This is a genomic window from Peribacillus muralis (genome assembly GCF_001645685.2).
Taxonomy (GTDB): Bacteria; Bacillota; Bacilli; order Bacillales; family DSM-1321; genus Peribacillus; species Peribacillus muralis_A.
In genome coordinates, this window is sequence record NZ_CP017080.1 from 4,337,004 (window position 1) to 4,451,705 (window position 114,702).

General features: G+C 43.6%; 126 protein-coding genes (1 of these 126 cut by a window edge). 50 read left to right on the forward strand and 76 right to left on the reverse strand.

What is annotated here, in order from left to right:
• Positions 1-407 precede the first annotated feature (407 nt).
• Entirely contained in the window at positions 408-2,036 is a 1,629-nt protein-coding gene (locus ABE28_RS21070; protein ID WP_064462491.1) for a M4 family metallopeptidase, read from the forward strand.
• Positions 2,037-2,182: 146 nt separating this feature from the next.
• On the opposite strand, the gene ABE28_RS21075 is transcribed toward ABE28_RS21070, so the two are convergent.
• Positions 2,183-2,524, reverse strand: coding sequence for a hypothetical protein (locus ABE28_RS21075; RefSeq protein WP_064462490.1), 342 nt, complete (start codon positions 2,522-2,524; stop codon positions 2,183-2,185).
• 129 nt (positions 2,525-2,653) lie between these two features.
• On the opposite strand from ABE28_RS21075, the gene ABE28_RS21080 reads away from it, so the two are divergent.
• A complete protein-coding gene (locus ABE28_RS21080) occupies positions 2,654-3,055 on the forward strand; it encodes an SET domain-containing protein (protein WP_064462489.1) in 402 nt (133 codons plus the stop codon).
• Between the two features lie 163 nt (positions 3,056-3,218).
• Here ABE28_RS21080 and ABE28_RS21085 read toward each other — a convergent pair whose 3' ends face one another.
• A complete protein-coding gene (locus ABE28_RS21085) occupies positions 3,219-3,407 on the reverse strand; it encodes a hypothetical protein (protein WP_064462488.1) in 189 nt (62 codons plus the stop codon).
• 82 nt (positions 3,408-3,489) lie between these two features.
• Positions 3,490-4,725 carry a beta-N-acetylhexosaminidase gene (gene nagZ, locus ABE28_RS21090; protein WP_083232275.1) on the reverse strand — a complete coding sequence of 412 codons (1,236 nt, stop codon included), beginning with the start codon at positions 4,723-4,725 and terminating at the stop codon, positions 3,490-3,492.
• A 226-nt stretch (positions 4,726-4,951) separates the two neighbouring features.
• Here nagZ and ABE28_RS21095 point away from each other — a divergent pair, with 226 nt between their 5' ends.
• Complete coding sequence (locus ABE28_RS21095) at positions 4,952-5,299, forward strand: hypothetical protein (RefSeq protein ID WP_064462487.1); 348 nt, start codon at positions 4,952-4,954, stop codon at positions 5,297-5,299.
• Between the two features lie 181 nt (positions 5,300-5,480).
• On the opposite strand, the gene ABE28_RS21100 is transcribed toward ABE28_RS21095, so the two are convergent.
• Entirely contained in the window at positions 5,481-6,263 is a 783-nt protein-coding gene (locus ABE28_RS21100; protein ID WP_064462486.1) for a TrmB family transcriptional regulator, read from the reverse strand.
• 222 nt (positions 6,264-6,485) lie between these two features.
• On the opposite strand from ABE28_RS21100, the gene ABE28_RS21105 reads away from it, so the two are divergent.
• Both ABE28_RS21105 and ABE28_RS21110 read left to right on the forward strand, forming a co-directional pair.
• Complete coding sequence (locus ABE28_RS21105) at positions 6,486-7,256, forward strand: TSUP family transporter (protein ID WP_064462485.1); 771 nt, start codon at positions 6,486-6,488, stop codon at positions 7,254-7,256.
• A 113-nt stretch (positions 7,257-7,369) separates the two neighbouring features.
• Complete coding sequence (locus tag ABE28_RS21110) at positions 7,370-8,308, forward strand: oxidoreductase (protein WP_064462484.1); 939 nt, start codon at positions 7,370-7,372, stop codon at positions 8,306-8,308.
• Between the two features lie 50 nt (positions 8,309-8,358).
• On the opposite strand, the gene ABE28_RS21115 is transcribed toward ABE28_RS21110, so the two are convergent.
• Positions 8,359-8,799: a peptidylprolyl isomerase gene (locus ABE28_RS21115; RefSeq protein WP_061143930.1), complete on the reverse strand. Its 441-nt coding sequence runs from the start codon at positions 8,797-8,799 to the stop codon at positions 8,359-8,361.
• Positions 8,800-8,960: 161 nt separating this feature from the next.
• On the opposite strand from ABE28_RS21115, the gene ABE28_RS21120 reads away from it, so the two are divergent.
• Entirely contained in the window at positions 8,961-9,953 is a 993-nt protein-coding gene (locus ABE28_RS21120; RefSeq protein ID WP_064462483.1) for an NADPH:quinone oxidoreductase family protein, read from the forward strand.
• Between the two features lie 577 nt (positions 9,954-10,530).
• On the opposite strand, the gene ABE28_RS21125 is transcribed toward ABE28_RS21120, so the two are convergent.
• Entirely contained in the window at positions 10,531-10,959 is a 429-nt protein-coding gene (locus tag ABE28_RS21125; RefSeq protein ID WP_064462482.1) for a cell wall hydrolase, read from the reverse strand.
• 346 nt (positions 10,960-11,305) lie between these two features.
• Positions 11,306-11,575 (reverse strand): DUF1292 domain-containing protein, encoded by a 270-nt coding sequence (locus ABE28_RS21130; RefSeq protein WP_064462481.1) that lies wholly within the window; start codon positions 11,573-11,575, stop codon positions 11,306-11,308.
• 217 nt (positions 11,576-11,792) lie between these two features.
• Here ABE28_RS21130 and ABE28_RS21135 point away from each other — a divergent pair, with 217 nt between their 5' ends.
• Positions 11,793-12,200, forward strand: coding sequence for a VOC family protein (locus ABE28_RS21135; protein ID WP_064462480.1), 408 nt, complete (start codon positions 11,793-11,795; stop codon positions 12,198-12,200).
• Between the two features lie 82 nt (positions 12,201-12,282).
• On the opposite strand, the gene rpsN is transcribed toward ABE28_RS21135, so the two are convergent.
• From rpsN to purT, 9 genes are all read right to left on the reverse strand, one after another.
• Entirely contained in the window at positions 12,283-12,552 is a 270-nt protein-coding gene (gene rpsN, locus ABE28_RS21140) for a 30S ribosomal protein S14 (protein WP_064462479.1), read from the reverse strand.
• A gap of 64 nt (positions 12,553-12,616) precedes the next feature.
• Positions 12,617-12,766, reverse strand: coding sequence for a 50S ribosomal protein L33 (gene rpmG, locus ABE28_RS21145; protein ID WP_064462478.1), 150 nt, complete (start codon positions 12,764-12,766; stop codon positions 12,617-12,619).
• A gap of 27 nt (positions 12,767-12,793) precedes the next feature.
• Positions 12,794-13,972, reverse strand: a complete 1,179-nt coding sequence (locus tag ABE28_RS21150) for a GTP-binding protein (RefSeq protein WP_064462477.1) — start codon at positions 13,970-13,972, stop codon at positions 12,794-12,796.
• A gap of 319 nt (positions 13,973-14,291) precedes the next feature.
• Complete coding sequence (locus ABE28_RS25315) at positions 14,292-14,462, reverse strand: hypothetical protein (RefSeq protein ID WP_156775866.1); 171 nt, start codon at positions 14,460-14,462, stop codon at positions 14,292-14,294.
• Positions 14,463-14,608: 146 nt separating this feature from the next.
• Positions 14,609-14,983 (reverse strand): nucleotide excision repair endonuclease, encoded by a 375-nt coding sequence (locus tag ABE28_RS21155; RefSeq protein ID WP_064462476.1) that lies wholly within the window; start codon positions 14,981-14,983, stop codon positions 14,609-14,611.
• Positions 14,984-15,220: 237 nt separating this feature from the next.
• Complete coding sequence (locus ABE28_RS24710) at positions 15,221-15,373, reverse strand: YpzG family protein (protein ID WP_081092541.1); 153 nt, start codon at positions 15,371-15,373, stop codon at positions 15,221-15,223.
• Between the two features lie 105 nt (positions 15,374-15,478).
• Positions 15,479-16,123 carry a DUF4352 domain-containing protein gene (locus tag ABE28_RS21160; RefSeq protein WP_064462475.1) on the reverse strand — a complete coding sequence of 215 codons (645 nt, stop codon included), beginning with the start codon at positions 16,121-16,123 and terminating at the stop codon, positions 15,479-15,481.
• A gap of 19 nt (positions 16,124-16,142) precedes the next feature.
• Positions 16,143-17,522 (reverse strand): alkaline phosphatase, encoded by a 1,380-nt coding sequence (locus ABE28_RS21165; protein ID WP_064462474.1) that lies wholly within the window; start codon positions 17,520-17,522, stop codon positions 16,143-16,145.
• Between the two features lie 592 nt (positions 17,523-18,114).
• Positions 18,115-19,272, reverse strand: coding sequence for a phosphoribosylglycinamide formyltransferase 2 (gene purT, locus ABE28_RS21170; protein WP_064462473.1), 1,158 nt, complete (start codon positions 19,270-19,272; stop codon positions 18,115-18,117).
• A gap of 281 nt (positions 19,273-19,553) precedes the next feature.
• Here purT and ABE28_RS21175 point away from each other — a divergent pair, with 281 nt between their 5' ends.
• Positions 19,554-19,886 carry a hypothetical protein gene (locus ABE28_RS21175; RefSeq protein ID WP_257390655.1) on the forward strand — a complete coding sequence of 111 codons (333 nt, stop codon included), beginning with the start codon at positions 19,554-19,556 and terminating at the stop codon, positions 19,884-19,886.
• Positions 19,887-20,291: 405 nt separating this feature from the next.
• Here the strand turns inward: ABE28_RS21175 and ABE28_RS21180 are convergent, their stop codons facing one another.
• Together ABE28_RS21180 and katA are read right to left on the reverse strand one after the other, a co-directional pair.
• Positions 20,292-21,485: a M14 family metallopeptidase gene (locus ABE28_RS21180; RefSeq protein ID WP_064462472.1), complete on the reverse strand. Its 1,194-nt coding sequence runs from the start codon at positions 21,483-21,485 to the stop codon at positions 20,292-20,294.
• Between the two features lie 183 nt (positions 21,486-21,668).
• Entirely contained in the window at positions 21,669-23,123 is a 1,455-nt protein-coding gene (gene katA, locus ABE28_RS21185) for a catalase KatA (RefSeq protein WP_064462471.1), read from the reverse strand.
• Positions 23,124-23,663: 540 nt separating this feature from the next.
• On the opposite strand from katA, the gene ABE28_RS21195 reads away from it, so the two are divergent.
• From ABE28_RS21195 to ABE28_RS21210, 4 genes are all read left to right on the forward strand, one after another.
• On the forward strand, positions 23,664-24,554 hold the full coding sequence (locus tag ABE28_RS21195) for a TetR/AcrR family transcriptional regulator (protein ID WP_064462469.1): 891 nt from the start codon (positions 23,664-23,666) through the stop codon (positions 24,552-24,554).
• A gap of 211 nt (positions 24,555-24,765) precedes the next feature.
• The gene (locus tag ABE28_RS21200; protein ID WP_064462468.1) at positions 24,766-25,113 is read left to right on the forward strand and encodes a phage holin family protein; all 348 of its coding nucleotides are present in this window, start codon (positions 24,766-24,768) and stop codon (positions 25,111-25,113) included.
• Positions 25,114-25,320: 207 nt separating this feature from the next.
• Entirely contained in the window at positions 25,321-26,475 is a 1,155-nt protein-coding gene (locus ABE28_RS21205; protein WP_064462467.1) for an endonuclease, read from the forward strand.
• A 315-nt stretch (positions 26,476-26,790) separates the two neighbouring features.
• The gene (locus tag ABE28_RS21210) at positions 26,791-28,158 is read left to right on the forward strand and encodes an amino acid permease (RefSeq protein WP_064462466.1); all 1,368 of its coding nucleotides are present in this window, start codon (positions 26,791-26,793) and stop codon (positions 28,156-28,158) included.
• A 49-nt stretch (positions 28,159-28,207) separates the two neighbouring features.
• On the opposite strand, the gene ABE28_RS21215 is transcribed toward ABE28_RS21210, so the two are convergent.
• The 5 genes from ABE28_RS21215 to ABE28_RS24720 all read right to left on the reverse strand — a co-directional run bounded on the left by ABE28_RS21215 (position 28,208) and on the right by ABE28_RS24720 (position 35,145).
• Positions 28,208-29,074 (reverse strand): DUF4349 domain-containing protein, encoded by an 867-nt coding sequence (locus ABE28_RS21215; protein ID WP_064462465.1) that lies wholly within the window; start codon positions 29,072-29,074, stop codon positions 28,208-28,210.
• Positions 29,075-29,202: 128 nt separating this feature from the next.
• Positions 29,203-33,018, reverse strand: a complete 3,816-nt coding sequence (locus ABE28_RS21220) for a bifunctional 2',3'-cyclic-nucleotide 2'-phosphodiesterase/3'-nucleotidase (protein ID WP_064462464.1) — start codon at positions 33,016-33,018, stop codon at positions 29,203-29,205.
• 264 nt (positions 33,019-33,282) lie between these two features.
• Entirely contained in the window at positions 33,283-33,744 is a 462-nt protein-coding gene (locus ABE28_RS21225) for a DinB family protein (protein WP_064462463.1), read from the reverse strand.
• Positions 33,745-33,759: 15 nt separating this feature from the next.
• Positions 33,760-34,593, reverse strand: a complete 834-nt coding sequence (locus ABE28_RS21230) for a GNAT family N-acetyltransferase (protein ID WP_257390656.1) — start codon at positions 34,591-34,593, stop codon at positions 33,760-33,762.
• 390 nt (positions 34,594-34,983) lie between these two features.
• Positions 34,984-35,145, reverse strand: coding sequence for a YvrJ family protein (locus ABE28_RS24720; RefSeq protein WP_083232185.1), 162 nt, complete (start codon positions 35,143-35,145; stop codon positions 34,984-34,986).
• Between the two features lie 156 nt (positions 35,146-35,301).
• On the opposite strand from ABE28_RS24720, the gene ABE28_RS21235 reads away from it, so the two are divergent.
• Both ABE28_RS21235 and ABE28_RS21240 read left to right on the forward strand, forming a co-directional pair.
• The gene (locus ABE28_RS21235; RefSeq protein ID WP_083232186.1) at positions 35,302-35,925 is read left to right on the forward strand and encodes a sigma-70 family RNA polymerase sigma factor; all 624 of its coding nucleotides are present in this window, start codon (positions 35,302-35,304) and stop codon (positions 35,923-35,925) included.
• A complete protein-coding gene (locus ABE28_RS21240) occupies positions 35,918-36,136 on the forward strand; it encodes a hypothetical protein (protein ID WP_083232187.1) in 219 nt (72 codons plus the stop codon). The genes ABE28_RS21235 and ABE28_RS21240 overlap by 8 nt, the downstream gene beginning before the upstream one ends.
• Positions 36,137-36,188: 52 nt before the next feature.
• Here ABE28_RS21240 and ABE28_RS21245 read toward each other — a convergent pair whose 3' ends face one another.
• The 5 genes from ABE28_RS21245 to ABE28_RS21260 form a co-directional block, all read right to left on the reverse strand.
• A complete protein-coding gene (locus tag ABE28_RS21245) occupies positions 36,189-38,558 on the reverse strand; it encodes a penicillin acylase family protein (RefSeq protein ID WP_064462461.1) in 2,370 nt (789 codons plus the stop codon).
• Positions 38,559-39,463: 905 nt separating this feature from the next.
• On the reverse strand, positions 39,464-40,621 hold the full coding sequence (locus tag ABE28_RS21250) for an IS256 family transposase (RefSeq protein WP_069191724.1): 1,158 nt from the start codon (positions 40,619-40,621) through the stop codon (positions 39,464-39,466).
• 210 nt (positions 40,622-40,831) lie between these two features.
• Complete coding sequence (locus ABE28_RS25320) at positions 40,832-40,981, reverse strand: hypothetical protein (protein ID WP_156775870.1); 150 nt, start codon at positions 40,979-40,981, stop codon at positions 40,832-40,834.
• 250 nt (positions 40,982-41,231) lie between these two features.
• On the reverse strand, positions 41,232-41,669 hold the full coding sequence (locus tag ABE28_RS21255) for a hypothetical protein (protein ID WP_064464243.1): 438 nt from the start codon (positions 41,667-41,669) through the stop codon (positions 41,232-41,234).
• Between the two features lie 58 nt (positions 41,670-41,727).
• A complete protein-coding gene (locus tag ABE28_RS21260; RefSeq protein ID WP_064464245.1) occupies positions 41,728-42,591 on the reverse strand; it encodes an STAS domain-containing protein in 864 nt (287 codons plus the stop codon).
• Between the two features lie 147 nt (positions 42,592-42,738).
• On the opposite strand from ABE28_RS21260, the gene ABE28_RS25325 reads away from it, so the two are divergent.
• Positions 42,739-42,882 (forward strand): hypothetical protein, encoded by a 144-nt coding sequence (locus ABE28_RS25325; RefSeq protein WP_156775872.1) that lies wholly within the window; start codon positions 42,739-42,741, stop codon positions 42,880-42,882.
• Between the two features lie 59 nt (positions 42,883-42,941).
• Here the strand turns inward: ABE28_RS25325 and ABE28_RS21265 are convergent, their stop codons facing one another.
• The 4 genes from ABE28_RS21265 to ABE28_RS21280 form a co-directional block, all read right to left on the reverse strand.
• The gene (locus ABE28_RS21265; protein WP_083232188.1) at positions 42,942-43,271 is read right to left on the reverse strand and encodes a hypothetical protein; all 330 of its coding nucleotides are present in this window, start codon (positions 43,269-43,271) and stop codon (positions 42,942-42,944) included.
• A 97-nt stretch (positions 43,272-43,368) separates the two neighbouring features.
• Positions 43,369-44,562 (reverse strand): MFS transporter, encoded by a 1,194-nt coding sequence (locus ABE28_RS21270; RefSeq protein ID WP_069191725.1) that lies wholly within the window; start codon positions 44,560-44,562, stop codon positions 43,369-43,371.
• A gap of 145 nt (positions 44,563-44,707) precedes the next feature.
• Positions 44,708-46,021, reverse strand: coding sequence for an APC family permease (locus ABE28_RS21275; protein WP_064464251.1), 1,314 nt, complete (start codon positions 46,019-46,021; stop codon positions 44,708-44,710).
• 352 nt (positions 46,022-46,373) lie between these two features.
• Positions 46,374-47,201 carry an undecaprenyl-diphosphate phosphatase gene (locus ABE28_RS21280; RefSeq protein WP_306807306.1) on the reverse strand — a complete coding sequence of 276 codons (828 nt, stop codon included), beginning with the start codon at positions 47,199-47,201 and terminating at the stop codon, positions 46,374-46,376.
• 151 nt (positions 47,202-47,352) lie between these two features.
• On the opposite strand from ABE28_RS21280, the gene ABE28_RS21285 reads away from it, so the two are divergent.
• The gene (locus ABE28_RS21285) at positions 47,353-48,096 is read left to right on the forward strand and encodes a glycerophosphodiester phosphodiesterase (protein WP_167353419.1); all 744 of its coding nucleotides are present in this window, start codon (positions 47,353-47,355) and stop codon (positions 48,094-48,096) included.
• A 60-nt stretch (positions 48,097-48,156) separates the two neighbouring features.
• Here ABE28_RS21285 and ABE28_RS21290 read toward each other — a convergent pair whose 3' ends face one another.
• On the reverse strand, positions 48,157-48,366 hold the full coding sequence (locus ABE28_RS21290) for an alpha/beta-type small acid-soluble spore protein (RefSeq protein WP_064464255.1): 210 nt from the start codon (positions 48,364-48,366) through the stop codon (positions 48,157-48,159).
• 170 nt (positions 48,367-48,536) lie between these two features.
• Between ABE28_RS21290 and ABE28_RS21295 the strand changes: the two genes are divergently transcribed.
• Both ABE28_RS21295 and ABE28_RS21300 read left to right on the forward strand, forming a co-directional pair.
• Complete coding sequence (locus ABE28_RS21295; protein ID WP_064464257.1) at positions 48,537-49,823, forward strand: glycoside hydrolase family 18 protein; 1,287 nt, start codon at positions 48,537-48,539, stop codon at positions 49,821-49,823.
• A 227-nt stretch (positions 49,824-50,050) separates the two neighbouring features.
• Positions 50,051-51,043 carry a potassium channel family protein gene (locus ABE28_RS21300; protein ID WP_064464259.1) on the forward strand — a complete coding sequence of 331 codons (993 nt, stop codon included), beginning with the start codon at positions 50,051-50,053 and terminating at the stop codon, positions 51,041-51,043.
• On the opposite strand, the gene ABE28_RS21305 is transcribed toward ABE28_RS21300, so the two are convergent.
• The 4 genes from ABE28_RS21305 to ABE28_RS21320 form a co-directional block, all read right to left on the reverse strand.
• A complete protein-coding gene (locus ABE28_RS21305; protein ID WP_064464261.1) occupies positions 51,040-51,444 on the reverse strand; it encodes a YugN-like family protein in 405 nt (134 codons plus the stop codon). The two genes, ABE28_RS21300 and ABE28_RS21305, sit on opposite strands and share 4 nt — an antisense overlap.
• A gap of 69 nt (positions 51,445-51,513) precedes the next feature.
• Entirely contained in the window at positions 51,514-51,843 is a 330-nt protein-coding gene (locus ABE28_RS21310) for a FlxA-like family protein (RefSeq protein ID WP_064464263.1), read from the reverse strand.
• 136 nt (positions 51,844-51,979) lie between these two features.
• Complete coding sequence (locus ABE28_RS21315; RefSeq protein WP_064464265.1) at positions 51,980-53,326, reverse strand: glucose-6-phosphate isomerase; 1,347 nt, start codon at positions 53,324-53,326, stop codon at positions 51,980-51,982.
• Positions 53,327-53,477: 151 nt separating this feature from the next.
• Complete coding sequence (locus ABE28_RS21320; protein ID WP_064464267.1) at positions 53,478-54,641, reverse strand: iron-containing alcohol dehydrogenase; 1,164 nt, start codon at positions 54,639-54,641, stop codon at positions 53,478-53,480.
• Positions 54,642-54,845: 204 nt separating this feature from the next.
• Between ABE28_RS21320 and ABE28_RS21325 the strand changes: the two genes are divergently transcribed.
• Positions 54,846-55,079: a DUF378 domain-containing protein gene (locus ABE28_RS21325; RefSeq protein ID WP_061143895.1), complete on the forward strand. Its 234-nt coding sequence runs from the start codon at positions 54,846-54,848 to the stop codon at positions 55,077-55,079.
• A gap of 136 nt (positions 55,080-55,215) precedes the next feature.
• Here the strand turns inward: ABE28_RS21325 and yugI are convergent, their stop codons facing one another.
• Positions 55,216-55,620: a S1 domain-containing post-transcriptional regulator GSP13 gene (gene yugI / locus ABE28_RS21330; protein WP_061143894.1), complete on the reverse strand. Its 405-nt coding sequence runs from the start codon at positions 55,618-55,620 to the stop codon at positions 55,216-55,218.
• 367 nt (positions 55,621-55,987) lie between these two features.
• Between yugI and ABE28_RS21335 the strand changes: the two genes are divergently transcribed.
• On the forward strand, positions 55,988-56,341 hold the full coding sequence (locus ABE28_RS21335; RefSeq protein WP_064464269.1) for a helix-turn-helix domain-containing protein: 354 nt from the start codon (positions 55,988-55,990) through the stop codon (positions 56,339-56,341).
• Positions 56,342-56,495: 154 nt separating this feature from the next.
• Here ABE28_RS21335 and ABE28_RS21340 read toward each other — a convergent pair whose 3' ends face one another.
• Entirely contained in the window at positions 56,496-57,665 is a 1,170-nt protein-coding gene (locus tag ABE28_RS21340) for an aminotransferase (protein ID WP_064464272.1), read from the reverse strand.
• A complete protein-coding gene (locus ABE28_RS21345) occupies positions 57,662-58,162 on the reverse strand; it encodes an Lrp/AsnC family transcriptional regulator (protein WP_064464274.1) in 501 nt (166 codons plus the stop codon). Before ABE28_RS21345 ends, ABE28_RS21340 begins: the two co-directional genes overlap by 4 nt.
• A gap of 309 nt (positions 58,163-58,471) precedes the next feature.
• On the opposite strand from ABE28_RS21345, the gene ABE28_RS21350 reads away from it, so the two are divergent.
• A complete protein-coding gene (locus tag ABE28_RS21350; protein ID WP_064464276.1) occupies positions 58,472-59,332 on the forward strand; it encodes an alpha/beta fold hydrolase in 861 nt (286 codons plus the stop codon).
• 58 nt (positions 59,333-59,390) lie between these two features.
• Here the strand turns inward: ABE28_RS21350 and ABE28_RS21355 are convergent, their stop codons facing one another.
• A complete protein-coding gene (locus tag ABE28_RS21355; protein ID WP_064464278.1) occupies positions 59,391-59,651 on the reverse strand; it encodes a DUF1871 family protein in 261 nt (86 codons plus the stop codon).
• A 92-nt stretch (positions 59,652-59,743) separates the two neighbouring features.
• Between ABE28_RS21355 and ABE28_RS21360 the strand changes: the two genes are divergently transcribed.
• From ABE28_RS21360 to ABE28_RS21385, 5 genes are all read left to right on the forward strand, one after another.
• Positions 59,744-60,928 (forward strand): MalY/PatB family protein, encoded by a 1,185-nt coding sequence (locus tag ABE28_RS21360; RefSeq protein ID WP_373921360.1) that lies wholly within the window; start codon positions 59,744-59,746, stop codon positions 60,926-60,928.
• 233 nt (positions 60,929-61,161) lie between these two features.
• Positions 61,162-62,145 carry an ABC transporter substrate-binding protein gene (locus tag ABE28_RS21370; RefSeq protein ID WP_064464284.1) on the forward strand — a complete coding sequence of 328 codons (984 nt, stop codon included), beginning with the start codon at positions 61,162-61,164 and terminating at the stop codon, positions 62,143-62,145.
• A gap of 26 nt (positions 62,146-62,171) precedes the next feature.
• The gene (locus tag ABE28_RS21375; RefSeq protein ID WP_064464286.1) at positions 62,172-63,158 is read left to right on the forward strand and encodes a FecCD family ABC transporter permease; all 987 of its coding nucleotides are present in this window, start codon (positions 62,172-62,174) and stop codon (positions 63,156-63,158) included.
• A gap of 2 nt (positions 63,159-63,160) precedes the next feature.
• A complete protein-coding gene (locus ABE28_RS21380) occupies positions 63,161-63,952 on the forward strand; it encodes an ABC transporter ATP-binding protein (RefSeq protein WP_064464288.1) in 792 nt (263 codons plus the stop codon).
• Positions 63,953-63,966: 14 nt separating this feature from the next.
• Positions 63,967-64,467, forward strand: a complete 501-nt coding sequence (locus ABE28_RS21385) for a HugZ family pyridoxamine 5'-phosphate oxidase (protein ID WP_064464290.1) — start codon at positions 63,967-63,969, stop codon at positions 64,465-64,467.
• A 107-nt stretch (positions 64,468-64,574) separates the two neighbouring features.
• Here ABE28_RS21385 and ABE28_RS24725 read toward each other — a convergent pair whose 3' ends face one another.
• The 3 genes from ABE28_RS24725 to ABE28_RS21400 form a co-directional block, all read right to left on the reverse strand.
• A complete protein-coding gene (locus ABE28_RS24725) occupies positions 64,575-65,144 on the reverse strand; it encodes a VanZ family protein (protein WP_083232189.1) in 570 nt (189 codons plus the stop codon).
• A 106-nt stretch (positions 65,145-65,250) separates the two neighbouring features.
• Positions 65,251-67,671 carry an ABC transporter permease family protein gene (locus tag ABE28_RS21395; RefSeq protein ID WP_064464292.1) on the reverse strand — a complete coding sequence of 807 codons (2,421 nt, stop codon included), beginning with the start codon at positions 67,669-67,671 and terminating at the stop codon, positions 65,251-65,253.
• On the reverse strand, positions 67,664-68,335 hold the full coding sequence (locus ABE28_RS21400) for an ABC transporter ATP-binding protein (RefSeq protein ID WP_064464294.1): 672 nt from the start codon (positions 68,333-68,335) through the stop codon (positions 67,664-67,666). The genes ABE28_RS21395 and ABE28_RS21400 overlap by 8 nt, the downstream gene beginning before the upstream one ends.
• Positions 68,336-68,535: 200 nt before the next feature.
• Between ABE28_RS21400 and ABE28_RS21405 the strand changes: the two genes are divergently transcribed.
• A complete protein-coding gene (locus tag ABE28_RS21405) occupies positions 68,536-68,934 on the forward strand; it encodes a hypothetical protein (protein WP_064464296.1) in 399 nt (132 codons plus the stop codon).
• A gap of 313 nt (positions 68,935-69,247) precedes the next feature.
• On the opposite strand, the gene ABE28_RS21410 is transcribed toward ABE28_RS21405, so the two are convergent.
• The gene (locus ABE28_RS21410; RefSeq protein WP_064464299.1) at positions 69,248-70,003 is read right to left on the reverse strand and encodes a TraR/DksA C4-type zinc finger protein; all 756 of its coding nucleotides are present in this window, start codon (positions 70,001-70,003) and stop codon (positions 69,248-69,250) included.
• A gap of 145 nt (positions 70,004-70,148) precedes the next feature.
• Here ABE28_RS21410 and ABE28_RS21415 point away from each other — a divergent pair, with 145 nt between their 5' ends.
• Positions 70,149-71,006, forward strand: a complete 858-nt coding sequence (locus tag ABE28_RS21415; RefSeq protein WP_064464301.1) for a manganese catalase family protein — start codon at positions 70,149-70,151, stop codon at positions 71,004-71,006.
• Positions 71,007-71,052: 46 nt separating this feature from the next.
• Here the strand turns inward: ABE28_RS21415 and ABE28_RS21420 are convergent, their stop codons facing one another.
• The 4 genes from ABE28_RS21420 to ABE28_RS21435 all read right to left on the reverse strand — a co-directional run bounded on the left by ABE28_RS21420 (position 71,053) and on the right by ABE28_RS21435 (position 73,563).
• The gene (locus ABE28_RS21420) at positions 71,053-71,667 is read right to left on the reverse strand and encodes a PH domain-containing protein (protein ID WP_064464303.1); all 615 of its coding nucleotides are present in this window, start codon (positions 71,665-71,667) and stop codon (positions 71,053-71,055) included.
• 42 nt (positions 71,668-71,709) lie between these two features.
• Complete coding sequence (locus tag ABE28_RS21425; protein WP_064464305.1) at positions 71,710-72,186, reverse strand: GNAT family N-acetyltransferase; 477 nt, start codon at positions 72,184-72,186, stop codon at positions 71,710-71,712.
• A 101-nt stretch (positions 72,187-72,287) separates the two neighbouring features.
• Positions 72,288-72,512: a hypothetical protein gene (locus ABE28_RS21430; protein ID WP_064464307.1), complete on the reverse strand. Its 225-nt coding sequence runs from the start codon at positions 72,510-72,512 to the stop codon at positions 72,288-72,290.
• A gap of 460 nt (positions 72,513-72,972) precedes the next feature.
• Positions 72,973-73,563, reverse strand: a complete 591-nt coding sequence (locus tag ABE28_RS21435) for a peptidylprolyl isomerase (protein WP_064464308.1) — start codon at positions 73,561-73,563, stop codon at positions 72,973-72,975.
• A gap of 177 nt (positions 73,564-73,740) precedes the next feature.
• On the opposite strand from ABE28_RS21435, the gene ABE28_RS21440 reads away from it, so the two are divergent.
• Positions 73,741-74,127: a kinase-associated lipoprotein KapB gene (locus ABE28_RS21440; RefSeq protein WP_064464310.1), complete on the forward strand. Its 387-nt coding sequence runs from the start codon at positions 73,741-73,743 to the stop codon at positions 74,125-74,127.
• A 40-nt stretch (positions 74,128-74,167) separates the two neighbouring features.
• Here the strand turns inward: ABE28_RS21440 and kapD are convergent, their stop codons facing one another.
• Positions 74,168-74,791, reverse strand: a complete 624-nt coding sequence (kapD, locus tag ABE28_RS21445; protein ID WP_064464312.1) for a 3'-5' exonuclease KapD — start codon at positions 74,789-74,791, stop codon at positions 74,168-74,170.
• 279 nt (positions 74,792-75,070) lie between these two features.
• On the opposite strand from kapD, the gene ABE28_RS21450 reads away from it, so the two are divergent.
• Positions 75,071-76,933, forward strand: a complete 1,863-nt coding sequence (locus ABE28_RS21450; protein ID WP_064464314.1) for a transglycosylase domain-containing protein — start codon at positions 75,071-75,073, stop codon at positions 76,931-76,933.
• A 148-nt stretch (positions 76,934-77,081) separates the two neighbouring features.
• Positions 77,082-77,903, forward strand: a complete 822-nt coding sequence (locus ABE28_RS21455) for a hypothetical protein (protein WP_064464316.1) — start codon at positions 77,082-77,084, stop codon at positions 77,901-77,903.
• A 96-nt stretch (positions 77,904-77,999) separates the two neighbouring features.
• Here the strand turns inward: ABE28_RS21455 and ABE28_RS21460 are convergent, their stop codons facing one another.
• On the reverse strand, positions 78,000-78,572 hold the full coding sequence (locus tag ABE28_RS21460) for a YufK family protein (RefSeq protein WP_257390657.1): 573 nt from the start codon (positions 78,570-78,572) through the stop codon (positions 78,000-78,002).
• A 316-nt stretch (positions 78,573-78,888) separates the two neighbouring features.
• Between ABE28_RS21460 and ABE28_RS21465 the strand changes: the two genes are divergently transcribed.
• The 7 genes from ABE28_RS21465 to mnhG are packed head-to-tail and all read left to right on the forward strand — an operon-like array spanning position 78,889 to position 84,617.
• Positions 78,889-81,294 carry a Na+/H+ antiporter subunit A gene (locus tag ABE28_RS21465; protein WP_064464318.1) on the forward strand — a complete coding sequence of 802 codons (2,406 nt, stop codon included), beginning with the start codon at positions 78,889-78,891 and terminating at the stop codon, positions 81,292-81,294.
• Positions 81,291-81,713 carry a Na(+)/H(+) antiporter subunit B gene (locus ABE28_RS21470; RefSeq protein WP_064464320.1) on the forward strand — a complete coding sequence of 141 codons (423 nt, stop codon included), beginning with the start codon at positions 81,291-81,293 and terminating at the stop codon, positions 81,711-81,713. Before ABE28_RS21465 ends, ABE28_RS21470 begins: the two co-directional genes overlap by 4 nt.
• Complete coding sequence (locus ABE28_RS21475; protein ID WP_064464321.1) at positions 81,713-82,054, forward strand: Na(+)/H(+) antiporter subunit C; 342 nt, start codon at positions 81,713-81,715, stop codon at positions 82,052-82,054. Before ABE28_RS21470 ends, ABE28_RS21475 begins: the two co-directional genes overlap by 1 nt.
• Positions 82,047-83,528, forward strand: coding sequence for a Na+/H+ antiporter subunit D (locus tag ABE28_RS21480; RefSeq protein ID WP_064464323.1), 1,482 nt, complete (start codon positions 82,047-82,049; stop codon positions 83,526-83,528). The genes ABE28_RS21475 and ABE28_RS21480 overlap by 8 nt, the downstream gene beginning before the upstream one ends.
• Before the next feature lie 6 nt (positions 83,529-83,534).
• Positions 83,535-84,011: a Na+/H+ antiporter subunit E gene (locus ABE28_RS21485; protein WP_064464325.1), complete on the forward strand. Its 477-nt coding sequence runs from the start codon at positions 83,535-83,537 to the stop codon at positions 84,009-84,011.
• 47 nt (positions 84,012-84,058) lie between these two features.
• Positions 84,059-84,295 (forward strand): Na(+)/H(+) antiporter subunit F1, encoded by a 237-nt coding sequence (locus ABE28_RS21490; RefSeq protein WP_373921361.1) that lies wholly within the window; start codon positions 84,059-84,061, stop codon positions 84,293-84,295.
• Positions 84,279-84,617, forward strand: a complete 339-nt coding sequence (gene mnhG / locus ABE28_RS21495; RefSeq protein ID WP_064464329.1) for a monovalent cation/H(+) antiporter subunit G — start codon at positions 84,279-84,281, stop codon at positions 84,615-84,617. The genes ABE28_RS21490 and mnhG overlap by 17 nt, the downstream gene beginning before the upstream one ends.
• 74 nt (positions 84,618-84,691) lie before the next feature.
• On the opposite strand, the gene ABE28_RS21500 is transcribed toward mnhG, so the two are convergent.
• The 6 genes from ABE28_RS21500 to ABE28_RS21525 all read right to left on the reverse strand — a co-directional run bounded on the left by ABE28_RS21500 (position 84,692) and on the right by ABE28_RS21525 (position 89,548).
• Positions 84,692-85,411 (reverse strand): MOSC domain-containing protein, encoded by a 720-nt coding sequence (locus ABE28_RS21500; protein WP_064464331.1) that lies wholly within the window; start codon positions 85,409-85,411, stop codon positions 84,692-84,694.
• A 57-nt stretch (positions 85,412-85,468) separates the two neighbouring features.
• Entirely contained in the window at positions 85,469-85,849 is a 381-nt protein-coding gene (locus tag ABE28_RS21505; protein WP_064464383.1) for a hotdog fold thioesterase, read from the reverse strand.
• 143 nt (positions 85,850-85,992) lie between these two features.
• Entirely contained in the window at positions 85,993-86,556 is a 564-nt protein-coding gene (locus ABE28_RS21510) for a 5' nucleotidase, NT5C type (protein ID WP_064464333.1), read from the reverse strand.
• Positions 86,557-86,571: 15 nt separating this feature from the next.
• Entirely contained in the window at positions 86,572-87,666 is a 1,095-nt protein-coding gene (locus ABE28_RS21515; RefSeq protein ID WP_064464335.1) for an FAD-dependent monooxygenase, read from the reverse strand.
• Positions 87,667-87,683: 17 nt separating this feature from the next.
• Positions 87,684-88,784, reverse strand: a complete 1,101-nt coding sequence (gene ribD / locus ABE28_RS21520; protein WP_064464337.1) for a bifunctional diaminohydroxyphosphoribosylaminopyrimidine deaminase/5-amino-6-(5-phosphoribosylamino)uracil reductase RibD — start codon at positions 88,782-88,784, stop codon at positions 87,684-87,686.
• A 14-nt stretch (positions 88,785-88,798) separates the two neighbouring features.
• Positions 88,799-89,548, reverse strand: coding sequence for a GTP cyclohydrolase II (locus ABE28_RS21525; protein WP_064464339.1), 750 nt, complete (start codon positions 89,546-89,548; stop codon positions 88,799-88,801).
• Positions 89,549-89,804: 256 nt separating this feature from the next.
• On the opposite strand from ABE28_RS21525, the gene ABE28_RS21530 reads away from it, so the two are divergent.
• Positions 89,805-90,170 carry a YuzC family spore coat inner layer protein gene (locus ABE28_RS21530; RefSeq protein WP_064464341.1) on the forward strand — a complete coding sequence of 122 codons (366 nt, stop codon included), beginning with the start codon at positions 89,805-89,807 and terminating at the stop codon, positions 90,168-90,170.
• Between the two features lie 53 nt (positions 90,171-90,223).
• On the opposite strand, the gene ABE28_RS21535 is transcribed toward ABE28_RS21530, so the two are convergent.
• Positions 90,224-91,723 carry a leucyl aminopeptidase gene (locus ABE28_RS21535; protein ID WP_064464343.1) on the reverse strand — a complete coding sequence of 500 codons (1,500 nt, stop codon included), beginning with the start codon at positions 91,721-91,723 and terminating at the stop codon, positions 90,224-90,226.
• A 280-nt stretch (positions 91,724-92,003) separates the two neighbouring features.
• On the opposite strand from ABE28_RS21535, the gene ABE28_RS21540 reads away from it, so the two are divergent.
• Both ABE28_RS21540 and ABE28_RS21545 read left to right on the forward strand, forming a co-directional pair.
• Positions 92,004-92,486, forward strand: a complete 483-nt coding sequence (locus tag ABE28_RS21540; protein ID WP_064464345.1) for a divergent PAP2 family protein — start codon at positions 92,004-92,006, stop codon at positions 92,484-92,486.
• A 9-nt stretch (positions 92,487-92,495) separates the two neighbouring features.
• Positions 92,496-93,284 (forward strand): cobalamin-binding protein, encoded by a 789-nt coding sequence (locus tag ABE28_RS21545; protein ID WP_064464346.1) that lies wholly within the window; start codon positions 92,496-92,498, stop codon positions 93,282-93,284.
• An 86-nt stretch (positions 93,285-93,370) separates the two neighbouring features.
• Here ABE28_RS21545 and ABE28_RS21550 read toward each other — a convergent pair whose 3' ends face one another.
• From ABE28_RS21550 to ABE28_RS21565, 4 genes are all read right to left on the reverse strand, one after another.
• The gene (locus ABE28_RS21550; protein ID WP_064464348.1) at positions 93,371-94,063 is read right to left on the reverse strand and encodes a 3D domain-containing protein; all 693 of its coding nucleotides are present in this window, start codon (positions 94,061-94,063) and stop codon (positions 93,371-93,373) included.
• A gap of 127 nt (positions 94,064-94,190) precedes the next feature.
• On the reverse strand, positions 94,191-94,508 hold the full coding sequence (locus ABE28_RS21555) for a YuiB family protein (RefSeq protein ID WP_064464350.1): 318 nt from the start codon (positions 94,506-94,508) through the stop codon (positions 94,191-94,193).
• 108 nt (positions 94,509-94,616) lie between these two features.
• Positions 94,617-95,099 carry an NUDIX domain-containing protein gene (locus ABE28_RS21560; protein WP_064464352.1) on the reverse strand — a complete coding sequence of 161 codons (483 nt, stop codon included), beginning with the start codon at positions 95,097-95,099 and terminating at the stop codon, positions 94,617-94,619.
• A 114-nt stretch (positions 95,100-95,213) separates the two neighbouring features.
• A complete protein-coding gene (locus ABE28_RS21565; protein WP_064464384.1) occupies positions 95,214-96,431 on the reverse strand; it encodes an NAD(P)/FAD-dependent oxidoreductase in 1,218 nt (405 codons plus the stop codon).
• Positions 96,432-96,839: 408 nt separating this feature from the next.
• Between ABE28_RS21565 and ABE28_RS21570 the strand changes: the two genes are divergently transcribed.
• A complete protein-coding gene (locus ABE28_RS21570; protein WP_064464354.1) occupies positions 96,840-97,832 on the forward strand; it encodes an NAD(P)/FAD-dependent oxidoreductase in 993 nt (330 codons plus the stop codon).
• A gap of 499 nt (positions 97,833-98,331) precedes the next feature.
• Positions 98,332-98,973: an SDR family oxidoreductase gene (locus ABE28_RS21575; protein WP_064464356.1), complete on the forward strand. Its 642-nt coding sequence runs from the start codon at positions 98,332-98,334 to the stop codon at positions 98,971-98,973.
• Positions 98,974-99,241: 268 nt separating this feature from the next.
• Here the strand turns inward: ABE28_RS21575 and ABE28_RS21580 are convergent, their stop codons facing one another.
• A complete protein-coding gene (locus ABE28_RS21580; RefSeq protein ID WP_064464358.1) occupies positions 99,242-99,604 on the reverse strand; it encodes a HesB/IscA family protein in 363 nt (120 codons plus the stop codon).
• A gap of 220 nt (positions 99,605-99,824) precedes the next feature.
• On the opposite strand from ABE28_RS21580, the gene ABE28_RS21585 reads away from it, so the two are divergent.
• Positions 99,825-100,529, forward strand: coding sequence for a DUF2225 domain-containing protein (locus tag ABE28_RS21585; RefSeq protein ID WP_306807345.1), 705 nt, complete (start codon positions 99,825-99,827; stop codon positions 100,527-100,529).
• A 301-nt stretch (positions 100,530-100,830) separates the two neighbouring features.
• On the opposite strand, the gene ABE28_RS21590 is transcribed toward ABE28_RS21585, so the two are convergent.
• Entirely contained in the window at positions 100,831-101,064 is a 234-nt protein-coding gene (locus ABE28_RS21590) for a YuzB family protein (RefSeq protein ID WP_064464362.1), read from the reverse strand.
• Positions 101,065-101,372: 308 nt separating this feature from the next.
• On the opposite strand from ABE28_RS21590, the gene ABE28_RS21595 reads away from it, so the two are divergent.
• Positions 101,373-102,440 (forward strand): NAD(P)/FAD-dependent oxidoreductase, encoded by a 1,068-nt coding sequence (locus ABE28_RS21595; RefSeq protein WP_064464364.1) that lies wholly within the window; start codon positions 101,373-101,375, stop codon positions 102,438-102,440.
• Positions 102,441-102,525: 85 nt separating this feature from the next.
• Here the strand turns inward: ABE28_RS21595 and ABE28_RS21600 are convergent, their stop codons facing one another.
• Positions 102,526-102,855, reverse strand: coding sequence for a YuzD family protein (locus ABE28_RS21600; RefSeq protein ID WP_064464366.1), 330 nt, complete (start codon positions 102,853-102,855; stop codon positions 102,526-102,528).
• A 167-nt stretch (positions 102,856-103,022) separates the two neighbouring features.
• On the opposite strand from ABE28_RS21600, the gene ABE28_RS21605 reads away from it, so the two are divergent.
• Positions 103,023-103,259 (forward strand): NifU family protein, encoded by a 237-nt coding sequence (locus ABE28_RS21605; RefSeq protein ID WP_061142432.1) that lies wholly within the window; start codon positions 103,023-103,025, stop codon positions 103,257-103,259.
• A gap of 161 nt (positions 103,260-103,420) precedes the next feature.
• Here ABE28_RS21605 and thrB read toward each other — a convergent pair whose 3' ends face one another.
• The 5 genes from thrB to yutH all read right to left on the reverse strand — a co-directional run bounded on the left by thrB (position 103,421) and on the right by yutH (position 108,932).
• Positions 103,421-104,359, reverse strand: a complete 939-nt coding sequence (gene thrB, locus ABE28_RS21610) for a homoserine kinase (protein WP_064464368.1) — start codon at positions 104,357-104,359, stop codon at positions 103,421-103,423.
• Positions 104,356-105,417 (reverse strand): threonine synthase, encoded by a 1,062-nt coding sequence (thrC, locus tag ABE28_RS21615; protein WP_064464369.1) that lies wholly within the window; start codon positions 105,415-105,417, stop codon positions 104,356-104,358. The genes thrB and thrC overlap by 4 nt, the downstream gene beginning before the upstream one ends.
• On the reverse strand, positions 105,414-106,712 hold the full coding sequence (locus ABE28_RS21620; protein WP_064464371.1) for a homoserine dehydrogenase: 1,299 nt from the start codon (positions 106,710-106,712) through the stop codon (positions 105,414-105,416). Before ABE28_RS21620 ends, thrC begins: the two co-directional genes overlap by 4 nt.
• Before the next feature lie 188 nt (positions 106,713-106,900).
• Positions 106,901-107,812, reverse strand: a complete 912-nt coding sequence (locus ABE28_RS25885) for a L,D-transpeptidase family protein (RefSeq protein ID WP_257390658.1) — start codon at positions 107,810-107,812, stop codon at positions 106,901-106,903.
• A 118-nt stretch (positions 107,813-107,930) separates the two neighbouring features.
• Positions 107,931-108,932 (reverse strand): spore coat putative kinase YutH, encoded by a 1,002-nt coding sequence (gene yutH / locus ABE28_RS21630; RefSeq protein ID WP_064464373.1) that lies wholly within the window; start codon positions 108,930-108,932, stop codon positions 107,931-107,933.
• 178 nt (positions 108,933-109,110) lie between these two features.
• On the opposite strand from yutH, the gene ABE28_RS21635 reads away from it, so the two are divergent.
• A complete protein-coding gene (locus ABE28_RS21635) occupies positions 109,111-109,608 on the forward strand; it encodes a phosphatidylglycerophosphatase A family protein (RefSeq protein WP_257390659.1) in 498 nt (165 codons plus the stop codon).
• A gap of 90 nt (positions 109,609-109,698) precedes the next feature.
• Here the strand turns inward: ABE28_RS21635 and ABE28_RS21640 are convergent.
• From ABE28_RS21640 to ABE28_RS25330, 4 genes are all read right to left on the reverse strand, one after another.
• Positions 109,699-110,864 (reverse strand): IS3 family transposase gene (locus ABE28_RS21640; protein ID WP_373921307.1). Its coding sequence is split into 2 segments (ribosomal slippage): positions 109,699-110,588 and positions 110,588-110,864, totalling 1,167 coding nucleotides; the frame shifts between segments, so codons are not numbered across the junction.
• Positions 110,865-110,970: 106 nt separating this feature from the next.
• On the reverse strand, positions 110,971-111,738 hold the full coding sequence (locus tag ABE28_RS21650; protein WP_064461691.1) for a TIGR01457 family HAD-type hydrolase: 768 nt from the start codon (positions 111,736-111,738) through the stop codon (positions 110,971-110,973).
• 22 nt (positions 111,739-111,760) lie between these two features.
• On the reverse strand, positions 111,761-112,198 hold the full coding sequence (locus ABE28_RS21655) for a DUF86 domain-containing protein (protein ID WP_064461693.1): 438 nt from the start codon (positions 112,196-112,198) through the stop codon (positions 111,761-111,763).
• Positions 112,199-112,276: 78 nt separating this feature from the next.
• Complete coding sequence (locus ABE28_RS25330; RefSeq protein ID WP_156775874.1) at positions 112,277-112,444, reverse strand: hypothetical protein; 168 nt, start codon at positions 112,442-112,444, stop codon at positions 112,277-112,279.
• 111 nt (positions 112,445-112,555) lie between these two features.
• Between ABE28_RS25330 and ABE28_RS21660 the strand changes: the two genes are divergently transcribed.
• Positions 112,556-112,822: a DUF3055 domain-containing protein gene (locus ABE28_RS21660; protein ID WP_064461695.1), complete on the forward strand. Its 267-nt coding sequence runs from the start codon at positions 112,556-112,558 to the stop codon at positions 112,820-112,822.
• 66 nt (positions 112,823-112,888) lie between these two features.
• The gene (locus tag ABE28_RS21665; protein ID WP_064461697.1) at positions 112,889-113,176 is read left to right on the forward strand and encodes a hypothetical protein; all 288 of its coding nucleotides are present in this window, start codon (positions 112,889-112,891) and stop codon (positions 113,174-113,176) included.
• 30 nt (positions 113,177-113,206) lie between these two features.
• Here the strand turns inward: ABE28_RS21665 and ABE28_RS21670 are convergent, their stop codons facing one another.
• Complete coding sequence (locus tag ABE28_RS21670) at positions 113,207-113,482, reverse strand: YutD family protein (protein WP_064461699.1); 276 nt, start codon at positions 113,480-113,482, stop codon at positions 113,207-113,209.
• A 110-nt stretch (positions 113,483-113,592) separates the two neighbouring features.
• Between ABE28_RS21670 and ABE28_RS21675 the strand changes: the two genes are divergently transcribed.
• A complete protein-coding gene (locus tag ABE28_RS21675) occupies positions 113,593-114,252 on the forward strand; it encodes a YhcN/YlaJ family sporulation lipoprotein (RefSeq protein WP_257390660.1) in 660 nt (219 codons plus the stop codon).
• A 49-nt stretch (positions 114,253-114,301) separates the two neighbouring features.
• Here ABE28_RS21675 and lipA read toward each other — a convergent pair whose 3' ends face one another.
• A protein-coding gene (lipA, locus tag ABE28_RS21680) for a lipoyl synthase (protein ID WP_064461703.1) crosses the window boundary here: on the reverse strand, positions 114,302-114,702 show its 3' end. It continues 514 nt past the right edge of the window; only the last 401 of its 915 coding nucleotides appear in the window; the start codon falls outside the window, past its right edge; its stop codon occupies positions 114,302-114,304.

The window sequence follows — 114,702 nt, forward strand, 5'->3', positions numbered from 1 at the left end:
ATTTCATGAACCTTCAAATAGACCTAATTTACAATTCGAATATTCCTTTTCTGAATATATGCAATTTTCATGCCAAAATCATCAACCGCACCACACAACAGCCCGATTAAAAATACGACTTCTAAAGACGAATTATTTTGCACTTGACGCCATGATTCTTTGCACTTTACGCCAGGAATTTTTGCAGGTTGAAAGAATGTGGAATCTATTGATCGTTTCCTTACAGACCTTCCATTTGGAAATATCTAAAATATTACTAGAGGAATACTTAGAAATAAATTAGCTACTAAAAACCATTTTTCACCATTTTTATCCTTAAAATGTCAACTTTTTCACCCTTTTTCACCATTTGATAATAAAATCAAATGATGCAAAAATAAGGTATTCTTATGAAGGAGTTGAGTGTTATGAAAGGTAAGGTATTTTTAGGAACGGCTTTATCCGTTGGTCTATTATTTTCTGCTATTCCCCACCAAGAAGCTTTAGCGGCAAAAAACGTGTTGAGTGTTGAGAAGTATAATAAGCACAAAGATTCGCTAGAGTTCAAGTCTGGTAAGCTTACAGATCCATCGAAGCAAACCGCAGAAGATATCATTCTTACCTTTTTTGATAAAAATACAAAGTCTTACAAGCTAGAAAATCAAAAGGCGAAAGACTCCTTCACTATCCAGAAAGAAAGCAAGGATGAACTTGGCAATACCGTCGTAAGACTGCAACAAACCTATAAAGGCGTGCCTGTCTGGAATTCTACACAGGCTGTATTGATTGACGCAAAAGGTGTATTGTCAGTCGTGTCCGGTACGGTTGAAGCCAACCTGAACACTAAATTGGGGAAAAAAGCTAAAAAAGGCATCAGTAAAACAGAAGCCATTAAAATAGCTGAAAAAGATCTTGGGTTCACTCCTGCCTACGACAAAGCCCCTGAATCAGAGCTGTATGTATACGCAAGCGGCGATAAGGCCGATTACGTTTACAAGGTTAATTTGAATTTCTTGAGTCCGGAACCAGGCAATCATAACTATTTCATATCAGTCAAAACAGGTGAAATCCTGAATAAATACAATACCCTCGATGAAGTGACCGGTACCAATGCCGTCGGATCGGGCACAGGTGTCCTAAATAATGCCGTATCACCATTGAACACGACCTTATCCAGCGGTAAATACTACTTACAGGACAATACTCGCGGCCAAGGCATCTTCACTTATAATGCCAATAACAAATCGAGCCTGCCTGGCACACTTATGTCCAATACGACCAACGCTTTTACGACTTCCACCGATAAAGCGGCCGTGGATGCTCATTTTTATGCAGGCAAAACCTATGATTATTACAAATCGACTTTTGGACGCAACTCCTATGATGGAAATGGGACAAGCCTGAAATCGACCGTACATTACGGCTCCAAATACAATAATGCCTTCTGGGACGGAACGCAAATGGTTTACGGTGATGGAGACGGCACGACGTTCATCGCATTGTCCGGCGGCTTGGATGTTGTTGCACATGAGCTGACTCATGCCGTGACTTCCAGTGAATCCAATTTGACGTATCAAAATGAGTCCGGCGCTTTGAACGAAGCCATTTCTGATATTTTTGGTACAGTTGTAGAATTCAAGACACAAAGCTCCAAAGCGGATTACCTGATCGGCGAAGATATTTACACGCCTAACATTTCCGGCGATGCTCTCCGTTCGATGGCAGATCCAACCTTGAATGGTGACCCTGACCATTACTCGAACCGTTATACGGGATCGGCTGACAATGGCGGTGTTCATACGAATAGCGGAATCATCAACAAAGCGGCTTATCTGATTTCTGCAGGAGGCACTCACCATGGAGTGACCGTATCAGGAATCGGCATTGATAAACTAGGGACGATCTTTTACCGGGCAAACACGACCTACCTAACTTCTTCGTCCAATTTTTCTCAAGCAAGAGCTGCGGTCGTACAAGCAGCTTCCGATTTATACGGCTCAACCAGCGCAGAGACGACTGCTGTCAAAAATGCCTTTACAGCAGTCGGTGTGAATTAAAAAAACCTATCACCCTAACCAAAACCTCCCTAGCTGCACCTTTAGCGGGAGGTTTTTTCCTATGTATCACTTGTCACCGGGAACGATATTCGGCCGATTGGCGCGGGATTTTGGCCGGTTCACGCGTTTTCCGGCCGTTTCTCGACTTATTTCCGGCCAATCGAACCGATTTTCCGGCCGTTCCTCGACTTATTCCGGCCGGTCGAACCGATTTTCCGGCCGTTCCTGCTTTTTTCGGCCGGTCGAACCGATTTTCCGGCCGTTCCTCGACTTTTTCCGGCCGGTCGAACCGATTTTCCGGCCGTTCCTCGACTTATTCCGGCCGGTCGACTCAATTTTCCGGCCGTTCCTCGACTTTTTCCGGCCGGTCGAACCGATTTTCCGGCCGTTCCTCTCTTTTTCCGGCCGGTCGAACCGATTTTCCGGCAGTTCCTCGACTTTTTCCGGCCGGTCGAACCGATTTTCCAGCCTTCTCCATGATTGTTCATTCTCCGTGCCGATGCATATGAATTAAAGCTGGCAAAGCAGGTAGAATATGATTAATTCCGCAAAATAGTTGCTTTTCTCCCTATTAACTGTCAAGCTAAGATAATCAATAGAACAAGTAGGTGACGAACATGATTGAAGTTAAAACTTCCACACTCAGTGATGGTGAGTTCAATAGAGGCGTATTCGCGACACAGGACATTAAAAAAGGGGAGCTTTTGCATGAAGCACCTGTCATTGCTTACCCGAACGAGGAGCATGTTTTCATAGAGAAAACGTTGCTGGCTGATTATGCATTTGAGTATGGCATCAATCATACCGCCATGCTTTTAGGTTACGGCATGCTGTTTAATCACTCTTATACACCCAATGCCACGTATGACATAAATTTTAAGAATCACACGTTTGATTTCTTTGCTTACACCGATATAAAAGCAGGAGAAGAAATCCTGATCAATTATAATGGTGAGGTCGATAACGAGGATCCGCTTTGGTTCAATAAAGAAAACGACGGTGAAGATGAAACGGAATGACCATCCAGGAAAGCACTTTTGCTTTTGAGTCCTATCAAGGGCACTCAAGAGAAACGGGTGCTTTTTTTTTGAATCATGGTCATGTGTGCACTATAAAGGCAAAAAAGCCCCATTGAGCATGCACGCACATATGGCGGGCATCCCTCAATGGGGTTTTCGGCCCTTAATGGGCAGATGAGTTACTTGTTTTTGATTTTGTTATGGATTGGAGTTGGCTCTTGACCTTTTCAATGGTTTCTGGTGTGGCTAAGGATTTGATTTGGCTCATGGTTTTCTCACGAGTTTTCTTATTGCGCATTAAATATGCGGCAGCTCCTATCACGACGGTTCCAATCACTTTGTTTGATGGCATTTGAGTTTCCTCCTTTTGGTTAGTTACTATATAGCATTCCCTTCACCAACTAATTTAAACAAAAACATGCAAGCTTCCCCTTTTAATTTGCCAATTTCAGGCTTTCCAAATATTTTAAGCTCTCAGGATTTTTCACCATTTTTTCGGCTTGATCCGGATCAGCCTTCGTTCGATTCATTGCCTGAAGCTTATATGTCAGGACTCGTTTCACCGACTGATCAATCCGCTCCATAGGAACCTTCCCTGCTTTAACAGCTTCCAGTAAGCCTTCGTATACCTCAAGCTCATGGGCATATTCATGGCAAACCAGCAATATATCAGCTCCAGCAAGAATCGCTTCCTTCCCCATTTCTTCATAGGAAAAGTACTTGTTCACGGCCCCCATTTCCAAATCGTCGGTAATCACAAGTCCCCCATAGTTAAGCTTGCCTCGCAGCAGGTCTTCTATGATGACCTTGGAAAGGCTTGCTGGTTTTTGTTGATCATAAGCCGGATATTTGATGTGGGTCACCATCACGAAAAAGCTTTGATCATCCATTTCGCTTACGATTCTCTTGAACGGGTAAATATCCGAATTCTCGAGATCGAGCTGGTTTGCTTTCACGGAGGATGTATCGACATGCGGATCGACTTCGCTCCGTCCGTTACCTGGAAAGTGTTTCAACGCGCCCGTTACGGAAGCATCATTCAAGCCTTGAATCGTTTTCTTTCCGTACCGATAAACCTTTTCGGGATCTTCCCCCACTGAACGCTTGTCGGTCTTCGATAAATCAAGAACAGGAGCAAAATTTATATTGATTCCCATCGAACTCAGTTCTGTTCCATTCAGTTTTGCCACCTTATACATGTCTTCAGCAGATGCATGCTTCCCCAGATCCTGCTGTGCAGGAAGCGGCGATACGCTTTCCTTCATCCGGATGATTTCCCCGCCTTCCTGATCTACGGCCACCATGAGCGGAAGCGAAAGTGTACTTTGCTCAGCCGTTTGCTGAAGCGAATTGGATAACCTCGCTACTTGTTTTGGCGATTTCATATTGCGGTCAAAATAAATGACGCCGCCTATATGTTTTTTTTCGATGAGCTCGTTAATTTTACGGCTCGCTTTTGTTCCCTTGAAGCCAACCATCATCAGCTGACCGACTTTTTCTTCAAGCGTCATGCTTTCGAGCATTTTTTCTAATTCTTCCTGATTTTCCGTAATGGCATCAACGCTTTTCGCTTTTTCGGTTTCGGAATGATCTTTTTTTTGAATGAACATGATTGCCATAAAGGATAGGAGCAAGACCAAAAGTGCCCCCATATATAGTTTCCCTTTCATGCCCTGCCCCACGAATGGCGGTCCACCATAACAAAGATCTTTCCTTCATTGCCTATACCATCCATTTGTCCAAAAACTCCTGTCTACATGATTGGATTTTGTCCATACTATTCTACAGCTTGTTCAAAAACGGACCATTCTATATCAAGCCGAGTTGTTTTTTTTGCATAAAGCTTTAGCGGCGTACCATACTATCTACATACACTCATGCAAAGGAGATGCACCCATGGACGGAATCTTGAAGAATGTAGCCGACACCTTCAGTCATGCAGTCAATTATGCAAAAGAAAAAATATCTGCCATTACTGGTTCGACCTCGGTTACGATCGGGGAATTGAGCCAACACATCATCAGCGAGCCTGAAACGATACTAATCAAGAAAAACCTTTTAGGTATCCCTTTTTCTTTTTATCATTTGCAAAAAGAAGGCGTTACGTATTATCTGGAAATGATAAACTCGCGAATTTTACAGCTGGATGTTCAAGCACATGACCATACCATCGTATCTTATCGCTCATATCGTGATAAATCAGAGTTGCCCCCCGCAGTTAAATTCCCCAAATCCCTTTTATAGATTTCCAAATAAAAAAGCGGATACCACCAGGGCATCCGCTTTACGTTTGTAAACACAAAGATTTATTGTCACGATCATATAATAAAAAAATGTAGACAAGCCTCATCTAAAATCAAGAGGCTGTCTACATTTTTAAAGCTGATCGCCAACTCCCTTTTATACTTGCTTCTTGCTCTGTCCCCTAAAGCGAGAAAAAACGATTTCTTTCCCTTGATATCCAGTCCTCAGCTTCCGCTTCATCCTTTTTGACCAGGCGGTTAACGAGGATATCATGCCAAATGTAATTTTCGAGAAAATTGATATGAATCGGGTCATCCGTGTAAAACGCCGTTTCCCTCGTTTCCGAAGCAGGGCCGTAAATCGTCTCCGTGCCATCAATGGATAAGATGAACCATTTGTTTTCGCCAATATTGTTCACATAACTCGTTTGACGATGAACATCTATGCCCGCTAATGGGCTTTCAACCTGAAAGACAATCCCTTTAAGGGTACAATGTCCAGCTGACTCTTTAAGTTCTGGCTCTAGTATTTCGTACATTTTGTCCCATAAGGATACGACGATCCTTTTCTCCGCTTTTTGAATTAAAGTGCGGCAAAACGAAAGGATATGTTGTTCCCCTTTAAGCGTCATTACACGATTGTCGGATACTGGCCCGATCTTCTCGAATTGCTTGAGTGTGTCGCTGATCGATTGATAAGTATTGTCCCACCTCGATCGGACGGATTCCAAGAACACGTCTACCGGCAGTGGCGAGTATTGAATCGAGTCATTGATTTCCTCTTTAATCACAACGCCTTCCTCCTGGAGCCCATTCAGAATTTCATATATCCTCGCCCTTGGTATGCCTGATTCCTTGCTTACTTGATAGGCGCTTGCTTGGCCCTGCCGAACTAAAGACACATAAGCCTTCGCTTCATATTGGCTGAATCCGAGAGACTGAAGTTTTTCAATGATATCTTGCATAGTACCTCCCATAACTGTAGTGAGTTATATCTATCATACCAAATCTTATTTTGAATGCTATTCGATTTCAAAAGTGATGCAAGCATACGGGTTCATTTTCTTATTTACACGCGATGTTTTTTTAGTTACTATCTAAATAGTGACTAATATAATACATTGGGTTAAGGACAGCTTAAAAGCATGTGATTCATTCTTAATGCCATTGATACGGAGGCTTCTTCGATGGAAGATATACAAATTTCCACACTTTTACTGCTCGTATTTTTCGGTTTTCTTGCAGCATTCATTGATTCTGTAGTTGGTGGCGGTGGCCTGATTTCCATACCGGCATTATTATTTTCAGGACTCTCCCCTTCTGCTGCGATTGCAACGAATAAGTTAGCCAGCTCCATGGGGTCTTTAACGAGCACCATTGCCTTCATTCGTTCAGGCAAGGTCGATTTCCGATTGGTTTCCAAGCTTTTTCCCCTTATTTTCACGGGTTCCCTTCTAGGCGCATGGGTCGTGAATTTTGTGTCATCGGAATTGTTGAAACCGCTGATATTGGTTCTTTTGGTCGCAATCGCGATTTATACCTTTATAAAAAAGGACTGGGGACAAAAATCGACCTACTCTAAGCTCACGCTGCAAAAGGCAGCATTATTCGCCGTCGCGATATTCGTCATTGGCTTCTATGATGGGTTTTTAGGGGCTGGGACGGGATCTTTCATTTTATTTGCCTTTTTAATGATCGGCTTCGATTTCCTGCATTCAGCCGGAAACGCAAAATTTTTAAACTTCGGCAGTAATTTGGCGGCATTGATCATGTTCATATTTTTGGATACCGTCAACTTTTCATATGGAATACCGATGGGCATCTCCATGATCGCAGGCGCATTGGCAGGCTCTAAATTCGCCCTCAAGAAAGGTGTGGCCTACGTAAGAGTGTTATTTATCGCCGTTACCGTCATCTTGATCATAAAAAATATAGTCGATTACTTAATGGGGCGTTAATGGAAAAGTAAACATTAGGAAAAAACAAAATTGGAAAATCCACCCGCACATTGTGACATATAGGAATTATTTGGGTATATGATAGTAAAGAATGTGTGGAAAGGTGTGATTGGATGACTGATAAGTGGAATGGCGAAGAAATGGCGGATGTCTCGAAGCAAACGATTGTAATCACTGGGGCAAATAGCGGACTTGGCTTCGAAACGGCTTTTGCCCTAGCGGGTAAGGGGGCAGAAATCATCCTTGCAGTCCGGAATGCTTCCAAAGGAGAAAAAGCGGTCGATAGAATTTTTTCGGTATATCCTAACGCGAACATACGGGTCATGCAGCTGGATTTAAGCGATCTTAGCAGCATTCGGCATTTTGCTGACTCCTATAAGGAGAACTATGACTCGTTATCCGTTCTTATCAATAATGCAGGCGTGATGATCCCGCCTTACAGCAAAACGAAGGATGGCTTCGAGCTGCAATTCGGAATCAATCATCTCGGTCATTTCGCTTTGACAGGACTCCTCCTCCCGCGAATACTAGCTACGCCTGATTCACGGGTAGTCACATTGAGCAGCCTGGCCGCCATCAATGGATTCATCGACTTTGAAAATCTAAACGGGGCAAACGGCTATAAACCAATGAAGTACTACGGCCAGAGCAAGCTCGCCAACCTCCTATTCGCCCGCGAGCTCCAGAACAAATTTAGCAAGCATGGCGCAAGTGCGATTAGCGTAGCGTGTCATCCGGGACTTTCCCATACGAACCTCATGTCACGCGGATCCGGAAAACCGATCAATCGATTTGTCCATTATCTCTCGAAATCCCTAACCCAGCCGGCAAGCATGGGCGCACTTCCCACCTTGTTTGCGGCAACGGAGCCTTCATTAACCGGGGGCGAATATATTGGGCCCGATGGAAAGAAAAACAGGAAGGGCTTCCCTAAGAAAGACGATATCATCAATACTCTATATAATGAGGAAACGTCGAAAAGATTATGGGACCTATCGGAAGCCATGACAGAGGTCAACTATCGTTTCACTGAGAGCGTTACGCCGAAATGACTCTCACAAAAAAGAAGGAGGGAGCAATATGCTCCCTCTTTTCACTGCAATCATTCAGCGTCAAACACTTCGACTTTTTCCATTTTGTCACCATTTTTCATGGCTTTAGCCGTTTCAAGACCGGAAGTCACTTTACCGAATACTGTGTGAACACCGTTAAGATGTGGTTGTGGTTCATGCACGATGAAGAATTGGCTTGAGCCAGTGTCTTTTCCGGCATGTGCCATCGATAAGCTGCCCGCTTCATGCTTGTGAGGGTTTCCAGCTGTTTCACATTTGATTTGAGTGCCGCTTCCGCCTGCACCAGTACCTGTTGGATCTCCGCCTTGGCTTACGAAACCAGGGATTACACGGTGAAAGACAACGCCATTGTAAAATCCTGTGTTGGCCAGGTTTTCAAAGTTCGCAACTGTGTTTGGCGCTTCGTTCGGGAAAAGATCGAATTCAATCTTTTCTCCATTTCCCATTAGTATGTATCCTTTTTTAGCCATGTAAAACATCTCCTTTAATATGAACTGAATCAATTCTAATAGTACCATTTTTCGAACAAGAATGAAAAGCAGGCGCTACTTATTTTGAACTGTCTCATTATACATATCGATGTTATTTCTTTTATAATGAGGAAGATTGATGATAAAAGGGGGAACGAACCATGACAGAACGATTCGAAGCATTAGTCGTAAACAAGCAAGGAGATCAGTTCACCGTTAACATCCAGCAACTATCACTTGATGACCTGCCTCAAGGCGAAGTGCTCATCCGTGTCCATTATTCTGGGGTGAACTATAAAGACAGCCTTGCCAGCATTCCGAATGGAAATATCGTCAGCACGTATCCGATCAGTCCAGGAATCGACATGGCAGGGGTCGTCGTTTCATCCGAGGATTCCCGATTCCAGGAAGGGGACGAGGTCATTGCCACCTCCTATGGGATTGGCGTTTCCCAATCAGGCGGCTATAGCCAATATGCCCGTGTTCCTGCGGATTGGATCGTTCCGCTTCCTGATGGACTATCAATGAAAGAGGCCATGATCATCGGAACCGCTGGTTTCACTGCAGCCTTATCGGTTCTGCGCCTGGAAGAAAATAACCTTGCCCCCGATCAAGGCAGCGTGCTTGTTACCGGTGCGACTGGGGGAGTCGGCAGCTTTGCCGTCTCGATCCTTTCCAAGCTTGGGTATTCGGTGGAAGCGAGTACAGGAAAAGAATCGGAGCATGGATATCTGAAGGAAATCGGGGCGGCGACGATTGTATCTCGCCAAGAGGTTTACGATGGCAAGCTGCGCCCACTTGGCAAACAAAAGTGGAGCGGTGCAGTAGATCCCGTCGGCGGTGAACCGCTCGCATCCGTCCTTAGCCAAATCAAGTATGGCGGATCCGTAGCGATCAGCGGATTGACGGCTGGCACCAACCTGCCCGCCACTGTCTTTCCTTTCATCCTAAGGGGTGTAAATTTACTAGGGATCGATTCGGTCAATTGCCCGATGGAAACAAGATTGAAAGTTTGGCATCGACTAGCAACCGACTTTAAATTTGGTCATCTGGAACAGCTCATCCAACAAGAAATTTCCCTTAAAGAATTGCCTGACGTTCTCCCGACCCTATTAAAAGGGGAAGCAAGAGGCAGAACGATCGTAAAGCTATAATCCAAAAAGTGACGCGGGTCAGCCCCTCGTCACTTTTCACTATGAATGGACAAGGATAGACTGGTACTCCCTTTTCCTCCATGCACAACTTTTCCGTGTTTGGACGAATTATTGGCAGGTTTGGCCGGATTATCCGCTTGTTTGGACGGATTATCGTGTGTTTGGACGGATTATTCACGGGTTCGGACGGATTATCCACTCGTTCGGTCGAATTATCGCGCGTTCGGACGGATTATCCACTCGTTTGGTCGAATTATCGCGCGTTCGGACGAATTATCCACTCGTTCGGTCGAATTATCGCGCGTTCGGACGAATTATCCACTCGTTTGGTCGAATTTTCGCGCGTTTGGTCGAATTATCACGCGTTCGGACGCATTATTCACGGGTTAGGCCGAATTTTTCGCGCGTTCGGACGAATTATCCACGCGTTCAGACGATTTTTCGCGCGTTCGCACGAAATCCGGTCACTATCCTGCTGTACATGAAGATTTGCGGCCTATTGACAAGGCTGATTTGCATTATCTTATGCAGAGAAATCCACAAAAAGGCCAAACCTCCATAAGGTTCAGCCACATCTTTAAAAGGTATTATAAATATTTTCACATTCCGCACCTGTTGGTTCATAAAAGCAATGAAGCTTAAAGCGGCCAACCAGAGGCTGATTATACCAGGTTGGCGGGCAATCTCCTTCTGGCCTGAAATACCAGAGGCTAAACTTCGAAGGCCATAGCCTTTCGCCACTTACACTTCTTCGTGCGAGCCTTTTTTCCCTATCCCGTGCCCGCTGATAAAAGTATCCCTTCTGCACGGCCTCAAATGCATGCTCCTGGTAAATCATTTCCGGTATCGTTCTCAGTCCTTTGAAATCGGAGCAATTCGACCTAATCCGGTTAACCCCGACGTTCCCGATCATCAACATGCCTTGATCGCCTTCGCCCTCACCTTCAGCTCTAAGCAATCTTGCCAGCAGAGCAATGTCGGCATCAGTGTGCTTAACGACGGTCATCCAATCACCTCCACTTATTTATCCTATGCCCAAGAGATGGAAAGATGCTCCGATTTTAATAAAACCTTCATATGCCGTACATGTCCTATCAACAATTCAACTCTATACTTAAGAAAGGCTGGATAGCACGCGTGGCTATCATGGTATTTGGCGTAGGCGGGGCCGATACTTCTCCACAAAAAAACGGTACGTAGTGATGCCGTCCCAGACTGTAAACAAACTCGATCATGATGGAGGTTGTTTATCGTTTTTTTTGTTTGTACCCGATTATCCAGGGGCTTTACTCCCCCCCTCTCAGAACAACAAAAAAAGTTCCGGAATGAGACCATCCCGAAACTCTTGTCCGTTATTCCTTCGCTTCAAAAGCAGCTTCAAACGCCAAAGATACCTTTTCGAATTCTTCGTCCGATTGGATATCGAGCAATTCTCCTTCTCCCTCGACCCGGAAAAAGAAAATATCGATGTCTTCCTCTGTATCTTCTTCAATATCTTCAAGCAAACCTACTGCCACATATTCCGTTCCTTCTACATCCAATGAGCCTAATACCTCAACTTCATGAGCCTCATCATTGTCATCAGTTAACGTGAAAACCTCACTTTCACGAATGTTACCCATACTATCTCTCCTCTCCTATCCATTCATAATGGAGTTGTGACAATAGTATATCGACTATTCCGCTCGGAAACAAACTTTTGCCCTGAAAAAAAGGAAATTTCTTTTTCTTATAATTGTCGCATATTCTCCCTGAAATTCCAGGAATGGTGATTTTTCAAAAAAATATTTACATACAGTTAAAAAAGCCCATTATATTCCGAATCATATTATAGAAAAAATGAAGGAGGAGGATGTTTTCTTGGCCGCAAAAAGAGTCGATCATATAGGAATTGTCGTAAGAGATCTTGAAAACTCCATCGCTTTTTATCAGGAAGTGCTGGATTTAAAATTAAAGGCGCGTGTCCCTCACACTAACGGGGTCATCCAGCTGGCTTTTCTAGGCTACGAGGAGTCAGAAGAAACGGAAATCGAATTGATTCAAGGGTATAGCGACACATTGCCATCTGAAGCAACGATCCACCATTTTGCCATTACCGTCGATGATATCGAAAAAGAATATGAGCGAATCAAAAACTTCGATAACATCGAGCTGATCGACGAGGAAATCATCACCCTTCCAAATGGCTACCGCTATTTCTACATATACGGACCGGAAAAAGAATGGATTGAATTTTTCCAAAGATAGTCCCCCATCTTTTTTTCTTGCTTTGCCATTAAAAAGGTGATGCCAGGCCCATTACTCCTCGCATCACCACTTTTTACCGTTGTTACCAGCTTGCCTTTTTTACACCAGGGACCTGCCCCTTATGGGCGAGCTCCCGAAATGCGATACGTGACATGTTGAATTTGCGCATATATCCACGCGGCCTTCCGGTTACTCCACAGCTATTATGAATCCTTGTCGGTGAGGAATCCCGAGGGAGCTTTGACAATGCCGCATAATCTCCTTTTTCCTTCAAATCCCGCCTGCGTTCTGCATACTTTTCCACTAGAGCCAATTGTTTTTGTGCCTTTACTACCTTCGATTTTTTCGCCATTTTCCAGTCTCCTTTTTACTGTCCGTCCGAATAAAACAAAATCATTACGATTTAATTCCGGTGCTTATTTCGTTTCCCGATGGATCGTATGTTTCTTTAAGCGTGGACAATATTTTTTCAATTCAATTCGATCAGGATGATTTCGCTTATTCTTCGTTGTAATATAGTTACGGTCCCCTGTCTCCGTACATGCTAAAGTAATATTCACTCTCATCTTCCTTTTCCTCCTTCCATTTTTCCTTTAAAAGGCAGGCAGTGGATCTTCATATAACGACCAATTCTGCTGCATCTCCGCTTCCGTCAATAAACAATGATCCAGTTCCGCCTCTATAACTTGCTGATTCATTTCGATGCCGATCAGCACCAGCTCCGTCAGCCGATCACCGTATACTTCATTCCACCGGGCTAACAATTCAGGAGCTTCCTGCAATATTTGGTGCTGCTCATGCTCAGGATAAGCAGCGATCCATTCACCCGCTCCTTGTATCGTTAATGATGGTCCTGCCTGTGACAATAAGCCTGCGGTATCATTTCTGGATGCCAGCCAAATGAACCCTTTCGCCCGTACGACTTGCACGGGCCATTTTTCCAACCAAGCCATCAAGCGCACGGGATGAAAGGGCACATTCCTTCTATAAACGAACGAGGCTATACCGTATTCCAGCGTTTCCGGGATATGCTCTTCATTCAATTCCTTTATCCAGCCCGCTCCTTGACTTGCCTTTTCAAAGTCGAATAGTCCCGTATTCAATATTTCCTTTAATGGAATCCTGGAATATGCCGTTTCTATGATTTTTGCATCCGCATTCATCTTATGCAGGACCGCTTTCAATCCCGCCACGTCTTTATCTTCCATCAAGTCGATTTTATTTAACAGGATTATATTGGCGAACTCGATTTGATCGATCAATAAATCGACCACTTCCCGGACATCAGCAGCATCAGCAGCCTGCTTCCGGTCGATAAGATTCTCACCGGAGGCAAAGTCCTTCCAAAAACTATGCCCATCAACAACTGTTACCATCGTATCGAGTCGGCAATATTCCGATAGATCGATGCCCATATTTTCATCCACATAAGAGAAAGTTTGTGCGACCGGAACAGGTTCGCTGATCCCTGTCGATTCAATCAAGATGTAATCGATATCACCCTGTTTTGCCAATTTCTCGACTTCAATCATCAAATCCTCTCGAAGTGTACAGCAAATGCAGCCATTCTGCATTTCGACAAGTTTTTCATCCGTGCGGGTAAACCCACCCTGTTTGACCATGGAAGCATCAATATTTATTTCACTCATATCATTAACGATGACGGCAACCTTCCGATCAGCCCGATTTTCAAGAATATGATTCAACAGCGTCGTCTTTCCCGCTCCTAAGTAGCCGCTCAATACCGTAACCGGAATTTTCTTTTTCTCCATCCCTTATCACCTCTTACCTGATTCAATTCCTGTAAACAAATCAAAATCATTACGATTTATATCCCGGAGCAACCAACAAATAAAATCACTCCTTAATAATAAAACGTAATGATTACTATTTGCAAGTTTTTTTTCAATATTGCCCCCGAATACTTTTTGGAACCAATGTTATCAAGTTGCTCCGCCACCTGAGCATAGGCCTTTTGGATAAATAAAAATTGAAGCCCCAGCACACATAACATTATGTGTAAGGAACCTCAATGGCAGCTTTATCATTTACTGATGATCGTGAACACCGTTTCATCATTTGTTATTGTGTTTATTCCGTCATTTCCCGCCCTGAAGATGTTACTGTCTTTTGCTCAAAAGTTTCAATCTCTCTCTGTTTCGCCAGTTTAGAAGCTTGTGAAACGGACCACGTTAAATTCCCAAAGGCAATCACTGTCCCGATCGAGATAACTAACACCTTTTTACAAAGTAATTTCTTCAATAGCTTCCTCCTGAGAATGTATTGGAATACTTTAAATATAAACCAACATTGTTAACCTAACATGTAGCTGCTGTAAATGTACGGAATTATTTTTGTATATACAAAAAAGCTGAGTGCATATGCAGTCAGCTTTTCAGAGGTTTTCCTTATTTATAAAACACTTTATCGACGTTGTATTTAGCACGAAGGGTATTGATCATATACGTTTCGTAAATTTCGCGCTCCATGGCGTCCTCGACGATAAGAATGTCAATTTTCTTCACTTCATTACGGTGCTCTTTGATTGGAGAGACATTATCTTCAAAATGCTTTTTGACCCTTGGTCTTAGCTTACGGGCTTTCCCGACAAAAATCAGCTCATCGCGTTCATTGTAAAATAAGATGATGCCGCCTTTATCGCGGGGAATCAAATGGAAATCGATAAAACCATAAATCTCCGGAATGACTGCTTCGTCTCCCTCGATCACTTGTTTTCTTTGTTTAATGCTAATATCCGCTGCAGGGATTTCAATATTTATCATTACAATTCACGTCCTCTATTTGTATCAGCTGAAGCTTCCAAACTTCTGTGATGATCCAGAAGCATACAGCCCAATCGCTTTTTCCTTAAAGATAAATGGTATCATAATTATGAACGAAAAGCCATGCATGCCGCTATAGAGTTCTTTCGGGTTCCTATTACTTGCGGCCGTTTGACCCGCCAGGAAATATTAAAGAAGAAGACTCAATAAGAGCCTCCTTCTTAGTCGAAATATCCGTTACCACCTGTGAGCCTTTGCATTGCTTCTTAGGATAATGTTTGTTTGCGATACTTCCGTATGGCCATTAACTTGAGACTTCGAACGCTTAGGTCTTGTCCAATTATGGTGAAACTTTTGAGAATGTGGATCTAAGTGATCTTTATAACTCATTCTGTGTCACCCCATCATTAGGATTTGGATATTTCAGCAGTGATAAACATCTCTATCACTTGCTCTAGTATTTGATTTTTCCAGAGCTTTCATACACCATTTCCTTCAAAATTCCAACTCAACCGACTTCCCTTTTTCCAGGACCTTCCCTTCACCATTGACCGCGTCACTTGTCATGAAGGAAATCCCCCTCACATCCCCATTATTTACAATGAAGCCTACGTTTCCGCTTTTCGTTGCATTCCCGTCCAATTCACCGCTAAGTTCTTCCAGGTAAATGTCATCCTCCCATGGAAGGTGTTCCCCTTTATCGGTTTCAAGAAAAGCGACCGGTGAGAACTTGATTTTCTTATCGCTATTGTTTTTGATTTCAACATTCACTTTAACGATGTCGAAATCCTCATCATGTGTATATCCATGAAAGAAATCAATCATGCTGTAATCCGGGGTAGCGTGCATCACCTTCATATCTTTGACGCTTACTTCGATTGGTCCGACCGTGACCGCTTGATCCACTTTTTTATGGGCCATTAAGGTTAAATCGCCCTTTGCATCCGAAGCGTTCTGACCGATTTGGGTAAGCTTCCTATCATCAGGCAGCTGCGGATTCGGAACATAGACATCCTTCTTCACCAGTGGTGCGGACATCTCATCCGTTTTTCCTTTGGCCGCCTTTTCTTCAAATGCAGGTTGGGTGTTAAGAGCCCCAAATGTGGTTAATATAAGGGCTCCTATTAGTAATCTGTTCATGGATTCCCTCCCTGAAATATTATTTCTGCTTCTTCAAAAGATCAAAGATGATCTTGGCATGATCGGTATTATCGACCTGCCCGGCAAAACGCTCTTTGTAGGGTCCGTAAGCATATACCGGTACATCTTCACCCGTATGACCTCCGGTGGTCCATGCTGTATTAGTCCGGTTATCAAATATCGCTTCAATGGCATTATCGATATTCGTGACATTTTTTGTTTTGGCAGCTTCCGTTACCGTCTTTATTTCTTCGCTAGTTAGCTTCAATTTATTTTGGTCGATGAATTGCGTTAAAGTCTTTTCAACATCAGCACCTTTAACGATCGCATCCGCCATGAAATCAGGGGTGCGTTTGGCCGCTTTGATCGGTTCTCCATACCAGTTATATATTCCTTTGGCCCCGATCGAGAATCCTCCTGTAGAATGGTCTGCAGTAGCCACCACCAAGGTATGTTTGTCTTTTTTCGCGAATTCTATCGCGGCTTTATAGGCTTTTTCAAAGTCCTCCATTTCACTCATGGCGCCAACGATGTCATTATCATGTCCAGCCCAATCGACTTGGCTTCCCTCGACCATCAGGAAGAACCCCTTTTTATTTTTATCCAAGCGCTTGATCGCCGAATTGGTCATGTCTTTCAAGGAAGGTGTTTCACTTGGGCGATCAATCATTTTCGGGAGTCCTTCGGAAGCGAACAAACCAAGCACCTGTTCATTTTTATCATTGAGCATTTGTTTCTTATCCGTCACATAGCTATATCCATCTTTTTTGAAGGCTTTCGCCAAATTGATGTCCGGACGGACAAAATTGGATTTCCCGCCGCCTAAGAGAACGTCGATTTTATGCTTGCCCTTGATCAGTTCTTTATAATAATCGTCGGCAATCGAATTCATGTTTTTCCGGCTTTCATCATGGGCGCCAAATGATGCCGGTGTAGCATGAGTAATTTCTGAGGTGGCAACCAATCCAGTCGCTTTTCCTTTTTGCTTCGCAGCTTCTAGGACCGTTTTGACTTCGGATTTATCATTATCCACCGCAATCGCAGCATTATAAGTCTTTACGCCGGAAGACATTGCCGTTGCGGCCGAAGCTGAATCGGTAATATTTTGTGCAGCATCTTCGGGATATGTCATTTGCTGACCAACCAGGTATTTATCGAACTCTGTCCGTTCCGCCACCAGGGTATTGGGGTCATTTTTTAAATACCTGTAAGCGGACGTATAAGAAACACCCATTCCGTCACCTATCATGAAGATGACATTCCTGATTTCCGGATCTTTATTCGACTTGTCCCTTGCCGATGCAGGTTCTGGTGCAGCGTATGTAAAACTTCCAAATGCCAGTGCCGATGCGAGTGTAAACGGCAAAACTTTCTTACTCCATGTACTAGTACGATTCAAATGAATGACCTCCCTTTAATGTTTGAATATTCACTTAAACTATAAGGGATGAAGATGAACACAGTGTCAAGGGTATGTAAAAATACGGTAGGATTATTATGAAGGCAAGGTAAATTCAGCATTAACGGAGATGCTGATTACATCGGTTATGAATCGCAGCATTTTCCAATGTGGCAAAAAGGGGAATTGTTGGATTCATGCCAAAAAGGCGCCCATTGCAGGAGCACCCAGTTTGTAGGCACAAGGGGTTCTATCTCAAAGTTAAAACAAGGTAGAGTGGAAAAGATACACCATTGAAACTCTAGGGCACTAAAGATTTCATCTTCATATACACGCATAGCGGATTGGAACGGAAGGTGTGAGACTCCTGCGGGAATTACGGTCTAGGGGAGACACCGCAGGCTTAAAAGCCGAGGAGGCTCCCCGACCGCCCGCGGAAAGCGAGTGCCTGAAGTGGAAAGGAACGGCCAACGGATACACCATTGAAACTCTAGGGCACTCATCTTCGTATATACGCAAAGTAGAAATCATACATACCCTTAAACAACTATAAAATAACTGAAGCGCCCCAATCCAGGAGCGTCTTCCCCACCTACTTCTCCACCGTTAAACATTCCAAAGCCTGCGCTGCATTCTCCCTCGCAGCCTCGACTGCATCAGCTGATGACAAGGCAACGGCGACCCTTCTCCCCATTTTGGTGACGGGTTTTCCGAAGAGGCGCACCTCCGTATTCGGAACAGACAATGCGTTCTCCACACCGACTATCGAATATTCCGATAACTCCTCGGTCGCCTTTAATGGCCGGCTTGCTCCTGGCGTGATCAATTTGATTTCAGGGATGGGATATCCCAGAATCGCCCGGACATGCAGGGCAAACTCGGATAAGTTCTGTGTCACTAATGTCACTAGTCCCGTATCATGCGGACGGGGGGATACTTCGCTGAAGTAGACTTTATCTTCTGAGAGGAAAAGCTCGACTCCGAATAATCCGTATCCTCCAAGCTCATCTGTAATGGCAAGGGCAATCCGCTTCGCTTCGTTCATCTGTGCTTCCGTCATATCATGCGGCTGCCACGATTCGATATAATCCCCGCCTTGTTGAACATGGCCGATGGGAGCACAGTACATGGTTCCGTTTACGGCTCTAACTGTCAGCAGGGTGATTTCCGAATCAAAACGGATGAATTCTTCAATGATCACCCGTCCATTTTGAACCCTGCCGCCTTCCATGGCGATCCTCCAGCAGTCTTCCAGGTCACCTTCAGTTTTGCACACACTTTGCCCTTTCCCTGAGGAGCTCATCAGCGGTTTTACGACATTCGGAAAGCCAATTTCCTTGGCAGCCTGGACAAATTCTTCATATGTATCAGCGAACTTGTAGGCGGCAGTCGGAAGTTTCAAGGTTTCGGAAGCAAGTCTCCTGATTCCTTCCCGATCCATCGTTAATTGAGCTGCCCTTGCCGACGGAATGACGGTAAAGCCCTCTACCTCCAATTCAACTAATGCCGCAGTGGCGATCGCTTCAATCTCCGGTACGATCAAATCTGGCTGCTCTTTTTCCACCACACCCCTAAGTTGTGCTGCATCCAGCATATCGATGACATGACTGCTGTGAGCAACCTGCATGGCAGGGGCATGTTCATAGCGGTCAACCGCAACTGTCGTAACCCCAAGACGCTGTGCCTCAAGCAAAATCTCTTTCCCCAGTTCACCTGAGCCCAATAATAAAAGCTTTTTGGATTTATACATTCAGCCTCTCCCCCTTCATAACCTTAAACACATTATATACGAACTATAATGTAAAAAAAATGTTTTTTATTCGTATATAAAGCTATTCCTCGTTAAAAATACCACGAAATCCATAAAAATATCACTCTTTATAAAAACCAACTTGACAGGTAGGAACAATATCCTTTATCCTTTTTCATATAAACAAAAACCCACAGGCTGACCAGAACACTGGAGGCTCTCTAATCCAAAGATTAGGGAGTTTTTTAATTTATGGAAAGGAAAAGAGAGGGGCATCCATTATGCAAAAGAAAGCGCATCGTCACATATCACCTATATTACCTATAGTTGATAAGAAAAAGGGAAGATTGGAAGAGATGAAGCACCTTAATCTTCCAGACAGAATGTTTTTTCATTGGTGCCAGCAGCAATATGCCCTGAATAGAGGGGTTTACAATACAATCGATAATTGGCTCCATGAATATGGCATCGTCGATATTCAATACCGGAGAATCAACCTGTTAGCTTTTCTGGAATACGCTTCCGCCCCCGAGCAAACGAGCGGGCAGTCGAGGGCGATTAAATTTGGCAAAGGCGGGCTAACGACAAAGCTTCAGGAATTCATGGCCATGTAATCTGACTCCAAGCTTTCTTCCTGATGAAAGCTTGGAATGTCGAAATTTGCACTACGAATTCCTTTGTAAATGTAAGCGCTTACTATTATAATGAATATAGGTTGGATGGCATGCGTGGCCGTCAAAGTATCTGGCGTAGGCGGGGCCGATACAAGCGGTAAAGAGGGTAAGCTTCATTACCGTAAAAAGATTTGAGTACCCATAGGCATGGGCTGCATATTCCTTGACCAATAATGGTGAATGACCGTTATTAATAGGCCTACTAGCGACTTGAACAGGCAATCGATAAGTAGAGCAACCCTTTACTTATTTTTTGCAGCAGCCCTCATCGTTTTAAAAAGTGCATAAAATAAAAAGCTCTTCCCCCTATCGACAAGGAGTAGAGCGTTTTTGCATGTTCAACATTTACATATACAATCCCGCCAGGAAAATCCCGAGCGACTTTTGATAAATTTCATCGAACTGTGATATAGGAAGCGGGTTGGTTCCCTTGCCAAGCTCTACGGTAAAACCTGGCCTCCTCCAGTCCTGAATGTACCAATCCTTGTATCCTGCGTAGCTATTGGCGGATTTGACAGGCTCATATCCACTTACCCTCGCAAATTCATTGACTATCGTTTCAGACTCTGGAGGCTCCATACCTTCAAACCCCCAATAAATGACCTCCCCTTGGGTGTGGAATGCGAGGACTCTGGCGAAATCACGCTTTCGCGTTAAATTTGCCATCGCAATCGCTTCAGGCTGCGTAAGTGGTCCTTTTCCAGAATAATTCGCCGGGCCTGGTTCATTGACCATATTGCGGGCTTGCTCCAGCTCCCACTTGGCGGGGAATTGATCGTTCAGGTCGACACCATTGATATTCGCTTTCCACCCTGAAAAGTCTTCGCTGCCGTTATTCCATTCCACAAGCTGCTCTCGCAAACCCTCCTCTTCCGGCGGACCATTTTGCACCAACTCCACTCCGTCGGGGTTCACCATCGGGACGATCGACAGCAGCGTCTGTTGGTAATACGGAAACATGGAAAGGCTGCGGATGGCCGTCTGATTCGTGAGTGCCAGTAAATAGTCATTTAAAAAGGTCATGATCACAGGGGTCGTAATCCATTCATTCGCATGAAACGAACCATTATAATGAACTCGTTTCTCTCCCTGCCCGATCAACACTTCGGGGATATCCCTATTCAATACCGTTTCACCAATCGGGGTTGTTCGAATGAAAGGGTATATGTTTTTCAACCGTCCAACATCGGTAAGCAATGTTTCATAATCATAGTTCTGATTCCCTTGTACGAGCCTCCACGTAATCCTCACTGGTACATCTATCGTCTGTCCGACTTGCAGGGCATTCGGGTTGAGGGTAGGATTCACCACAAATAAGGCATCCAATGAAAGATTACGGGATTTGGCGATTGCCCATAATGAATCCCCCCGCTTAATCTTATATGCTGTCGACGTAAAGCCGGGAATTTTGATTTGCTGTCCTATCATGAGGGCCTGTGGATCAATCCCCCTATTGGAATCAACGATCAGTTGGTAGTTCGTCTTGAATAATTGGCTATAATACCATAAAGAGTCATTCTGACGCACATAAACGTCCATACTGCACCTCCCCTTAATCATATATGTATGCTCATTTTGATTAATTATGGCTAATGCCCTTGAAGGCAGCATGGCCGTCTTGTTCCGATTGACATCGATCTCCAACTGGAACATTCATGAACGCAAAAGCAAAGCGGGCATCCAATGGGTGCCCGCTTTGCTTTTTAATAGATTGGTTGTATATTACGCTTCTTGCGGCACGGCCAAGCCCAAACCTTCAGCGATGCGTGTTCCGTATTCCGGATCGGCTTTGTAGAAATGACCGATTTGACGAAGTTTGATTTCTTCCAACTCGACAGGCTTCATTGCGCCGACGATCGTTTCCACGAGGCGGGTTTTCTCTTCGGCACTCAATAATCGATATAAGTCGCCCGCTTGTGTGTAGTGATCATCCGAATTATGGCCGACTTGGGCAGCTTGCCCAGTCACCTCAAAAGGAGCCAATTTATTTTCCGTCGCTTCCACAGGACCGCCAAAGCTGTTCGGCTCATAATAAACGGAGCCTTTGCCATTGTCATCTGCACGCATGAATCCATCACGCTGGTAGTTGTTCGCTTCCACTTTCGGACGGTTTACCGGCAGGTGGTTGTGATTCGCGCCAACACGGTAACGATGAGCATCACCATAGGCGAATAGGCGCCCTTGAAGCATTTTGTCTGGTGAAGCTTCAATACCTGGCACGAATGTCCCTGGTGAGAACGTGGCTTGCTCCACTTCCGCAAAGTAGTTTTCAGGATTGCGGTTCAGTTCCATCCGGCCAAGTTCAATTAATGGGTAATCTTTTTGCGACCAAACCTTCGTTACATCGAAAGGATCGAAACGGTATGTATCCGCATCCTCCAATGGCATGATCTGAACATACAATTTCCATGCAGGGAAGTCCCCTTTTTCAATCGCATTGAAAAGGTCTTCCGTATGGTAATCAGGGTTTTCACCTGCTAATTTTGCCGCTAGATCCACATCCAGGTTTTTGATGCCCTGTTCTGTTTTGAAGTGGTATTTCACCCAGACGCCTTTTCCTTCATCATTCACCCATTTAAATGTATGGCTTCCGAAACCATGTGTATGACGAAGTGTTGCCGGAATGCCCCTGTCGGACATCAGAATCGTAACCTGGTGCAAGGATTCGGGAGAATGTGACCAGAAATCCCAAACTGCCGTAGGGTTTTTCAAATGTGTTCTGGGATCTCTCTTTTGTGTATGAATGAAATCCGGGAATTTGATCGCATCACGAATGAAGAATACCGGCGTGTTGTTGCCGACGATATCGTAATTTCCTTCTTCCGTGTAAAATTTGACGGCGAAGCCACGAGGGTCACGGACCGTATCGGCGGAGCCCAATTCACCGGCTACCGTGGAAAAACGGATGAACATATCCGTTTTCTTGCCAACACCATTGAAAAGCTTAGCTTTCGTATATTGAGAAAGGTCGTTCGTCACTTCGAAAGTGCCGAATGCACCTGCCCCTTTCGCATGCACGACACGCTCAGGTACGCGCTCACGATTGAAGTGGGCCAGTTTTTCCAATAAGTGCACGTCCTGAATGAGTACCGGTCCGCGCTGGCCGGCCGTGATCGAGTTCTGATTATCTCCGACTGGTGCGCCCCAGCTTGTAGTAAGGTTTTTCTTATTTGTCATAATTGAACCACCTTTTCATTATTATTTATGTATATAATGATAAAGCTTATCAAGAAAAAATCAATACTTATTTATAATAATTTTAATATAGTAATCAATTTATTATCAGCTCGATTAACAAGTTATCCATTCTTATTACATTTTGGAAATTTTTAGCTATATTATCACGTTCATTGATCATTTTCCAGCAATAAATCCCCAATAATGGTATGGATATCAACCTTTGTCTTTCCTTCTTGAGCTTTTCTTTTATCAATTCTCCACCAATTGTCATAGTAATCGAGAATCACACTTTCATTTTATAACAAACGAGCCGGTTGGCCAGTGACTTTGTTCACTTCAGCAGCCAAGATTCACATAATGAAACACCCGATGTCACCATATCGTTCCCATTAAAATGAACGATTAATCGACTTGTGCCTAAGCGGCCGCAGCCCTTCATTCACTAGGGGAGCTGGGAATATACCGGTTTGTGTTCAGTTGTAAAATAAGATACTATTACGTTAAAATGTCCGGCCAATAAGACTAAGGGTGATATAGATGAATGAGCGAAAACAGCTTGTAGTTAAATATGCACATGAATTATTTATAGAAAAAGGGTATCAAGCAACATCGATTCAGGATATTTTAGATTATAGCGGCATCTCAAAAGGAACATTTTATAACTATTTTTCTTCTAAAAGTGAATTGCTTAAGGCAGTCTTCCTTTCCGCAAAGGAGAAATTCGAGACGGAGCGGAATGAGCTGCTTATCGGCCAAAACCTTGCAGATATAGAAATTTTCATTAAACAGTCCGAATTGCAAATACACTCCAATAAAAGTAGTAAACTATTTTCTTTGTATGAAGAAATCATGATTTCAAATGACACCGATCTTAAGAATTTCATTACACATGTTAAATTCCAAAATATACATTGGCTATCAAAACGGTTTCTCGAAATATTCGGTAACGAGAAAAAACCTTATATTCTGGACTGTGCCATCCTCTATTCAGGGATGATGCATCAAATGATACATTTTAACTCCTTGGCTAAAGAGCCCGATTTCAACCCTACGGAAATCATTCGTTATTGTGTAGATAGAATTAAAACGATTTTTGAAGACGTGAGCCGAGCCAACGTACAGCTATTGGAGCCTGATCTCATCAAGCAATGGCTGCCTGAATTCTTCCATACAGAGCAGGATTTTCATACAGCACTGTTACACTCTGCCACCGACCTGAAAAAAGTGATCTTCAAGCTTTGCCAGGATGATGAAGCAGAGCGGGTAAAAAACCTAAAATTAATCCATTTTATCCAAGAGGAATTTTTACAAAACTCCGATCCACGTATCTTCCTCATTGAAAGTGCCCTGCTGTCCCTAAGTACCAGCCCAAAGCTTAAGGATACAGCGGAAATAAGGGAATTCGAAAAGGTCATTGCCAATAGCTGAATTGAACTGGCCTAGCCTTTTTGGGCGTTCTGTTCCCAATTGAACTCCTTTGGTGACATTCGGAGACTCCTTTCTAGGAGTCTTTCGCTTTTTGTAAAGGAAATTGGCTCCGTACCCTTCTTTTTTTGTGACAATTCTGCAAACATATAACTGATATCCACAAATTTTAGTATAATGACTTTTAGTAGTGTGATCTCAGGAGGAGTTTTTCATGAATATAATCATGCGTTTTCTTATCAACGGGCTCGTGTTGCTCGTTATTGACTGGCTTCTCGACTCCATCACGATCAAATCTTACGGTACAGCCCTGCTGGCGGTTTTCATATTATCCATCATGAACTTGCTCGTCAGACCCATTTTACAACTGATTACATTGCCGATCACCATCCTTACGTTCGGATTGTTTTCGTTCATTATCAATGCCTTCACATTCCAAATCACTTCCTACCTAGTCAGTGGCTTTGTCATACATTCCTTTTGGGGAGCTTTAATCGGATCGTTGTTATTGAGTTTCATTCAAAGCCTGCTCATAAAAAAGAATAAAAAAAACCGTCAGTAGGATGCTGGCGGTTTTTTTACATCCGTTTCCTTTCACTGGCAAACTTCGATATTTCCCGGGCTATTTCCCTAATTTCCGCTCCCCCTCACTAGCTGTATTCTCTCATTTTTGACAAACTAGAAGGAAAAAACGGCTTGCATCCATAATCTTACATACACATGCCCTTTTCTCAGGAGACGGCCATGAATCGATTTATGGAGGAATAACATGTTCAGAAAACATGGACCAAGATTTATCCTATCCCTTTTATTCATGCTTGCTTTCCTTATTCCCGTTCTAACCAGCACCACATCATTCGCGGCAACAGGAGCAGGCTCCGTATCCTCTCCATTTTCCGTTTCCCAGGTCATTTCCCAGCAAGACGGCTCGATTAAGACGGTCTCGGGCTATGTCGTGGGTCAGCCCATCTCTGCCAATGCAGTCGTCACGAGCAGTTATCCGAATGATTATGCTTTGGCATTAGCAGACAGCCCTTCGGAAACGAACACGGCCAATATGGCGTATATTCAGGTTCCCGCATCTTTTCGCCCTGATTTCGGATTACAGTCGAAGCCAGCTTTAAAAGGGAAAAAAATAACGGTCACCGGTGTGCTTGGTGCATATTTCAGCCATCCTGGCATAAAGGATGTCACTGCCATGAACTCAAGCGATGCTTCCGTTCCGGTTACACCAGGCGCGGGCTCGTACTATGACACCGCAATTGGAAAATCAGGTTCATCGCTTAAGAATGCACTCCATGAAATCATCGATGACCATGTTGAAATATCGTATGCAAATGTGTGGGATGCTTTACGGGAAACCGATGAGGACCCGAATAACGCCAATAATGTCATTCTTCTATATACAGGACGCTCCCAAGGAAAAACAGTGAATGGATCCGGTGTCAATGATTGGAATCGTGAGCATGTTTGGGCAAAATCACATGGGGATTTCGGTACTACCTTAGGACCAGGTACCGACTTGCATCACCTTCGCCCAGCCGATGTTTCCGTCAACAGTACAAGAAATAACCTTGACTTCGATAATGGCGGTTCTGAACACTCGGAGGCAAAAGGGAATTATTATGATTCGGACTCCTGGGAACCACGCGATGGTGTCAAAGGCGATGTTGCCCGGATGCTCTTTTATATGGCAGTCCGTTACGAGGGTGATGACGGGGAAATAGATTTGGAGCTCAATAATCAAGTGAACAATGGCACTGCCCCTTATCATGGAAAATTGTCTGTCCTGCTGAAATGGAATGAACAGGACCCAGTCGATGCCTTCGAACGTAACCGAAACGAAGTCATTTATAATAAATACCAGCATAATCGCAACCCTTTTATAGATCACCCTGAATGGGCCTCCGCCATCTGGAAATAGTTCAGCTAAAGGGCTGTTCCTTGAAAAAGGGACAGCTTTTAAAATGGGCAACGTTTAACTTTCAGAAAAATCACATAATTTAATTTTGTTTAAATAGCAATAAATATGGATATTAATAGATTTTAAAAGCTGAAATTAAAGTAGACTCCTTTCATAGTAAGCGTTTTCATTTTTTTCTTTACAATCTATCTATTAAAATATATTATTTAGTTGTAATATTATGTGAAAAATCAATAAATAATATGTAAGCAGCTCTACTAGTGATAAAATGCTAGATAGGGAATATGAAACTCCAACATAGAAAAGGGGAAAATTATGCAAAACTCCAAAGAATCTCAACTGCACAGAGGATTGGAAGAAAGACATATCGCATTAATGTCTCTTGGTGCAGCCATCGGTGTCGGTCTATTTCTTGGCTCGGCATCTGCGATTAAATTGGCCGGTCCTGCCATAATCATTTCATATGCAATTGGCGGCCTCATGATCTATCTTATCATGCGGGCACTAGGAGAAATGGCAATAAAAAATCCAGTGGCTGGCTCTTTTAGCCGCTATGCAAGCGAATATGTCGGACCTCTTGCCGGCTATATCACCGGTTGGAACTATTGGTTCGTTTGGATAGCCACCTGTATGGCTGAAATTACGGCGGTCGGGATTTACATGCAATTCTGGTTTCCTGGAACCCCGCAGTGGGCATGGGCGTTAGCCGCTCTAGCCATCATGACGACCATTAACTTTCTTGCTGTAAAGGCATACGGTGAATTGGAGTTTTGGTTCGCCCTCGTTAAAATCGTGACGATCATCCTTATGATCGTTCTTGGCTTCGGAATGATCATCTTCGGATTGGGCAACGGCGGAATCGCGGTTGGATTCGGCAACCTTGTGGAGCATGGCGGATTTTTCCCTAATGGCATTTCCGGCGTCATGCTTTCATTCCAAATGGTCATGTTCGCCTACTTGGGAATCGAAATGCTAGGTGTTACCGCAGGTGAAGTTAAAAACCCTGAAAAATCTTTAAAAAGAGCCATCGATACGGTCTTTTATCGCATTTTACTTTTTTACGTTTTAGCTCTTACGGTCATTCTATCGATCACTCCATGGGATCAAATGAATGGTGAAAACAGTCCATTCGTAATGATGTTCGACAAAATCGGAATCCCGGGTGCAGCAGGGATCATTCAATTCGTCGTTCTGACTGCGGCCCTATCATCATGTAACAGCGGTATCTTCAGTACCGGAAGAATGTTGTTCAACCTGGCCCAGCAAGGTGAATCACCTAAAAGCTTCGAACGTACGACAAAATCGGGCGTTCCTGGCGTGGCCATCATCGTTTCGGCTGTCGTGCTTCTATTCGGCGTCTACCTGAACTATATGGAAGCGGATAAGGTTTTCAGTTACGTTACAAGTGTCGCTACATTCGGTGCACTTTGGACATGGGGAACCATACTTATCACGCAAATCATCTCAAGGCGGAAAATGAGTCCGGGAGAAAAACAAGGTTTATCCTATAAGATGCCTCTTTTCCCATTCACGTCTTACCTAACTCTCGCTTTCTTGGTATTCGTAATGGTTATACTCGGCTTTTCGGCAGATACGCGAATCGCCCTTATCGTCGGTCCGATTTGGATCATCCTGCTCGTAGTCTTGTATTATGCGACAGGCTTGCATAAACGAAGCAGATAAATGCACAAGAGGGTGCCCCATTCAGCGTGGGCACCCTCTTTTTTTTCACTTACTTTTTCCCTCTTCTACTCATGGCCCCGTGGACCAACACACCCGCGCCCCCTACAATAACGAGGATAGGCAAGTTTCCTATGATGAATACGATGATTCCCGAACCGGCTTTAAGCAGTAGATTCGCACTCGTTGCAAGCTGTTTCTTCGTTCGCTCCCATGTATTCAAGTCCTCATTATCAATGCCTGGTACAATGATTCCATCCTGTGACAACGTAATCGTGACCGTTGAATAGGAAGTTTGGTTTTCAATATACTTCATTTGCCCGGTAAGCTGCTCTATTTCTTCTTGAACCGCGGCAAGATCAGTGGATATTTTCAGCAGGTCTTCCGTCTTTTTGGCTTCCTGCATAAAGGCAAGCAGCCGTTCCTCTACAGTCTTCTTTGACTTCAATCTTGCTTTTAGATCCACATATTGCTCCGTTACATCCTGGCCGGTCACATTTCTTCCGACCACTTTCGAGGCTTCACCTTCGCTAGCTGAAAGGAAATCCTGAAAGCGGGCTTCCGGCACTCGTACCGTTATCGCCCCCTCCATCTTTTCTTCATTCTCCCGGTACACATTGGACTCGACGACATACCCTCCGTATTCCTTTGCCTTCTCCTCAATCTTCCGTTGCACCTTTTCAACGTTCTTTACCTTCAATTCTAGCTGGGCTTGATGAATGACCTTCCTTTCATCAGTAAGCCCTTCTTGTTTGGCGACTTTTTCTTCCGGCTTCTCATCACCGGAAAAGGAAGCATCCATTTTACTGCTCGCCTTTTGATCCTCTGATTCCGACACTGAATCCTCCTTTCCATTGCCGCTGCATGCCGCAAGTAAACAGAACAAGCTGAATATAAGCATCATTTTTTTCCGGTTCATCGTCATTCCTCCTATTCTTACTAGTACCGACGAATAGGATGGAAAAAAGTTACACTCATTTGCATGTAGTAGTTCCAACACAAAAAAGAAGGCGTCCAACTCATGCCGGAACGCCCCCCATTTTTGCCTTATTTATTGATATTCGTAATCCTGCCTTCCAGATCCGCGGTGATCTTACCGCCTTTGAACGTTGCTTTCACATAGGTAACGAAGGCTTCCAGATCAGCGTGTCCGAATACACGGTTCTTGCCTTTCAGGACGGTATAGTTATCCCCGCCGCTCGCCATGAAGTCATTGACGGTGACCGTATAGGTTTCATCATCCTTTATCGGGGTCCCGTCCGCCTTCTTCAGTAATGTGACCCGTTCCGTGACCGGCTTACTGAAGTCAGCTGTATAGCTCAACCCTGAAATTTGCAACGTTTTCGGGGCTCCTTCCACGATCCATTGCTGTTGAAGCAACGTTTTCACTTCCGCTCCGGTTAGCTCAAGCTTAACCAAGACATTGCCGAACGGCTGGATTTTCGCCAAATCGGAAAATGTCACTTCCCCCTTCGGAATGTCCGCACGAATTCCGCCTGGATTCATGAACGCAAAATCGGAATTCAAATCGGCCTTCATTGAATCGGCGATTAAATTTCCAAGTGCCGTTTCCTCTGTGTAGGCATTGGTTCTGACAATCTTCTCTTCCGTTGTCCCAAGCGGTGCTTTCAGCTCTGGGAACATATTTAAATAATCATTGATGAATTTCGTCGTCCCTGCATCCGCCGTAATGCCATCTTGTGTCACGGTCACAATTTCAGCTGACTTTTTGACAATATCCTTTGTCGCCGGATCGATCTCCAAATCGACATCTTCGAAAGCCGTCCCATAAGAATAAGCTTGTACAATCAATTTATCATCGACATAATTGTTGACCTTTGCATGATTATCTCCGGCCAAAATCACATCGACTTCATCATCGACGGCTTTAGCTAAATCCGCCACTTCACCTGTGATGACTCCGTCTTTTTCAGTACCTGGGTCATGTGAGATGATGACGATCGACTTGACGCCTTTCTCCTTCAATTCGGCAACCGCTTTATTCACGGCAGGTGCCTGCTCGATGAACTCCACATTCTTAATGCCATCCGGGCTGACTTTTTGAGGTGTGGCATTCGTGACTACACCGATGAAGCCAATATCAACCCCACCGACCTTTTTTATGACATAAGGGTCCAAAATAGGCTTTTTCGTGTCTTTATATACGACATTGGCAACTACATATGGAAAGTTCAATTTATCGAATACGACATCGGAGGTAGGTGACTTGCCGCCATTGATTTGGGCCATCAAGGTTTCCACCCCTTTATCGAACTCATGGTTTCCAACGGTGCCGACATCGAATTTCATATCATTCAAAAACTGAAGCGTCGGTTTATCCTGGACCAATGAAGATACCGGGGAACTTGCCCCGACGGCATCACCTGCCGATAGTAAAAGTGTATGCTCAGGGTTTTCCGCTTTACGCTGCTTCAGATGCGCTGCCAAATAATCCGCACGCCCTTGCTTGATACCGCCAAAATCGGAGGTCGTATCGAGCTGACCGTGAAAATCATTAATACCGAGCAATTGCACTTTAACATTTTCTCTCCCTAGATTGAATTTGTAAATGCCGAAGCCTTTATCATCCTTTTTCCCTGTATACGAGATCGGGCTGTTTTCATTTAAATAATCCGCACCCTTCGGCGATGAAGTGAACGTTACATTCACCTTGCCGGAAATCGGGGCAATCGACCAGTTATCATCAGCGGTTGGATTGATTTCACCCTCTTGCGTGATGTAATCCATCAAGATTTGGCGATTTTCATCGGCAGAGTCAACAACATATTCGCTTCCCTTCACTCCCGGGAAGTTCCCGCCGCCTGAAGCGCGGTAATTATTCGTCACGACGATGAAATCCTGGTTCGGATCGATCGGTTCACCGTTATATTTCAACTCGGCAATCCTGCTTGAATCCGACACCTTCGTTCCTTTTTCATCATAGCGCGGAGCCTTGGTAACATCGATTTGATAGGTCACCCCGTCGATGACGTCAAAATTATAAACGGCAAACTTTCCATTGAGCAATTCCTGTTCCTCAGTCTTGGCAGGATCGATCGTATTATATTTCCCTGCCGACATCTCAAGCCATTCCTTGACGACGGAACCTTTGATTTTGATAGCCTTTAACGTATTGTCATATAAATATAAGTCGCCGGCGCTGCGAATGGTCAGACCGCCTTGTTTGATTTCCGTGAATTCCTCGACTCCATTGCGTCCCGCTTTGAAAGGAGCTCCTACAGAGAGAATCGGAAGGTCCATGTATTCCGGTCGGTTGTTCTTGATGTATTTCTCTACATACCATTTCTGGGCGCTTGTCACGACTTGTACGGAAGGATCATCCTGTACAAGGGCAAAGTAGCTATGGATCGGTGCTGTAGTCGTTCCAATCGGTGTATTGACATACTTGATCGTTCCTTCATGATCCTTTTTGACCGCTTTGACGACAGCCGGATCTTCGGCCGCTTTTTTCCCTGTCAATTTGTCGTTGATTGCGCGAGTCGATGAATCCGAATGGACGACTTTCCATTTTCCTTTGATGCTCTGGATATCGAGGTCGATGATCCCTAGATTACTGCCGCCATATCCTGCTTGAACGGCCGGGACACCATTAATGGTCCCTTTTTTATTATCGACACCTTTGAGGACCTTGCCTTGGCCATCCTTAAATAGACTGTCTAACGATGCTTCATCTTGTGCCGGAAAGACTTTATGTGTATGGGAGAACGTGATTGCATCGATACCGGACACCTTACTTAATGAATAAATGACATCCTCGGTATTCTTGGTGTCGCCATTGAATCCGGAGTGTGTAAGTGCCACGATCACATCCGCACCCTTTTTCTTCATTTCTGGAATATACTTGTTCGCAGTCGCGATGATTTCCTTCGTAATGACCTTGCCTTCAAGATTCGCCTTATCCCAATCCATGATTTGCGGCGGAGCGAATCCTATATAGCCTATCTTTACCGCTTTTTCATTTCCATTGATATCCTTTACCTTCTTGGTGACGATTTTATAAGGAGAATATTTATTTTTATCGTTTTTCGGATCTTTGTCTTTATCCTTTTTATAAATATTCGCATTGACATAAGGGAAGTTCGCATCGTTGATGGCTTCATCCAAATAAGATAGGCCGTAATTGAATTCGTGATTGCCGAATGTGGCCATATCATAATCAAGCAGGTTCATCGCTTTATAGACAGGGTGGACCTCACCCTTTTTCAGTGGCGCTATATTCGCTTTATACGTACCTAGCGGCGTGCCTTGAATAAGGTCGCCATTATCCACCAACACACTATTTTTCACTTCTTTTCGTGCTTGCTTGATCAAGGTCGCCGTGCGGGCAAAGCCGACCGATTCGGATGCGGCATTTTTATAATAATCATAGCCCATCAGGTTCGTGTGTATATCGGTCGTTTCCATGATCCTCAATTCGAATGGTGCATCTGAAACGGAGGTTGCCAGGCTGTTTCCGAAGTTGCTCGTATTGCCGTTATACTTGGAAACCACCGACACTTTGACCCAATCACCCGATTGGTACGAGTTGAAGTATGCAGAGAATTTTTGGGCCGATTTAATATCCGTCTCAACCGCTGACTGTGAAATGACCTTCGTTCCATGCATCAGCTGAAAGACAACGCTTTCATTTCCTTTGTTGCCTTGTTTCGGTGTGACGGTTACAGTCGCCTTGGTCCCTTTTGTGTAACTAACATCAGGAGCGGAGATGACAAATGGTTTGGACGCCGGCTTTTTGGAAGCCTCTTTGGCCGATGTCTCCCCCGGCACGGCAAATGGAGCCGTAATCAAACTTACAGCAAGCATCGGGGCGAGCATTTTTTTAACTTGAATCTTGAACGACATACTTCACAACCCTTCTATTTTTGTAAAATGCTAGAATAATATACCATGATTTTGTCGAAAAAACGTCACAATTTGCGGTAATATTAAGAATTTTGGATAATTGGTACTATTTATCTATTCATTTTCCTAATAACCCGCTCCTTTTACAGGTCACTCAAGAAAATGTTTGCTAAAACAATGGATAAATGTCAAATCACCAGTATAATCTTGTAAACTCAAAAAAACCGCAGGGCAAGGTCACCTACGGTCTGACAAGCTATTTACCTATAAAACCCGATCGATCAAGCTGGCTGAAACCGGCTCGATGCCCAGCTCCCTCGCCCAAATGGACAACTGGCCAATATGGTGGATTTCATGCGCAATCAAATGGTTCAATATTCTGTCTACATTATATTGACGGCCACCCATCCAAGCTGGTTCAACCATGTCATTCCCCTCTTCAAATGAAGGCAAGTTCAAATAACCCAATACATCACCGTGATAACACCTGGATAATTCTTCCACTTTCTCGATTGTATAATAGGAGTCCAGATTTATTTCGACATCCGCCTTCCCCTGGATAGCCCGGATCCAGCTGTATTCGACATCGATAATATGTGCCAGCGTCCGTAAAATGGTGCCCATGCCTCCCGTCCGCTGTCGGTTAAGTTCCTCATTCGATATGGACCGGCACCATTGAAACCACTCTTTTCGCACCTGCCAGTTATACGTGAATAATGTCAGCATTCCACTCCCCCTTATTCACTTCAGCCCTTCGTATCGGTAATAATCCTGGCGTTGAATCGTCTTGAATCCGCAAGATTCGTAGAGCTTCAAAGCATGATCATTCGTCGCCTCGACTTCGAGAAAAATATCATATCCGAGCTGAGATTGTTCGGCTACAAGCTTTTTCAATACCTTTCTGCCAAGCCCCATTCCCTGGTATTCCGGAAGGATCGAAAATCCATAAATCCAAGCTTCCCCGCCAGAGTGATCCACACGGATTTTACCAACCGCCCGACCATCACTTTCAATCATCATCGTTTTCAGTGTATCCTCATAGAGAATGCGCTGATAATAATCCCTTGCCTCTTTTTCCGTAAAATGAAAGCAGTGGATATCCAGCAGTATTTCCGTTTCTTCATCATTTCTCCGGGAAGGACGGATGACGACATCTTCATACCCATCCAGCTCCGTTTGGGACCATTTCATTTGATATTCGGAAAAAGCAAGCTGGCAGGGCAACTCCGCCAAAAAACCTTTTCCGGAAGGTGATTGAGCTGGTGAATTCAAGATGATCGACTTATATTCCCGCTGTATTGCGCTCTCTAATGCCTCATCCAGCAAATTTGTGAAAATTCCCTGCCTTCGGAACTCCGGATGCACCATCCCGCACATCTCGATCTTGTTCCCAAAATCATAAAGCCCAAGAAAACCTACAAGATTTGACCCATCATAATGAAAAAAATCATTTTGATGAATACCATTACGACTGCGAAGAGTTTCCCAGTTCAGCTTTAATGTAAAATCGCCACTTTCACATTCCCCCTGGAGAACTCGAATTTCTTCCAGCTGTTTTTCTTTCAAGATCGTCACCCCTTTTCCATACTATCAGTTTATTACCAAAATATAAGAAAAACAGCACCCCTTTATGGGATGCCGCAAACTTTTTGTAAGTTTTTTTAATATGTTGTTTTTTTAAAAGTATTTTCACTTTAATCCATAAAACTAAAATCGTACAAGAGGAGGATTTCACATCTAATTCCATGGACGGATGAATTATTGTAGTAAAATGATTCCATTTGAGGATTATTTTTTACCTATTTTATGTTATATTCCAAATAATGGTTGGAGGTTTTTTATTTGACTATTTAAGGGGGGATATTGATATCCATTGGACCTATTTCTTTATACCCGAATTCCGGATTCCTTTTTCATGAGAACCCGAAACTCGGTTTTACCACCTAGTACATGACGTCCTTTAGGTTATCGTTTCGTTTTATGAGCGGACTTTTTTAAGTTCTCTACGTCCGTTGACAGTTCTTTTAATTGTTTACCGAAGCGGAAGAGCAAAAACATAGAAACGACGAATGGATAGCCAAATTCGCTAACTAATGACACCCACACAGTAGCATCCTCAATCATCATCCTCTTCACCCCTTTTCTTGTATCTGATATATAAAGTGAAACTTGTTTTAAAAAATCAATCTAGCACTATTGATTCATGGAAAAAAGAACGAATGTTCGTATATAATTGATTTATTCCCCTTGTCTATCACTTTAATAATTAAAGGAGGGATAACAATGAACCCATCAACTTCTCATTTTTTTTCTCATTCATTAGAGTTTTTGCAGCAACAGTACTCATCTTTCTTTGAACAGCCGATCATTCACGTATTTTTACAAAACCCAGAGCATATGAAGATTTTCACCGAGACTCTTGACACCCCTTCTTCTCACAACATATGTCATCTCAACGAGACTTTCAAAATTTTCTATTACCGGGCTAAGATATATAAATACATGTGCTCCTTGATTTATTTTTTCTCCGTTGATTTCGATAAAAGGGCGAGGAAGCAGCGGGAACGCTATCGCATGGTACTTGATGCGACACCGAGCGATGCTGGCGGAATGATCGATCGAATCGGGAATTATGACGGTCAGCTTGAAAAAACGGGGGAAACGAATGATCTCTCCTCACATATTAGTGATGAAGAAATGATAAAGGCGCTGCAGAAGCTAACGGCCAAACAAAACCTGGTACTGACGATGATCTTTTCTTATGGACTATCCAATAAAGAGATTGCTGCCTATTTCCATGAGTCACCCCAGAATATTTCAAGCATCCGCAAGCAAGCACTCAAAAAGCTCCGAAAGCACTATACGGATGAGGTATATGATAGAAAGGAGAAAAGCCATTGTGGATAGTAAACTTTCTAAAGAAGAGCTGATGAGCTTAATCAATTCCCTGAATCCTAAAATAAAAAAATCATTAAAAAACACAAACTATCAAGACCGGAACGATCTCGAGCAAGAGATCAAGCTGAAAATCATTGAATCCTATGAAAAAATCGCGGCAATAGAGGCACCCAACTTCGAGGAGTTCCTTTCCGAATTCCTGAATAAGCAAAAACAATGAATAAGCACCAAGTCCGGATCAGGCTGGACTTGGTGCTTTTCTTCGGAAGAAATCAATAAACGGGCTTCAAGGTCAGCTTATCACCTTTTGGATCATTCATTACCGTTTGGTGATACGTCCCATCTGCCCAATCGTCAAGCTGATCGTGGTACCATTCGCTTTTGACGTTACCTGATTGGCCAGGTCCAACGAGATGATAGGCCTTGCTCATGTCGGATAGATCCATGACAAACCTCCAGGAGCCGCCATGATTAACGGTTCCGTCTTCCAAAAATGCCGCTGCCTGCACCGTGACACTGCTGCCGCCGACAGGCACACCGCCGTCGCTGTTAAACAAATAATTCAACGGGGTGACGCTCGATAGCGGGTGGTTGAACCTTACCTGATGGTAGTCCCCCCATTCCCAATCAGCTATATCGTTCCCTTGTGTTTCCTCCAATTCGGCTAACGTCCGCTGAAGCGACTTGGCAAGCACCTGCTCAAGTCCGCCTCCCTCTTCGATCCACGGACCGGGCTTACCGTCCAATGCCCGGCGCAGCAGTTCATCAATGGCAGAGCGCCTTCCATTAAAGAGGTTGAGGGTTTCCTCCGGTATTTCTTCTTTAAGCAGGACATCCCCTATATTTCGCATCCAGACATTAAAAATCATCGGTGCCGCCTCATCCACGGAATCAATATGATTCCACTTCCTTAAGATTCTCAGCGCCTCTTCTTCCTGTTTACCAGCTGAGCCCTTCAATACCTCCAGGAATCGGGGAGCAAACTCCTTGGCCTGAAGATTCACCTGATCCATCTGCAACGTTTGCATGTCTTCGGCCGTCAGCTTTTTATTGGCCTTTAAAAACTCCTGTATCCTCATCTGACGGTATGGCTGGGCCCAGTTATTACTGATGTGGTAAGGGTAATCATCTGAAATCACTTTATTATTCGCTGTCGAAATGAACCCTTCCTTCGGGTTGATCGTTTTAGGCAGTTCATCAAATGGGATGTAGCCCTTCCATTCATATTCACCCGTCCAGCCAGGAACAGGCAGCATGCTATCCCCCTTTTTCCGAATCGGGATTTTCCCGTTTGCCTTATAGGCAATGGTCCCGTCGGTGGAGGCAAACACAAAATTCTGCGCTGGCGTTTCGAATTTCAAGAGAGCCTTTTCGAAATCGTTCCAGTTTTCCGCTTTATTCATATTCAACACCGCTTCAAGCTCTGCGGATGGATCAAGTGCCGTCCACCTTAATGCAAGCACGGTATCTTTCCCGCTTTTGCCGGCAAACTCGGAGATGACCGGTCCATGACGGGTAACGGTCACCTGATAATCCAGGCTTTTGCCATCCTTCACCTTGATCGGCTCGTCCACGATTTCAGCTTTTTCCCATTTATCGTTGAAAGCGAATTCCCTCTCGTTTTCCGGGTTTCTTTTCTCAATGAATAAATCCTGGACATCCGGCCCCGTATTGGTCACGCCCCATGCGACCTTTTCATTATGACCGAGGATGATCCCCGGAATTCCGGCAAAAATCACTCCGCTCACATTGACTGTCGGGGCTTCCAAATGCATTTGATACCAAACGGACGGTGTAGCCAGCCCAAGATGTGGATCATCCGCCAATAAGGGCTTGCCGGAATCGGTTTTGCTTCCCGAAACGACCCAATTATTGCTGCCATTGAACTCATAAGGAACGACGGCCGATGCGAAACTTTTCTCAATATCCAGCTCCTCCTTACTGATGATATAAGGAGCATCCTTTGGATAATCCGGAAATAAATCATACGCCTTTTCCTTCGGGAACGTTTGCAGCAAATACTGCCTGAACGCCTGGTCCTCCCAATTCCCGCCTAAATCAAAGGCCATATATTTACCGATCGTCAGCGAATCGACGGCTGTCCACCGCTCTGGTTCATATCCGAGTAAACTGAACTCGACCGGCCATTTTCCATTCTCCTTGAGCTCATCGATATAAAGATTGACCCCCTCGGCAAACACATCCAACGCTTCTTTCCCTTCGGATGTATATTCCGCGTAGGAGGCTTCAGCCGCCCGTCTCAGCCCAAGAGTGCGAAAATACTTATCATTTTTCACCGTCTTCTCGCCAATCACCTCGCTCAATCTTCCTGACGCCTGACGCCTGCTCAAATCCATTTGAAATAAACGGTCCTGCGCCTGGACATATCCTTGAGCTAAATACAAATCATGCTCATTCGTAGCATTGATATGCGGGACCCCCCTGGAATCCCTCACCACCGTAACCGGTTTCAAAAGACCCGGCAGCGAAACTTCCCCCTTCGTTTCAGGCAAAGACCTTGAAAGAAATACATTCGCGGCAATCAAAGCAGACAGCAAAAGCACAATCAAAATACCCAAACTCCATAATGCCCGCCTTCGCCACTTCCGCTTCGGCGTCTGCTGAGGTACGGCAACTTCCATCGACTCATCTCCCTCTCCCATTAAAAACTCTCATCTTTCTACTTAAGATATTCCGCGCCCCCCTCCATCTTTCCTACCAACCTCGATTAATTTTGCCAGTTTTCCGAAAATAATAGAATCCCGTCCGAGTGATCGGAGCGGTTACTCACGAATTGGGGCGGGGTTCTCCTGATTTTGGAGCTTTTACTTGCGAATTTGAGCAGTTTACTCGCCAATTTGAATTTTCTCTTGATTATGAGGGTTTCACTCGTAAATTTGGGCGTGCTTCTCATTAATTTGATGCTTTACTCTCAATTTTGGGCGGGACTCTCCTGATTTTGAAGCTTTACTCGCGAATTGGAACGTTTACTCGCCAATTTGAGCGGTTTACTCGCCAATTTTAGGCTTTTACTCGCCAAATTGAGCAGTTTACTCGCCAATTTTAGGCTTTTACTCGCCAAATTGAATTTTCTCTTGATTATGAGGGTTTCACTCGTAAATTTGGGCGTGCTTCTCATTAATTTGATGCTTTACTCTCAATTTTGGGCGGGACTCTCCTGATTTTGAAGCTTTACTCGCGAATTGGAACGTTTACTCGCCAATTTGAGCGGTTTACTCGCCAATTTTAGGCTTTTACTCGCCAAATTGAGCAGTTTACTCGCCAATTTTAGGCTTTTACAGTCAAGCCCTTATTATTGTGTAAATTCACTAACACAATGTTTTCAACCATATAATTTAATGTTTCCTCAGATTAAAAAGCTATTTTAGAGGTACGCAAAACTCTATCCTGACACATTTTTTTTGCGAAACTTTCATGATCATCTTCTCTCACATTCGGGCAGGGCTGTCAAAGGCTTTTCACTTTGACGGTCCTGTTCGAATGTGAAATTATTCATGATGAAAGTTTCACAAAATAGGTACTTGGACTATCCTTTTTTCTTAGCGTAAACCGTGTCTTGATACTGCATTAATACGGCACCTATTAATCGGAAGGCTGATTGGGTATTAGGAAAGATTCGGATGACTCTTTCTCTTCTACGAACTTCTTGGTTTAAACGTTCCAGCGAGTTGGTACTGCGGATGTGCTGCCTGATTTTTTCTGGATGATTCATGTATTGAACGGTGTCTTCGAACCCTTCATCTAAAATTTGAAGGGCTTTTTCATATTTTAATTCCTCCCCGAATTTATCGATTAACTCCGCTTTGAATAGACGACAATCCTCAATCGTGACAGCCTCAAATACCCGTTTAATCATTAAACGAATGTCGGATGATCCCTTTTTGGGCAGTTTCTCTAAAATGTTCCGCTTAAAATGGACATTGCATCTTTGCCAGGAGGTTCCAATGAAATCGCGTTGGATCGCTTTTTGTAATCCTTGATGGGCATCAGAAATCACCAGCTTAGGGGATTGAAGGCCACGAGATTTTAGTTGTTTAAAGAACTGGGACCAGCATTCAAAACTTTCAACATGATCGATATGTACCCCTATAATCTCCCGCTTATTTTGTTTGGTAAGAGCTGTGGCGATATATACGGCTTTTGAAACAACCTGTTGGTGCTCACGCACCTTGATATACATGGCATCCATGAAAATAAAGGGATAGTACGTGATATTTAGGGGCCTAGTTGCCCAGCCATTAACAATGGGATCCAGCTTTTGGGTAAGCGAGGAAACAAAAGACTTTGAAACACTTTCTCCGCAAAGCTGTTCGACAACATGGGTGACTTTCCGAGTAGAGACCCCATTGATCACCATCTCCAACATGGAAAGGATAAGCGCCTGATCACACCGGGCATATTTTTCAAAAACAGAAGGGGAAAAGTCACCAGTACGCGTCCTGGGTACCTTCAATTTAATCTTCCCAATACTCATCGTAAAGTCACGTTCATAATAGCAATTCCGATAATCCTGACGTTCGGAGGAACGCTCATAAGATGAAACTTGTAGATAGGCGTCTCTCTCCTTCTCCATAAACTCATTTAAGATTAATACAACCGCTGATTTAATCACGTCATCCATTGTAGAATTCATAATGGATACTTTTAAAAGATCGAGATCAAGGTTAAACTGTAACTGAGTCATTTTATTCCTCTTTTCAATGTGATTTCTGTGGTAGAAAACATTGTTTCCAAGAGTGAACGAAATGACTCTCTTTTTTTACACAATTATACGGACTTAATCGCTTTTACTCGCCAAATTGAATTTTCTCTTGATTATGAGTGTTTCACTCGTAAATTGGGGCGTGTTTCTCCTGATTTTGATGCTTTACTCTCAATTTTGGGCGGGACTCTCCTAATTTTGGAGCTTTACTCGCCAATTTGAACGTTTACTCGCCAATTTCAGGCTTTTACTCACCAATTTAAGCAGTTTACTCGCCAATTTTAGGCTTTTACTCGCCAAATTGAGCAGTTTACTCGCCAATTTTAGACTTTTACTCGCCAATTGGAATTTCCTCTTGTTTATGAGGGTTTCACTCGTAAATTGGGGCGTGTTTTCTCCTGATTTTGATGCTTTACTCTCAATTTTGGGGCGGGACTCTCCTGATTTTGATGCTTTACTCGCGAATTGGAACGTTTACTCGCCAATTTAAGCAGTTTACTCGCCAATTTTGGGCTTTTACTCGCCAATCCTGCTCTTTTACTCTTGCGTAGAATGAAAAAGCATCGATACGATGTATGTATCGATGCTTTGTTTAGCTATTGGCCAATATGTATTCGATCACTTGATCTACGTCATCCGTATAAAGGAGGGACTTGTCAAAGTCATGGGCGGCCTTCGTCTCTGCTACGATGTATTCCATCGGAGAGAGGAAGCCGAAGAGTCTCTTCCATTTATTGTTTTTTTCGAGTAGCTTTCTTTCCTTTTTTATATCTTCTGGGATGAATTCATTGATGATGTAGCAAGGGTCGGTATATGTCGGTTGCTGAAAGCGTTCATTCAGGCTTTGTAATTTTTCTTGGTCCCATTCCACTCTGATCAGATCGGATATGACCTTTACATTTTGGATTGAGTCGCAGATGCGTTTTGATAACGCATCATATTCTTCATCGTCCAGTCCGTGATCTGTCATGATTCCTATACAATACCATTTTTGAAATGATTCATCGAGATTCTCATTTTTCTTGAACATGGTTCATCCACCTTTCTTCGATGCTCTAAAAAAAGACACCCTATCAAGGATATCTCCATCATACTGGCTGAATGGCCAGACCTCTTTGCTTAAAGATGGATTCCATGGCCTGCGCGAACGATAGGAAGGCTTTTACCTGATTGGCAAAGTCAAGTTTGACAATGCGTTTCACCACATCAGGGGTAAAGCCGACAACGATCGTTTCCGTTCCCATGAGCAGTAGTGCTCCCGCTAATTGCTCAAGCAGCAATAGCAAATTACTCTCCTTCGTAAACGTAATCCCGGAGAAATCAATGATCAATATTTCCGCGTTTAGCTCTGCACATTTTTCCAGGATCCTTGACTGCATCGATTCCATTCTCCAGTCATCGACGCGTCCAATCATCGGGAAGAGCAGCACATCCTTCAATACAGTCTGAACGATTGGAGTCGCCAACTCTTCCATGACTTCTTGGTTTTCCTTTATCTTCTGCAATGAATCATTTGCCACCTTGGCCAGTTGTTTATAATGATTGACATAGCTTATGCTGATACAGTGAATGTATTGGTCGAGGATCGAATCGATTATCGAACTTGCCTTCAGCAATATTTCGATGGAATAGTACCGATTGCTTACTTCTTCTTCAATGAAACTCCAAAAAAGATTACGCAGCAGTTGGGCTTCCTCTATATTTTTATCTAAAGGTATGCCCATGTCCACGATACGCCTTCCTATTTCCATTCCTGAAATTTTCATACTTGCCATCGCTTCTTCCTTACCATGAATCAGTGCATCGGCATGAATTTGAATGAGCTTTGATCTTACCTGTTTACTCGTTTCAAGGTCATAGCGTGAATCCTCTTCATCAAATAATTCAATATGCTCCACAAGTATTTTTTTGAATTTCTCGATTTTTTCTCCGATCATTCTTAATTGTTCCATTTCAACCTCCCCCATACAGGGCTTTTATCACATTTTATCAAATTTTTTAAGGTTTGTGATATAAAATCCTACTTTTACCAATATGATAAGAGACGTTTACCCCATTCACAAAAAGGGTATCATGATATATGACTTGGAGGGATTACCATGAAAAAGAATCAACGAGACTTTGAATCTGAAAATATGAGCGATTTAGTCGAGCTCATTAACAGTAAAAATAACAGCCGCAGGATCTTGGATGTACTACGGCGTAATAAAAAAGATAAAACGAAAAGCAAAGATAAAAAATGAAAAAGCCCAGACCAATTTGGCCTGGGTTTTTGCTTGCATAAATTCACACTGGTTCAGGACTATCTTTTTCTCTGTATTTCCTTCACATGGTTTCCTTCAGTCGTAATATAGACCGTTTCTCCGATCTTATAGTTTAAATAACGGTCACAATCAATTTCCAACGTTTCCCCATTGTTGAATTTCATTGCGCAATTGGAGCCTTCTTCGGTTTTCGACACAGATATGACCTTGTTCGTCTTAAAACCGATCGCCTTGCCATCGGAGAAATGGGGATAGTACTTTTCAACGATCTCCACCTTTGCCAATCTGCCCGGACTTGTTAAGTATACAATGAACAATATTATTAATACGGCTATTAACCCAATGAGAATTACAGCTTTCCGTTTCACTCTATTTATTACCCTCTTCTCTTATCAATCTATTCTTCCATATCCTTTTCACTAGATTATATTCAGCGTCCGGAAAATCATGATAGAAAAGCACATTTTAGTTACCGATTTTCACCTTTTCAACCATAATGACACAAAAGGCAGCCAGGATAATGAGGATGGATACAGCCGAGATGACCCCGCCCCAACCGAACTTCATCAAGAATAAACCGCCCGATGCCCCAACAACACTGGAGCCTGCATAGTAAAACAGCAAATATAAAGACGATGCTTGCGCTTTTTCGTTTTTTCCGGCTAACCTTCCGATCCAGCTGCTTGCGATGGAGTGAGCTCCAAAAAAACCGAATGTGAACAGGGCAAGCCCGAATATTTTCAGCAATAGTGGTGCCGCTAAGGTCAATAGCGCCCCCATCAGCATGATTGTGATCCCGGAGAGAAGGACGCCCCTCCGCCCATATTGGTCGGCTAGCTTCCCCATCCAGGTGGAACTGAATGTCCCCACAAGATAAATGATGAAAATGAAGCCAATCAATGTCTGTGATAAATGATATGGTGGTCCCATTAATGGTATACCCACAAAGTTATATACGGTAACAAACGACCCCATCAATAGAAAAGCCATACCGAATAAGAGGATGAGCCTGCCATTCCTCAAGTTATTGAGAAGGGAGGCTTTGATTCGCGACAATGACACTTTATTGCGAATCGCATGCTGGGAAGGGGGAAGCATCCACCAGAAGAACAGACTAATGACCAAACTTAATGCGCCAAGGCTGCCGATTGCGATATTCCATGAAAAATGATCGGTCAGCACCCCGACAATCAGCCGGCCGGCCAAACCGCCGATGCTGGAGCCGCTCACATAAATGCCCATCACATAGCCGAGGCTTTTCGGATGGACTTCTTCATTGATATAGGCCATGGCTATTGCCGGGAAGCCGGCAAGCACTGCTCCTTGAATCGCCCTTATGGTGATCAGGATGTACAGATCATCCTGTATGAAGCTGACGCATATGGATAATAAGGCAGATAACGTGAGCGCTGTCCCCATTATTTTTTTTCGATCGATGTTTTCAGAGAAAAAGGAAACGAGCAATAAACAGATGGCAAGCGTCCCTGTCGCGAATGATAATGTCAGGCTTGCCATTGCAGGGGAGACGCCGAATTGCTTGGCGAATACCGGAATGACGGGCTGCGTACTATACAGATCGGCAAACGTTACAAAGCTGCCAAGAAATAAAGCCAAGATCGTCATTTTGAATGATTTTCCAGCAGGCTCGATATAACTCACATTAATTCAGACCCTTCACGATTTAAACTTTCCCCCTATGTTAATACGAACGGACCTCGTTGTCTATTTTGCCGCATGAAGCTTTCCGCTTCATGAAAAAACCCTTCACAATAAGAAGTGAAGGGATTTTTCGTCCATATTCCAATTAGTCTTTCACCCGCTCGCTTTTTTTAAGCAGCCAGTATACTGGCATGCCTATGACGAGGATAATTAACGAGTATAAGGCATCCAGCGGTGTATCGAGCAATGTGCTGACGACAATATATACGGCACCAGCTATCGCTACAATGGGAATGATCGGGTACAGCGGGACTTTATACGTTTTTGCATCCGGATCCCTCTTGCGCAGGATGAAGACGGCAAAGAAAGCTAATCCATAAAAACAGAAGACGGAGAATATCGCCATATTCGTAAGTTTGTCAGGGTTTGTCACAACCATCATGATGATTGCAATGATCACTTGCAAGATCGTCGCATTGATGGGCGTTTTGAACTTCGGCGATATTTTCCCGATTTGCTTATGTCCAGGCATCATTTTATCGTGTGCCATCGCCAGGGTAATCCTCGGAAAGGTCAGGAGCTTCCCGTTCAGGCAACCGAATATCGAAATCAAAATTCCGATCGCGATCAATTTTCCGCCCAATTCACCAAATAGCATCGTTGCCGCCACATTCGCAGCATTCGTGCCATGAGCGACGACGCCCTCTGCACCCAATATATGAAGCATGGCGAGGTTAACGGCCAAGTATGCGACCATGACCACGAGGATGCCCGTGATGATTGCGCGCGGTAATGTTTTTTGGGGATTCTTCATCTCTCCTGCCATGAAGCCGACGTTCATCCAGCCATCATATGCCCACAGTGTAGCCAATATCGCTCCAGCCATACTGATTTTCATTGAGCTTTCACTCGTTACATTGAATACTGGCATATCACCTTGGGCAATCCCGAATACGGCGATGAAAAGGATCGGGATCAGTTTGCCGACGGTCGATAAGGTTTGGATGATCCCTCCGTACTTCGTTCCGAGCAAGTTCATTGCTGCCAAAAATACGATCGTTATGATTCCTATGGCCAGCGTGTAATCGGTAGATATATTGAAAATTCCTGAAACCAATAACCCGAAATATAAACTGAGGGCTCCCATGACAGCAGGTCCATATACCAATGTTTGCACCCAGCCGCAGAGGAATCCCCAAACTTTTCCGTACACTTCTTCAAGGTAAACATACAAGCCACCCGTTTTAGGAATGCGTGTACTCACTTCAGCAATCGTCAAACCGCTTGCCAAGGTAATGAGACCGCCTATCAACCAAGCTAATAACGCCATGGTGGAATTGCCGCTTAGCTCAAGCACGTCACCAGGTTTCATGAAAATGCCAGAACCGATAACCGTTCCAACTACAATAGATGTTCCAACCCAAAAGCCAATCGTTTTCTTTAACTGGTCGTTTTTCATTTTGTCCTCCCCGCGTGTACAAGTGTGTTTATTTTATACTAAAATTATATCATAAAAATTATCCGAGAATAGTTTATGGAATAGTTTGAATTTTTTTACATAATTGCAAATACCATGATACCACTACGCTCATAGCGTTTTTTTCTTTTTAATTTTTTTCTATTTCTTTGTGCATTTTCACTTAAATCCGAATATTTCTTTAACCACCAAAGAATAATGATTATTTTTCGCAAAAAAAACCGAATTTAAAAATCACAACACAACAAATCATTCGGTATATTTTTCTGCACATAAAAAATCCACCCCTCTCTAACGGGGTGGACTGCATTCTCTATACACGCTTCAATTCATATCACCAAATAATGAATAATAAGATCACTGCCAACACGATGCGGTAGATGGCAAATGGCGTCAATTTCACTTTATTGATTAAAATCAAGAAAAAGCGAATACAGAATAAAGCAAAGATAAATGCACTGATGAAGCCTGCAATGAAGAATGGCAGAACTTCAGGAGTGAAAGAATCCCAATACTTGACGACTTTCAACAGACTGGCACCTGCCATGATCGGAACTGCCATGATGAACGTGAAATCGGAAGCGGCCCGATAGCTCATCCCTAAAAGCACCCCGCCTGAAATCGTCGAGCCTGAACGGGAAAACCCCGGCCATAGTGACAAACATTGGATCAACCCGACTCCAAGTGCTTGTTTGTACGTGATTTGGTCAACCGTTTCAGCAGTCAGCTTCGGACGGAATTTATCCGCAGCGATCATCAGGAACGCGCCAAGGAACAACCCGATGATGACTGTCTCTATCCTGAATAACTTGTCATCGATGTAATCTTCGAATAATAGACCAAAAATGCCCGCCGGCAGCAATCCGACGAATATCTGCAATAAGTTAAGCTTTTGACCGTTCACTGCAGATGTGCCTTTCAGCTTCTTTAAACCAAGCAAGTCCATGAACCGTCCCCAGAAGAGCACGACGACGGCGAGTATCGAGCCAAGCTGGATGACCACCTTGAAGGCATTGGCCACTTCACTACCGAAGAGTTCTTTCGAATTCAGCCATAAGTCATCGACAATGATCATATGCCCTGTAGACGAAACAGGCGCAAATTCAGTTAATCCTTCTACAAGACCAAGGACAACCGCGACAAAAATTTCCCACATATTCATTTCATTCACCTCTTAATTCGAACACCTATTTATGGAAATACCATATGTATTTTACGCGTTGTTTAAATTATTGTCTATTAAACATTGCTGAAACATTTTTGGGGAAAAGGTATGATAGGTTCTAAATCAGTTTAAAGGGGATGTGATGATTTTGCAAAGCATAAAAATTTTCGCCCATAGAGGCTCGAAGGGAACGCACCCGGAAAATACCATTGCCGCCTTTCAAAAGGCTGCCGAAACAGGAGCGGACGGAATCGAATTCGATGTCCATCTTAGTGCTGACGGGGAATTGATCATCATCCATGATGAAACCCTCGATCGGACCACCTCCCTTACCGGATTCGTGAAGGACCATACTGCCCAAAAGCTGAAAACCGGGGATGCCGGGGTCAAGTTCTCCAAGCAATTCATTGGCGAGCGAATCCCTTTCCTGGACGATGTTTTTGACTGGGCCAAGGGTAATCACCTATTGATGAATATCGAACTGAAAACGGATAAACTGGCCTATGAAGGAATCGAACAGAAGGTCATAGATGCAATTCGCCATCATGAGATGGAGCAGCGGGTGATCCTCTCCTCCTTTAACCATCAATCGATCGAAAAGGTGAAGCTGCTCGCTCAAGATCTTGAGCGCGCCTTATTGTTCGAGGGGATCCCGGAAAACCTGGAACAAATCTTGCGCGATAAACAAGAATCCGGCTTTCATCCCGATAAAAACAGCCTGACGGAAGCGACCAATGAACTGGCGAAAACACTTGGATATAAAATCAGGCCGTGGGTCGCCAATGAGGAAACCGATATCATCAAGCTCGCCAAAATGGGCGTTGACGTGATCATGACGGATTATCCTGAACGGGCGATAAAAACGGTAAAGTCCTTGGATTCGAACGGCTGAACAAAGCGAAAGAGAAGGAGCCGATGCCCCTTCTCTTTCTAATCCATGTTATTCAGTTAATTAGCGAGAATAGTTTGATCCGCCTAATTGTTGTTCAGCCATTTGAACCAAACGTTTCGTGATTTCTCCACCAACGGAACCGTTAGCGCGAGCAGTAGTGTCGGCACCAAGATTCACGCCAAATTCACTTGCGATTTCATATTTCATTTGTTCTAGAGCTTGCTCTGCGCCAGCTACTACTAGTTGATTGCTGCTGTTGTTGTTTGCCATGTGTTTTCACCTCCTACTAATATTAATTAGCATTTTGAGCTTAAATTATTATTGCCAATTTATTGAATTATTTTTTCTTTGGCAATTCTCATTCCAAAGCTCTTTATCATGATTTCCTTTGACTGCTCATAAACTGTTAGGAAACTTTCTTTCAGTAGGAGGGGAAAGCATTGCAAATACATGTGGTTAGGCCAGGCCAGACGTTATATGGCATCGCCCAGACATACAGCGTGACCGTTGATCGGCTCGTTGAATCAAATAAAATTCCTAACCCAAACAATCTTGTTACGGGGCAGGCCCTTGTCATTCCGATCGTCGGCAGCTATTATTTCGTGCAGCCCGGTGATAGTCTTTACTCCATTTCCCAAAAGGTTGATGTCCCTGTTCAAGAGTTGGCGAATATAAACGGTCTTCCTGAAGGTCAATCCCTTTCCGTCGGATACCGGCTCTATATACCGGCACGCAAGAAACGGACTGCCGAATTCAATGGGTACGTCGAGCCTAGGGGTACGACGGTCGCTCCTGCCCTGGAAACGGCAGCAAGGGAAGCCGCCCCCTATTTAACCTATTTAGCTCCATTCAGCTTTCAGGCGCTTCGTGACGGCTCCTTAAAGGAGCCATTGCTCAATAATTTCCCTGCCATCGCCAGAGAAAATAAAAACGTCCTGATGATGGTGATCACGAACCAGGAAAATGACCAATTCAGTGATGAGCTCGGGCAAATCATCCTGACGAATACGTCCGTTCAAAATAAGTTCCTCAACAACATCGTTACGACTGCAAAGAAGTATGGATTCAGGGATATTCATTTTGACTTTGAATATTTACGGCCAGCTGATAAGGAGGCCTATAATCAATTTCTCCGGAAAGCGAAGGAGCGCTTCAAAAAAGAGGGCTGGTACATTTCCACGGCGCTTGCCCCGAAAACCAGCGCGGACCAAAAAGGACGCTGGTATGAGGCTCATGATTATAAGGCACATGGGGAGATCGTCGATTTCGTGATCATCATGACTTATGAATGGGGTTATAGCGGCGGCCCGGCCATGGCCGTCTCACCGATCGGTCCCGTTCGCGAGGTGCTTGAATATGCCGTCACCGAGATGCCATCCAACAAAATCCTGATGGGTCAAAATCTATATGGATATGATTGGACCCTTCCCTTTGTACAGGGGTCCACAGCCAGGGCCGTAAGCCCTCAGCAGGCGATACAACTCGCTGCCGATAATGACGTTTCCATCGAATATGATGAAACCGCACAAGCTCCCCACTTCAATTATACGGATATTGAGGATAGGAAGCATGAGGTTTGGTTTGAAGATGCCCGTTCGATTCAGGCAAAATTCGATTTAATCAAAGAATTGAATCTCAGGGGGATGAGTTATTGGAAACTTGGTTTATCCTTCCCTCAAAACTGGCTGCTCATCAGCGATAACTTCAATGTGCGCCGAAGGGTTTGAGAGCGGAATGGGGCTTTCGGCAAGGTTAAGGAATAATGGAAAACATTCAGGCATATAATCGACTATCGAGCATGAAGTCCGGATTTCAAGGATACGTGACTCAGTCATAAAAGCCTTCCGGCGCTTATCGGAAGGCTTTTATCGTGATTCAAAGTTTTCCGCCCCAGCCTTATGAGCCAAGTCTTTCTTGTCCATACTAAAAGGATCAGCTTAAAGGGTGTGAAAATATGATCAGAATCGGTCCAATCAATACCGCCGTTCCCAGATTTCCGCGTTTCATCAGATTGCTTTCCATTATCGCCTTATTTTTACTATCATTCGGAATATTGATTCACCTAGTCGAGCCTAAAAGGTTTCCCACCTTGCTTGATGGGATCTGGTGGGCCATCGTGACCATGTCAACGGTAGGCTACGGCGATTACACGCCTGTGACCAACCTTGGTAAAATCATCGGCATGCTTCTCATCTTGTCAGGTGTCGGCTTGATTACGTCTTATTTTGCGTACATTGCAAAAATGTCCATATCCACTGAACAGCAATTCCTTACAGGAAAGAAAGACTATGCCGGCGGCGGACATTTTATCATCGTAGGCTGGAATGGCCGCTCTAGACGGATCATCCAAAACATCCATGATCGCAAGCATCATCAATCCATCGTCCTTATCGATGATACGCTGCAAAAGCACCCCCTTCCAAGGACAAATATTCACTTCGTGCACGGAAAAGCGACCTTGGATTCCGTTCTGAAGAAAGCGAATATAAAACAGGCGATACGAGTTCTTATCACTGCCGATCTTAAGCAGGACGAGCTGCAAACGGATATGTTTTCCATTTTGACATTGCTTGCTGTCAAGGGGCTCAATCCTGATGTGTATTGCCTTGTGGAGATTTTAACCCATGAACAAAAGGAAAATGCCTTGCGTGCTGGTGCGGACGGAATCGTCGAAACGAATAAATTTGCGAGTGAATATATGCAGGATTGTTTATCCAAGGGAATGGTCGGGGAAGCCGAAGAGCAAACTGAAGGGACAGGATTGAAAATCAAACAGCTGCCCATTCAGGAGACATGGGCAGAAAAGACGTTCAAGCGGTTGAGTATGGAGCTTTTGGAACAGAACATATTGGTGATCGGCATCATATCAGGAGGCGAGACCTACATCAAGCCCCCCGCAACTGCACTCATCCAGCGCAATGATGTCCTGCTCATCATCGATGATTAATGTAATAATAGCTTTTCCAAATCACGGACAAGCGACTTCCCATAAGAGATATAGTTCTCCGGAAAATCGGCATCCGGATCTTCAGGCTCGGCAAATTGGTTGAAGGAAGCAGAAAGGTTCCCGATATTCCCTTCATCGTCAATGCCGTCCTCGTACTTATGGGACAATAAGAACGGCTGTAAAAGCTCAACCATCGCCCCATCCTTATCGAGTGAACCATCAATGGCCTTGAACGGGACACGAAGGAATTGGTACCCATCGCTATCATCCATTTTGTAATCGAAAGAGCCATGGTCATAATCCCAGCCGCCGCCAATTACATAGCCTTCCGGTTTTAATTTCGTCTCCAGATCGAACAAGCCGAATGTTTTCCCTTCCAACTCAGAAGAAATTCTGATCATCGTAAAAAACCCCTTCGCTAATTTTTCTATTAGCATAACCAAAAGGCATAAAAAAAACCTGGAATGTCCTTATTCTTCCTTCGATTGTTTATAGAGGAGCATGGCCTTGTCACTGATTTCCAAGCGGTCCCCAGGCATTTGCGACGGTTCGGTCCCCTCTTTCGCCTCACTGGATTCACTCCTTTGCAATCGCTGGAGCTGCATTTCGATTTTCTGCATTTCCTGCTGCAGTTCTTTTAGCTTCTGCTCCTTGTCCTTTGCTTCGTCATCCTTTTGGTATACTTCCTGGATATCCGCTTGCAGCTCCGTTTTCCGTTTTTCCAGCTCCTTGATTGCATTGGCCGAATCGCCTGCTCCAGCACTCGGGTAAGCGGAGCTTGTCGATGATGATATGTTCATACCTGACCCTCACTTTCGTTTTGCTCTTCATGAGTATCTGATAAAATTATTAACTTTCCCTTAACGGAAGTCTTTGGAACATATTAAAAAGGCATCAAGCCAGGATGAGATGCATCCGGCTTGATGCCTTTTTTTATTATAAGCGCTTCTCTAATTCCGCTTTTTTCTCTTCAAAGCCAGGCTTGCCCAAAAGTGCAAACATGTTCACCTTGTATGCCTCCACACCAGGCTGATCGAATGGATTGACGCCAAGCAGGTAACCGCTCATCGCACAGGCCTTTTCAAAGAAATAGACCAGATAGCCAAACGTGTACGCATCAAGCTTCGGAACCGTTACGATAAGGTTCGGAACGCCGCCATCCGTATGAGCTAACAGCGTGCCCTCGAATGCTTTGTTATTGACGAACTGCACCGTTTCTCCTGCAAGATAGTTCAGGCCATCCAAATCATTATCCGCTTCCTCGATCGTGATTTCATGACGGGCATTATCGACTTTAATGACCGTTTCAAAAAGATCGCGACGACCTTCCTGAACATATTGCCCCAATGAATGCAGGTCAGTCGAAAAGTTCGCTGAAGAAGGGAAAATCCCTTTTTGATCCTTCCCTTCACTCTCTCCGAATAATTGCTTCCACCACTCAGAGAAGTATTGCAGACCCGGCTCATAGTTGATCAGCATTTCAATCGTCTTCCCTTTATTGTAAAGGACATTTCGAACTGCGGCATATTGGTATGCCTGATTATCAGCTAGCTCGGAAGTACCGAAATCCTTTCTGGCACTCTCCGCACCTTCCATGATTTGGTCGATATCCGCACCGCTGACTGCAATCGGAAGCAAGCCCACTGCCGTTAACACGGAGTAGCGTCCGCCCACATCGTCAGGAATGACGAAAGTTTCGAAGCCTTCCTCGGTTGCCACCGTTTTTAATGCACCTTTTTCTTTATCAGTGGTTGCATAAATCCGGCTTTTTGCTTCTTCAACCCCATATTTTTGTTCCAGAAGCTTCCGGAATATCCTGAAAGCGAGTGCAGGTTCAGTCGTCGTACCGGATTTAGAGATAACATTGATCGAGAAATCCCTATTTTCCAATATGTCCATCAAGTCCTGCATATATGTAGAGCTGATATTGTTACCTACAAATAGAATTTGCGGAGTTTTTCTTTTGTCAGAAGGCAATATGTTATAAAAGCTATGCTGAAGCATTTCTACCGCTGCACGGGCTCCCAGGTACGACCCGCCGATACCGATAACCAGAAGCACTTCCGAATCTTGCTTGATTTTGGCTGCCGCCTTTTTGATTCTTGAGAATTCTTCTTTATCATAGTTGGCAGGCAGATCGATCCAGCCAAGATAATCATTCCCTGCACCAGTCTGTTCGTGCAGGGAATGGTGTGCCACTTTTACGGCATCCTGTAAATAGGTTATTTCATGCTCCCCGAAAAACGGCAGGGCTTTTGAATAATCGAAACGTATATGGGCCATTCAAATTCCTCCTCCAATAGTAACTTTCCCTTTCACTTTATCTGATGTAATTCTCATAATCAAGAAGTGGATAAAGTAATTGGCGAATTTTCCCGAGTACATAAATTGCATTCCCACCTAAAAAAGGTGGGAAATATGAGATTTCTCTTGATTATAGTGAAGCGCGCAATATGGCAAGAACATCCTCGCGGTTCAGGATTTTGAACCGGCCGAAGTCACCTCTGCTCATCGCTTTATCAGCCATCACTTCCAGCTGTGAGTCATCGATGCCATAATCGGAAAGAGTCGTCGGCGCCCCTAAGCTGCTCCAAAATTCCCGAAGCTTGTCAATGCCTTCAAGTGCCGCTTCCTCATCCGTTTTCCCTTCAGGATCGACACCGAAAACCCGGACCGCAACCTGTTTGAACCGTGAGACATTCTCATGGAGTACATGCTTCATCCAATTCGGGAACAGGATGGCCAATCCGCCGGCATGGGGAATGTCATACACCGCCGAAACGGCATGTTCAATATTATGCGTCGCCCAATCGCCGCTGTAACCTACACCGAGCGAGCCATTAAGAGCTATATGACCGGCATACAAAATCGTTGCCCTATGCTCATAATCCTCAAGGTCCTCCAATAATTGAGGTGCCGTTTCCTTCACTGTCAATAACAGTGATTCGCAGAAACGGTCCTGAAGCGGTGCATGCGTTTCGGGATGGAAATAAGTTTCGAACACATGTGACATCATATCGACCATTCCGTATACCGTATGGTCCCTTGGCACCGAAAATGTGTTTTCAGGATCTAGAATCGAGAATTGCGGGAAAACCAAAGGACTGCCCCAGCCATATTTCTCTTTCGTTTCCCAGTTTGTTATAACAGAACCTGAATTCGCCTCAGATCCGGTTGCAGCCAATGTCAGCACCGTACCGAACGGCAGTGCCGCTTCAACTGGTGCCTTCTTGATGACAAGGTCCCATGGATCGCCGTCATATTTAGCACCAGCAGCAATCGCCTTTGTAGCATCAATGACACTTCCGCCGCCAACAGCAAGAATGAAGTCGATTTGATGCTGCTTGCAAAGATCCACACCCTTTTTTACAGTCGTAATGCGTGGATTCGGTTCGACACCTGAAAGCTCGTGCACCTCTGCATCGATTTCATTCAAGGTTTTGATCACTTTTTCATACAAGCCATTTTTCTTTATGCTGCCTGTACCATATACAAGTAAAACTTTATTTCCATATGTCGGAATTTCAGACTTCAAGCTTTCAAGCTGGTCTTTTCCAAAAATTACTTTAGTAGGATTTTTGTATGTGTAATTTTCCATTGAATTTCTCTCCTTTGTGACATCGTCTCACTTGTGGCCACGAATCATCCACGCGGGCGATGCATTTTTTTCTTCCTTCATTATGACCAATGTTCCATATAAATACAAAAAATCCGCCCGGAACTTTTGGAGGGATGTATATTTACATGATGAAAAAGCATGATAAATAAAGAACGAACTTATTTTTAAAAAGGAGGCTGTACAATGAGTGGAATTCAAAGAACGGCACTTGTTCTTACAATAATCGGGGCAATCAATTGGGGATTAATAGGCTTTTTCCAATTTGATCTAGTCGCATCCATCTTCGGTGGACAAGATGCCGCATTGGCACGTATCGTTTATGGACTGGTTGGAATTGCTGGTCTGGTTAATCTTGGTCTTCTCTTCAAACCAAGCCCTGAAATTTCCAGAGAACCTGAAACAAAACCGACTCGTTGAGATGAAGATTCCTAAGTCCTTGGACATCTTTTATGTACGATAAATAAAGCCGGACCATGGATTCTTCCATGACCCGGCTTTATTTCTACAATCAAAAAAAAAACCGGCTGATCAAAGGATCGGCCGGTTCTCAGTATTATTTCTTGATTAAGTCTTCGCGTTGAGATTGTTCGATCCACTCTTGAAGTTTGTCTTTCAATGTGTTGAAGCCTTCAGTAGATTCGATGTGAGATGTTGCTTTAACAGATGCTTGGCGTTTTTTAGGAGCTTTTTTCGGAGCTTCAGTACGCTCAGGAGCTTCTTCTGTAGCACGGATCGATAAGCCGATTTTTCCAGCAGCTGAATCGATTGAAAGAACTTTGACTTTCACTTCATCGCCCACTTTTAAATGTTCGTTGATATCTTTAACGAATCCGTGAGTAATTTCAGAAATATGAACTAAACCTTGAGTTGAATCATCTAAAGCAACAAAAGCACCGTATGGTTGAATACCAGTTACTTTACCAGTAACTACCGCACCAATTTCGAATTTTTCAGACATGGTAACACTCCTATTTTATATATATTTTTTCGTCTATTCACGCAATAAAAAATTATATCACATAATTGGTAAATAATCAAAGTTAAGTATACCATACTTTTTGGGATTTTACTCATAAAAAATGTTTGTTTTTTGGAAATAATAATTAAGTAAATAAAATCGTTATATATAACTTATCCTAACAATGGGCAAATAACCTTACATATTAACTGTCACATGCAAGATCGAACGAAAATCTTTGGCTTTCTAAGTTTAGCAAACAGGAGTTCTTTTCACAAAACCTACATATTCAGTCACTTTTCTAAAGTTATAATATGGTAAAATAATGACATAACATATTATTTTCCATAAAAAGGAGTGCCTACGCATGTCAAATATCGCAAAGAATATCCGGCAATACCGAGAAGACCATAACCTCACGCAGCAGGAACTGGCTTTGAAATTAAGGATCGGCACTAAAAAAATCGAAAAGTATGAATCAGGAGAGTCGGTTCCAGATACACAAACCATTTTACGACTTTCCACCGTTCTTGATATTCCTGCCTCAGAATTTTTGAAGGATGCCCCTGCCGGAAATGCAGTTGGCATTGACGATGACATCAAAAAGCTCATTGAAGAAATCGGCGCCAAAAAAGCTGAACTCATCCTAAGGACAGCCAAGGATTTCAATGAAGAACAAATTCTGAATGTTATGCATACTTTATATAATACACAAGCTTAATTTAAAAATGGTCATGGTATGTGTATTTTTTTTCAATATGCTGGATATACTATGATTAACACTTTCTATGTTAATCCATTAGATTAACTCTTTTTTCTAATTCCCCCTATGGAAAGGGATCCGGCTGCATGATGCCGGATCCCTATTTTTTTGCTCATTTGCCGTGGTTATTCATGAATCGTTCCATTCTCTTCAGCGCTTCTTGAAGTTGCTCCATCGAGGATGCGTAGGAACAGCGGATATGACCTTCGCCGCTCTTGCCGAACACATCTCCCGGAACGACCGCAACCAGTTCCTCCGTCAAAAGCTTTTCAGCGAATTCCATCGAAGTCATCCCTGTCTTCTCGATGGATGGAAAGGCATAAAACGCCCCGCCGGGATTATGGCAATCCAGTCCCATTTCATTGAATGATTTCACGATATAATTTCTTCTTCTCCGATAACTGCGTCGCATATCTTCTACATCCTGCATTCCGTGCTTCAAGGCTTCCAAAGCAGCATGCTGTGCCATTGTCGGCGCACACATCATCGCATATTGATGCAGTTTGAGCATCGCTTCGGAAATTTCCTTAGGAGCACAAACGAACCCAAGTCGCCATCCAGTCATCGCAAATCCTTTCGAAAAACCATTGATGACGATCGTCCGCTCAAGCATGCCATCGATGGCGGCAAAAGAAGTGAACTGCTCATCATATGCAAGCTCTGCATAGATTTCATCGGAAATAACCAACAAGTCGTGCTTTTTGACGATATCAGCAAGCATCACCAATTCTTCCTGCCCGAGTTGTGTCCCTGTAGGATTATTCGGTGAACAAATCAAAACGGCCTTCGTCTTTGGCGTAATCGCCGCTTCTAGTTGCTCGGGAGTCAGCTTGAAATCATCGGCCTTCGAGGTTTGAACCGTGACCGGAATCCCCCCCGCCATCGTCACCAACGGTGCATACGCCACAAAGCATGGTTCGACGACGATGACTTCTTCACCGGGGTTCAAGATGGTCCTCAGCGTAATGTCGAGCGCCTGGCTTGCTCCTACGGTGACGATGATTTGATCCTCTGGACTATATGGAACATGGAACTGCTTTTCCATATATCGACTGATTTCCGCCCTTAACTCATATAAACCGGCATTGGCTGTATAAGAGGTGAATCCTTCCTCCAGTGAGTTGATCGCCGCCTCCCTTACTGCCCAGGATGTGACGAAATCAGGTTCGCCTACACCAAGCGAGACGACCCCCTCCAAATTGGCTGCCAGGTCGAAAAAACGGCGGATACCTGATGGTTTAAGCTCTGCAATCGTTCTTGAAACATAACTCGTTTTTATCATGGTGACACCACGATCCGCTTATCTTCTTCAGTTTGATCGAAAATGGTGCCATCATGCTTGTATTTTTTCATGATGAAATGCGTCGTCGTGGAAATGACGGAATCAAGCGTCGAAAGTTTTTCCGAAACGAAGCTAGCCACTTCATTCATCGAGCGTCCTTCGACAATGACCGAAAGATCATAGGCTCCTGACATCAAATAAACGGATTGCACTTCTTTGAATTTATAAATCCTTTTTGCGACATCATCAAAACCGACACCTCGCTTCGGTGTGACTTTCACATCAATCATCGCAGTGACACCGTGGTATTCATCCACTTTTGCCCAGTTGATGACCGTCAAATAGCGGACGATGACACGCATATCTTCTAATTTTTTCAATGTAATTTCCATGTCCGCTTCAGCTAAATCGGTCATTTTAGCCAAATCCTTCAGGTCGATCCGGCTGTTATTTTCAATGATTCTCAAGACTTCCAATTCCTCTTCATTCAAGTGCATTGGAAAACCCCCCTTTTGGAATTCACTTATTTAAATGTGATGGTTTTCGGCTGGCAGATAGTCTCACGAATTGTCTCATTAGACTTTTTCGGATTCCTATATGACAATAAAAATTAATAAGTCCTATTCTGTCAGGATAAACTTACACTATTATATCAAAATTGATTGGCGACCTGTTATAGCATTTGTCATTTTTGCTGGGGATTATTACATTTACTGTTATGCAACAGTAAAACCGCCCCTATTTATGTAATAATAAGGCGATTATGGCATTTTTACGCTAGCCAATATCGAGGAAAGAGGACCAATATGGACCGTCATACAATTAAAAGCAGTGAACGGGTGGATAATATAGATATCTATTTTGAGTACGACAAAATGGATGACTCCCTCCCCACCCTTGTCCTGCTTCACGGCTTCTTGTCATCAAGCTTCAGCTTCCGTAAATTAGTGCCCTACCTAATCAAGGAATTCAATGTGATCTCATTGGACCTGCCTCCATTCGGACAAAGCGGAAAAGACTATCGATATACGTATTCCTTCCGGAACATCGCAAAATCCGTTGTACATTTTTTAGCGGGGAAGAACATCAATAAATTCAGCATCATCGGCCATTCCATGGGTGGGCAGGTTTCCCTGCAACTCATCAAACATCATCCTGATCTGGTTGAACACGCGATTCTCCTTGCCGGTTCAGGCTATCAGCCAAGCTATTCCGAAAAAATGAAGCTGGTCAGTTACCTCCCCTTCTTTTCATTCGGGATAAAACGATATTTACAACGCTCGGGCATCGAAAAGAACTTGAAAAACGTTGTTCATGACCCAGCCTTGATTGATGATGAAATGCGCCAAGGATATTTAGGGCCCTTCACAAAAAAGCATGATATTTTCCGTGCCCTAGGAAGGATGCTGCGGGATAAGGAAGTAGATTTACTGAAGGATGATCTTCATGACATCCAGACACCCTGCCTGTTGATTTGGGGGAGGCATGACCGTGTCGTACCGTTATCGATCGGCCAAAGGCTGCATGATGACCTGCCCAATTCCGAGCTTGTCGTGATTGAAGATTCGGGACACCTGCTTCCTGAAGAAAGGCCAACAGAAATATATCAGTTAATAAAGGGATTTTTAAAGACAGCCCCCCCAACCTATTCACGAGTAAACGGCTGAATTTCACGTTAAACAGCCAAAAAAGGTGCCCCTGGAATGTGGGTACACCCTTCTTGCTTTATATCGAACAGCTGGCATCATTTTTTATGATGAGCAGCCTCTGTGCGACTTCGAGGCATTTTTCCAATTGGACGGTTTGGTCGAACGCGAACTCGTAAATGGATTGTATTTTTTCCGCCAGCTCACGCGGGCTATCCATATCCCGGACCGCGACGACCGTATCGGCGATTTCCGGCTCATATAGGTCCCCTCCGATCTGGAAAGGGTCCCAATCCTGTAAAACGGTGACCAACGCTATATTCATTTGCTGTGTATCCATATAATTATCACCTGCTCGGTATAGTCAAAGAACATGATATCATAGTATCATAACGACAGCTTCTTCGCGAAGACGACAAATTTTATTCGGTGGTGGATATTTTGAACAAATCATTTTTTGAAGAACATTATGACAGGGAAAATACGGGATCCGTGAAATGGGATAAAAACTCGCTTAAATCCTTGTTTGGAAGCGAGGACGTGCTGCCAATGTGGGTTGCCGATATGGATTTCCCAGCTCCAGAAGGCATTCAAAAAGCGCTGATCGAGCGCTTGAATCATCCTATTTTCGGTTATACCGTCCCTTCTGATACAGTTTTCACCGAAATTCAAAATTGGCTAAGGAGTCGTCATTCCTGGCAAATCGAAAAGGAATGGATTTCATTCAGCTCCGGCATCGTTTCGGCCATCGGCACGACGATTCAAGCCTTTACAAATCCCGGAGATAAAATATTGGTGCAATCACCTGTCTATACACCATTTTTCGATATGATAAAAAATAATGACCGGGAAGTGGTCAACAGTCCCCTTATACTTGAGGACGGTAAGTTTATGATTGATTTCACAGATTTTGAAGACAAGCTGAAAAGCGGAGTGAAGCTTTTCCTTTTTTGCAGTCCTCATAACCCGGGCGGACGTGTCTGGACAAAGGATGAGCTGCTGAGAATCGGGGATCTTTGCAAAAAATACGATGTCATCATGGTCAGTGATGAAATTCATGCCGACTTGTTCCATTCGCCATCGACACATTACCCGATTGCCTCGCTTTCAAAAGAATTTGCGGCGATCACCGTGACATTGATGGCCCCCAGCAAAACGTTCAACATCGCCGGCATGCAGGCTTCATTCCTGGTCACAAGCAACGAGAAGTTGCAGCTGAAATTGCAAAACACGCAAACGAAACTAGCTTTCCATGGCCTCAACGTCTTGGCCTTGACAGCTATGGAGGCCGCATATCGTGAAGGCTTGGAATGGCTGACGGAAATGATGGGTTACATTGAGGAGAACATAAAGCTGGCAGAAGATTTCATTGCTGAAGAAATTCCTGCTCTTCATGTGATGCATCCCGATGCCTCCTACCTTTTATGGATAGACTGCCGCGATCTCGGCATGACTGATACGGAAATCAAGGAAAAGCTGATCCATCACGGGAAGCTTGCATTGGAGCCAGGTTCAAAATATGGCCCAGGCGGTGAAGGCTTCGTCAGGATGAACATCGGTTGCTCACGCGCCACGCTGTTGGAGGGTCTAAAGCGGTTAAAGCTAGCTTTTTCATGAATGGTCTTGATATGTGTGACAAAGGGTTTCGTGAAGTGCAAGCCCTCCCAAAAAATCGGCAGCAGCCATTTTACATCTGTAAAATGGCTTTTTTCATTTACTTCCATCATCCATTTTACACAGGCGGTTTTTCTTTTAACTAAAAAAGCTATTGTAAACCTCCCGAATGTCTGTTATGTTCTAAATGATAATGATTATTATTATTAATTATAACCAGACGGAGGATTCATACGATGAAAAAAAGGATATACGGAACGGTATTCATATCTGCATTACTAGTTTTGGGCGGGTGTGCCGAGGACAAGGCAGAACCAAGCAAAACCAGCGATAAGGTAGTTGCAGAGCATGGAAGTGAAGCTGCAAAAGCTCAAAGTGAGACAACGGCCTCCAGTAAAGACAAGTTAGAGGAATTAACCAAACAATTTCCCTCGAAGCATCCCGAATCGATTGTAACGACATCTGTTTCGATTACTGAAATGCTCCAAATATTGAATGTGAAACCTGTCGGCATTCCCACTTCCACTCATGAATTGCCAAAAGGATTCGAAGATGTTGCCCAAATTGGTTCTCCCATTGAACCCGATGTGGAAAAGATCGTAAGCCTTAAGCCGGATATCGTAATCGGACCCCAATCAATCAAAGACAGCTTGGATAAGAAAATAAAGAATAGTAAGGTAGACACTGCTTACATTCCCACGGATTCTTATGATGATCTAAAAATATCGCTCGAAGTATTAGGTAAGGTATTACATAAGGAAACGGAAGCGAAAGACTATATCGCACAATTGCAAGAGAAGGAAACCGCCGTATTGGATGGAGTCAAAGGCAAGGATTCATCAAAGGTCATGGTTTTATTCGGTTCAGGTGAATCGTTTATGCTGATGAGCGAGAATACGTATGTAGGCAGCTTAGTGAAGAAATTGGGAGCTACGAATATAGTTAACGATGTGTTGAAATCATCGGAGGCATACGTGCCGATGAATATGGAAGACGTCGTTACAGCAAACCCGGATGCCATACTTCTTGTTTCACATGGTGATCCGACTGCGGCATTGGAACAGTTTAAAGCGGAAGTAAAAAAGAATGGTGCATGGGAGAAGTTAAATGCTTTTAAAGAAGATCGCGTCCAAGCACTTGACTACGAAATCTTTGGCTATGCATCCATTGAAAAAGCAACGACCGGGCTGGAGCAACTAAGCGAGATCTTATATAAGTAATTGATTGCAGATGAGGGTTGGATCAAATGAAAGTTAAACCAAAAAAAGGATTCAGGATAGGTGCCATATTCATTTTTCTAGTGGTATTCACGATTTTATCAATCGGAATGGGCAGTGTTCATTTGTCACCTATGGAAACGATCAAAACCATATTTGGTTCTGGTCAGGAAATGTCGGAAACGATTGTCTGGGACTTGCGGATCCCCAGGGTTTTGATAGCTATTCTAGTAGGGATAAATTTAGCGATATCCGGTGCCCTCCTTCAAGCCGTCATGAGAAATCCGTTGGCGGATCCGGGCTTGACCGGGGTATCAAGCGGCGCTGCAGTTACGGTTTTGTTCATCCTGCTCATTTTCCCGAGCTTCGGTAAATGGATCCCGATTGCTGCGGTGATAGGAGGACTTATAGCCGTCACCTTAGTTTACGCACTCGCTTGGAAGAAAAATGGTATATCACCAATCCGAATCATCCTTTCAGGCATTGCGGTCAATGCGGTTTTTGGCGGGATAACCGGTCTGCTATCGATTCTTTATAGTGATCGCCTTCCTTCGGCGCTTCAATGGTTGAACGGCAGTTTATCCGCAAAGGGCTTGGGAGATGTCAGCCTCCTCTTCCCTTATTCACTCATTGGCTGGGTTGCCGCATTGTTTTGCATTCGCCCGGCAAACATACTGAATCTCGGGGAAAATGTAGCCGTGAACTTAGGGGAAAATACGAACCGGATCCGAATCGTCCTTTCACTCATCGCTGTATATTTAGCGGCCATTTCCGTTTCCATTGTTGGATTGCTCGGTTTTGTCGGCCTTATCGTCCCACATATGTCGAGATTTTTAGTCGGGTCCAATTACCGTCGACTATTGCCGATGAGCATGGTCTTGGGGGCACTCGTTTTATTGGTGGCCGATACAATCGGCCGTTCCCTTTTCTCGCCCCTGGACATTCCAGCCGGAATTGTAATGGCGATGGTTGGAGGACCTTACTTTTTATATCTAATGAGAGCGGGTGACATATAAAAATGCTGAAAGCTCAATCATTGGATGTAGGCTATGATCATAAGAAAATATTAAATGATTTTAAGATCGATGTTTCAAAAGGTGAAATCGTATCGATCATTGGTCCGAATGGCTCGGGAAAGTCCACAGCCCTAAAAGCGATGTCAAGAATGATTCCCGTTCAGGGCGGAAAGATTTTTTTAGATGGCAAGGATCTGCATTCTTTAAAGAAGAAAAACATCTCGCAAATGATGAGCGTCCTTCTTCAATCGAATGAACCGCCTTCGGATATCACGGTGGAAGAGTTGGTGAAATACGGACGCACCCCCCACAAGAAATGGTATGAGCGGACGAATGATGAGGACTTGAGCATCGTGGAGTGGGCCATTGAAAAAACCGGACTGACTCCGCTTAAGGATCGCCTCGTGTCCTCACTTTCCGGCGGAGAGGGACAGCGTGCCTGGATTGCCATGTCCTTAGCGCAGCGACCGAAAGTATTGCTTCTCGATGAACCGACTACCTACCTTGATATCGCCCATCAGCTTCAGCTTCTGGAGCTTGTGCACACCGTCAACCGCGACTTGGGGATGACGGTGGTGATGGTGCTTCACGATTTAAACCAAGCGAGTATTTATAGCGATAAAATATGTGTCATTTCAAAAGGAACCATCGTGAAATATGGAACATCGGAAGAGGTCATGACGAAAGAAACGATTCGCAGCGTTTATGGCGTGGAATGTGAAATCGATTCACATTTCCAGCATGGAAAGCCCCGGATTAATTTGGTGGGCATTTCACGGGAAACAATAAGATAAGAGGAGGAGAGTAAATGGTAAAATCAATGGATATCTCCGCAAAGAAAGAGCAGTATGTACAATTTCTGAACAAGTGTAACACGATGGTGATCAGCACCAAAGATGATAACGGAGATCCTTTCATTAGCTACGCCCCCTTCGTTCAGCATGAAGGTAAGTTTTATATATATATCAGCAAGATTTCCGATCATTATAAATTCATAGAAGCGAATCAACTGATCAGCATCATGTTGCTTGCCGATGAGCAGGGTTCCCCCAATTTATTCGCATTGGAGCGGGTCCGCTTTCAATGTACAGCTGTCAATATCGGAAACGAAGGTCATGAAGATATTTTTTCCAAGTTCTCGGAAAACCACGGTGCGCCCATGATGGGTGTTTTGAGAGGATTGGATCTGTCCCTGTTTGAACTTACGCCAATAGATGGACGTTATGTCATTGGCTTTGGTCAAGCGTTCACCATCGATCTAGCAGGAGATAAGTTCGATCATGTCGTTGTTGATAAGAAAGATAAATAAGCACTGAAAAAATCAATCTTTTTAAGGATTAAGTTCGGTATGGCATCGGACTTAATCCTTTAATTTTAAACTCACACTATCCTCGTTAATCATTTACGAAGATTCCATCATGTATTATTATGGGATTTTTCAGAATCCATCATATTAATATTACTAATTCCTAACCAAACCAAAAACCCTAAAAAACCCCCAAGAGTATTCAAGATTAAATCATCCACATCAAATGAACGATTGAATATAAAACCGAAGTAACTTAATACTGGCTGCAATATTTCAATTGTCAAACTAGTAAGAAACACGATGATAATAGCTTTATGCACACGTTTAACCTGATATAAAATCCCCAAATAAACCCCTAAAGGAAACAACATAATCAAATTGTAAACATATAGTTTAATTGAATTCATAAGAAACCAAGTACCTCTAACACTCTCGCTATACAAATCACCTATGAAATGAAAAGGGATGAACTGAAATGTTATATTGCTAGTTTGAGGTGGTATGAAAATAGCCCCTATCGTAAGATGTGATACTACAATTGAATAAAGTATAAAACTATAGAATATTCCTCTATGGATTAAATTTTCAAATTGATTCCTTTTGAAATCAATAAGTATATATAAAATTAGTCCTATGCATCCTATTATAGTCAGGATAGGAAATGAATAAATCCTCATTTATTTTCCTCCTATGTTTTAACACCTAAACAATTCAATAACCATTCTAATGCATAATTAGTTAATTTTTGTTTTTCCAATATTGTTTTGCCTTCGAGACAGACATTTATTCATCTAATCTTAATAATGATATAATAGATTGCCTTTTAATTATAATGGATAGTGCAAATACGCCTATTGCAGCCATTAGGAAAATAAATATCAAGGCAAACATATAATATACTAAATAAAAAGTCGTTGGATATATATGATTAATAACCCTCATAGTTAAAAAGAAAATGATCGTACTTAACATAATAGAAATGAAGTAATAAATAAATATCTCGAATGAAAGTAGTTTTATTATTGAATTTCTTTTCATTCCTAATGACAAATAAATTCCCCAAGTTCTTTTTTTCATATAATATTTACTAAGCAAGATACTAATAATCCCTATCGTAGATAAAAATAGAGAAATCAAGAAAGAAAAATTACCTATATAACCCATATACTTGGATATTCTTGTATCTTCAATTTTTGTAAGTGAAATCTTTTGATAAAGACTTCCAGGTATAGGTACGACCATTTCATAAACTAAAGAATCTATTACTTCTTCTGCTTTTTTAGATACATCTTCATCCATGTAAATAGTTAAATCCTTATATCCCGTAAATATTCCGCTTTCTATAGCCGTTTCCTTATCTAAAACGATTGTAAACTCAAATTCTGCTTCATCTAAGAATGTATTATTTATGTCGCTTTCGGCACTCTCGATAACATCAAAAACTTCAAATTCCCATTTCTTTGTTTTTAGTTGACCTGACTCTCTATACATTTTTACAAAACCTAATTTTTCACCTATTAATTTATTGTTATTAGGTGCTTGGGGCACTATCAATAATATTTTACCCTTAAAACTTTCATATTTATTAGATTGAAAAATCTCACTAAATTCTTCCGAATCCACTAGTTGATAACTTACATTAGGGATGATGTTATCCTGTTTATATAAAGTATTTAGTGAACCATTTTGTTTTATCCAAGACTCTATAGAGGGTGTTACTAATTGAGGATTGATCAGAGGATGTACATCGACCATAAATGGATTTTTATCAACATACTTAATGCCTTTTGTTTGTTCCAGCTTGTTAACTTCTTCTATAGGAAATGTCAGGCCGTTATTAACCAAAACGTTTAGATTTTGTATGTCCTCATATCCGAAAATTTCTTGAGAGTCAATATAATAATCTTGTTTGGCATCCCAAATACCTTCACTTTCTTTCTGTAGGAAAAAAGAAAAGAAAATAGTCTGAATGCAAAGGAATAACGTAAATATTATTAGAAAAGATTGTTTTGGAAATTGTAGAAATTGAATCGCTAACTGCCTTATATAAAATGAAGAACATTTATTAATCAGACTGTTCCTACTATTTCCATTAAAATTGCTATTATTTAATAAATTATTAATAGATTTCTTATTGAATTTACTAATTGATTTGGTCGATATTACGGCAACTATAGCGAATATTATAACAACCCATACTATCGCTCTAATGATAATGTCGTTTAGTTGTAGGAGGTATAAATCTCCTTCAAAAAAAGCATTCTTAATAATCAGATTATGGAAAACAATATTTAGTGGGATAGAAACAAGTATACTAAGCAGAAAAATTATCACACATTGAAATAAATGCAATTTATACAGTTTTAAATTACTACAGCCCAAAACCTTCAATTGAGCATCTTTTTGTACTTGAAACAAGTTGAAATAATAAAATAAACCCCAAAAACAAAAAGAAGCAGCTATTAATATAACGATTTGAAAAGTTACTGTTAATTTGGATATATTATCATATTGCTTTAAGCCTTTATCGAATAATTTTTCATTAAGTATTCCATTATCGTTATACGTTTCAAGTAACTTTGACATTTCTTTTATGTCTTCTTTATGGAGCCTAATTAGAAAATTTTTTGTATTCTTGAGTGAACTTTTCGCCACAAAGATACTAGGGAAATCATTTAACCCTTTTTCAATATCAGAAGGAACAGTCCATTTTGCCGAATAATTTTCAACTATGCCAACTAGTTTAACTTGGGTGACCTTATTTTTTATTAAGAGTTTTCTTTTATCCCCCAACTTCCAAGTTGGGTCTATCTTTTCTAAATAAAATGATTCTATGGATACTTCATTCTCATTAGTTGGAAGTTTGCCTTTTTTCATATTAATATGTCCTATTTTAAATGCATCATTATCCATCCAGCCAATAGTTGCAGTGAGAGTTTTGTTAACTTGTAATTTATCTATCAGTTGATATTCCCCAGCTTCAAATCCTTGGCTTTGAAGTGCTGTCTTTGATACATTAACATCAATTAATACCCCTGAATGCTCACCATAATTATTATATGCATTACTTTGTAGGCTTGTTTTTATCGCTTCTGATGAAGTCATAAGTGAAATAATACAGGCCAATGTAATTCCCAGAGAAACGACTATTAATAAAAACCATTTTAACCTCGCCAGTAATATTTTTACTGCTAAGTTAATCATCGTTTGTCTCCATTTTCAAAACACCATCTATCATTCTATATGAGTAATGAGGTTGTTTAATCAAACCCTTTTCATGAGTAACAATTATTAGGGAAATATTATATCTCAAGCTTAATTTAGTTAGTAAGTTAATTACCACTTCACTAGTTTCCTGATCTAAATTCCCTGTTGGTTCATCTGCAAACAAAATCTTCGGGCAAGTTATTAAAGCCCGTGCAATAGCAACCCTTTGTTGTTCCCCTCCAGATAAATAACTAGGTTTTTTATTCAAGTGCATTGATATATCTAGTTCATTAACCAACTCATTGACATCTAACTTTTTGTCTAAATTGTTTAAAAGACTTATCGGTAATTCTATATTTTCTTTTACAGTAAGTTCAGGTACCAATTGAAAGGATTGAAAAACAAAACCGAAAGATTTACCTCTTATTTGTGATTGTTCATTATCACTTAAATCATAAAACGATCTATTTTCAAAAAAAACCTTTCCTTTACTTGGATATTCCAGTCCTCCTATGATACTCAGGAAAGTAGATTTTCCAGACCCACTTTTTCCTTTAATTATATATATTTCCCCTTTTCTTATAATTAAAGAAGTTGATTTTAATACTAAATGATTATTATAGTATTTATTAATTTTCTCAGTTTTTAGTATAATAGTCATTTTTCCTCCTTATAATTAACCATTTATATTCAAGCTATAACTGATATTTTTTACTCTCGTTTTATAATATCCATTATACAATAGACCTGTATTTTTTCTATATTTTAGTAAAAACACCTTTATTATGGGTAATATGTATTGTTTTTGCTTAAAAAGAAAAGTTATAATAAAAGTATTCTATTGAGAAAGGAGGAACTAAAATGAAAAGAAAACTTAAAACACTAGTTTTATTATCAACTTTTTTGAGTGTACTCTCTTTACCTCTTTACGCCAGTGCTTACAGCAAGAGTTATTCATTTGATATGAAAGCAGGCTTTGATGGAAGCACTACTTTTTCTTTATCGAATGCTAAAGCCTCTACAACGGTTAAGGCAGGCACTTACCATGCAAGTGGTAAAGCTAGTTCTGATCACTCTAAGTATAGTGTTGCTTTAAATGGCGGTTTACTTAATTACTATGGTAGTGGCAATATTAGTGCAAATGGTCTTTATTACACGAAAAGCTTTGGTACCGTAAGTAAAAAAAGTTACAAACTTAGACTTAGCAAGACAAGTAAAACAGGTTATAAAGTTAAAGGTTCTGGTACCATAAATCAGTAAACAGACTAAAAAACGACTACACAGCGTTGCTACTCAATATCCACCCGGAGGTCGTTTCGGGAACCTCTTATGACTTTTCACACGAAAAATCCCCAAACTTTCCCAACCTCAAGGTTATATGTTTTCTTCTTTTATGTAATAACTACACTTTTGAAGGAAAAAAATTTCCTTCAGTGCTATTAATAACCTTTGCTAATATTGTTTAAATGGTTAAGTGGTTTTTTGAAAAAATCAAATCTTTATTGTGCATGAATCCATTAAAAAGGGCTTGTCCTAAAAGTCATCTTACGACTTTTGGGTCAAGCCCTTCTTTTTAATTCTTATCTTCCTCCACATAAGGATCATGCTCATAACGTGGCAAATCCCCAAAGGAGGTCTGGATATTTTCTTCAAAGAGCTCTTCCTTCAATTCTTCATACTGGGAATTCGGGTATACCGTTATTTCCTTCCCATATATATCGACACCTACGAAATTTTCATAATCCTCCACATACCCGATGTTCTCTTCTGAATCGATATACATGTCTTCGTAATCGTTTGGCGGATAAGCAAAATCGGAAGGCGTTTCAGATGTTCCAAAGGATGCGACCTCCTGCCATGAATCCTCGGCATCGAATGCGACCGATTCTTTTCGTTCTTCGTTATCGAATTTACCGAATGATGGCCCCAGCACTTCTTCCTCGATCGGACGGTTGTCCGAGGTTTCCCTTGAGGGAGTATGCTCGACACAAAATGTTGTAGTGGGGATGGCATTCAAGCGTTCAAGGGGAATATCCCTCGAACAAACCTCGCATTTACCATAATCCCCAGCCTTGATGGCAGTAAGGGCCCGATCGATATCACTTATTTCATCGCGATAATGCTCCGAAAGCGCCAAATCCTTTTCACGTTCATACAACTCGGTGCCTTGATCGCCAGGGTGATTATCATAACTCGATAACTCGCCAGTCGAATCGTGCATGCTTCTTCTTAAATCAAAGTCGCCCGAATCATGTAGTCGCTCTTTCAGCTCCTGCTTCGTTTGCTGCAATTGCTGTTGAAAGCCTTTTAGCTGCTGATTGGAAAGCATGTGCAACATCCTTTCAAGATTGATCTTCCTCTAGTATTTCTCTCTTGACGCTATTCCATAAAGGTATTTTTTACCTTTTGAATAATATAAAGCAACTAACAAAAACTAACCGAGAAATTCATATACACGTCAAGGAGGCCTTTCATTGTATTTCTATAAAGAAGATTTAATCAATATGATCGTTCCTGATAAGCCTGATCCAAGTGCGGCCAAAGTCCTTCAAGAAGCGCTGGGGGGACAATTCGGCGAAATGCGGACGATGATGCAATATTCATTCCAAAGCGCCAACTTTCGCGGCAAAGCAAAACAATACCGGGATTTGATCCGTGGTGTATTCTTGGAGGAATTGAGCCATGTTGAACTTGTCCAATCGACGATCAACCAGTTGCTGAATGATGCAGGCGGCAACATGCCCGGAAACTCCGGTGTCGATGGCGCCCCATTGGATGATGTCATCAAGGGAGGAGCTAACCCGCATCATTTCATCATGGGGGCAAAGGCGTCCCTCCCTGTTGATGCCGGGGGGAATCCTTGGACTGGCTCATATGTTTACGATCATGGAAATCTCGTTGCGAACCTTCTGAATAATGTCGTTCTTGAATCGACCGGTGTTCTGCAAAAGTCGAGAATCTATGAAATGAGCTCCAATAAATCGTTACGCGAAACAATCGCCTTCTTGATGGTGCGCGACAATGCCCACCAAAACGCTTTCGCCAAGGCATTGGAAACACTCGGAGTAAGTTGGGGGAAGATCTTTCCTGTACCGAATTATGATTTGAATAAATATCCTGAATGCCGCAAATATGTGGATTTGGGCTATCATAATGCCCAATTCAACTTCAGGCTCGACCAAACTCGGATCAGTGAAGTTTTCCAAGGTGAAACACCGAGCCGTAATGGCGGACAGCTTTCCGTGACAGAGCCTCCAAATGGCTATCCTGTTCCTGATATGCCAGATATGCCAAACGAGCATAGCCCTGGTTTGAGTGATTTGAACAATTAAGGAAAAAGGAAGGCCAACACATGATTCTGTGCTCGCCTTCCTTCTTTTAATTATTGATATATTTTTCAAAAACATAGCCAAAATCTTTAATATGGTATTTTTTCCGGCTGTCCATCAGCCATTCAAAGGCGGCCGTGTTGATTTCCTTGAAGCTTGCCGCCATTTGACTACCTTCCGTGCGAACTTGGTTCAAAGTGGAAGAAGCCAGATTTACGCTTTGCTGAGCAAATTGCAGGGCATATTCATTCTCGTGGCAAATCTCCGAGATTTTCACGAGTGATTTGAACAAGTCTTTCAATTCTTCAATGAATTTTTTATGGACATCGATGGAAAAGGTCCTTGCACCTATCGAAAATTTAATTTCCGCATCCAAATCGACGGTGCCAGCCGTTTCAAGGGTCACGTTGGAAATATTATTCTGACTATAGCTATATCTCATAAGTGTGCGCTTTTTGCTTATTGCGCTTGTCCCATCCAAATGGATGAAAGCTTGATTCGTGAAACAATACTCATCGGTTTTTGATTTGATCAGGAAATAAATCTTTTCCCCGTCCTCGTGCATGATATAATCGTCTGCATCCACCTTGTCATAATCAGCAGGACTTATCACGCTTCCAATATCACTAAGGCCAAGTGCATCAGCCGCTATTTTCTTGAACATTTCTCCATTCCCCCCATCTGAATTCCAGGTGAATCCACCCTTTTAAATGTTTTTCTCGAGTATGATTTCATCCCGTATCGGAATGCCATCACTGCTGTAAAAAGGAATTTCAGGCTTGATTTCCCTTGATCGTTCCACTGCATTTGGGACGATTTCCGAAATGGCATACCCACGCTTTTGAAAAAACTTCAAGGCCTGTAAATTATCGTTCGTCGTAATCGCTTTAATGGTATGGCAATTTTTCTCCTTAGCTATATTCTCCATCACATAAAGCAACGATGAGCCCACACCTTGATTCTCATGCACACTATTCAAAGAGATGATCTGGCAGACTTGATCGGATACCTTATACGTGCCCAATCCCGAGATTTCATCAGCCTCATCCATCACCCCAAAACCCTCAAGTTCCGCATAATGAAATAAGCCCCTTGAGAAAACGACTTGGCTCGTCTCCCAGTGGTGAATGAAAAAACGCTTGACCGCATCTGCCGCAATCATTCTTTTCGCTACGATTTGCATAACAACTTACGCCCCCAAAATTTCTATCTCTATGATTTATAGTATAAATTGCTTATGCTGATAAGGGAACTTTTTATTATTCATTCTAATTTTATCCTAGTTCAAGTGAGCCTGTCATCTTTAAAACGCTGGTTCCTCTTCGTCACTTCATCCTCGAATTGCTTCGTCTTCATCTCTTCTTTTTTTGAATATCTGATAATGGCCCTCATCGTAAAAACGGCAGCAACCAAAAAGATGAAACAAGTGATGCCAGCCGGGATATACTCAGACTTGTCTTCCGGAAAATAAAGAAACAAACCTAGTAAAGCATGATCGAGAAAATCCATCCGATACTTCCTCCTTGATAGAGATATGAACTGCTTCGTTCTCATTATATCAATTTCCAGAACAATCCACTAGTGGGTGAAATCGGCTAAAACGGAGAGTAGGACCGATTAAGCGGGAGTTAGGTCGAATAAACGGAGCCTAGGTCGGATTAAGCGGGGTTTAGGTCGAATAAACAGAGCCTAGGACGGATTAAGCGGGAGTTAGGACGAATTATCGCGATTCAGGTCGAATTCATGGGAGGTTGGGACGAATTATTCGGAGTCAGGGCGAATAAACAGAGCCTAGGGCGGATTAAGCGGGGTCTAGGTCGAAGTATCCGCTATTCAGGGCGAATTTTTCTATTATTTTCGGATTCCGCATCACCATGGACTGCGTTCATGGCTCCGGCCTTGCATTAAATAACTTCAGGCCCCTCCTTGCACATAAAAAAGCGAGAGACACTTGGCCCCTCACTTTTCATTATAAAATGGTGATTCCTTTAATCACTACATCCACGGCTGGCTTGTCTCCCGCAACGGTTTCCACGTCAGCAATCGCATCAACGACGTCCATGCCTTCGATGACTTGTCCGAAAACGGAGTGCTTATGGTCAAGCCACGGAGTGCCGCCTTGTTCCAAGTAAGCGCTGATGATTTCCTCAGGATACCCGGCTTGCTTCATTTGCCCGCCCATCCTGCTGTCCACATGCTGTGCTTGTACGACGAAGAATTGGCTGCCGTTCGTTCCAGGTCCGGCATTTGCCATGGAGAGCGCTCCCCGCAAATTGAATAATTGCATCGAGAATTCGTCCTCGAATGTCGTTCCCCAAATGCTTTCCCCACCCATTCCGGTTCCTGTTGGATCTCCGCCTTGGAGCATGAAATCCTTGATGACACGGTGGAAGATGATTCCTTCGTAGTAACCGTTTTCAGCGTGTGTCAAGAAATTTTCCACTGTCTTTGGAGCAAGCTCTGGGAATAGCTTGATTTTAATATCGCCAAGCGTCGTTTGCATGATGACCGCTTTTTCATTTTCCAATACTTCACTTGTTAATTGCGGAAAGTTTGTCATTATATATACCCTCTTTCTTTTTTTTATAAAATGGCGTGCAACTCCATTTTCCCTCTTCATTTGTACACTTTACACGATTTTCGGAAAAAAAGCATCTTTGCAAAATTGAGCAAATTCGCTGTGAAAAATCGGTGTTCTTATGTATCATGAAGGAAGTTAAAGAAAGGTGGTAGGGAAATGTCAGAACAGGATTTTAAAATCGGCGATAAGGTTACCGCGATATATAAAACAGGAAAATACATCGGGGAAGTCACCGATATCAGGCCTGCGGCATATCTTGTTAAAGTGTTGGCAGTCATGAAGCATCCCATGCAGGGAGATCTTCATAACCCGAAGCAAACGGAAGTGTCCATGTTCCATCAACGTCGTGCCCTTGCATTCCGGGAGCAAACCAACGTTCCTAAAAATATGGTCAGGATCTTTGATGGGGATATTCCAGAGTATAAGGAATCTTTAAGCGAAGCTGTCGGGAAAATGAAACGAACCTTAAGCGAAGCCGATACGGAGTGGAATGAAAAAAGCTTGGAGCTCCTCGAAGATCTTACGGCCGATTATTTCAAATAAAGCATGATAAAAGCCAAATCAGTAGTAGATGATTTGGCTTTTATAACGCTAAATGATTCAATACCTTTGATAAATCAATGCGATCGCCAATCGTGGTCGGTTCATGATTTTGCATATAGCTCTTATCCTTCTCTACCAGCTTGAAGATATTATATGTCGTGATTGCATCATCAAGCGCCCTATGATGCTTGCCTGTCCCCTCTTTACCATAGGCCTGTACAGCCTTCCAAAGTCCGGTTTGGTTTTGATCCCCGAAAAAGCGTTTGTACTCCAAGCAAAGATCTGTCTGCTTTCCTGAAAAAGGGAATTTTAACCCGGATTTCTGACAGTTCTGGCGGAGCACCTTCATGTCCATATTTCCCCAAGTCACAATCGTCGTTGGATGCTGCTCATCTATCTTCCTCAATAAAGACACCAGCTCTTCAAATGAAATCCCCCGGTCAACCTGGTCTTGTGTTATATTCAAGAATTTCTTGCACCTTCCCGTTAGGGCTGGAAATGTCAATGGGTTAACAAAAGAAGAAAATTGCTCCTGAATCGTCTCATTCATGACGGAGACTAAACCGACCTCAATGATTTCCGGATAAAAGCCCACTGGATTCGCTTTCCCCTCCGGCATCGTAAATTCAAAATCGATGAATACATATTGCTGTTGCTCGTCCATTTTTATGACCCCCTTCTTATTCCTGACATTTACTTATACACATATATTGTCTTTCTTTTCTCATGAGAGTATTATAACAGAATTTTTAGATAGTTCTTCATTGGATTATGCTTGCCCTTCATCACTCGATTCCGAATCAGGCAGCAACCCTAATTTACCCAAAACTCTTTATTGTCTTCCTTAATTGGATTATGATGGATGAATGGACCAAAAGTACCAGCCCACTCCTTATATTGTCCCAAGGGCATACTAAAAATATATTAGTTAGGAAGTTGAACTATGCGCACGTATCTTGGTTATATCACGATTTTCTTGTTAGTTCCTGTTTTGACCTTATTCATCTTTCTTTCCTATCAAGAATGGTCATCTGCCGAATCTCCTTATCGTGTGCTCGATGAGCGAATTCCCATCGATTCGATCGAACTGGCTCAGACAAGTTACATGACGGCTGCAAATGGAAAAGTGATCAGCGAGCTCTCCGATGGTGGAAAAAGGACTTACCTAAAACTTGAAGATATCCCTCTATTCCTGGAAAATTTATTCATCGTTTCCGAAGATCAAAAATTCTATGAACATGGCGGTGTGGACTTGTCCGGCATAAGCAGGGCGCTTCTTATCAATTCCCAACATGATGCAATAGAACAAGGAGGCAGCACCATCACCCAGCAACTGGCCCGGAATGTTTACCTTAACCACGATCGGACATATAACCGGAAGCTTAGTGAGCTCCTTTATGCCTATCAATTAGAGCGTAAAAAATCCAAACCTGAAATCATGGAGCTCTATTTGAATGCCATCTATTTCAGTAATGGAGCCTACGGGATCGAAGCTGCTTCCCAATTATACTTCAGTAAACCGACTCAGGCTTTATCCAAGGCCGAGCTTGCCTTCCTGGCAGCCATCCCTAATAATCCGGTACACTATAATCCGCTTGAACACTTTGATGCAACGAAAAATCGGCAAGAGAGGCTACTGAAACAAATGGTCGCCGAGGGTGAATTGGAACGGGACGAGTATGATCGGCTTATCAAAAGTACGATCAGATTGAACTTGTCCACCACGGTCGAGTTGTATCCCGATTATGTGACGTATGTTCATCAGGAATTGAAAAATCTGGTGGCATCGTCAGAGGGTCTTTCGAAACCTCTGCAAAGTTCTGATGAAGCTGTGCGTCAGCAGGCGGAAGCCGAGCTGGGTAAAAAGGTAGAAAAGCTCCTACACTCCGGTGTAACCATTCATACCGCACTCGATACAAAACTGCAAACCCAGTCCAAGACTGCCCTGCAAGCGAATATCGGTGGCAATGATATCGAGGGAGCGATAGTGGTTATACAGCATCATACGCACGAGCTTGTCTCTTTGATTGGGGGAAAAGATTATAAAAAAAATTCTTTCAATCGGGCATACCAAAGTTATAGGCAGCCGGGATCAGCCATCAAGCCGCTGCTTGACTACGCTCCCTATATTGAGGAAACCGGAGCTGACATCAATCAGCTTGTAAGCGGAGCGAGCTATTGCAGCAATAGCTATTGCCCTAGGAATTATAGTGGTGACAGCTACGGAATGGTCACGTTAAGGACCGCTTTCGCTCAATCCTATAACACACCCGCCATCCGACTTTTTGAAAAGACGGGCATAAAGAAGAGCTTTTCGTATCTCGATGCCTTCGATTTCAAAAGGATCACCATGAAGGATCACCACATCAGTTCGGCAATAGGCGGCTTCGAATATGGCATGAGTCCGCTCGAATTGACGAATGCCTACACCTCCTTCGAGGACGGACACTACCAGCCAGCGCGGGCGATCATGAAAGTCACCGACCAAGACGGTAAAATCCTTTATAGCTGGAAGGACAAGCCCAGGGAGGTATGGAGCGAAAACACCGTCAGCAAAATGAGGAAGCTCCTACATGAGGTAACGGTGACCGGTACGGGCCGCAAAGCCTACTTTCCTACGGCATATATCGGTGGCAAAACCGGTACGACCAATGATGTAAAAGATATGTGGTTTGTCGGCCAGACCGCAAACTACACGACAGGCGTCTGGATAGGCAAGGACAGGCCAGCCAACCTCCAAGCCATGTATGCACGCTCGCCGCATATGTTGATATGGAAAGACATCAGCCAAACTGCCGAGCAATAAAGATGCATCCAGGTATAATAACGACCTACCAAAAGCCAAATCCATCTGTACCACGGGTTTGGCTTTTTAGCTGCCCTCTGCTTATAAGAGAATGAAAGCCGATTCACGTATCCTTCGATCTCCCATAAGCTAAATTGGGGTGATGAATGTGGTATTGCAAAATCAAATGGATGATTCTTCTTATCATCAAAGATATTTTCGTCCATCTTGTTTGCCAGCTTTGAATTTGCGATTGTCAGATTGGAAATTCTATGAACCTTATTACGAAAAAACTTACGATCAAATCCAGTTGCCTGCTAAATTGACGAAAACCCCTGAAGATACCCTTCTCAACTATTTCAGCCTTTTGCGTGAAGCCGAAAATATTGCTGGGCGAAGCTGCGGAACCATTGGGAATGGACACATTCCCTTTCCGATTGCCTTCAATTTCTTATCAAATAACTATCAAAAAAAATTAAGTTATCAAAAATACCTACATTCCTTTTCCGGGATAGGACATACAAGTTTGATCAAGCTATGCAGAGTGCCAGATGAATCTACGGGCATAAAGTTTTTTTATGAGATTGAAACGATTGAAGCATTTAAAGGCAAAACCACCGAGTATTTTGGCTATGCTTACGGATTTATCCAGCTTGTACACGAACAAACTGGTTATCGGATTTCAGATGTGCAGCAGCTTACGGAGGATTTCCTCTGTGCGCCATACCATGGCTGGGATCAGGATGGGGAATCCATTGTCGATGTGAAATATGGAAATTGGTGCAAGCTGCTCAACAAAAGATATCCCACGATACAAAAGGGTTATGTAAAACATATTTTCTTTCACGGTAACGATGGCGCCGATTATTATTTTATATTCATTACACTTACAAACGGAACCGACATGGAAATAGCCCAATTCCGCAAAATAAATGATGAAAATTGGAAACAAGTGGATATGAAGCCTGAGGAAGAATGTTTAACGGAATAGCTAGGTGGAGTGCAGCGGTCCAGGGATCGTATTACCATTTCCGACTTCAGAACCTTTCCCCAAAAAAGAAGGTGCCTTCATTGGCACCTTTTTTTGTTAGATGGGCAGGCTTGCAACAACGCTGTTGTAAAGCTTCAATCCGGCAAAGGCGACGATGGAAATCAAGGCGGTCCAAACGAAGATCGGAAAGAAAACCAGCCCGACCAACCTCGACAAATTCAGGGTCGGGCTCAATTTATTGACGAAATAAATCAAGGCCACGATATTGGTTGCGATGAAGATCACTCCCAGCCCAATGATGAATTGGACACTGAACAAGGAACACGCAGCGCCAATGACATATATGACCGACGCCCTTCTTACACTGGTCAAAGCTTTTCCTTCCGCATCCTTGGAAAAGAATAATAAGGATAGCTCCATTACAGTGTCGGAAATCAACTTCAATGCGGCAAAAATCATGAAAAAGAGGAGAAGCAACACGATCAGCAATGCCAGCTTTATGCCTGTTTCAGAAAAAAACTCCAGCATTCCTTGGTAGATTCCCAAATTTCCGAACAACTTGAGTATTTGCATCTCCCCATAAATGGCAAAGGAGAGGCTGAACAATAGGATTGATATGATAGGAAAATAGCTTAGTAAATAGGTGTTTTTCATGTTTTCTCCATCCATGCTTCTTTTATCCTATATTATGCAAGATAAACCACGATTTCACAATGGATACTATCCGGACTCCCCTCAAATAATCGTTTGAAATAATTTTTTTTCAGAGCGGGAAGGCTCCTTTTCTACCTATATATAAATCTTCATTTTAGTGGACCCTCCTTGTTCCTAAAGCCATGCAAACCCCTAATAATTGCGTTATACTTTTAATCGGGACACGTAATTATTTTAAAAAATGCATCATTAACGAAGACTGCTTCGCGTCTAGTATTGCGTAAATAAAAGCATAATAAGACGAATGACTTCGAAAAAAAGGGGGGCGTTTATGTCTTTGCTTCATATGGCGGTATTGGCACCGTTTTTATTAGCTCTTATTGTACCGACCTTATACAAACAATTTCGGCAAATTCATACAGGATGGTTTGTACTCATATTACCCATTCTCCTTTTCACTTATTTTTTGAGGTTCATCCCCTTGACCAAACAGGGTGATGTCATAACGGAAAGAGCTGACTGGATTCCATCTCTCGGTATCCATGTCGATTTCTATGTTGATGGACTAGGGCTTCTGTTCGCCTTGCTCATTACCGGCATAGGTTCACTCGTCGTTCTCTACTCCGTTTTCTATTTATCAAAGGAGAAGGAAAGGCTGAATCAGTTTTACGTCTTCCTTTTGCTCTTCATGGGAGCGATGCTCGGTGTGGTCCTTTCGGATAATCTGATTGTTCTTTATTCATTTTGGGAGTTCACCAGTCTCTCCTCGTTTTTATTGATTGGATATTGGAATGAAAGGGAGCGTTCACGCTACGGGGCACAGAAATCCCTGCTCATTACCGTGCTTGGGGGTCTAAGCCTGCTTGGAGGGATCATTCTCCTTTCCATCATGGGCAACACCTTCAGCATACGTGAATTGATCGCACAAAGTGGACAGCTGATGGATCACACGCTCTTCACTCCTGCACTATTGCTCGTCCTGCTTGGTGCATTCACGAAGTCGGCACAGTTTCCATTCCATATCTGGCTTCCTGATGCGATGGAAGCCCCGACACCCGTCAGTGCCTATCTTCATTCGGCAACGATGGTCAAGGCAGGAATATATTTAGTGGCCCGATTAAGCCCTGTATTTGCAGAATCGGGATTATGGCTCTGGCTCGTTTCGATTACCGGGTTGATCACCTTGTTATGGGGCTCGTTCTCGGCAATCAAGCAGACCGATTTAAAAGCGATTCTCGCCTTTTCCACCATCAGTCAGCTCGGATTGATCATGTCGTTGCTGGGGCTGGGCGCGGCAGCACTCCATTATGATTCGATCGGGGAAAATCTATACGTGGCAGCCACGGTTGCAGCTGTATTCCACTTGATTAATCACGCCACCTTCAAGGGCAGCCTTTTCATGGTTGCAGGCATCATTGACCATGAAACCGGGACCCGTGACATCAAAAAGCTTGGCGGATTGATGCAGGTGATGCCGATCACCTTCACCATCGCCGTCATCGGCGCCTTTTCGATGGCAGGCCTTCCGCCATTCAATGGCTTCTTAAGTAAGGAAATGTTCTTGGCCAGCATGGTGAATGTATTGGAGCTGAATATCTTCAATATGGATACATGGGGAGTGCTGTTCCCTGTTATTGCCTGGGTTGCGAGTGTGTTCACATTTATTTATAGCATGATCGTCGTGCTTAAGCCGTTTACAGGCAAATTTCAGGCAAACCTATTGGATAGGAAGCCGCACGAGGCACCGATCGGGATGTTGGTTTCTCCCATCATCCTTGCCTTGCTGGTCATCGTTTTTGGCATTTTCCCGAACCTGCTTTCAGCAACGATCATCGAACCTGCCGTAACTGGCATACAGCCGAGCCTGGCAGCCGATGATTTCCATATCCATATTGCCTTCTGGCATGGGCTCACACCTGAATTATTTATGACGATCGGCATCATCGCAGTTGGGTTCGTGTTATACCTATCACTCCCAAAATGGCAAAAGTCGCTGCAAAGTCTGCCAGAACGCTTGTCCTTGAATGTGCTTTATGATAACGGATTGAGGGGGCTTGAACGATCGTCAGCCTCCTTAATGAAAAGGCTAATGACAGGTTCATTACGGACATATTTGCTATCCATATTCCTATTTTTCATTCTTTCATTGGGCTTTACGATTTATTGGAAGGATGCCTTTACATTGGATACAAAACATTTTGCCCCGATCGGCTTTTACGAGCTAATCGTAGCTGGCATCATCGTGGCTGCAGCGATTGCGATTTTGTTTGCCAAGTCACGTTTAACTTCCATCATCATTTTGGGCGCGGTCGGTTATGCGATTTCCTTGTTTTTCGTCTTACTGCGTGCTCCGGATTTAGCATTGACCCAGCTAGTCATCGAAACGATTTCCGTATCGCTGTTTTTGCTTTGCTTCTTCCACCTGCCATTATTGGCCAGCAGAAAGGAAGAACGGATGTCATTCAGGTTGAATAACGCCCTGGTATCCATTGGTGTAGGCGTCATCGTGACGTTGATCGCCTTATCTGCTCATAGCAATAAACTATTTGATAGCATATCAAGCTACTACCTTGAAAACGCTTATAAGGAGGCAGGCGGGAAAAACGTCGTAAACGTCATTCTCGTCGACTTCCGCGGGCTTGATACGATGTTTGAAATCACTGTCCTTTCCATTGCCGCGCTTGGTATTTTCGCCATGATCAAATTGCGGCTGACAAGGGGGAAAGATCCATCATGAAGCAAAACGACCTGATTCTTCAAACGGTTACGAAGGTCGCCGCCTTCGTCATCCTGCTTTTTGCGGTGGCCATCTTCCTGGGCGGGCATTATTCGCCAGGCGGCGGGTTTGTCGGAGGCTTGATGACTTCAGCTGCCATTGTGCTGCTGCTGCTCGCCTTCGATTTAAAGACCGTCACCGCGATCCTGCCCATTGATTATAAGTTCATGATTGGTGCAGGCTTGCTCATATCAAGCCTGACAGTTGCAGGCGGGCTGCTGTTCGGCGTACCGCTCATGACCCATGCCTACCGTTATATCGACGTGCCCCTTCTTGGGCACATCTCGCTTCATACGGCCGTGCTTTTTGATCTCGGTGTTTATCTTGTGGTTGTTGGTGTCACGATGACCATTATTCAAACGATAGGGGAGAGTGAATAATGGAACTATTAATGGCCATTGTCATAGGAATTTTATTCATGTGCGCGACTTATTTAATGCTTTCAAAAAGCATGATACGAATCATAATCGGTACTGGGCTGCTCAGTCACGGCGCCCACCTGTTGATTTTGACGATGGGCGGTTTAAAAGGCGGCTCCGTCCCATTGCTTAGTGACAAAGCTGCATCTTATGCAGATCCGCTTCCGCAAGCACTCATCTTGACGGCAATCGTCATCAGTTTCGGTGTGACATCTTTTTTGCTGGTACTGGCTTACCGCTCCTACCAGGAGCTCGGAACGGATGATATGGAAGAATTGAGAGGTACGGAAACGAATGAGTAACCTAACCTTCCTGCCTGTTTTATGGCCGCTTTTCACAGGCATCCTCCTCATTTTCCTGGCAAAAAAAATCACGCTCCAACGGTGGATATCACTTTTTTCCTCCCTTATTGGAATCGTAATATCCATGTATTTAGTATTCTCGGTTCATTCCCAGGGGATCTTGACTTTAGGTGTCGGCAGCTGGGAGGCACCTTTCGGGATCGTGATTGTCGCCGACATGCTTGCCGCACTGCTGGTCCTGACGACGAATATCATCGGGATGGCCATATTGCTTTACTCGTTCCGCACGATAGGTGCAGAACGGGAAAGGCACTATTATTATCCCGTTTTTCAATTTTTATTGATTGGCGTGAATGGTGCCTTCCTTACGGGTGACCTTTTCAATCTTTTTGTCTTTTTCGAAGTGATGCTGATGGCTTCGTATGTGTTGCTGGTACTGGGCGGGACGAAAATCCAGCTCAGGGAATCGTTGAAGTATATCATCGTCAACGTGCTCTCCTCATCCTTTTTCGTCATCATGGTCGCGTATCTCTATTCAGTGCTGGGCACATTGAATATGGCACAGATCAGCCAAAGGATAGAAGAGGTCAACCAGCCTGCAATCCTTTCGGTGATAGCCATCGGCTTCTTGATCGTATTCGGTTTGAAGGGAGCGATTTTCCCGCTCTTCCAATGGCTGCCTGGATCTTATTATGCTCCGCCGATTCCCGTGATGGCACTATTCGGCGCTTTGCTGACAAAGGTCGGAATATACTCGATTTTCCGCACCTATACACTCATGTTTTATCATGACCAGGATTTCACCCATACCTTCCTGGCGTGGCTTGCCATCCTGACCATCCTCATCGGCGTCATCGGGGCGATTGCCTATTGGGATGTAAAAAAAATCATCATATACAACATCATCATCGCTGTCGGTGTTATCATTTTTGGCATCTCCGTGATGAATGAGCCGGCATTATCGGGCTCGATTTTATATATCATCCATGACATGCTGATCAAGGCTGCACTCTTCCTGCTGATCGGCATCATGATCAAAATTAGCGGCTCGACTGATATAAGGCAAATGGGGGGCATGATCAAGCAGTATCCCGCCCTCGCCTGGACCTTCTTCATAGCGGCGATATCCTTGGCCGGGATCCCGCCATTCAGCGGCTTTGCCGGCAAGCTTCTGATTCTCCAAGGGGCCGGTAAAGCAGGCGACTATCTTGGAATGGCCATGGTCCTGCTATCAAGCTTGATGGTTCTGTATTCCGTGATGAAAATCTTCATCTATGGCTTCTGGGGAACACCTAAAGCTGATTATCGGGAGGGTGCCGTTCCGGTTAATAAGATGCTTTTCCCGGCCGCATTCCTTGTTGCCATTTCCGTCTTATATGGAGTCGGAACGGAATTCATGTATCCATTCATTTCTCAAGCTGTCGAAACATTATTGAATCCGGATATTTATATCAAAGCGGTTTTAAAGGAGTAGTGCCTGATGTCATTCCAAATTTTACTAAATGCGGTCCTTGCGGTTACTTGGATTTTTTTAAAAAATGAGTTTGATGGGAGCACCTTCATCATCGGATATGTACTGGGGCTTTGCATCATGTTCGTCTTCAGGCATTTTTTCAATGACCGCTTCTACCTAAGTCGGGTGATTGCCGTCATCCGCCTGCTGCTCATATTCGCAAGGGAACTCATTTCTTCCAACATCAGCGTCCTCAAGGTCGTTTTAAAGCCGAAGCTGGATATGCAGCCTGGCATATTCGCCTTTGAAACCATGCTGACGAAGGATTGGGAAATAACGGTCCTCTCGAATTTAATTACCTTGACACCAGGGACGCTAGTGGTTGAAGTATCGGCAGATAATCGGATTCTCTATATCCATGCGATGGATATTGCCGACAAAGCCGAAGCAGTGGACAGCATTAAACATACGTTTGAAAAGGCCATCATGGAGGTGAGCAAATAATGTTCGATTTAGCCCTGAAAATAGCCTTGCTCGGTGCATCCCTATCCATGGTTGGGTTCCTCTATCGATTGATCAAGGGGCCATCCGTACCGGATCGAGTCGTCGCACTTGATGCAATCGGAATCAATCTGATTGCATTCGTGGCGCTTGCCTCGATTGTCATGGATACTGGCGCATATCTGGAAGCGATTCTGCTGCTCGGAATCTTATCCTTCATCGGAACGGTCGCTTTTGCGAAATTCCTTGAGAAAGGAGAGATCATTGAAGATGATCGCAATCGTTGAAATCCTATCCGCCCTATTCCTTTTGATGGGTGTGTTTCTCTTTTTAGTGTCCGCTTTCGGCATCATCCGCTTGCCTGATGTCTATACAAGGAATCACGCTGTTTCGAAAAGCTCGACGCTTGGGATACTGTTCATCCTGATTGGCACGTTGTTATTCTTTTTTCATCAGCACGGCCATTTCGATTTCCGGATCGTGCTTGCCATCATTTTCATCTTCATGACCAGTCCCGTCGCTGGACATTTGATCAACCGCTCCGCTTACCATTCAGGAGTGAAGATGTGGGATCAAAGTGTCCAGGATGATTTGAAGAAGAGACGGTGATATCCTTATCAAGGAAAAAAGGCTGCCCTGGTTACAGGTGCAGCCCTTCTCATTTTTATAAGTGAAACGCAAGATCAATCCGTTAAGAATACTTGATCGCCCAAACGGATCTCACCTGTTCGCAGGACGGACGCATATACGCCAAAGTGATTATTCCTTTGCTTGACGACCGTTTTCAACAAGGAAGGATCTTTATGGGAATCGCTTGGGTCGACCGTTATGATCATGCAGCGTTCGCAATGCCTTTTGATTTCCAGTTCGACGCCATTGCCAATGATGATCCGCTTACCGAACCAGGTTTCTTCCAGAAAGGGCGTTTTGTTCACTAAAGACAGGACTAAATTATGCCTGAACCTCCTGCCATCCATTTCGCTTCCCCAAAGCTTCGTCAATTCACCTATTGAGGCATCACTCACAAGCAATATATGCTCTTCTTCAATCGCCCCGAACGGAATATGCGCGGGAGGATACACAACGGCTTCTGCCTCCCGATCCAGCAACAAATCCATTTCCTCCTGAAAGGCAGCCCCGCCCCAGTTCAGCACTTTTCCATTCGGTGCCTTCACTTTCAATTCAGGGTATGCGTTCAAGGTTTCCGCACCGGAAAAGGAAGCTTGATATCGGACCATATCCGGAACCTGGGTTATCGTTATGAATTTCCCATCCTTGTCCTTAAAGGCATGACTGCGATCGCCATATAACCCATAATCCATCACCTTCGTCTTCTTTACCTGTTCACCCGTGAATGATTTAACCGGATGTCGGGTGATTTCCTGTATAGAGCCAACAAGCATAAAAAAACTCCTTTGCAAACATTTACTGCCAAGCCCGTTTTGGAATCCTTTCTTCCGCTACTTTTGCAAGTCAATGATGGCTAACGTACAGCGAGAAATGCAGATAAGCTGATCCTCCTCATCCCGGATCTTCACGTCCCATACCATCGTTGTCCTGCCGCGGTGGATGATAGTCCCTTCCGCAGTAACGAAACCAGAGCGCACTCCCCTGACATGATTCGCATTGATTTCAAGTCCGACCACAGCCTGTTTCTTCTGATCGACAAGTTGCATTCCCCCAGCGCTTGCAACGGTTTCCGCAAGCGCAACCGATGCTCCTCCGTGCAATAGACCATAAGGCTGCCTCGTTCTTTCATCCACCGGCATCGTGGCTATGATTTTCCCATCACCGTATTCTTTCATTTCGATTCCAAGTGTCCCGATCAACGAGTTATCCATATTGATTTCCAATCCAATCCCCCCGATTCTTTTCGTTTTCCTTCAAATAAATGATATCATTTAAAGCACAATAAATGAATCACGATTCATAATACTGAAAATAAAAAAGGATGACCCGAGTCCATCGAGTCATCTCCATCCATTCATTCTGAGATCAGTTCCTTCAATTCAAACCAGCTTGCAAGTCTCGGAATATCCAACTCCCTGTTATAGGAATTATCGATTGCGTAAACTTTCGTGGGAATATCCAATAAAGTTTCCAGGACAGCCGGTTTATCATCGAAATAATAATCCAGCTCCAGTCTATTGATCGTATGGATCTTTTCATGATCCTTCATGCCGCAGAAAAAATGATCGTCCTTAACCGGAAAGCCGTTCTCGATCATCCAGTTTTTCGTCCGTTCACCATGCTCGGCCTTTCTGGCAGTGATGTAATAAATCTCATGACCGTTTTTTTCAAGCTCCTGGAGCGTTTCCACTGCACCGTCGAAAGCGGGACATGATGAATAATACACTTCCTCAGCAAGACTATTCCACATCTTGCCGCCCGCCTCCTTATCAAGCCCGAATGCTTCATGGATTTCTATCGTCTTTAACGCTTTGAATACCGATAGCTCCACGTTTTCATTCAGCTTTTCATTATAAAGGTGGAACGCAAATTCCCTCAAATTAATCAGGGTATCATCAATATCGAACCCAAATCTCATATCATTCACTCCTATTCAAACATAAGCGGCAAACTGTGATGCGAAGGATAGCTCCTTGTCCACTTGAATGGCTTGCAATCTTTCAATTTCGGCCTTTCTTTCCGGCTCTGCGGCTTTTAAACCAAGGAATTCAGTATCCTCATACAGGATGCATTCCCGGATAAGATCGGCTAATAAATCGGCATCTTTCATGGCGCAGTTCAGCCCGAACGCGCCTGTTGGTGTCATCGTATGGGCAGCGTCGCCCATCAAAGCAATTCCATCCTTGGTCCACGTTTCGCAATAGCTGCTGTGAACATCCAATACTATGAAATCATTCCAGGAGCGAATATTTTCATGCGCACTGTTAACCAATTCAGGAAAGGCCTGCAGCAAATTTTCTATGAATGGCTCAAATGGCTGTTTTCGCAAATGGGAAAAGGAGCCGTGCTCTATATTCCAGCCAATTTGGATGGCCCCTCCTGACTGAGTGAAGAGGGCAACTTGGGAGTCATTGACAAGTGCCATCTTGATTGACGGCTGCCATCCTTTTGGAGCCGGGATTTTTGCCCATAATAAATCATAACCATGATTTTTGATCACAGCTCGTATCCCCGCTTTTTTCCGGACCGTGGAAAATCGACCGTCCGCCCCGATGATCAAAGGACTCTCGACAATGATGCTCTCTCCGCCTTTTCTGACATGAACTCCCGTAAACCGGCCTGTTTCATTCTGGATCAGGTCCGTAACCCTGCTGTTGAGCATCAATTGAAAGCAGTCCAGCTTTTTTGCTTCATCCAAGATAGCTGTAAGCAAATGATTTTGCGGAACATGTATACCAACATGATCGACAGGAATTTCAGGTAAAATCCGTTTCAATAATCGGCCTCCATGCCAATATTCGACTTGGTCCATCCTTAGCAAGCCAAGCTTTTCCACACGCTCGAATAAACCGTGCTTTTTTAGGATGTCCTCGCCTTCCTCGTTCAGGAACTCTCCCCTGAATTCCCTTGACACATCAGAATGCCTCTCAAGCAGGACGACCGATATGTCACGTTTGGCCAAGAGGTAGGCCAATAACGCTCCTCCTGGCCCAGAACCGACTATGCATACATCTGTTTTAACCAACATCCTCATTCACCTGATGTCTATTTTAATTTCGGATAAGCCGTGATGCGGATATCCTCTCCAAACGTGTCCACGCCTGAGAAGGCTACATCCAGCGCTTCATCCATCGTATCCACATTAACTCCAGTAAACGGCGTCAGCGAGTTTCGCCCGCCCAATAGTTTAGGAGCTACATAAATCAAGAATTTGTCGATCAGCCCTGCCCTTAGGAAGGAGGCATTGACTTCCCCTCCGCCCTCTAGCAGGACATCCGTAATTCCCTTGTTATACAATTCCTTCATCAATGCGCTCAAATCGAGACCGTCATCATTTTTTTGAACAAAAATGAATTCCACCCCTTTTTCGCTTAAGACGGCCATTTTATCCCCAGGAGCATGTTCCTGCGTCACGATTATCGTTTTGGCTTTCGACGTTTCAACAACATTGGCATCCAAGGGAATACGCAGTTCACTGTCTAAAATGATCCGGACCGGATTTTTGCCTCCGCCTTCGGGAAGTCTGGTCGTTAGTGATGGATCATCGGCCAGTACAGTACCGATGCCGACAAGGATGGCATCGACCTCATTACGCAGCACATGTACGGAATGACGGGATTCTTCACCAGTTATCCATTTTGAATGTCCTGTATGCGTGGCGAGTTTCCCATCAAGCGTCATCGCGAACTTGGAGATGACAAAAGGACGATTCTTCGTCATATTGTGGATAAAGCGTTCATTCAGACTTTGCGCTTCTTTTTCCATGACGCCAACTTCCACTTCAATGCCTGCATCCTTCAGGATCGCGATCCCTCTTCCTGCAACTTCCGGATTCGGATCTTGTGTAGCCACCACTACCCGACGAACGCCGGATTCCTTTACTAAATTCGCACAAGGAGGGGTTTTTCCATAATGTGAACACGGCTCAAGCGTCACGTAAAGGGTTGCACCCTCTGCATACTCACCGGCCATTTTGAACGCATGCACTTCAGCATGCGGTTCCCCCGCCTTACGATGGATTCCTGTACCGGCAATCACACCGTCCTTGACGATGACTGCCCCCACCACTGGATTCGGATTCGTCTTTCCTTTAGCACTGGCCGCTAAATCCAATGCCAGCTTCATGTAATATTGATCATCAATCATACCGTTAGCACTCCTTATACGATCAAAGTTGGCTTATTCAAGGGAATATGTCCGGACTTCTTGACCTTGGTATCCAAATAGAAGCTATTATCTTCGGTGAGACCGCCCCAAAGAGGGATATGATCCTTTGCCGCAAGTCCATGCTTCATCAAGGCATCCAGCTTTTTCGGGTTATTCGTAATTAATGTCACCGGGTGCTCGCGCAATTCCCGCAACACACGGGTCGCCCCTTCGTACGATCTTGTATCGTCAGCAAAACCTAACGCTTGGTTCGCCTCGACCGTGTCATAGCCTTCCTGCTGAAGCAAATAAGCAAGCGATTTGGAGAATAAGCCGATTCCCCTGCCTTCATGATCAGCCAGGTAAAAAAGGGCGCCGCAGCCATGCTCGGCAATCATCTTCATCGATTGGTGAAGCTGATAGCCGCAATCGCATCGCTTACTGCCAAAAATATCACCCGTATGACAGATGCTATGCATCCGGACGAGCGCATCCTTGGACTCTTTAAAATCGCCATATACCAATACGGAGGACTGTTGTCCAAAAGCCAGGTTGGCCTCCGGAAGCGATTCAAGCACCGCTTCCTTGTCATTATCCGTGCCATCCAGCTCAAGCCATGTATACCATTGGAAAACGGCGGAGAAATCTCCTTGTTCCACAGGAAGGTTAACGGGCCCCACTAAGCATATATCTGCTTTCCCGGGGGTTTTCAGGATACTCATTTTATCTATTAAAATGCTTTTTGTTTGCTCGGTTATTTTCATGATAACATCACCTATTTTTTAATTTATAGTGTGCATACTCCTTACTTTAGGTAAGTAAGTATATTACTATCCACTATACCTGTCAATGAAGCAGTTTACAAATAATAGTGTGTCTTTACGCTAAAATTGATAAGAATGGTTTTTCAGAAAAAGGTTGCCGCCGAGTGGCTATCATATCGCAAGACGTTCTTACATAGTTTAACGTATAAAAAGAAAACAGGTCTAAATACAGACTTACGGAAAGGAAGGAATCTTTTTGGAAGATCACCCTTATTTCCCCTTTGTTCATCATCCGTTCAACGAGCTGGCTGGAAGCATGCGCCCCTTTTCTGCGACCAATCCCGATTTGTTGGTCAAATCGGCGTTGGTCTCGCAGACCTTATTGGTCGATGTGCAAAAAGTCATGAACACTTTAGCGACATCCAAGCCTTTCGCAAACGGGTTGATGACCGCTGCGCAAGCATCGGAAAAAAGCCTCGTGACGGAAATGATCCGGAAGATCGGTCTTAAAAACGAACCTGATATCATGTATAACCCAGATGGAATCCGTTTTGATTTCCATCCGAAAACAGGGGATGATAATTGCCATATCATCGTCAGTCTGAAATGGAAGGATATATGACGGCTGATGCCATTTTGAAAAAACCGAAGCCTATGCTCGGCTTCGGTTTTTGTTCATTTCGCTTCGAAGGTTTCGACCAATAGGGCAAGCGTCCGAGCCATGACACCCGTCGCTCCTGCGGTGCATAATGCAGAGCTGCTGGAGGTTGTCGATGTCCCGGCAATATCCAGATGGACCCATGGAGTCCCTTCGGCAAATTCACCGATGAAAGCGCCGCCCATGATCGCATGTCCGGCCCCGCCAGGTGAATTGTTCAAATCGGCTATTTTACTGTTGCGTACCCGTTCCTTGTCTTTTTCAGTGATCGGCAGCCGCCACATCGGCTCGCCGGCCTCCTCCGAGGCTTTTTGGACCTGCTCATAAAATTCGACGTCATTGGTCATTGAACCCGTCATATCCATCCCCAATGCCGTTATGACACCGCCCGTTAACGTCGCTACATCAATCAGGTAGTCTGCACCATGATGTTTAGCATACGTCATCGCGTCTGCCAAAACGAGCCGTCCTTCAGCATCGGTATTCAATACCTCGATCGTTTTCCCGCTCATGGCAGTGATTACATCATCCGGCTTAAAGGCCTCGCCGCTGATCATATTATCAGTGGAAGGAATGACCGCCACCACATTTTGGTCCGGTCCTAATTCGCCGATAATTTCCATTGCCCCCAATACGGCTGCAGCACCGCCCATATCGGTCTTCATTCCAACGATCCCCGCCTTCGTTTTCAATGAATACCCGCCAGTATCGAAGGTGATGCCCTTACCGACCAAGCCGATAACATCTTTCCACTCATCCTTCCCTTGATACTTCAGGACGATCATTTTCGGTGGTTCGACTGAACCTTGATTGACGGCAAGGAGTGCGCCCATTCCCAATTTGAGCATATCTTCCTTCTCGAGGATCTCGACTTCAAAGCCATAGCGTTCACCCAAAGCGGATGAATAAGCCGCCAAATCCGTGGACGTCAGCAAATTCCCAGGGGTGTTGACCAATGTCCTTGCCGAGTTCGTCGCCCTTCCGAAAATCCGGCCTACATGAAGGGCTGCCCCCACCTCATCTTTATCCGCATCACTATAAACGGTAATCGCTTCGATACTTTTTTCGACCTGGTTCGATTTTTGCTTGTATCCGGCAAATTGGTAGGAAGCCAATTCGAAAGCCTCTGAGAATGCATGCGCAGCATCCAGGGCGTCCAGGTTTTCCGTCGTGAATGTATCCAAGGCGACCGACAGTGTAGTGAGCTTGGATTCCGAAATCGTTTTACGTGCTTTCCCCAATGCTTCACGGAGCGTTTCAAACGTAAGCTCTTTTTCCTTCCCCAAGCCCACAAATACCAATCTCTTTACGCCCAGCTTTCCTAATGTATGTATTTTGGCAACCGTTTTCTTCTTGGAAGAGATTTCACCAGCTTTCACTAACTCCGTGAGCTGGCCGCCTAATTGCTCATCCGCTTCCTTCCCAATGCCCGTGAATTTAATCGGTCTGTCAAACACACCCAGAATCAGGCATTCATCGATCATATCTATATTCAACGCATCTTTTACTGTGAACATTTGCTATCTCCTCCATTCGATTACTTTCATTATATCGAAATCTTCTAAAGTTTTCGATAAAGGCATTCAACAATAATATTATAAAGGATATTGTTTAAAAACGGTTACTTTGGAGTAATAGTATAAGAAAGATCATATTTTATCCTTATCCAGCAGGTAATCGACAGGATTTGATGGAACTAATTAATAAGCGCCGGATACGTTCGCTTATGCAAAGCAGGATTTCTTACTTATATATGGTTTCCCACGTTACTCATAATTAGAAAGAAGGCGGATACTTTTGGAATTATTTCTCAACTTCCCTTTAATCGCAGCATTGATTGCCATTTTCTTTGCTCAATTCATCAAGGTGCCCATTCATTTCATCGCTTTTCGCAAAGTGAACTGGGCCCTCCTTAACTCGACGGGCGGTATGCCGAGCTCCCATTCTGCTGCCGTATCAGCCCTTACCGTTGCAGTAGGGATTGAAACCGGCATGGATTCACCCGTGTTCGCGGTTGCTGCGATCTTTGCCATCATCACGATGTTCGATGCTACAGGTGTTAGAAGGCAGGCAGGGGAGCAGGCCGCCGTCTTGAATCGGCTCGTTACCGATTTCAATACATTTGTCGAGCAAGCAAAAAATTGGCAAAAAAAAGCGGATAAGCAGAAACAGCAACAATTAAAGGAACTGTTGGGCCATAAGCCAATCGAGGTATTTTTTGGAGCCTTGACCGGTGTATTCATTGCACTTGTGCTTCACTTTTTCATTTTCCAAGGGTAGGTGATACAGTTGAAAATAATCTCGCTTTGCCCCAGCAATACGGAACTATGCACATATCTCGGAATAGAGAATCAGCTGATCGCCATCGACGACTACTCCGATTGGCCTGAATCCATTCAGCACCTTCCGAGAGTCGGGCCGGATTTATCGATCGATATAGATCATGTGGAGTCATTGAAGCCTGATTTGATATTGGCCTCACTAAGCGTACCCGGCATGGAAAAAAATATCGAAGCATTAAAAAAACGGAACCTTCCCCATATCGTCTTCAATCCACAATCACTTGAAGATATCGCCGATGATTTGCTGACGTTGGGGGAGGCTATCGGCCTTAAGGCTGAAGCTGGGAAACAAGCAGTTACATTCAAGGATACCATCCTTAGCTACCAAGACATCGCCGATAAAATCGAGACGAAGCCCTCCCTATATTGGGAGTGGTGGCCAAATCCCCTATTCAGCCCAGGGGGAATTAACTGGTTATCCGAAATCAGCCGTCTGGCCGGAGGATATAATCTTTTTGAAGACGTGAACATGGCCAGCATCCAAGTCACTGCCGCTGAAGTGATAGAAAAGGATCCAGACCACATTTGCTTGGCATGGGTCGGGGTTCCTTTACGAAAAGTGAATCCGGGGCTCGTCAAAAAACGGAAGGGCTGGAGCGATATGAAGGCAGTTCGCACTCATAACATCCACATCATGGAAGAACCGTTATTCTGCCGTCCTTCCCCCCGTTTATTGGATGGATTGTCCAAACTGGCCAAGACCCTCCACCCACAAGCATACAATCACTTAGAGTGATGACAAGGAAAAGGCTGCCCCTCGAGGCAGCCTGCACGTTTTATAGCTTTTACATGAAAGACACCAGGCCTTCATCCATCGCTTCTTTAAAAGGCAAAGGATGATACATGCTTGTTCAACGCTTGTTCGTTGATCTTTTGCTTGAATACCTGCTTGATCTTCGTTTCATTCAACTTGCTTAGCTGTTCCTCCGACAACTCGCCAGTCCCTTTTTGCACAACATATACCTTCAGGGTTTTCTTACCCCAATTGTCATACACATCCTGTACCGTTTCATAATAGAGGTCAAGGTGATTCCCTTTGATTGCTCCCCCCTTGTCGGCTACCACTCCATAGCCATAGCCGGGAATCCATAGGATCGTTCCTAGCGGGAAGATAGTAAGATCCGCGGCAATGGTGGAGAACACATCCCGTTTCACCTTCACTCCCGAGTACGTAATCCCATAAGAAGGGCTTTCCGGGTATTTTCCGGTTGATTCATAGCCAGCTGTGTACCCTGTAGCCAGCACTTCATGCTTAGGATACTTCAAAAGCTCGATACCTTCCTCTATCGTCGCTGGTACATTGCTTCTGGACGCGGATGCGACTAATGTTGCCACCTGCTCCCCCTTATGGATGGTTTTATATTCGAGACCAAGCAAACGATGCTGTCTCATCGTCGCTTCAAATGGGTCAACTTCAGCAGTAGCCCCAAAAACATGATTTAAGGTTGAGTCGATGGCCAAGATAAATAATATGATAATAGCAACCCTCAAAAATAATGCCTTACACATCTTCATATGTATTCATTCCACTCCTCTCACAAAGATATTAGTTCCCTTTCCAGAGAGAAAGTATTCATAACCAGGCAAAACAACCTTTTTTCGGTATAAAAAAAGGACCGTCCATGAAGACGATCCACCTCGATCAAAACATTTGATATCCTTTTTTTCTTAACGTTTTAATAACCACACCAGCTAAAACAGCACCAAGCAATCCACTTGATAAAATAATGATATCTGCCGTATGCAAGGACGTGAGATTCGTTCCAAGGCTTGAAAAGGACACTCCCGGGTTTCGGAAATATTCGATCAGCTTCGTTTCATTGACAATGACGATGAAGACGATCGGAAATAAAATGACCATGATCCACGATGATCGAAAGAGCATATTGAGCAAAAAGCCAATTCCGAAAAACAATATGAAAAATAAGAGTATTGAGATAATTAAAACGGGCAATGGCATGTTCTTCTTGACCCTCCTTAAAAGCGACACCTTTAGTTTACTGAAAGAATAAATGCCACGTCAACGACTTAATGTCAAAAAATGCCGAAGTAAAGAGATTTACCCATATCACATGAACAATTTATACGATGTATAACCGAAATGATCGCCCGGATTCAATCCATCAAGCATCGTCTGCATCCGTTCTTTTTTGAAAGCCAAGAGCTGCTCCAATAATATAGATTGCTTTCCCTCCTGTATCAATGAATCAGGATCATAAAACCTGGCTTCATACAATTCATCCGATTGAGCGGTGACTTCAAAGCTGAGCGGCTTAAGTAAGAACACCAGCATGTTATCACTGATCTCACCTTTGATGACCCCGCTTCTCACACCTACCATGCCTTCGATTTCCGCATGAATGCCCGTCTCCTCCAAAACTTCCCTTACAACAGCCTCATCGACGGTTTCATCATTTTTGACAAAACCTGCCGGCAGTGACCATTGCCCTTTAAGCCCGCCATACCTTTTGTTCACGACGAGCCATTCGCCTTTATCCGATATCACAAGGCCGGACACTGCCAGCCAGACATTTTTGCATCGTTCCACCAATCTCCACTTCCCCTATCTTCGTTTTAAACCCACCACTTTAACCAAATCTATGGATGCCATGAAAAGCCATTCAGAGACAAACCCCAAATGGCTTTTTTGAATATGGACCCAAAATCAAAGAATGTTGAACTTCCCTTTTTTAGCGACCAGGGAAGGCCCGCCAATCAGCAGCAAGGCTCTGTTATCGACCATTTTCTTCAAGAAGGAGGCGGTCTTTCCCGTAACCTTCTTACCGAATACAACGCCAATTGCATTGTCATCACCAAGTGAGCATACCGTTCCTTTGTTTTCGAAGGTGAACGTTTCAAGGTCACTTTCGTTACGGACCAATTTAGTCAGGTTCTTCGCAATGACCTCTCCCTGCTGCATGGCGATTTGTGCAGTAGGAGGATATGGACGGTTGATTTCTTCGTTGATGATCAGAGCGCAATCACCCACGATGAAGATATCGTCATGCCCGGGAGCACGCATATCAAGGTTCACTTTAATACGCCCGCGCATCGCTTCGAATCCGGAAGCCTCGATCACGGAGTTCCCGCGTACACCAGCTGCCCAGACCACGGTACCCGCTTTGATTTCTTCCACTTCATCTTCGCCTTTTGATACGATGATGCCTTCAGGCGTCGCCCCCTTGATGGGAGTGCCGATTTTGAATTCAACACCTTTTTTCTCAAGGTAGGAAACAGCATAGTCCACCAGCTCCGGATCGAAACCGGGAAGGACGGCTGGTGCGGCCTCCACACAATACATGCGCACCTTCTTGAAATCAATGTCATATTCTTTGCATAGATCAGGGACACGGTTTGCCAATTCCCCAAGGAATTCAATACCCGTAAATCCGGCTCCTCCGACAACGATCGTCAAGCGGTCCTCATTCTTTTCTGCCTCAGAGCTGTACGTGGCGAATTGCAATTGAATATGATCACGGATTTCACGTGCAGTGTTCACATTGGAGATAGAGAAAGCATATTCCTTCAGCCCTTGGATTCCGAATGTTTCCGATTCAGGCCCAAGCCCGATCACTGCGTAATCATAAGCGATCTCACCATTTTCAAGAACGACTTTTTTATCCTCCGTCTTCACTTCCAAAACGGAATCTTGAATGAATGATACCTTGCTGCCATTAATGACACTTTTGATTGGGTAGCGGACACGATCATGGTGAAGCGTTCCGGCTGACGCCTCATGAAGCCATGTCGTTTCGTAGTGATAATCATTTTTGTTGACTAATACGATTTCTGCTTCATTTTGCCCTAGTGCCTTCTGCAAGCGAGTTACGGTCATCAACCCACCATAACCTGCACCTAAAACAACGATAGTTGGCTTTTTCAAAAGAATTCGTCCACCTTTACGATATTTTCTTGTGCTGCTTTCCATAATTAACATCTATTTTCCATCTTATTAATCTACATTATAAAAAGCACTCTTATACAATTGTGACTCATTTCACGTAACCCTTCATACATGTAATTACATGATAAGTAAATATTAGTCTTTTTTCGTATTTTTTTCAAGTAACAAACGCGCCTTTTCAAGACCTTCCACCCCTGAAATGAGCCTATTTTAACAGGCTCAGCCTCGGATATTTTCAAATCGCCTAGAGCGAGGGACCAGGCCGTTTTGGATGGCCGCCGAGATAATAGTCGAAACTTTCCAACTCTTTTCCCGTTTTTTCAAAGTTCATCTATGGTAAAATAAGAGAATAAATTTCAGCAAACCTAGTATATCGGAGGGATAACGTTGGAAGTTAATGAAAAAGTATATGATATCACCATCATCGGCGGAGGTCCGGTTGGATTATTCACCGCATTTTATGGCGGAATGAGGCAGGCTTCCGTAAAAATCATTGAAAGCCTTCCACAATTAGGCGGGCAATTGTCAGCCCTTTATCCTGAGAAATACATCTATGATATAGCTGGTTTCCCTAAAGTGCGCGCACAGGAGCTAGTGAATAACTTGAAGGAACAAATGGCAAAATTCGAACAGACCATTGTCCTGGAGCAAGCCGTGCAAGACGTGGAAAAACAAGCCGATGGAGTCTTCAAGTTAACGACAGATAAAGAAATCCATTATTCCAAAACCATCATCATCACAGCTGGTAATGGCGCTTTTCAACCTCGCCGCATTGAAATTGATGAGGCGAAAGAATATGAAAGCAGCAACCTTCATTATTTCATCGACGATCTCAATCATTTTGCAGGCAAAAAAGTCGCCGTTTTCGGAGGCGGGGATTCCGCAGTGGATTGGGCCCTCATGCTGGAGCCGATCGCTGAAAAGGTAAGCATCATTCACAGAAGAGATAAATTCCGTGCCCACGAACACAGCGTGGAAAACCTTGAAAAATCAAAGGTTGAAATACTGACTCCATACATACCCGCGGATTTAATTGGCACTGAAGGACGGATCCATACCGTTGCCATCAAGGATCCAAAGGGTGAAGATACAGAAACGCTGGAAGTGGATGCAGTCATCGTCAACTACGGCTTCGTTTCTTCTCTCGGCCCCATCAAAAATTGGGGACTCGAGATCCAGAGGAACAGCATCTTGGTCAATTCGAAAATGGAAACCAATATTGCCGGAATTTACGCTGCCGGTGATATTGCAACATATGACGGCAAGGTTAAATTGATTGCGAGCGGCTTTGGCGAGGCGCCAACTGCCGTCAATCACGCTAAGCAATATATCGACCCAAAAGCAAAGGTCCAGCCTATGCATAGCTCCTCCATGTTTTAATATGCGCAATACAAACCAAAAGGTTTCGGAATGGTCTCCCTTCCGGAACCTTTTTTATCTTGATTTAGAACATAACTTCGGAATTATTCATCCAGAGTGAAATGCAACCCAACTCCAAACCTTCCAAAACTGTGGACAATCAAAATATTCATCTTCATTTTCACGCATAGTGGAATGGAACGGAGGGTGCGACACTCCTGCGGGAAATGCGGTTATGGAGAGACACCACAGGCGGGCGCATGCGCCGAGGAGGCTCCACGACCGTCCGCAAAAAGGGAGCGCCTGCAGTGAAATGGAACGTTCAAAGTACTCCACCATAAAACTGTGGGCAATCAAGATTCCCTCTTCGTTTTGCCCCTAATTTCCTCTTAAATCCCGCATGTTATCCCCAATTGCAAGCCTGTGGATAACCTTCTTCCAATAGTTGTCCACAAGTGCTTACCCTCAAATTGTAAAGGGTAATGAATAGAAGTAGATCAGAAAAGGAGAATGCACATATATGAATATTTTAATTGCAGGAGCTAACGGGACGACCGGAAGGATGATCATTGAAGAATTATCGAAAAATCCAGAAATGGATGTATACGGAATGATCCGGAAAGAAGAACAGGCTCAAACGATAAAAGAACTAGGCGGGCATCCTGTTCTGGCAGACTTAGAAGGAAATGTGGATAAAGCAGTGGATAACATGGAAGCCATCATCTTCGCAGCAGGCTCTGGACCAAAAACGGGGCCAGACAAAACGACGGCTGTGGATAAACTGGGAGCCATTAAACTGGTCGATGCCGCCAAAAAGAAAGGAATTGAGCGTTTTGTCATGCTTAGCTCCGTCGGTTCTGATCATCCAGAACAAGCTCAAGACGAAATGCGCCACTATCTTGAAGCAAAGCATGATGCCGATGAACATTTAAAGGCAAGCGGACTGACTTACACCATTGTACGGCCGGTTGCATTGACCAATGAACAGGGTTTAGGCAAAATCTTTGCAGAACAAAAAGTGGACCATACCGATCAATCGATATCAAGAGCCGATGTGGCCACCGTTCTGGCCCAGTCGGTCACAGAGAAAAGTACATTCAATAAGACATTCGAGATTTTAAGCGGTTCATTGCCCATTAAGGAAGCATTGACTACCATGTAACGCAGGAAAAAAGCAGGAATAGTGATAATCAGTAGGCAAACGAGTAATACTCGCGTTTGTCTACGTCTATTTCCATACCTTTTCGTCCTTCCGCGCAGTTTTTCCGTCCTTGTACGCAGTTTTTCCGTCCTTCCTCTCGCTTTTTCCGTCCTTGCACACAGTTTTTCCGTCCTTCCGTTCAGGATGAGAACTTTCAAAACACCTTTTGCCCCATAACTAAGGAGGACACTTGTTAAAGTGCCCTCCTTTTCTAACGTGTTGAAATTTATCAGCAATTCTCCGGCGTACCGGCGTTCTTGGCCGTTTTGAAGGATGATCCGCATCCGCATGACGCAATCGCATTCGGGTTTTCGATCGTGAAGCCTCCACCCATCATGGTCTGTTTATAATCAATGACCGTTCCCTTCAATATATCAGCATCCCCGTTATCCACAAGGATCTTAATTTCAAACTGTTCCAGCTGGGAATCTTTTTCTCCTGGCTCTTCCTCAAAACCCATTCCGTAGGATAACCCACTGCAGCCTCCGCCTTTAACGGCCACCCTTAAAAAGGAACCCTCTTCACCATTATGTTTCATCATTTCTTTTATTTGAAAAGCAGCAGCTTCCGTTATATTAACAACATCACTCACAATAAATCCCTCCTTCTTATGATCTGTGAGATAAACTATTTCTCCTTATAGTATATACCAAAGAATTTCGTACGCTCAATCTTCCAGCTTGAAAAAAATCGGAATTACCACATCCATTTTACCAACATTATTTCTAATATAGTTTATAATGGGTACAATGAATCAAGCATATAGACTCATTCATTAATTTTATTGGCAAGGGGGGATTCTCATCCAAGATATACAGCCACTATATGACAAAAGCATGGAATGCCTGCTGTGCAAGCAAAAATCGACCACAAAAAAAGTCCGATCACGCTTTGCAAGAGTAGCCAAATACGAAACGGACTTTTGCCCCATTTACGCTGATTCATCCATCAATGCCCTTTACTATACCATTTTTGTTTGCCCTCACTGCGGCTTTTCCTATTCCGAGGAATTCTCCCGATACTTCCCTCCCGCCACTAAGGAAGCCATAGAGGAGAAGGTCAGCTCACAGTGGGTTCCCCAACATTTCAGTAACGAGCGATCGATTAAAGACGCAATCAATTCTTACAAGCTGGCAAGTTATTGCGGTGCTTTAAAAAAGGAAAAACACATTATCCTGGCAGGCATCCATCTACGAATTGCCTGGCTATACCGGATTACCCAAAACTCGGAACAAGAAAAAAGATTTTTGAGGTTCGCACTTACGGAATTTGAAGCATCCTATTCTACAGGCGACTTCAGCGGTACCCGGGCATCCGAAGCCAAGATCTTATATCTCGCCGGCGACATTTCAAAAAGGATTGGAGATCACAAAGCAGCAATCAAGTATTTTTCATTAGTTTTCGAACGACAAAAAAATGCCCGGGAAACCTCCATCATCCAAATGGCCAGAGACCGTTTTCAGGAAATTAAACACGAACAAGGCAGCCGGACAACCGCCGCATCACTCAATGGCTAATGCCATCTTCGTGCCATTGCAGAGCGAAATGCAACGAAAAGGCAACTCTTACTTAAACTGTTGAGATCTCGCTCCTTGTTTACACGCTAAGTGAAATGGAACGGACGGTGTGAGCCCCCTGCTGAAAAAGCTCGGTAAGCACGCGCCTGAAGCGGAAAGTGATGGTACAAAATATCCAAACTGTGCCATCTTCATTTTAATCGAAGGGAAACAAAACGCTAAAAAGGCTGCAGAACGCCCCCTTATGCATCGAGAGTCCATCTGCAGCCTTTCCTGCTGTGCCATTGATGAGTCCTTTTTTTCAGATTTCGAATTCATCAATGAACTTATATATATTTTCAACTAATTCATCCGTTGTGTCACCAGAAACCACTTCGCCATTCACAAGCGCGTATAAGTTACTGGAGCATTTACCACAATAGCCCAGGCATCCATATTCGATGATATCCAAATTCGGATCCCGTTCCAATCTTTCCATAGCCTCCTGCGCGCCACTGGCCAGATTGCTTACACAAAATTCAATGATCGGATACATTGTTTCACCTCACCGTTACTAACAATCCATCTTATTACTTTTCCCATTTACAGTCAATATTTACGCATAAAAAAGCAGCCGATTTCAAGATATCGGTTGTGATTTCCTTATATATTCGTTATACTTTTGTCGGGGTATGTAAAAAGAAAATTATCAAAAATTTTTTATTCTTACTACTAATGGGGTATATATATTCAGTAAAAATTTCAAAGGTTCATTTGGGAGAATCCGAACGTGGGATACTTGTTTTCAACAAGTAAAACGATTATCAAATTTTTTCAAAGAGATCAAATAAAGGGGAAAATTATATGAAGAACTTAGTCATACTTGGTGGTGGGTATGGTGGTATGCGCATGTTGCAAAGACTGTTGCCTAATCAGCTTCCTGAAAACGTGAGCATCACGCTTATCGACCGCAATCCTTATCACTGCTTAAAAACCGAATATTATGCTTTGGCAGCAGGCACCATTCCTGATCAGCACATCCGTGTTGCATTTCCTGAACATCCTCGCTTGAAGAACGTATACGGAGAAGTACTTTCCATCGATATGGAAAACAAACAAGTCATAATTGAAAACCAAGAACCTGTCGCTTATGATGATTTAGTCATTGGACTAGGCTGTGAAGATAAATTCCACAATATTCCTGGTGCAGACACACATACGTACAGTATCCAAACCATTGATAAATCACGCCGCACATATTCAGCTTTGAATAATTTAGGTGCTGGTGCAACCGTGTCCATCGTGGGCGGCGGTCTAAGCGGTGTCGAGCTGGCAAGTGAATTGATCGAAAGCCGTTCCGATTTGAACGTGAAGCTATTTGACCGCGGACCGCATATTCTTTCAGCTTTCCCAGAAAGATTAAGCACATTTGTCGAATCTTGGTTTGATAAACATACAATTGAAATCGTCCATCATTCCAATATCACCAAGGTTGAACCTAACCTGCTTTATAATGGCGATGAAGCTGTCCAAAGTGATGTCATCGTCTGGACTGCTGGAATCCAGCCAAGCATAATCATCCGTGAAATGGATATCGAAAAGGATCGTCAAGGAAGGGCCGTCCTTACTCCTCAGCATTTCCTTCCGACTAATGATAGCATCTTTGTTGTCGGCGATTGTGCAAGTCTGCCGCATGCACCAAGCGCTCAATTAGCGGAATCCCAAGCTGAGCAAATCGTCCAGGTTCTTGTGAAGAAATGGGCAAATGAACCGCTTCCTGAAAGCTTCCCTGCCATGAAACTAAAAGGAACATTAGGTTCTCTCGGGAAAAAGCAAGGTTTTGGCCTTGTAGCAAATCGACCGATCACTGGAAGAGTGGCACGCCTCATGAAATCAGGCATTCTCTGGATGTATAAATACCATAACGGTTGATCTTGCATGTCGCTTTCATAAACTGGCCCACTGAGCTGCGTACAGCTCGCTTCATGGGTCAGTTTTTTATTTATTCCATTATATATCATAATTGCATCTTGTATCCATATCTCTCCATCGCTTCCACCACTTTTTTTAGACTCACATTACCTTCCGCGATGATTTCATCCTCGATAAGGACAAGCGGATAGAATAGATCTTCCTCGATCATCCTCGCGGCAAAGCTCTTTTGCTTCAGCTTTTCAGGGGGATTGTACATATCGATATAAGAAATCCTGAAGCTCTGCTCAGGGAACTTCCTCGTTAAGGCCGCTTCGAGCCATTCACAAGTATCTTTCGAAGAAGGCAGGTTTACACAGCTTGCACAAATTTGCTCCGCACCATAAACCTCAATCTCGATGTCTTTCTTTACCATACTATTCCTCCTTCAATTCAGTATATTAGCTGCCTCTTGATAACATTATAAGAACATTCACCTGTTTCCTTCTTATTTATATAATATAGATTATATTTCCGCAAAGTTACAGTTGGATTTTTTACTACCTTCGCATTATAATATGAATAGGAAAGGAGTCGATTGCAATGTCTAACCAAACAATGGAAGTTCAAGTTCAAGATGTTCTAGATAAGCTTCGTCCGTTTCTTCTTCGTGATGGCGGTGACTGTGAACTAGTTGACGTAGAAGATGGAATTGTAAAATTACGATTACTGGGAGCTTGCGGAAGCTGTCCAAGTTCGACCATTACGCTAAAAGCGGGTATTGAACGCGCCCTTCTTGAAGAAGTTCCAGGTGTAGTGGAAGTTGAACAAGTATTCTAATGTCCCTTTAAATAATATGCGGCGCCTTCATTAATGCGCCCAATCGTTTTCATGCAGACAGGGACTTACCTGGACTGTTATAGAAATAAAGCTGACTCGGCTTTTGCCTTATCAAATGGATTGATACGGCTTGACACGGGTCAGCTTTTTTTTAATTTCATTCACAAAAATTCCAAGTTTTCTTTTTCTTGCTCCGAGAGGATGGCTGTATGGCTGCCTTCATTATCGATTTGCAGCTCTTTCACAACATATTCCGGAAACGCCAGCTTCAATGCCTTGAGCACGGCTGCTGATTTTTCCGTGGATGCCAAGCTTAAAACAGTCGGACCTGCACCGCTTAGTGCCGTCCCAAACCCGCCTTCTTGAAGGACGATCTCCTCTATAAGAGTCAAATGAGGAACCAGCTCCTCTCGATAGGGCTGATGGAACCGATCGCTTTGCATCATATCGCCAACAAGCTTCCAATCCTTCGTCAGGACCGCGGCAACCAAGACATTGGCAGCCGCACTTCCAGCTATCGCATCTTTATAAGGAAGGGAAGCGGGAAGGACATTCCTGGAATCCTCAGTCATCAATTCAAAATCGGGTATGACCGCAATCACCTTGACCCCTTCAATTGGAAACGAAACGACATCCGTCCTTCGCTCTGTATGCAGACCTACAACCAATCCGCCATGAACGGATGCCCCTGCATTATCGGGATGCCCTTCAAATAGGGAAGCATGCCTATTCTTTTCAGCAGCGGTCAATCGGAGTTCACCTACGATGTTTGCCAACTCGATGCCGGCCACAATGGCAGAGGCACTGCTCCCCAGACCTCGTGCCAATGGGATTTCACTGGAGACGAAAATCCGGCATGGAGATAGTTCCTTCCCATATGCCGCCGCCGTTTTCTTGGCGATCTGAACGATATAATTTTGATCATCCCTTGGAAAAACAGACATCTCTTCCGAAAGCGGAATGACTTCCCAATGATCTGATGAAGATCCGTGTATTTCCAAGTAAAGCCCAAGCGCCAGACCGATGGAATCGAATCCCGGTCCTAAATTGGCCGTACTTGCCGGCACACGGATCAAGAACATCTCCGACTCTGCGCTCATGCCTGCTTCACACCTTGCAAATGCTCCAAAATGACTTCCTCATCCATTGGCAGCAAAGTAGGCTGAATCGTGCTCGTATCGACTGCCACATTCGGATCCTTCAGGCCATTCCCCGTCAGTACAGCAACGATTTTACTTCCTTTTTTGATTTCACCGCTTTTTAACTGTTTATAGATTCCAGCGATGGAGGCGCACGATGCCGGCTCTGCGAAAACACCTTCTTTTTTTGCCAGCAAATGATAGGCTTCAAGGATTTCTTCGTCTGTCACTTCATCGATTTTCCCTTTGGATTCATCGGCCGCTTCGACCGCGAAGTTCCAGCTGGCCGGATTACCAATTCTGATCGCCGTCGCAATCGTTTCCGGATTTTCAATGACGCTATCCCTTACAATCGCAGCGGCTCCCTCAGCTTCGAACCCCCTCATTTCAGGAAGGCCCGTTTGTTTCGCTTCATGATATTCCTTAAAGCCTTTCCAGTATGCTGTTATATTCCCTGCATTCCCGACTGGAAGCGCCAATATATCAGGTGCTGAGCCGAGTGCGTCACAAATTTCGAAAGCCGCCGTCTTCTGCCCTTCGATCCGATACGGATTGACCGAATTCACCAGCGTAATCGGTGAGCTCTCACTAAGCGAACGGACGATTTTTAAAGCTTGATCGAAGTTGCCTTCAATCGAAATGATTTCCGCCCCGTACATAACGGCTTGGGCAAGCTTGCCCATGGCGATTTTACCTTCAGGGATGACCACGATGCAACGAAGGTTAGCACGAGCGGCATAGGCGGCTGCAGCGGCGGATGTATTGCCAGTGGAGGCGCAAATGATCGTATCGCTTCCAGCCTCTATCGCTTTGGCGACAGCCATCACCATTCCGCGGTCCTTGAACGAACCCGTTGGATTCGCTCCTTCATATTTCACATGCAGGTCGATCCCCCACTCTTCGGATAAACGATTCAGTCTTATCAAAGGGGTATTTCCCTCCAAAAGGGATAATGCAGGTGTGTTTTCATTAACAGGTAGAAAATCCTCATACGTGCTTATAAGTCCTTGCCAGCTCATTTATTGTCCTCTCCTTCAACTCTATATGTGCTTTTTACTTCACGTACCATATTGTAGTCATGCAATTTCTGTTTAATTTGTTCAAATGCAGCCAAGGTGGCAGTATGCGTCACCAATACGATTTCAGAGGATTCCTTTTCATCAAGCGGCAATTGAAGGATTTTGTCGAACCCTACCCCATGCTCTGCGAATAAATTCGTAATTCTGGCTAACACGCCCACTTCGTCCTGGACATGTAATCGAAGGAAGAACTTCGCAAAAATCTCCGTTGCATCTTTTAATTGCTTCGGGTACTGAGGTGAAACGGCACTGCGGCCATTTACGCCAAGCCTCATATTCTTGATGACCGTCACCATATCCGAGACGACGGCAGTGGCAGTCGGTAAACTCCCGGCTCCCGGACCGTAAAACATCGTTTCCCCTACAGCCTCCCCATACACGTAGACTGCATTATATTCGTTGTTTACCGAAGCCAATGGGTGTGCTTCCGGAAGCAGTGCCGGCTGGACGCTCACTTCCACCCTCTCCCCCGATCTTGAGGCTACACCGATCAATTTCATTGTATATCCAAGCTTTTTGCTATATCTCAAATCCTCTTCGGATATCTCGGTAATCCCTTGTACCTCCACATCATTCAAGCCGATGTTCATCGAGAATCCTAGTGTGGATAGTATCGCCATTTTACGGGCTGCATCCAATCCCCCTACATCTGCTGTCGGGTCGGCTTCGGCAAATCCGAGCTCCTGGGCTTCCTTCAGGACGTCCTCATATGCTCTGCCTTCTTTGCTCATTTTCGTTAAGATGAAGTTCGTCGTACCATTGACGATTCCCATCATTTTCGTGATCCGATCCGAAGATAGTCCATCTACAAGTCCTCGTAAAATCGGAATTCCGCCTGCTACACTTGCTTCATAGAATAAATCACATTGATTCTCAGTGGCCAATTCGAGCAATTCCGGTCCGTATAAGGCCATCAAGTCCTTATTGGCCGTAACGATATGCTTTTTATTCTTTATTGCTTTTGTCAAATAACCGCGTGTTTCCTCAATTCCGCCCATAACCTCAATCACGACATCAATTTCGGGATTGGAAAGGATATCCTCGGGATACTCGGTGAGCATGTCTTTATCAATCTCGACAAGCCGCTCCTTGGCTGTATCTTTGACTAGTATCTTTTTGACGGATATGGAACAGCCCACTTGATGCATCAGCTTATCCTGATGACTTTCAAGGATTTGCACGACTCCTGACCCGACTGTACCTAACCCCAATAAACCGATAGAGATGACTTTCATTTTTGGCTCCCCCTTAAAACTGTTTATCTACAGAAAACATTTGTATTTGTATAGTAGACATTATAAGTTCAATTCACATAATTATCAATAGTTAGAAAAACGGATATGCGAGCTTTTTATGTACACCCCTTGATGGAGTAAGCACGGATATGGTGAATATTTTTAAGGAAAAACCTTTTTCCATATTGCTACTTGACGGATTTCAGTGACTCCTCCGTCCCCATGATGATATGTGGTTCTTGTGCTGGGTCGAGCCATTTCAAAAGCGCAAGGACATTCTTTTCGGCCATTGCCACGCATCCTGCAGTCGGCTTCGTTTCCCCTCTCCAAACATGAAGGAAGATTGCACTGCCTTTTCCTTTTACGATCGGATTCGTATTATAATGGATGACCGTCCCATATTTATAGAGTTCATGATTCATCCTTTCGAAGGACTTCCATTTATCCGCAGGGTTACCCTTATAGGTTTTCCACTTGTTATAATCCTGGGATGTTTGATCATCGATCCAATAGTCATATTCAGTCGTTTTCTTATAGCCCAGCTTCAGGCCGCCCGGCTTCGTTTCGCTTCCAAACGCCGTCCCAAAGGAGTAAATTCCCACCGGGGATTTTCCGTCGCCCTCCTTTTTACTGGTCGTAAAGCCATTCTTGCCAATGACGCCCTTCATCTCATTCAACGCCCGTCGCCACTCGCCGCTTTTCTTTTCGTATGGTATGACTGTAACGTGCGTATCAGTCATCGATTTCCCTTTCACCGATACAATCTGGTTGACCCCTTTTCTCGTGTCGAATTTCTTCAGCAGGGCTTTTTCACCGGTACTGAAAACCTCCCTTGCATCCGTCATGCTCAAATAGGCGGTCTTTTTCGCGTGACAAACCTTATACCAGCTTCCTGTTCTGCCACTGGCCGATAATTCATCATTTTTCTTATACGTTTTTAACGTTTTGCTTGAAGCCGTAGCCCTTTCTTTCAGCTCAGCCGTTTTCTTCAGTACGACTTTGTATTGTGATGCTTCACAAGCTGTTGTTTCAGCCTGCACAGGCAAGGTCACCTGAAGGCCAAACAAAAGTAAAAGGGCTGCCATCATCATTTTTTTCATTGACTCTTCCTTTCCCGTCCCGGTTGAATTCACTGATAAAATCAAACTATTCAAAAAAATCTTGTTATCATCATAACATAGTCAATCTGGATGAATCATATTTCTTTCCCATTTTCAGCTAAATCCAATCAACTTTTGGCAAATCATATTGTTTGGCCGGGACTTCCGCCAATTCATAAAATTGTTTAAGGAAGGATTCATATTGTTGGGATGATTTTGTTATTTGTGCGATTTTGTCCTCCAGCTCATTCGATCTTGTTTCCGTTTTCTTGGAGAAAAACTCTTCGACCGTTTCAAAATAATGAATCGGAAATAACATTCTCGAATACAACAACCGGGCCGAAAAACTGGAGAACGGTTCGATCGCCTGGTATTCATGAAAAAAATGACCGATGCCGCGCTGATGCGTGTGCACATTCTGAAAATAGTGTTCCCTCACCCATTCGGCCACATCCCTCGTCCCGTGGTCGAATACCCAATCGAACGGATTTTTCACCCATTTATTACTTTTCCAAGTATCATGCAAAAACCGTTCGTAACACACCGTGCCACTATCGACAATTTGCGGGGTATCATCAATTTCCGTGTCGACTAAATATTGAATCGCATTTTCACCTAGCACCATATAATAGGGAAAGGTTTCTATAAACAATTTTTCAAACTGGTTATCGGGATGGGCGGTCAGCTTATCCCTCCAAATCCGTTCCAATTGATCGATCCTTTGTTCCCAAAGCTCTTTCCATTTTCCGATTCTCGAGCAGGCGGAAATGGTTTCATTAATGCCTCTCCCGCGTTGATGGAATCTTGCCAGTCGTCTACCTGGATTGAAATTTTTCGGCCCTTCCAAAGCCTGATTGCCAAGCAGGATAAATAATTGTTCATCGGCTTCGGAAACATAACTGCCATGATTGGCCAAGACGAATGCCGATACGTGTCGATCGCCTTGGCCAATCATATGCTGCGACATTTTATGGCGTTCGACCAATTCGTCCTGCTCGATGTTCTCGATGGGGACGATACTGTACACCATGTTCCCTGAACGAAAGCTCGGAAATCGGCTATTGTCCTCTTCTCGCTCCACCTGGATTCCGTAATTATTGAAAATGATTTCTTCTATCATGGAATGGCCCCCTTCAAAAAATGGATATAATAGAAATAGCGGACATCATATACTTATATATATATGTGGAATAACCCGTTTTCTGAATGATTATTGAAACCTTTTGGAAATACGAAGCACCTCATGAAATCTCTGCACTAGAACTTATCCCTAATAATATAGAGAAATGGGTGATGACATGGTTAATATTGAACAATCAATGTCTGAAAAGACAGCTCGTAGATGGCTAAGTGAACGAGGCGTTAAATTGGAGGACATCGCAGAGCTTGTCATGTATTTACAATCCAGCTATCATGAAAATCTCCAAATGTCCGATTGCCTTCATAACGTCGAACGGGTCCTTTCAAAACGCGAGGTCCAAAATGCCATCCTGACCGGCATCCAGCTGGATATGCTGGCCGAGAAAAAATTACTTGAGGAACCATTACAGAGCATCATTGAAATAGATGAAGGACTATATGGAGTCGATGAAATATTGGCTTTTTCGATCGTCAATGTTTACGGATCGATCGGCTTTACGAATTATGGTTTCATCGATAAACAAAAACCAGGCATCTTACAATATTTGAATGATAAAAGCACAGGTAAGGTCAACACCTTTTTGGATGACATCGTCGGGGCAATTGCCGCTGCCGCTTCAAGCCGGCTTGCCCATCGAACCGAAAATGCAGAATGAGGTCAGTTGATGCCGCAAAATGAAAATGGCACAAAAAAACCAGGGCCGCCATGTGAACTGACCCATCGAATTGAGACTTAGAAAAAACACTCATGCTGCCTGCTCTCCAAACTCAATTGGAGACAGGTAGTTTAATTTTGCTTGAATACGTATTTGGTTATAATAATACATGTATTGATTTACCATTTGCACTACTTTAGAATTAGATATAGATGCTCTTCTTTGAGTGTTGAATCCTTCCGACTTTAGCGAGGAGTGAAAGGATTCTATGACGGCATTATCATGGCAGTTTCCTTTTCGGGACATGCTTGTGATGATGCCTTTTTCTTTAGCTAAATTTTGAAAAACATAAGATGTATAAACAGAACCTTGATCAGTATGAATCAGTAACCCATCTTTTGGTTTTCTTTTCTCTACAGCTTCATTAAGTGTATTTTTAACCAAATCTACATCCTGAGTCTCACTCACTTTGTAGGTTACAATCTCGTTATTATAAAGGTCTATGATTGTTGATAAATACAACATTTTTGATCCATATGGTAAATAAGTGATGTCCGTTACCCATTTCTCATTAGGCTTGGCAGCTGTAAATTCTCTATTTAGGATATTTTTCACCACAATGTTACTCTCACCATTTAAATATTTTGGTCGTTTAACTTTAATTTGACACTGCACTTGATATTTCTGCATGATCTTTTGAACTGTTTTTCGATTAACTTCAATTCCATGTATTCTTTTTAGAAGAGCCTTGATTTTCCTATGACCATAATGAAAATGACTCTCTCCGCATAGGAGAACGACTACTTCTTCAAGTGGGCTCATAACGGATCTTGTATACTTTTTCTTCCACCTATAATAGGTGGCCTTAGGTACTTCTAATACTGTTAATATATCAACGATTTTGTACATGGAAGACAGTTCCTTGACTACTTGTACAACAATTTGTGGCTCCAACTCCTCTCGATCTCTTGGTACTTTTTTAAGATTTCCAACTGTGCTTTTAATTGCTTATTCTCTTGTTTTAAAGCATCTTTTTCACTTAAACCAGCAGGTCCTTTTCCATACGTATATTGTTTTCCTACAGGCTGAGAGAATCGATGGGTTTGCCCTTCATCATGCCATTTCTTCCATGTTTTAATCTGGGATACATTTTTGATTCCTAACTGTTTCATTATTGCTTTATTACTCATTCCTTGTAACTTTAATTCTACAGCTTGCCATTTTACTTCCTCGGGGTAGTGAACTCTTGTGCCCATGAAGAAAAACACCTCCAAAATCGTTTAGATAACTAATACGACTCAAGGGGTGTTTTTTCCTTGTCTCATTTTACTGGGTCACTCTAATGGGCAGACCTGGTTTTTTTCATTCGAATTTCCATAGATCGAGCGTGTTGACCACATATGTTGGCTGCTGATCATATTGCTTCAGGCGTTCTGAATCCGTTACGCCGGTATGGACAAGCAAGGTATCGATGCCTGCATTGATGCCAGCCATGATATCCGTATCATAGTTATCGCCGACCATGATCGTCTCTCCCTTAGGAACCCCCAATACTTGGAGCGCTTGCTCGACGATGACCGATTCAGGCTTACCGATGAAAATCGGCTGCACTTGAGTCGAAACGGATACAACGGAGGTCAACGCACCATTACCCGGCATAAGTCCCTGTTCGGTAGGGATGGCAATATCCCCGTTGGTTGAGATGAAGGTCGCTCCATTCCGGACTGCCAGGCATGCCTTTGACAGCTTTTCGTAGTTGACGCCACGGTCGATGCCCATCACAAGGAAGTCTGGATTTTCATCCACCAGCTGCATTCCTTTTTCCTTGATGGCCTCGATGATCCCTTCTTCACCCACTACATAGACGGACGCATCCTTTTTTTGTTGGGCTATGTAATTGGCAGTCGCCATGCTTGTCGTGAAAACTTGTTCATCTTCGGAAGCGATCCCGATGCTCCTCAATTTATCCGCTACCTGTGCCGGGGTCCGGGACGAGTTGTTGGTTACGAATAAATAAGGGATATCCCTTTTTTTCAGGTCATTTATGAACCCAGCCGCCTCCGCGATTTGTTCAGTACCGCGGTACATGGTGCCATCTAAGTCAATTAAATATCCTTTATACGCCTTCATTTAGTTCGCCTTCCTAACGCTGCTAGTTTTTAAAAGCCGATACAGGTCCCAATTCGTTTGTTAAGTAGTCCCTTACCGAATGAGGGAATGACTTGAATGCCCCGATGTTTTCCTTGAACACGGAATGCAGCGCTTGGTGATCGACTTCAATGAAATCCTGAACGAGCATTTTCCTTAGTGGCAGCACCTTTTTAAATTGCACCATTTTATCCTCGGAAATGACTTTTTCATCATGCAGGATATCGATGATATCATCATAGCTGCCTGGGTCGCGCATGATGAAACCATCGATTATCGCATTTCCCGCATCAAGCACGGAATCGATGGATGTATGTATCAGCCTTTCCGTGATAAGCTCGGAATGGTCTCCATCCCAATTATCAAGCCCTTCGAAAATTCCAAGCTGCTTTTCAAGAAAAACTAATATTTGTTCAATCTTTTGACGGTCTACAAAGTACATTTTTTCCAGATCCTTTCTGATCTAAGATGCTAGGGGGATCATTGCTATAATTGAATGGCAAGTCGGTTCATGACTGCATTAAACCTGCCTTATTACTTGATGATACCATAGCTTCTCCCACACTCTCAATTCCTTCAGCCCAATCCTTTTATCGTATGGAGCATTTGCCCCTTTTTCAAGGGTTGCAACTAGGGAAACCGTATCCTTTATATTCTTGACATCCAGCCCCATATCGATGCCAGCCAATCAATATGTCTGTCACTAGCCGGAGTGAAACCGAATCTAAAAATGACTGTTCCCCTATTAAAGTCGCTTTGTTATGATGTAACTACAAATAAATAACAAGGGAATGATACTATGGAAGATCGTTTTTATTTATACAACGATGTCGTTGATACGAAAACCCGGTTCATCAGTTTCATGGGAGAGGAATCAAGATACGATTTAGCGATCACGACAACCGATCGTTTTTATGGAAAAAAACTTGTGCTGAATATGCAGAGTAACCGTTTCGCCATAATTGGGCCGGATGATTTAGAAGAGGAAGGCTACCTTGAGCATGCCTTTCAGTTGTCAGAAGCGGAGGCGGAAGAATTAAGTCACTTTTTAATGGAAATCGTCTAAAATGCTGAAGTTTTCTTCCTGAACGGGAAACCTACTGAATGTACGATTACATGAGGGGGGATTACTTTGGACAAAGAAGAATACCATGACTTCTCCAATGTAGAAAAGCAACGGGATTACTTAATCCCTGAAGAATTTCCCGAAGGACCATTTGGATCACCCATTGCAAAAGATGCACCAGTTGAAAACAAGGACACGCCATGGCAGGAAGGGCAACGATACCAAAGTGCCTTCAATTATGAAAATAAGTCGCTGCACGAAGATTTGCCACGTAAATACCCTGGTGCACATCCGACACATGATGATCCAGATAAAGATGAGCAGCCTCCTTACAAAGGGTACGGAAGCTCATGACTTGGAAGGCCAGAGCATTTCTGGCCTTTTTTACTTCTTGACCTTCTTCACGACGAAATAAGGACAGCCAAAATTACAGTATTCATATAGATATTCACTGAGTGTGCTGATTTTCGTGTCAAAGGTCGCTTTCTGATTCGTATCATCAAAAAATCCGCGCAGCCTTAATTGACCGTAACCCCAATCCCCCACGATATAATCATACTTCGTTAAAATCTCACTGTATCTGGCTTTAAAGGCATCTTCGTTATACCCTTCCCTTTCATCCTCTATTATTTCATAGGTCAGGTTATTGATGGTAATCATTGCTTTCACCTCTTTAAAATACATTCTTTCTTTAAATTATAACTGATTCCCCATCAATTACTAAGCGAAAAATAGAGAAATATGTTCATCCTAAAGTTATGGGGGTGTTAATGATGAAAAAGACAATCATGACGTTAGGTTTAAGCTCGATCATTGCACTGACCGGCTGCTCCGATAAACACGAGCAGGGGCTCGGTGCAAAAAACCATGCAAACAACCCAACAAACGTAAATAATCCCACTCAGTATTATGACGAGGATTATCGTAATCATGATAACAAAAGCGATGACTTCGGGTTTACCCGGACAAATAAGACGACTACTAACAGACGTAACGTTTCCAATAAGACCGCTTCCATCGATCGTGAGCAATTATCGGATGTCATATCCAAGCTCAGTGTACAAATTCCGAGTGTCAATGATGTATCCACCCTTGTGACAGACGAGGAAGTTCTCGTCGTTTATGATACGGATACCAAGGATAGGATGGATACCGCTGACCAAGTGAAGCGCACTGCCATGTCTGTCGTCCCTCGTTATTATCATGTATATGTTAGTGATGATCCTGCCCTTGCCCAAAATGTCGAGAATTTCGCTACATTGAAATCAGGCAGCAGAGGCATTGACTATACGATTGAACAGACCATCAAAAGCATGCTCAAGTCACCACAAGGATACAAGATGAGCGATGTGGAAAATGAAAACGGTGAAATGATCAACGATAATAAAGATCATCACGATAATATCAGGCAAAAAATGAGCAATCTCTGATTCGCAATAAAAGGAAAGGACCGAATGCATTTCGGTCCTTTCCTTCGTTCTATTTCAATAATTCTTCACCTTTGCTTTGCTTGTGTTTTGCAGCTGCATTGACCTGTTCATCCGCGTGATACGAAGAGCGGACAAGCGGACCTGACTCACAATGGCTGAAGCCTTTTTCCAAAGCGCGGTCTTTCAATTCAGAAAATTCCTCGGGAGTGTAGTATTTAAGAACCTTCAAGTGCTTTTTGGTTGGCTGCAAATACTGGCCGATCGTCATGATATCGACATTATTCGCCCTTAGGTCATCCATCGTTTCAAGGATTTCATCGCGCGTTTCGCCTAGACCGACCATCAAGCTGGATTTTGTCGGGATCTCCGGATACAATTCCTTAGCCCTTCTTAACAGCTCCAATGAACGTTCATATTTCGCCTGGGCCCGTACGCGATCGGATAAGCTTC

Excerpts from the sequence above, each read along its gene's own strand:
- ABE28_RS21070 (WP_064462491.1), top strand. The coding sequence starts at position 408 with ATGAAAGGTAAGGTATTTTTAGGAACGGCTTTATCCGTTGGTCTATTA.
- ABE28_RS21075 (WP_064462490.1), bottom strand. The coding sequence starts at position 2,524 with ATGAACAATCATGGAGAAGGCTGGAAAATCGGTTCGACCGGCCGGAAA.
- ABE28_RS21080 (WP_064462489.1), top strand. The coding sequence starts at position 2,654 with ATGATTGAAGTTAAAACTTCCACACTCAGTGATGGTGAGTTCAATAGA.
- ABE28_RS21085 (WP_064462488.1), bottom strand. The coding sequence starts at position 3,407 with ATGCCATCAAACAAAGTGATTGGAACCGTCGTGATAGGAGCTGCCGCA.
- nagZ (WP_083232275.1), bottom strand. The coding sequence starts at position 4,725 with ATGAAAGGGAAACTATATATGGGGGCACTTTTGGTCTTGCTCCTATCC.
- ABE28_RS21095 (WP_064462487.1), top strand. The coding sequence starts at position 4,952 with ATGGACGGAATCTTGAAGAATGTAGCCGACACCTTCAGTCATGCAGTC.
- ABE28_RS21100 (WP_064462486.1), bottom strand. The coding sequence starts at position 6,263 with ATGCAAGATATCATTGAAAAACTTCAGTCTCTCGGATTCAGCCAATAT.
- ABE28_RS21105 (WP_064462485.1), top strand. The coding sequence starts at position 6,486 with ATGGAAGATATACAAATTTCCACACTTTTACTGCTCGTATTTTTCGGT.
- ABE28_RS21110 (WP_064462484.1), top strand. The coding sequence starts at position 7,370 with ATGACTGATAAGTGGAATGGCGAAGAAATGGCGGATGTCTCGAAGCAA.
- ABE28_RS21115 (WP_061143930.1), bottom strand. The coding sequence starts at position 8,799 with ATGGCTAAAAAAGGATACATACTAATGGGAAATGGAGAAAAGATTGAA.
- ABE28_RS21120 (WP_064462483.1), top strand. The coding sequence starts at position 8,961 with ATGACAGAACGATTCGAAGCATTAGTCGTAAACAAGCAAGGAGATCAG.
- ABE28_RS21125 (WP_064462482.1), bottom strand. The coding sequence starts at position 10,959 with ATGACCGTCGTTAAGCACACTGATGCCGACATTGCTCTGCTGGCAAGA.
- ABE28_RS21130 (WP_064462481.1), bottom strand. The coding sequence starts at position 11,575 with ATGGGTAACATTCGTGAAAGTGAGGTTTTCACGTTAACTGATGACAAT.
- ABE28_RS21135 (WP_064462480.1), top strand. The coding sequence starts at position 11,793 with ATGAAGGAGGAGGATGTTTTCTTGGCCGCAAAAAGAGTCGATCATATA.
- rpsN (WP_064462479.1), bottom strand. The coding sequence starts at position 12,552 with ATGGCGAAAAAATCGAAGGTAGTAAAGGCACAAAAACAATTGGCTCTA.
- rpmG (WP_064462478.1), bottom strand. The coding sequence starts at position 12,766 with ATGAGAGTGAATATTACTTTAGCATGTACGGAGACAGGGGACCGTAAC.
- ABE28_RS21150 (WP_064462477.1), bottom strand. The coding sequence starts at position 13,972 with ATGGAGAAAAAGAAAATTCCGGTTACGGTATTGAGCGGCTACTTAGGA.
- ABE28_RS21155 (WP_064462476.1), bottom strand. The coding sequence starts at position 14,983 with ATGATAAATATTGAAATCCCTGCAGCGGATATTAGCATTAAACAAAGA.
- ABE28_RS24710 (WP_081092541.1), bottom strand. The coding sequence starts at position 15,373 with ATGAGTTATAAAGATCACTTAGATCCACATTCTCAAAAGTTTCACCAT.
- ABE28_RS21160 (WP_064462475.1), bottom strand. The coding sequence starts at position 16,123 with ATGAACAGATTACTAATAGGAGCCCTTATATTAACCACATTTGGGGCT.
- purT (WP_064462473.1), bottom strand. The coding sequence starts at position 19,272 with ATGTATAAATCCAAAAAGCTTTTATTATTGGGCTCAGGTGAACTGGGG.
- ABE28_RS21175 (WP_257390655.1), top strand. The coding sequence starts at position 19,554 with ATGCAAAAGAAAGCGCATCGTCACATATCACCTATATTACCTATAGTT.
- ABE28_RS21180 (WP_064462472.1), bottom strand. The coding sequence starts at position 21,485 with ATGGACGTTTATGTGCGTCAGAATGACTCTTTATGGTATTATAGCCAA.
- katA (WP_064462471.1), bottom strand. The coding sequence starts at position 23,123 with ATGACAAATAAGAAAAACCTTACTACAAGCTGGGGCGCACCAGTCGGA.
- ABE28_RS21195 (WP_064462469.1), top strand. The coding sequence starts at position 23,664 with ATGAATGAGCGAAAACAGCTTGTAGTTAAATATGCACATGAATTATTT.
- ABE28_RS21200 (WP_064462468.1), top strand. The coding sequence starts at position 24,766 with ATGAATATAATCATGCGTTTTCTTATCAACGGGCTCGTGTTGCTCGTT.
- ABE28_RS21205 (WP_064462467.1), top strand. The coding sequence starts at position 25,321 with ATGTTCAGAAAACATGGACCAAGATTTATCCTATCCCTTTTATTCATG.
- ABE28_RS21210 (WP_064462466.1), top strand. The coding sequence starts at position 26,791 with ATGCAAAACTCCAAAGAATCTCAACTGCACAGAGGATTGGAAGAAAGA.
- ABE28_RS21215 (WP_064462465.1), bottom strand. The coding sequence starts at position 29,074 with ATGAACCGGAAAAAAATGATGCTTATATTCAGCTTGTTCTGTTTACTT.
- ABE28_RS21220 (WP_064462464.1), bottom strand. The coding sequence starts at position 33,018 with ATGTCGTTCAAGATTCAAGTTAAAAAAATGCTCGCCCCGATGCTTGCT.
- ABE28_RS21225 (WP_064462463.1), bottom strand. The coding sequence starts at position 33,744 with ATGCTGACATTATTCACGTATAACTGGCAGGTGCGAAAAGAGTGGTTT.
- ABE28_RS24720 (WP_083232185.1), bottom strand. The coding sequence starts at position 35,145 with ATGATGATTGAGGATGCTACTGTGTGGGTGTCATTAGTTAGCGAATTT.
- ABE28_RS21235 (WP_083232186.1), top strand. The coding sequence starts at position 35,302 with ATGAACCCATCAACTTCTCATTTTTTTTCTCATTCATTAGAGTTTTTG.
- ABE28_RS21245 (WP_064462461.1), bottom strand. The coding sequence starts at position 38,558 with ATGGAAGTTGCCGTACCTCAGCAGACGCCGAAGCGGAAGTGGCGAAGG.
- ABE28_RS21250 (WP_069191724.1), bottom strand. The coding sequence starts at position 40,621 with ATGACTCAGTTACAGTTTAACCTTGATCTCGATCTTTTAAAAGTATCC.
- ABE28_RS21255 (WP_064464243.1), bottom strand. The coding sequence starts at position 41,669 with ATGTTCAAGAAAAATGAGAATCTCGATGAATCATTTCAAAAATGGTAT.
- ABE28_RS21260 (WP_064464245.1), bottom strand. The coding sequence starts at position 42,591 with ATGGAACAATTAAGAATGATCGGAGAAAAAATCGAGAAATTCAAAAAA.
- ABE28_RS25325 (WP_156775872.1), top strand. The coding sequence starts at position 42,739 with ATGAAAAAGAATCAACGAGACTTTGAATCTGAAAATATGAGCGATTTA.
- ABE28_RS21275 (WP_064464251.1), bottom strand. The coding sequence starts at position 46,021 with ATGAAAAACGACCAGTTAAAGAAAACGATTGGCTTTTGGGTTGGAACA.
- ABE28_RS21280 (WP_306807306.1), bottom strand. The coding sequence starts at position 47,201 with ATGAATATGTGGGAAATTTTTGTCGCGGTTGTCCTTGGTCTTGTAGAA.
- ABE28_RS21290 (WP_064464255.1), bottom strand. The coding sequence starts at position 48,366 with ATGGCAAACAACAACAGCAGCAATCAACTAGTAGTAGCTGGCGCAGAG.
- ABE28_RS21300 (WP_064464259.1), top strand. The coding sequence starts at position 50,051 with ATGATCAGAATCGGTCCAATCAATACCGCCGTTCCCAGATTTCCGCGT.
- ABE28_RS21305 (WP_064464261.1), bottom strand. The coding sequence starts at position 51,444 with ATGATCAGAATTTCTTCTGAGTTGGAAGGGAAAACATTCGGCTTGTTC.
- ABE28_RS21310 (WP_064464263.1), bottom strand. The coding sequence starts at position 51,843 with ATGAACATATCATCATCGACAAGCTCCGCTTACCCGAGTGCTGGAGCA.
- ABE28_RS21315 (WP_064464265.1), bottom strand. The coding sequence starts at position 53,326 with ATGGCCCATATACGTTTCGATTATTCAAAAGCCCTGCCGTTTTTCGGG.
- ABE28_RS21320 (WP_064464267.1), bottom strand. The coding sequence starts at position 54,641 with ATGGAAAATTACACATACAAAAATCCTACTAAAGTAATTTTTGGAAAA.
- ABE28_RS21325 (WP_061143895.1), top strand. The coding sequence starts at position 54,846 with ATGAGTGGAATTCAAAGAACGGCACTTGTTCTTACAATAATCGGGGCA.
- yugI (WP_061143894.1), bottom strand. The coding sequence starts at position 55,620 with ATGTCTGAAAAATTCGAAATTGGTGCGGTAGTTACTGGTAAAGTAACT.
- ABE28_RS21335 (WP_064464269.1), top strand. The coding sequence starts at position 55,988 with ATGTCAAATATCGCAAAGAATATCCGGCAATACCGAGAAGACCATAAC.
- ABE28_RS21340 (WP_064464272.1), bottom strand. The coding sequence starts at position 57,665 with ATGATAAAAACGAGTTATGTTTCAAGAACGATTGCAGAGCTTAAACCA.
- ABE28_RS21345 (WP_064464274.1), bottom strand. The coding sequence starts at position 58,162 with ATGCACTTGAATGAAGAGGAATTGGAAGTCTTGAGAATCATTGAAAAT.
- ABE28_RS21350 (WP_064464276.1), top strand. The coding sequence starts at position 58,472 with ATGGACCGTCATACAATTAAAAGCAGTGAACGGGTGGATAATATAGAT.
- ABE28_RS21355 (WP_064464278.1), bottom strand. The coding sequence starts at position 59,651 with ATGGATACACAGCAAATGAATATAGCGTTGGTCACCGTTTTACAGGAT.
- ABE28_RS21370 (WP_064464284.1), top strand. The coding sequence starts at position 61,162 with ATGAAAAAAAGGATATACGGAACGGTATTCATATCTGCATTACTAGTT.
- ABE28_RS21375 (WP_064464286.1), top strand. The coding sequence starts at position 62,172 with ATGAAAGTTAAACCAAAAAAAGGATTCAGGATAGGTGCCATATTCATT.
- ABE28_RS21380 (WP_064464288.1), top strand. The coding sequence starts at position 63,161 with ATGCTGAAAGCTCAATCATTGGATGTAGGCTATGATCATAAGAAAATA.
- ABE28_RS21385 (WP_064464290.1), top strand. The coding sequence starts at position 63,967 with ATGGTAAAATCAATGGATATCTCCGCAAAGAAAGAGCAGTATGTACAA.
- ABE28_RS24725 (WP_083232189.1), bottom strand. The coding sequence starts at position 65,144 with ATGAGGATTTATTCATTTCCTATCCTGACTATAATAGGATGCATAGGA.
- ABE28_RS21395 (WP_064464292.1), bottom strand. The coding sequence starts at position 67,671 with ATGATTAACTTAGCAGTAAAAATATTACTGGCGAGGTTAAAATGGTTT.
- ABE28_RS21400 (WP_064464294.1), bottom strand. The coding sequence starts at position 68,335 with ATGACTATTATACTAAAAACTGAGAAAATTAATAAATACTATAATAAT.
- ABE28_RS21405 (WP_064464296.1), top strand. The coding sequence starts at position 68,536 with ATGAAAAGAAAACTTAAAACACTAGTTTTATTATCAACTTTTTTGAGT.
- ABE28_RS21410 (WP_064464299.1), bottom strand. The coding sequence starts at position 70,003 with ATGCTTTCCAATCAGCAGCTAAAAGGCTTTCAACAGCAATTGCAGCAA.
- ABE28_RS21420 (WP_064464303.1), bottom strand. The coding sequence starts at position 71,667 with ATGTTCAAGAAAATAGCGGCTGATGCACTTGGCCTTAGTGATATTGGA.
- ABE28_RS21425 (WP_064464305.1), bottom strand. The coding sequence starts at position 72,186 with ATGCAAATCGTAGCGAAAAGAATGATTGCGGCAGATGCGGTCAAGCGT.
- ABE28_RS21430 (WP_064464307.1), bottom strand. The coding sequence starts at position 72,512 with ATGGATTTTCTCGATCATGCTTTACTAGGTTTGTTTCTTTATTTTCCG.
- ABE28_RS21435 (WP_064464308.1), bottom strand. The coding sequence starts at position 73,563 with ATGACAAACTTTCCGCAATTAACAAGTGAAGTATTGGAAAATGAAAAA.
- ABE28_RS21440 (WP_064464310.1), top strand. The coding sequence starts at position 73,741 with ATGTCAGAACAGGATTTTAAAATCGGCGATAAGGTTACCGCGATATAT.
- kapD (WP_064464312.1), bottom strand. The coding sequence starts at position 74,791 with ATGGACGAGCAACAGCAATATGTATTCATCGATTTTGAATTTACGATG.
- ABE28_RS21450 (WP_064464314.1), top strand. The coding sequence starts at position 75,071 with ATGCGCACGTATCTTGGTTATATCACGATTTTCTTGTTAGTTCCTGTT.
- ABE28_RS21460 (WP_257390657.1), bottom strand. The coding sequence starts at position 78,572 with ATGGATGGAGAAAACATGAAAAACACCTATTTACTAAGCTATTTTCCT.
- ABE28_RS21465 (WP_064464318.1), top strand. The coding sequence starts at position 78,889 with ATGTCTTTGCTTCATATGGCGGTATTGGCACCGTTTTTATTAGCTCTT.
- ABE28_RS21470 (WP_064464320.1), top strand. The coding sequence starts at position 81,291 with ATGAAGCAAAACGACCTGATTCTTCAAACGGTTACGAAGGTCGCCGCC.
- ABE28_RS21475 (WP_064464321.1), top strand. The coding sequence starts at position 81,713 with ATGGAACTATTAATGGCCATTGTCATAGGAATTTTATTCATGTGCGCG.
- ABE28_RS21480 (WP_064464323.1), top strand. The coding sequence starts at position 82,047 with ATGAGTAACCTAACCTTCCTGCCTGTTTTATGGCCGCTTTTCACAGGC.
- ABE28_RS21485 (WP_064464325.1), top strand. The coding sequence starts at position 83,535 with ATGTCATTCCAAATTTTACTAAATGCGGTCCTTGCGGTTACTTGGATT.
- ABE28_RS21490 (WP_373921361.1), top strand. The coding sequence starts at position 84,059 with ATGGTTGGGTTCCTCTATCGATTGATCAAGGGGCCATCCGTACCGGAT.
- mnhG (WP_064464329.1), top strand. The coding sequence starts at position 84,279 with ATGATCGCAATCGTTGAAATCCTATCCGCCCTATTCCTTTTGATGGGT.
- ABE28_RS21500 (WP_064464331.1), bottom strand. The coding sequence starts at position 85,411 with ATGCTTGTTGGCTCTATACAGGAAATCACCCGACATCCGGTTAAATCA.
- ABE28_RS21505 (WP_064464383.1), bottom strand. The coding sequence starts at position 85,849 with ATGGATAACTCGTTGATCGGGACACTTGGAATCGAAATGAAAGAATAC.
- ABE28_RS21510 (WP_064464333.1), bottom strand. The coding sequence starts at position 86,556 with ATGAGATTTGGGTTCGATATTGATGATACCCTGATTAATTTGAGGGAA.
- ABE28_RS21515 (WP_064464335.1), bottom strand. The coding sequence starts at position 87,666 with ATGTTGGTTAAAACAGATGTATGCATAGTCGGTTCTGGGCCAGGAGGA.
- ribD (WP_064464337.1), bottom strand. The coding sequence starts at position 88,784 with ATGATTGATGATCAATATTACATGAAGCTGGCATTGGATTTAGCGGCC.
- ABE28_RS21525 (WP_064464339.1), bottom strand. The coding sequence starts at position 89,548 with ATGAAAATAACCGAGCAAACAAAAAGCATTTTAATAGATAAAATGAGT.
- ABE28_RS21535 (WP_064464343.1), bottom strand. The coding sequence starts at position 91,723 with ATGTTCACAGTAAAAGATGCGTTGAATATAGATATGATCGATGAATGC.
- ABE28_RS21550 (WP_064464348.1), bottom strand. The coding sequence starts at position 94,063 with ATGAAGATGTGTAAGGCATTATTTTTGAGGGTTGCTATTATCATATTA.
- ABE28_RS21555 (WP_064464350.1), bottom strand. The coding sequence starts at position 94,508 with ATGCCATTGCCCGTTTTAATTATCTCAATACTCTTATTTTTCATATTG.
- ABE28_RS21575 (WP_064464356.1), top strand. The coding sequence starts at position 98,332 with ATGAATATTTTAATTGCAGGAGCTAACGGGACGACCGGAAGGATGATC.
- ABE28_RS21590 (WP_064464362.1), bottom strand. The coding sequence starts at position 101,064 with ATGTATCCGATCATTGAATTTTGTGTAAGCAATCTGGCCAGTGGCGCG.
- ABE28_RS21595 (WP_064464364.1), top strand. The coding sequence starts at position 101,373 with ATGAAGAACTTAGTCATACTTGGTGGTGGGTATGGTGGTATGCGCATG.
- ABE28_RS21600 (WP_064464366.1), bottom strand. The coding sequence starts at position 102,855 with ATGGTAAAGAAAGACATCGAGATTGAGGTTTATGGTGCGGAGCAAATT.
- ABE28_RS21605 (WP_061142432.1), top strand. The coding sequence starts at position 103,023 with ATGTCTAACCAAACAATGGAAGTTCAAGTTCAAGATGTTCTAGATAAG.
- thrB (WP_064464368.1), bottom strand. The coding sequence starts at position 104,359 with ATGAGCGCAGAGTCGGAGATGTTCTTGATCCGTGTGCCGGCAAGTACG.
- thrC (WP_064464369.1), bottom strand. The coding sequence starts at position 105,417 with ATGAGCTGGCAAGGACTTATAAGCACGTATGAGGATTTTCTACCTGTT.
- ABE28_RS21620 (WP_064464371.1), bottom strand. The coding sequence starts at position 106,712 with ATGAAAGTCATCTCTATCGGTTTATTGGGGTTAGGTACAGTCGGGTCA.
- ABE28_RS25885 (WP_257390658.1), bottom strand. The coding sequence starts at position 107,812 with ATGAAAAAAATGATGATGGCAGCCCTTTTACTTTTGTTTGGCCTTCAG.
- yutH (WP_064464373.1), bottom strand. The coding sequence starts at position 108,932 with ATGATAGAAGAAATCATTTTCAATAATTACGGAATCCAGGTGGAGCGA.
- ABE28_RS21635 (WP_257390659.1), top strand. The coding sequence starts at position 109,111 with ATGGTTAATATTGAACAATCAATGTCTGAAAAGACAGCTCGTAGATGG.
- ABE28_RS21650 (WP_064461691.1), bottom strand. The coding sequence starts at position 111,738 with ATGAAGGCGTATAAAGGATATTTAATTGACTTAGATGGCACCATGTAC.
- ABE28_RS21655 (WP_064461693.1), bottom strand. The coding sequence starts at position 112,198 with ATGTACTTTGTAGACCGTCAAAAGATTGAACAAATATTAGTTTTTCTT.
- ABE28_RS21660 (WP_064461695.1), top strand. The coding sequence starts at position 112,556 with ATGGAAGATCGTTTTTATTTATACAACGATGTCGTTGATACGAAAACC.
- ABE28_RS21670 (WP_064461699.1), bottom strand. The coding sequence starts at position 113,482 with ATGATTACCATCAATAACCTGACCTATGAAATAATAGAGGATGAAAGG.
- ABE28_RS21675 (WP_257390660.1), top strand. The coding sequence starts at position 113,593 with ATGATGAAAAAGACAATCATGACGTTAGGTTTAAGCTCGATCATTGCA.